Below are 115,343 nucleotides of genomic sequence, written 5' to 3' on the forward strand. Positions count from 1 at the left end.
CACACAGCCATTCAATTGCCGCTTGCCCCGCGCTTAGGATGCGCTGTGTGTTGTCCACATCGCACAAAGCCGCGCCCGCAATCAGCGTATCTGCCACATGCGCGTGTACGCTGTCATTTTTATCCAGACTTGCCGCGATGCCGCCTTGCGCGTAGTGACTGGAGCACACCTCCAGTGCCGATTTGCTGAGTACGGTGATGTTAAGGTGTTTGGGCAATGACAATGCCGCGCTCAGTCCCGCCAAGCCAGCACCAATAATCAGCACGTCCGTATGCTGCATTGCGTCCGCAGACATTGCAGGTACAGTAGAGGTGGCATCTATAGTGTTGGTTGGCTTGGACATGTTAGGCAGCTCCGACATGAGTGAATAGCGCGCGGTCTTGGACGATATCGCCGCTTGCCGTGACGTTTTTTTGCTTGTTTTCCGCAAAGTCCAGCATACGCTGTAATGGCTTTTTGGCGGCTTCAGCAAGCTCAGGGGTTAAGACAATCTCGCCGCTTTTATTTAACAAACAGTGCTCAATTGCTTGTAACCCATTCATTGCCATCCACGGACAAAATGCACAGCTCTTACAGCTCGCGCTTTCGCCTGCGGTCGGCGCGGCTAAGAACTGCTTGTGCGGTGAGCGTTTTTTCATCTCGTGCAAGATGCCAAGATCGGTGGCGACGATAAAGGTATCGGCGTCCATCTCATAGGTGGCTTTGAGCAGCTTGCTGGTTGAGCCGACCACATCGGCAAGCGCCACCACACTGTCGGGCGACTCAGGGTGTACCAAGACTTTGGCGTTAGGGTGCTCGGCTTTTAATTGCTCAAGTTCGGTCGCCTTAAACTCATTGTGTACCAGACACGAGCCTTGCCACAGCAGCATGTCCGCGCCCGTCTCTTTAGCGATATAGCTGCCCAAATGACGGTCAGGTCCCCAAATGATGCGTTTGCCTTGCTCATGCAGATGGGTCACGATATCCAAACCAACTGAAGAGGTGACGACCCAATCGGCGCGCGCTTTGACCGCCGCGCTGGTGTTGGCATAGACCACTACGGTGCGCTCAGGGTGCGCGTCACAAAAGGCGGCAAACTCATCGGCAGGGCAGCCCAAGTCGAGTGAACATTCTGCTTCCAAGTCAGGCATCAGCACAGTTTTTTCCATGCTTAAAATCTTTGCCGACTCACCCATAAAGCGCACGCCTGCGACGATAAGGGTTTGTGCGCTGTGCGCTTGCCCAAAGCGCGCCATCTCTAGCGAATCACCCACACAGCCGCCTGTGGCGAGCGCCAACTCTTGGATAAAGGGGTCAACGTAATAATGGGCGACCAGTACCGCATTGTGCTCTTTGAGCAAGCGTTTGATGTTCGCCTCAACGATTAAGCGCTCTGAGCGCGGCAGCTCAGCAGGGATTTTTGCCTTGGCGTATTCGATATTGAGTGCATGTACGCGCTTGTTGTTGTCGCTTAGCTTGGGCGCATCATAAGGGAAGTCAGTCATAGCAGCCTCGTTGTCTGTCGTTATGATTATAATTATGCTCATTTTGAGTATAAAAACAAGTTATTTTTTATGGTTATCAATCAATTAATACAATAAAAAAGGGTCAAAATAAGTTGCGCAAGGCAAGACAAGGGCAGCATCAGGCTTGACATTCAGGCTATACTGACGGGCATAACAACAAGTGTGCGACCAACAGGCACACATTTTTTATAACGATGAATAATCAGGTAGTATTGAACGCTTATGACATTGTCCTATTCTCATGCCCATAAAGAAGGCAGCGGCACGACCGAAGTGGTCGCCGTACTGATTGCCATTACTGACCATAGCGCGCGCGTACTGACCGTTGACCAAGGCAAGCTGTTGCCGAATGGTCCGCTGATGCCGCTGCATCGCTCCTTGCAAGCAGGCGTGCGCCAATGGGTCGAGGAACAAACCCAGCAGCCGCTTGGCTACCTTGAGCAGCTGTATACCTTTGTCGATACCAACCGCCGCAATATTGAAGGGCACGCGCTGGTGTATGTTAGCTATCTCGGTTTGGTACAAGAAAGCGAGACCGTCCACCAGCAAAGCCAAGCCTTATGGCGCGACTGGTACGACTATTTTCCGTGGGAAAATCACTTGGACGGCGCACCTGAGATGATTGGTACGCTGATTGTGCCTGCCTTGTTGGACTGGGCGAGTCAAGCGGACGATGACGCCACGATGCAGCGTAGGCAGCAACGCATTCGTTTGTGTTGGGGTGCAGGCGCGATGCCAGACGATACAGCGACCGAGCGCTATGATGATTATGGCTGGGCGGCAGAGCATACTTTGCTGCGCTATGAGATGTTGTATGAGGCAGGGCTGATACCCGAAGCGCCCGACTATCAACCGAGCAAGCTGCCAGCCAACTGGTCACAGCTTATCGGCACGCCCATGTACTACGACCATCGCCGCGTGATTGCTACCGCCATTTCGCGTTTGCGCGCGAAGATTGAATATCAGCCGCTGATTTTCGGCTTGATGCCTGAAGTGTTTACCTTATCTCAACTGCAACAAAGCATTGAGGCGCTGTCAGGCGTGCGTTTGCACAAGCAAAACTTTCGCCGTTTGTTAGACACACAAAACCTCGTCAAACCCACGGGCGAGAGCAGCAGCGCTCAGCGCGGACGTCCCGCCAAGCTATACCGTTTTTGTCATGATATCGAGCTGCAAAGTCTGCTCATGGACAGCAAATTACCCAAACGCAAATAACCTGCATACGAAACGCTTGCCTAGCGTCATATATTGCGCTATATTTATGCTCAATTTGAGTTTAAATAACGCTAAAGAGGCGTATGGGCATCATGCCGCCAACAGCGTTATCAAACGTGCTTAATGGCTTAATGACAGAAAAAAGGGGCAAGCGATGAGTCAGACCCAAGCAGCATTGGACGATGTGGTGTTAACGCCTTTTGTTGAGCAGGCGCTTATTGAAGATTTGGGGCGTCGCGGCGACATCACCTCACAGGCGACCATTCCTGCCGATATGCAGGCAAAGCTGTATATTCGTGCGCGTCAGGCAGGGGTCATATGTGGTATGGACTTGGCGCATTTGGCGTTTTTATTGGTAGATAAGACGATTGATTTTCAGGCAGTGGTGAGCGATGGCACAAGCGTGGAAGCAGGAACCGTGCTGGCAACGGTCGAGGGCAATGCGCGCCATTTACTCACTGCCGAGCGCACCGCACTGAACTTTATGACCCACCTGAGCGGTATTGCCACCGAGACGCGCCAGATTGTCGATAGTGTCGCTGAGTATCCTGCCAATATCACCTGCACGCGTAAGACCATTCCTGGGCTGCGTATCTTACAAAAGTATGCCGTACGCTGCGGCGGCGGGCGCAATCATCGTATGGGCTTGGATGATGCGATTTTAATCAAAGACAATCATATTGCCATTGCAGGTGACATCACTACTGCCATTACGCAGGCACGCGCGCATGCAGGACACCTTGTCCCACTTGAAGTAGAAGTCGATACGTTAGAGCAATTAGCCGCCGCGCTGGATGCGGGAGCGACCTTGGTACTTCTTGACAATATGTCATCTGAGACGCTGACACAGGCCGTCGCCATGTGTCAAGGTCGCGCCAATACCGAAGCATCAGGCGGTATCACGCCTGAGACAGTACAAGCCGCCGCAAAAACGGGGGTCGATTTTATTGCTATGGGTTATCTGACGCACAGCAGCACCGCGTTAGACATTGGACTGGATTTTATTGCCCAATAAATCATTAAAATAAACAGACAAATTTTGGCGCGCCACCAGTCTGCGCGCGCCGTGTATTTATTGGCAACTGTTTGAATATATATGACCGCGCTGTATGTCGATACCGCGCGTTTTTTGTCTTTTTAGGGGTAGGGGTTTTAGATACCGAAGTTATTGATTTAATGCCCAAAGCCCTTGTGCTACAATCTTTGTTTGTAAGACTGCAGGGTTAATAGCGAACTATTAACCTTATTTTTTGTTCGTCAATAAGAGAGCCGTCAGTGAATACTGAAATCATCAAAATCATCTTAGCATTTATGGTGCTGATCAATCCCTTTAGTGCGCTGACGCTGTTTGTGGATTTGACACGCGGCTACTCTATGCACAATCGGCGAAAAGTGGCACGGGTGGCCGGATTGACCATCTTTGTGACCATCAGCTTTTTTACCATCGCAGGTGAGACGCTGCTTAATCTTTTGGGCATCTCTATCGGCTCGTTCCAGCTGGCGGGCGGTATCTTGGTGTTTTTGATTGCTATCAACATGATGAATGGTGACGGCAACCCACTAAAGCCTGACCAAGACAATTTTGACGTCGACCACGTCCACGGCGCGCCGCCCAGTATTGCCTCAGCGGTGGTGCCATTGGCGATTCCGATGATGATTGGACCTGGCGGTATCTCAACGGTGATTATTTATTCCGCGCAGATATCAGGCATCGTTAGAGTCTCTGCGGTTTTGATTGCAGGGCTGTTTATCAGTGTGTTTTGTTATCTGGCATTGATGGCAGCAGGGCGCATTGGGCGTGTGCTCGGTGATGCGGGGCTTAACATTATGAGCCGTATTATGGGGATGCTGCTTGCGGCAGTGGCGGTCGAGATTATTGTTAATGGTCTGCGCACGCTGTTTCCAGACTTGGTGTAAGGGCTGTCTTTAGCTGCTGTGGTACAGATGCCACGACAAATACAGCATCAATATCCCAACCAAAGCATCCAAAATATTCCATGCCTTTGGCGCAGCAAACAGCGGTCGGAGTAAGCGCGCGCCATAGCCTAAAGCAAAAAAGAACACAAAGGACGCCGTCACCGCACCGCTGGCAAAGACCACCTTACTGCTCGCGCCTGTCGATACCATACCCATCAAGACCAACGTGTCTAAATAAACGTGCGGGTTTAGCCACGTAAAACCAAAGCACAGCAGCAGTGATTTTTTTAAGCTGGTGACCACCTGCCCCTCTACAGTGAGCGCATGAGAAGTGCGCCAGCTGGCATACAAGCTTTGCAAGCCATAGACCAATAAAAACAGCGCCCCTGCGATTCTGGCCATATCTACCAGATGCGGGTAGCGCGCCGTCACCGCGCCAAAGCCCGCCACGCCCGCCGATATCAGTATCGCGTCACTGAGCGCACAAAACAGACAGATAAAAAAGATATGTTCACGCTTAAGCCCTTGCTTGAGCACAAACGCATTTTGCGAGCCAATCGCAATGATGAGTGACAACCCCAAGAGCATGCCTGAGATATAGTCGGTCGTGTTTATCATAAATGAAATCTTTATAAAATATAGGCTGCCTTTATGCACAGTCAGTGAGCAATAACAGCCATTAAAAGGGTGTATCTAAGACACAATAGCGCGAGCCAGATACCATACACCGTGACGTTTGCTTACTGGCAGAAACGACAAAAGCTGGTAGTATATAGCATGGGCACAGCGTGTGCGATACCCACCAATAGACTAGGAACATAGACTACCATGGTCGTCAGTCTGACAAGAATGCTCAAATCTTTTTCTCAAGCGCAAGACGCTGCGCCCGCCCAAGCCGCGTGTGCCCTGCGCGCCGCCGCTGAGCAACAAGTGCCGCAAGCCGTGCCATCAGATGTCCCGTCAGCAGCTGCCTTAACAGAGCCTGCGCGCACCGAGCGTATTTGTAGCGCGCTTGAGCAAGTGCAAGACATCCACGCACCCACGCCACTGACGGACCGATATCTGCACAACCGTGCGCTTATGCGCCCAAAAAACCGCCCGCCTTTTGACCCTGACACCTTATGGTATCTTAGATATGGACGCTGCCCGATTATGACTGAACTTATTGACGTCGTGAATGAAGAAACGCTCAATGCCATGCCGATTGAAGCGGTGGCCATCTTAGACCGAATCAATAATAAGTTAAAACGTTATCGCGATTGGAGCGGCGAGCTGGACGCCCAGCCGTCGCAAAATGAAAAACAGTTCGTGATTGATAAGCTGGTCAGTGAAAGTATCCCCGAAGCACTGCACCATTACGAGCAGCTGCTGCGCTTTAGCCCGCACCGCACCAAAAATAGTACCACGCATGACAAAATGAGCGCCCGTGACATCTTGATTGATTTGTTTTTAGAAGTGGATTACGAATTGGACGAGCTGTTAGATGAGCTGCATCAAACGGTATTGAACCGCTTGGCATCCACACACCGCTACGTCAAAAGCCGAACCAAAAGCTAGGCAGTATAAGCCGTCAGCGAATAGGGCAGTAATGTGTGTAACAATAGCCAACTGGTCAGCAAGCCACAAGGTTAGGTATCATGAATCATTGATTTTGAATTGAGCAAGGATACGACTGTGACCCAAGCGACCGCAATGCTGGTAATGTTTATTCTCTATGGCGTACTGCCAGCGGCAGGCTTGTATATCGGTTATCGTACGGTCAAAAAAATGACCGCGCCCAAGATGTTAAGCTATGACGCCATACCAAGGCTGGGATACGTACCCGAAAAAAGCCTGCCCAATGATATCAAAGCCATGCTGGCAGACATCAACCAAAAGGGCGAAAAACTGCGTCTGTTGTATGGTGATACCAATAACGATGGCAAAATCGACGACAAAGACACCGTCACCGAAACCTACGTCATGATAGAAAGCCTTATGGACACCCACATCCCGCAAGCAGTGGCTGATTATCGGCGCTTGCATGACTTGGACGGTGCGCGCGCTGAGCATACCAAAATCCAAAACTCTGATATGACGGGTAAAGAGGCTTTGGTGGATGTCTTAACCACCATTAACCGTCAGTTTGATAACTTACTGGATGCTGCTTATCATCAAGATGGGCAAAAGCTATTGATTACCAACCGTTATTTGACCAAGCGCTTTGACGATGTGTCTTCATAATACCTTGTAACCCATGACCATCGCCGCAATCTATATTGCACAGAAAATATAAACCATTAAGGCGGACGACCATGAGCATGCTGATTGGCACAGGGGTGATGTTTGTAGCAGTGACGTGGTATGTGGGTAAGAAGAGCTGGCATGCGCTGCACCGTATGGTCGGCATCACGCCAGGCACTATGGTCTATCACAACCCACAAGTCCCAATAAGGCTACAAGACTTGCGCTTGCAGCAGCTGAACCTTGATAAGACCCATTTACAAAGCTTATCGGACACGCATCTTGCTGCGCTACAGCGTATTGACAGTAAAATCGGTCACTATCAGCGCTACTACAAAGATACCCAAAGTAAAAAAACAGCGTCATTACCCACAGCGAGTGAGCAAGACGTGATTGTGCACAAGCTTATCCATACCCGCTTGCCTGACATGCTGCGCAGTTATCATTTGCAGCACACGCTTGCTATTGCGCCGCCTAATGCTGAACAGACCAACAGCGCAGAGGCGCTATTGATGGACAGTCTACAAGGTATCGAAAAGCAGCTGGATGCAGGCTTACAAGCCTTGCAGCAAAAGCACATGGATGATTTGCGCATCATGAACCGTTATATCGACCAAACCACACGCTCATAAAAAAACTGCCAATAGTGCGTGCTATTGGCAGTTTATACTATTACTAAGTTAAGGTGTGTCTACCACAATTGAACTTATTGCGGCTTACGACCACGTGATTGCTGCGGCTTGCGGCTGCCAGATTTGTTGTCAGTGCTGCGCTGGTCGCTGCGACCTGTTGGATTGGTACGACGTGCTTTTAGCGGTTTGTCTTTGATACGCTCTTGTTTGCGCTTGGCCGCGCCGTGCAAGCCTGTACCGTGACGAGGACGCAGATTCACAAGGTCGGTTAGGGTATGAATCTCTTTTTTGTCCAGCTCCAAGAAGCGGCCTGTGCGCAGCTCTTTGGGTAGCGCGATTGAGCCGTAGCGCGTTCTTAATAGACGGCTGACTTTTAAGCCTTGTGATTCAAACAGACGACGCACTTCGCGGTTACGACCTTCTTTGAGTTTGACGTGATACCATTTATTGATACCTTCGCCGCCCCCTTCTTTAATGTCATCAAATTGCGCCATACCGTCTTCGAGCATCACGCCTGCGGTTAGTGTACGCGCAATCTCTGGCGTCACTTCGCCGAGCACACGTACCGCATATTCACGTACGATTTCGTTCGATGGGTGCATCAAGCGGTGCGCCATTTCGCCATCATTGGTAAATAGCAAAAGACCGGTTGAATTGATATCTAGGCGGCCGACCATGACCCAGCGGTCGTGGGTGAGTTTTGGCAGACGGTCAAATACCGTTGGGCGACCCTCAGGGTCTTGCGCTGAGCAAATTTCACCTTCAGGCTTGTAATAAGCAAGCACGCGGCGGCGCTTTTCATTTTCTGAGGTGTATTTGATTAAGCGGCCATCGACACGGATTTCATCGCCTTGGCTGACGCGATCACCAATGGTAGCAGGTGTGCCATTGATAGAAATACGTCCTGCTTTGATGACCTCTTCAATTTGACGACGTGAGCCAAGACCCATACGGGCAAGGGCTTTTTGTAATTTCTCATCTTTCATAACGATATCCTTGAATCGGTAATTGACATTTCGCAATGTATAAAACGCGCATGTTGCGCAATAGGGCATATGGATTGATATGCTGTTTTGCGGCAGGTATTATGCCATATTTTTTAAATACAAATAAGCGTCGTGATGTCATAATGTTTGGTTACGTTCCTACATATGTCTTACTTTATGTGTTCATACGCTTTTACAGATAAACGGTAATAAAATATATTTTTATGTTAATTCAAAGTGGTTATTATTTAATCATGAATGAGTTATGTTATGATGCTGCTTACTTATGTTAAGAACGTAAAAGTAGGTCAATGTTTACTTTAAATATTGACCGATTCGGATTTTTTGACAGTTGTATGTGATGATTGAGGTCAATGTTCTATGCGCCAGACAACAAAGTTGCTGAGTACAGCATGTATATTACTAAGCAGTACACTTTATGGTTGTGCGACAACAACCATTAATGCAGGTTTACAGTCTGGAGATTTGCCCCCAAGCGGTTCTTTTGTTGCCGAAAACGGCCTCAGTTTTACAGTGCAACCGGTCAGTTTGGCGAATCTACCGCCAAAGCGCGTGAATAACTATTCAGCATCGACTCGCGATTTAGCGCAGCTGCTTCGCACGTCAGGTCGTGTCGACTATAAAATATCTCAATCAGACGTATTGAACATTACTTTGGTCAGTTATCCCGATATTACCAGCGCAGGCGCTTCAGGTTATCCTGTTGACCAACAAGGTTATATTCAATTTCCCCTTATCGGGCGTATAAAAGCCAGTGGTATGAGCGTGCCGCAATTTACTGCCAATTTGCGCAGTCGTTTGCAGCGCTATTTAAAATATCCTGACCCACAGGTTAAAGTTACCGACTACCGTGGTAATCGCTTCTTCATTGACGGTGAAGTGGCAAAATCAGGTGAGTTTAATATCTCTGATGCCCCAGTTTCTTTGTATACCGCCATTTCTATGGCAGGTGGCGCTACCGAAGAGGGTGACACTGACAATATTACGCTCAATCGTAATGGCCAAAGCTATCAAGTCAGCTTCCAGGCACTGCGTCAAATGGGCGCTTCTGCCAATCAAATTTATCTAAGAGACGGCGATTCTATTCATGTCAACAGTAAAGACATCAATAGAGTGTATGTACTCGGCGAGTTCGGTAAAGTTGCACCTGTGCCTATTCTGGAGCAAGGTTTAAGTTTAGCTCAGGTCATTGGTGAGTCTGCTGGTCTAAACCCGAATACTGCAAATGCCGCTAAGATATACGTGGTACGAGATCAACCTGGTACCAATCAGGCCGACATTTACTATGTTGATATGCAGCAAATCACCAGTTTTGCCTTGGCCAATCGCTTTGAGATGCAGCCAAACGATATCATCTATGTGGATCCAACAGGTCTTGCGCGCTGGAACCGTGTGCTGAGTGCGTTGCTACCGTCTACTTCCGCCATCAGAAGCGTTTCATCATTATAAGTAGGTTTTTATGAATAACATATTGGTGGTTTGCGTAGGCAATATCTGCCGCAGTCCAATAGGCGAGGTGCTACTCAGACAGCATTATCCTAACAAGCACATTGACTCAGCAGGATTGTCTGCCGTTGTGGGCAGCGGAGCAGATGAGAAGTCTGTGCAAGTCATGGCAGATGAAGATGTGGATATGAGCGGACATGTTGCCAAGCAAATCAATGAAGATTTGGTCAAAAAAGCGGATTTGATTTTGACCATGTCAAAAAGTCAAACCAAATGGATTGAAGATCAATGGCCACATTGCCGTGGTAAGACCTTTAGAATCGGGCACTGGATTGATAAAGATGTGGCTGACCCTTATGGTCATGACGAATCAGCATTTGAGACTGCCAAACAAGACATCGTTGATAGTTTGGATCAGTGGTTTAATAAAATCAGTTAAGTAGTGAACATTTATGAATACAGATTCAAACAATTTGTCAAAAACCTCTACTCAAAAAAGCAGCGATGATATTGATTTGCTGGCACTAGCATTCTCAGTATTGCGTGGCTGGAAGATAATTGTTCTTTTTGCATTACTAGGTCTTGTGGTTGGCGTTTTATACAGCCGTTATGTCAACCCTACTTACAAATCTGACGCTTTAATCCAGATTGAAGAGCAGTCACAAGGTATTTCTTCTGCACTTGAATCTAGTGACTTGGTAACATCATCTGTAGGGCCAGCCCAAACAGAGGCACAATTGATAAAATCACGTATGGTACTTAGCCCTGTCGTGGATCGTCTACACTTGGATATTCAATTAAGAGATCCTAATGTAGGTACATTTGATAGAATCAAAAGTAATAAGACAAATACACAGTTCAGTTCGCCTGAAGGTGTGTTTTTAGATACAGATAATGGTCAAGTGCAAGTCAGTAAATTTGAAGTATCACAAGACTACCTTAATAGACGCTTTACATTATCCCAAACAAGTGAAGGTTTTGTTCTAAATGATGGTTTTGATGATTTTCGTGGCCAGCTAGGTCAACCTTACCGATTCCGCGGTACAGATGGTGCAATTGAAATTCAAGTCAATGAACTACCAACTGGTAACTATCCTATCAGTATTACCAAACAATCTTTGCAAAATACCACAGATGCCATTAATTCAGCATTAACTGTTGCAGAAGCAGGTGCGCAGACAGGAATGATTCAGCTGTCCTTAACGGGTCCGAATCAAGAACAAATCAGTCTTATCTTAAAAAACATTATTCTCTCATATATTGACCAAAACCAATCACGAAACTCTGAAGAAACGACGCGTACTATCAAGTTTATGGAATCACAGATTCCAAATATGAAACAAAAACTTGAAACTGCAGAAGCAGCATTCAATACTTTTCGTGAAAATAATGGCACGATTGATGTTAATCAAGAAGCCTCTATGCTTGTAGCAGAAAAGGGACAGATTGACGCACAAATTAATGAGTTAAAACTTAAAAAAGCAGATTTAACAACCTACTATACTGAAGAGCATCCTCAAGTCATACAAATCAATGACCAGTTGCAAGTGCTCAATGATAGAAAGCGTGAAATTGACAATAGAGTAGAGCAATTACCTGAAGTTCAAAGACAGTTTTTACAGCTATCTGAAGACATGAATATCAATCGCGAAATTTATCTGACGATGCTTAAGAACTATGAGCAGCTAAAAATCGTTAAGGCGGGTCAGATTGGTTATGCACGTATCGTTGATATGCCGATAAGTACATATAGAGTAATCGCGCCTAAGAAAAATCTGATAATAATGATAGCCCTCATATTGGGAGCATTATTTGGTGTGATTGTTGTATTGCTTAAAAATGCACTTAAAAATACCGTCAAAGATCCTGAACGTATTGAAGAGAAAACTGGCATCCCGGTTATTGCCACAATCCCACGCTCACCCTCACTGTCGCGTTTGGCGAAAAAGAAAGACACACCCAATCGATTACTCGCCTATATCGATAATAATAGCTTAAGCTATGAAGCGATTAAGAGTTTGCGTACTTATTTGATGTTTGGGATGCCAGAAACGGGGAAGCTTGGACATCGTGCCAAAATTGTGCTTATTTCAGGAGAAAGTCCTGGTGTTGGTAAGTCTTTTATTTCTGCTAACTTAGCGGAAGTGTTTGGTCAGCTCAATAAGAAAATTCTGGTGATGGACGCAGATATGCGCTTGGGTGAGATGCATCGCTTATTTAATATGGAGCCAGACAATGGCTTGGCTGAGTTGCTAAGCCATGAGCAGATAACAGATAGCAACATTGCAGGTGCTATTCACCCCACGGCGATGGATCATATCGATTTTATGCCGCGTGGGAAGCAGCCGCATAACCCCGCATCGCTATTAACAGGTGAGCGTTTTGACGAGGTTATGCAGCAGCTAAGTACGCACTATGACTACATCATTATCGACTCTCCGCCAGTATTGGCAGCCTCTGACCCCATCATTTTGTCACAATATGCTGATAAAGTACTTATGGTTGCGCGTTATGATAAGTCTATTGAAGGCCAGCTCAATTACGCTATTAGGCAAATGAGTAAAGCTAATATTCGAGTTGATGGCATTGTACTTAACGATGTACAGCAGACCAAAATGAGTAAATATAGTTATCACTATAATTATGCTTATGGCAACAATAAATAAACATAAGAATATCTGCTGAGTATTAAGTGTATGAATATTGAGCTGAACAATGATCTGAGGTCTCAAAAAAACAGAAAGCCTAAGGGTTGGACGCATTATATGGTCAGTAAGCTTTTGGGTTTACCCCGTCTTATCAAAAAAATTATCTTAAGTAGTGCTGACTTTGTCATGGCAGTATTGTGTTTGTTTTTTGCCTTGTCACTGCGTTTTGGCTATATGGATGCGCATATTTCCTTTATAGCACTATGCATGTATGCTGTGATACCTGTTGTTGGTTTACACATTATAGGATTCTATAAGGGCGTTGCTCGTGGGTTTTTTGATGCGTTAATGGGTAAAGTGCTACAATTATTTTTTGTACTGATTTTATTGTATGAGGCGATATTATATTTTGACGTCTTCCCAATTATGCCACGTTCAGTACCGATACTGTTTCTATTCCTATTTTTTATCTGGCTTTGGAACAGCCGCTTGACGATTAAGGAGCTGTTAACTCGTTGGCAGAATAACGGTATCGAGCATCAACAGGATGCGACAGAGATTGATAATGTTGTTATTTATGGTGCAGGGCATGCAGGACAAAAGCTATTAGATGGACTAAAAAATTCCCATAAATATAATGTGGTAGCCTTTGTTGATGATGATCCGCAGTTGACGGGTGCCTATATATTGGGTAAACGAATTTATGCTGCCCAAGATCTTATTGAAGTCGTTGACGAGCTTCATGTTGCCCAGGTCTTTTTAGCGGTTCCCTCTATTAGTCGCGCACGTAAACGTCAGATTATTAACAAACTGGCTGATATCTCTATTAAAATAAAAGAGTTGCCAAGTTTACAAGAGATTGCCGATGAAAAAGTAACTGTCAGCCATATGCGTAAGATTGATATTTTAGATGTGCTGGATAGGCAAACCGTAGAGCCAGATGAGTGTCTGCTGGCTAGAAACATCACAAAGAAAAACGTACTGGTTACGGGTGCTGGTGGCTCTATTGGTAGCGAGCTGTGCAGACAAATCATCAAAAATAAGCCGCAGTGTTTGGTGCTCTATGAGCTGTCAGAGTTTGCGCTTTATAGTATTCATCAAGAATTACTCGCTAAGCAGAAACGTAATCCTGACTATCAAGAAACTCAGATTATTGCTCTCATTGGTAATGTTACTAATGAAGATAAGTTGTATCGCGTGTGTCAGGAATACAGTATACAGACGGTATATCACGCGGCAGCTTATAAGCATGTACCTATCGTAGAATTTAATCCTTTTGAAGGATTGATCAATAATACCAAAGGTACCTATCACTGCGCGCGTGCCGCTATACGTGCCGAAGTTGATACCTTTGTACTTATTTCGACTGATAAAGCAGTGCGTCCAACCAACGTCATGGGTGCCACTAAGCGTTTGGCTGAGCTGACCTGTCAAGGACTGAGTAAAGTCAGCACTAGAACCTGTATCAGTATGGTGCGTTTTGGTAACGTACTTGGCTCATCTGGCTCAGTGGTACCTGTGTTTACCAAACAGATTGAGCAAGGTTTGCCTATCACCGTTACTCATCCTGATGTCACACGCTATTTCATGACGATACCAGAAGCCGCCAATCTAGTGATACAAGCAGGGGCGATGGCCAAAGGCGGTGAAGTCTTTGTCTTAGATATGGGTAACCCCGTCAAAATTGTCGATTTGGCACGGCGCATGATTCATCTTAGTGGCTGTGAAGTCAAGGATGAGCGTCATCCTAATGGTGATATTGAGATTGTCTTTACTGGTCTACGTCCTGGAGAAAAGCTGTATGAAGAGCTGATTATCGGAGACGACAATATCGAAGCCACTGAGCACCCTCTTATCATGCAAGCGATGGAACACAGCTTCCCATTACAAGATATTGAAGCAGTCTTGACGCATACACCTGATAGGGCGAAAGAGAATGATGTTGTCTGGCTAAAATCTCAACTGACAACATTTGTGGTAGGTTATCGGCAGGACGACGCACAAACAATATAACACCTTGATAAGCAATGTAGTTTTAAATAATGAGTAATAATTTTTTGAGGAATAAGCATGTTACATATTGATGATATTAAAATTGCGGTAATCGGTTTAGGTTACGTTGGCTTGCCATTGGCGGCAGAGTTTGGTAAGCATCGTCCAGTCATTGGTTTTGATATCAATGCGCAGCGTATTAACGAGTTGTCATCAGGCGTTGATCATACCCTAGAGGTTAGTGAAGAAGAGCTGGCAGAGGCGACACAGCTTAGCTACAGCTCTGATATCAATGCGCTAAAAGACTGCAATTTCTTTATTGTCACTGTGCCTACACCCATTGATGACTATAAGCAGCCAGACTTAACACCGCTTATAAAAGCATCGGAGGCAATCGGCGGCGTATTGAAGCAAGGTGATATCGTTGTTTATGAGTCTACCGTGTATCCTGGTGCGACTGAAGAAGTATGTATTCCTGTATTAGAAAAAGTGTCAGGCTTAACCTTTAATCAAGATTTTTATGCAGGCTATAGCCCAGAGCGTATCAATCCAGGCGATAAAGAGCATCGTGTCACCAATATCTTAAAAGTGACAGCAGGTTCGACGCCAGAAGTCGCTGATTTGGTAGACGACGTATATAATCTAGTCATTACTGCAGGCACGCATAAAGCCGCATCTATTAAGGTTGCTGAAGCCGCAAAGGTGATTGAAAATACCCAGCGCGATGTGAATATTGCCCTAATTAATGAGCTTGCCGTTATCTTTAATAAGATGGGCATTGATACTCAGGCAGTATTAGAGGCAGCTGGCACCAAATGGAACTTTTTACCGTTCCGTCCGGGTCTGGTCGGCGGTCACTGTATCGGTGTTGACCCATATTACCTTACCCATAAAGCACAAGCCATCGGCTATAACCCTGAAATCATCTTGGCAGGTCGTCGCCTCAATGACGGCATGGGCGAATACGTGACTACGCAGCTTATCAAAACCATGATCAAAAAGCGTATTCAAGTAGAGGGTGCAAAAGTACTGATTTTGGGTCTTAGCTTTAAAGAAAATTGCCCAGATGTACGCAATACCAAAGTTATTGATATCGTACATGAGCTGCAAGAATACAATATCGACGTTGATGTCTATGACCCATGGGTAGACGCAAGCGAAGCTGAGCATGAGTACGGCATAGCACCAATCTCTACACCAAGTAATGGTCAATACGATGGCATCATTCTAGCGGTTGCGCATAAAGAGTTTGCACAAATGGGCGTTTCTGCTATTCGAGATCTAGGTCGTGATAACCATGTCTTATATGACCTAAAGTATCTGTTTGCCAAAGATGACACTGATATTCGTCTATAAATTATCCATACATCAAGATTGGAAAGCATTATGTCAAAGTATGAACAAGTCAAACAAGAACTGTTAACTGATAAAAAAACATGGCTGATTACAGGTGTTGCTGGGTTTATTGGTTCAAATTTGCTTGAAACCTTACTAAAGCTTAACCAAACCGTTGTAGGCTTGGATAATTTTGCCACAGGTTTTCAGCACAATTTGGATGAAGTGCAGTCACAAGTGAGTGATGAGCAGTGGCAGAACTTTCGTTTTATAGAAGGTGACATCCGTAGCTTGGAAGACTGCCAGACAGCCTGTACTGGCGTAGATTACGTACTGCATCAAGCTGCGCTAGGTTCTGTGCCGCGCTCTATTAAAGACCCGATTACGACCAATAGCGCGAATATCACAGGATTTTTAAACATGTTGACAGCAGCGCGTGATGCAGAGGTATCCAGCTTTACCTATGCGGCAAGCAGCTCAACCTACGGTGATCATCCAGCACTGCCTAAGGTTGAAGATAATATTGGCAAACCGCTATCACCTTATGCGGTAACAAAGTACGTTAATGAGCTGTATGCAGAAGTGTTTGCCCGCACCTATGGGTTTAAGACCATTGGTCTACGATATTTTAATATCTTTGGTAAGCGCCAAACGCCAGACGGCGCTTATGCTGCTGTGATTCCGAAGTGGACGGCAGCAATGATCAAAGACGAAGATATTTTTATTAATGGTGATGGTGAGACCAGCCGTGATTTTAATTTTATTGAGAATGCGGTACAGGCAAATATTTTGGCAGCAACTACGACCAATCTAGATGCTAAAGATCAAGTCTATAATGTCGCTGTGGGTGACCGCACTACATTGAATACGCTGTTTGACTATATTAAAGATACCCTTAAAGATAATAATGTAAGTTATGATAAAGCGGCGGTATATCGCGACTTTAGAGAGGGTGATGTACGTCATTCGCAGGCAGATATCAGTAAGATCCATACATTGCTGGGCTATGCACCAGAGTATCGTATTAGCCAAGGTATTGAAGTAGCCATGCCATGGTATATAAAAACGTTAAGCTAGAGTCAATAGCAGACGCTTTATCGTATAGCGTCTGCTATAAATTTGCAGTCTATGGCTGAGTATATGTTGATAAAGATGTTGATATCATGGGAATAATCAAGAAAAACAGTTTCGTAAGTGGTGCAGGCGTTTATTTATTCTCTAATATTCTCAATGGTGTTATACCTTTTTTATTGCTTCCTGTACTGACAAGATACCTGAACCCTACTCAGTATGGCGAAGTAGCTATGTTTCAGACCTTATTAGGTGCTCTAAGTGCCTTTGTTGGCGTTACTTTCGTTGGTGCTGCTGGACGCAAATACTATGACGGTGATGTAAGTCACGATGATTTAGCACAATTTATTGGCTCATGCTTACAATTAATACTGGGATTTTCACTAGTAATATTTCTTTTATTTGCTCCTTTTTATGAACAAATTGCTTCATGGGTCGGCGTGCAGCCTAAATATGTTTTATGGGCTGTACCAGTAGCAACCTGTGCAGTGATAATTAGGATTCGATTAGGTCAGTGGCAAGTACAAAAGCAATCCATTAAGTATGGAATACTGCAGATATCACAGAGTTTAATGAATGTTTTGCTTTCTTTAAGCTTTGTAGTAGTACTTTTACAGGGTGCCTCAGGAAGAATAGATGCACAGATTGTTACTCACTTAGTATTTTTAGTTGTTGCTATTGTCTTATTAAAAAAAGATAAATTGTTAAGTATTCTAAGAATAAGAAAAGACTATCTCATAGAAGCACTTCGTTTCGGTGTCCCATTAATACCACATACGGCAGGTGCATTTTTATTAGTATCGGTAGATAGGTTTGTTATTAATAAAGAGTTAGGATTGGATAGTGCAGGTATATATATGGTTGCTGTCCAAATCACATCAGCTATAGGTGTAGTCTTTGACGCGATTAATAAAGCTTACGTTCCATGGCTTTTTGAAAAGCTAAAGAATGATAATATAGAAGAGAAAAAACAGATTGTAAAATTTACTTATATTTGGTTTTTCCTTATATTTTTAGGTGCAGCAATAGCTTTTATTATCGGTCCCATATTAGTGACACTTGTAGCAGGAGAAGAATACGCGCGTGCAGGTGAAGTTTTTGGTTGGTTGGCATTGGGACAGGGTTTCCAAGGTATGTATTTAATGATTACTAACTACATATTTTATTCTAAAAAAACAGGCTTACTATCAGCAGCATCTATTGGTTCTGGTGTACTGAATTTAGGCTTGCTTATTATTTTTGTTAGATTCTTTGGTTTAGAGGGTGCGGCAATCGCATTTGCTACATCAATGTGTATTCGTTTTTTATTAACTTGGTGGATAGCGAATAAACGCCATCCTATGCCTTGGTTTAATTTTATTTAAAATGTAGGTTATTTATGTTGTCAATTTTAGATTTGATTGGTCGAGAAAGAGAGCTTTTTTCACAGGATATTAAAAAGAATTCAGAAGAGCTTTCGAAAATTGTTTCTACATCTAAATTTTTGGTTTTAGGTGGTGCGGGCTCTATAGGTCAAGCGGTAGTTAAGGAAATCTTTAAGAGAAATCCTAGAAAATTGCATGTGGTAGATATTAGTGAAAATAACTTGGTAGAGTTGGTTAGAGATATTCGTAGCTCTTTTGGTTATATTGATGGGGATTTTCAAACTTTTGCGCTTGATATAGGTTCCTTAGAATATGATGCTTTTTTCAAAGCTGATGGCGATTTTGATTATGTATTGAACTTATCGGCATTAAAACATGTACGTAGTGAAAAAGATCCTTATACACTCATGCGTATGATAGATGTAAATATATTCAATACAGAAAAAACTTTAAAACAATGTATCGATGCTGGCGTAAAGAAATATTTTTGTGTATCTACAGATAAAGCAGCTAATCCTGTAAATATGATGGGTGCATCGAAAAGAATTATGGAGATGTTTCTAATGCGTAGAAGCTTGGAAATAGATATTTCCACAGCACGTTTTGCTAATGTTGCTTTTTCTGATGGTTCTTTGCTACATGGTTTTAATCAAAGATTAGAGAAAATGCAGCCTATAGTGGCACCAAATGATATAAAAAGATATTTTGTAACGCCGCAGGAATCTGGAGAGCTATGTTTAATGTCATGCATTTTTGGTAAAAACCGTGATATCTTTTTTCCTAAACTTAGCGAAGATTTGCATTTAATTTCATTTTCCGATATTGCTATAAAATATCTTAAGCAAAAAGGATTTGAACCCTTTTTATGCTCTGATGAAGATGAATCACGTGAACTGTCTAAGGTCTTACCTAAAAAGGGGCAATGGGCTTGCTTTTTCTCAGGTAGTGATACTACAGGTGAAAAAGATTTTGAAGAGTTTTTTACTATTAATGAAACACTTGATATGGAGCGTTTTGCTAAGTTAGGAGTTATAAAAAATGATCCAGAATTTAATGCTCAACTGATAGAAGAATTTGAGAAAAAAATAGATACTATGAAAAGTAGCCTAGAATGGACCAAGGAGGATATTGTGGCTTTATTTTTTAAAATGATTCCTGACTTTGGACATAAAGAAACTGGAAGATATTTAGATAGCAAAATGTAACAAAACTAAAGTGTGTATAAAGTAAGAGATGTATAAAAGGGAAGTTAATATGCGTAAAATAGCAGTCTTTACAGGCACACGAGCTGAGTACGGTCTTTTGTATTGGCTTCTCAAAGATATAAAAGAGGATGTAGATTTAGATTTACAAATTATAGCAGGAGCTATGCACTTATCTCCCGAATTTGGGCTGACATACAAGCAAATCGAAAATGATGGTTTCGTTATTAATGAAAAAATTGAAATGCTACTATCTTCGGATTCTGCAATAGGTACAGCTAAAAGCATGGGTTTAGGTATTATAGGCTTTGCAGACGCATTAGCACGTATGAAGCCTGATATATTAGTAATTTTAGGAGATCGTTTTGAAGCATTAGCTATTGCTCAGACGGCTATGATTTTACGTATTCCTATCGCACATATTCATGGTGGTGAAATAACTGAAGGAGCATATGATGATGCAATTCGACATGCTATTACTAAATTAAGTTTATTTCACTTTACATCTAGTGAGACGCATCGTAATAGAGTTATTCAGTTAGGTGAAGCACCTATACGAGTACATAATGTTGGAGCAATAGGTCTTGATCATTTAAACCGTAGTCAATTTATGTCAGTAGAAGCATTATCAGACTCACTCGGCTTTAATCTAAAAAAACCTTTTTTGTTGGTAACTTACCATCCAGTGACTTTAATGAATGAGCCAGCAAAAGATTCTTTCACTAACCTATTAGCTGCCTTAGATTATTTTCCCAATCTACAAGTTATATTAACTTATCCGAATGCAGATGATGGAGGAAGGGAAATTATTCCTATCCTAGAATCATACGCTAAAAATCAACCAGAACGTGTTTTATCAATACCATCGCTAGGTCAATTGCGTTATCTAAGCGCAGTAAAGTACGCTTCAGCAGTTATAGGGAATTCCTCAAGCGGTATTATTGAAGTTCCATCATTTAAAGTGCCCACAGTTAATATTGGGTCAAGACAAAAAGGGCGTTTATGTGCTGAAAGTGTTTTCTTGAGCTCTACAAACGTAGATGACATTGTTGATACAATTAGAATAGCACTAGAAAGTGATATAACTCACGTGACCAATCCCTACGGTCAAGGAAATGCAAGCGAGTTAATTATAAATGAATTGAAAGCAAGTAATTTAGATCAAGTAAAAACTTTTCATGACATATTAGGAGACGTTTAATAATGGTGAAAATCATAGCAGAGGCAGGCGTCAATCATAATGGTAGTAAAGAGCTTGCTATTAAGTTAATTGATGCTGCATATACGGCAGGTGCTGACATTGTAAAATTTCAAACTTTTAAAGCGGCTCATTTAGTTACCAAAGATGCTCAGCAAGCAGAATATCAAATGAAAAACACAGGCATTGACGAGTCTCAGTTTGAAATGTTAAAAAAGCTAGAACTGAGTTATGATACTTATAAAGAGCTGGCTGAATACTGCAATAGTATAGGAATTGAATTTCTATCAACAGCTTTTGATAAGGAAAGTCTAGATTTTCTAGTAAATGATTTAGGGCTAAAGACGTTAAAAATTCCTTCTGGTGAATTAACGAATGCGCCATTTGTGCTTGAGCATGCCAAAACAGGGCTTGACCTCATTGTATCGACAGGTATGGCAAGTCTATCTGAAGTAGAATCTGCACTAAGTGTTATAGCATTCGGCTTGGTTAATAAAAATGGTATAGAGCCTAGTGAAGAAGCTTTTAAAGAGGCTTATGTCAGTGAAGAAGGTCAAGATGCACTTAGCAATAAAGTTACACTCTTACATTGCACTACAGAATATCCTGCACCGATAGCTGAAATAAACCTTAACGCAATGAAAACACTATCTTCGTCTTTCAAATTGACTGTTGGCTATTCAGATCATAGCGCTGGAATAGTTATACCTATAGCCGCAACAGCACTAGGTGCTTGTATAATCGAAAAGCACTTTACTTTAGACAAGTCAATGCAGGGACCTGACCATAAGGCTTCGTTAGAACCTGAAGAACTAAATGAGATGGTAAAAGCTATTCGTAATGTTACAAAAGCTCTTGGTAATGGTGTAAAGAGTCCACAGTTATCTGAGATAAAAAATAAGATAGTTGCACGTAAGAGCTTAGTTGCTGCGCAAGATATCAAAGCAGGTGATATATTTACTGAAAGCAATTTAACAGTGAAGCGTCCTGGTAATGGCGTATCACCTTATAATTATTGGTCGTTACTTGGTGAAATCGCGAAAGAAGATTACCGTGAAGGGAATCTTATAAATGTCTAAGTATTTAGCAATGATAGGATCAGGGGGACACGCTAATGTATTGGCAGAAATTTTATTATTGCAGAAAAAAAATATCATTTGTGTCGTTTCTCCAAACGATATAGATATAGATAGTCCTTTATATGGTATAAAACATGTCAAAAGTGATGATGTGTTTTTGGATATGTATAAATCAAAGGATGTTGAGCTGGTAAATGGTATAGGTAATATGCCGAACAGTGACTTAAACTCAAGAGTTTTTGAACTATTTTCAGAAATGGGATATTGCTTTGCTTCAGTCATTTCTCCTTATGCAATAGTATCAGAATATGCTCAGCTGTCTGAAGGTGTGCAAGTAATGCATGGAGCAATTATTCAGTCAAGAGCAAAAATTGGTATGAATACGTTGATTAATACTGGTGCAGTTGTTGAGCATGATTGCTGTATAGGTTCATACAATCATATTGCTCCTGGAGCTACATTAAGTGGTAATGTGGTTACTGAAGATCATGTGCATATCGGTACTGGAGCAAGTATTATACAGAGTATTAAGGTCGGCACTGGAGCTACTATAGGTGCTGGATGTTCGATTGTTCGAGATATATTTAGAAACCAAGTGGTAGTTCCTGCTAAAATTCGTATTCTTCGTTAGGACTCATATATGGACCAATGGAAAGATGTCATCTTAAGACCAGAAACTACTATTCGTGAAGCAATGCAAACAATTAATAAAGCAGCTTTACGTATTGCACTAGTATGTGATGCAGAGGACAAACTACTCGGTACAGTTACAGATGGTGATATTCGACGTGGGCTGTTATCACAGTGGGGTATGCAAGACGCTGTAATAGAGGTAATGAACAAAACCCCAATCGTAGTAAAAGAGAGTAGTAGTATACAGCATCGTAAGAAGACGATGGAAAGCCATAGTCTATTATCCTTACCTGTCATCGACAATGAAGGTTATGTAGTTGGTCTTGAAACCTTAAGTCAGTCCGAGAAGATGACGAAAGTTGATAATCCTGTATTTATCATGGCAGGAGGATTTGGTACTCGTTTGCGTCCGTTAACAGACACATGTCCCAAGCCTATGCTTAACGTGGGTAAGAAACCTATGTTAGCACATCTAATAGATAGATTTATTGAACTTGGTTTTTATAATTTTTATATTTCTACACACTATATACCTGAAAAAATTCATGATTATTTTGGGGATGGTAGTAAATGGAATGTTAATATCACATATATTCATGAGGAATGCCCTTTGGGAACGGGTGGTGCTCTTGGACTCCTTCCTCAAGATATTCCTAAACTACCATTAATAATGATGAATGGTGATGTATTAACTAAATTAGATTTTAAGCAACTGCTAAATTATCACCAAAGTCATAATTTGGACGCAACAATGTGCGTAAGAGAGGTGGAGCATACGGTTTCATTTGGGGTTGTAGAAAGTAAAGATGGTCTTATAACAAATATGGTAGAGAAGCCCACGTATCGATACCATATTAATACGGGTATCTACGTATTAAGTCCAGAATGTGTTGGCTCTGTAGAAAGGAATGTCAAATTGGACTTACCTACTTTGCTCGAAAAAAGAATTAGGAGTAATGAAAAAGTTGGTATCTATAGAAATTATGAATATTGGCTAGATATTGGGCAAATGGCAGACTACCACAAAGCGCAGCAAGATATAGAAGGTCTTTTTTAATGAATATAGCTGTTATTCCCGCAAGAGGTGGAAGTAAGCGTCTGCCAGGTAAGAATATAAGAAAATTAGCAGGAAAGCCTTTGATAGCTTGGACTATCGAAGCCGCTATTAGTAGCCAGCAATTTCAACATGTTTACGTTAGTACAGACTGCAAAAAGATTGCAAAAATCTCTAAAGAGTATGGTGCAGAAATTCCTTTTATTAGACCTCCAGAGCTTTCTACTGATGTTGCAACAACAAATGACGTCATTATTCACTTGATAGATTGGTATGAAAATAGATATGATCAGCAAGTGAAAACGGTTACTATTCTACAGCCTACATCACCTCTGAGAACTTCTACGCATATAAAAGAAGCTAAATCGTTAATGCTCTCTAAAAATGCCAGAGCCATAATATCAGTTTGTGAACTGGAACATCCTCTTGAATTTTGTAATACACTTGATCAAGATAATTCTATGAATGGTTTTATTGACCCTATAAACTTAAAGAGAACACAAGACATTCAAAAGGTTTATAGGCTAAATGGTGCTATTTATATTATTGATAGGTCGTATGTTGAAAGGTTAAGTAATATTTACAGCGATGGATCTTATGCGTATATCATGGATAGAGCTTCATCTATTGATATTGATAATAAAGAAGACTTCGATCTTGCTAATTATTACTTCAATAAAAGGTAATTTCTAATTTTGAAAAATTTATATATTGTTGAATCTCCATTACAAGCTTTATGTGCTTTAGAGGTGTCATTAGATAAAGATAAAACTAATGAAGAAAATTTCATCATTATTAAACTTTCTAATGGTGATAGAAAGAAAAATGACAATCAGATTTTAGATATTTTGAACCAGAGGAAATGGAGCAAGAAAAAAATAATAGTAGGTCTGAAAATAAGAAATGTTGTTACTAATAATTTTTTTCAAAGAAGAGTGTTAGATAGTATAAGAAATGATTTTTATGATGATATAGATAATTTATATCTTGGGGAGTTTAGATCTATATTCATGCATTTGGCTAAAGTTGCAGTTGAAGCTGATAATGTTTTCATAATGGATGACGGCGCAGCAAGTATAAATACTATAAACAGATATATTAAAAATAATAAATATTATCCCCATGATAATTTTCTTCCCAAAAACAAAATAAAGAAAATAGTTTTTAGATTGATATACAAAAAATATATTAATAAATTTCTGCTAGATAAGCCTGCTGTTTTACTGACAGCCTTTCACTCGAAAGATGAGAAGAATATAAAGAGAATATATTTCAAAGAATCGCAGAAAAAAATAAATACTTTTAGTAAAAAAGATAAAAACTTAGTGTTTTATTTTGGATCCAAATATAGCGAAGCAAATATTATTAGCTTGGAATATGAAATAGAATTTTTAACTGAAGTAAAAAAGTTTTATGGCGATAAAAATTTAGTTTATTTTCCGCATAGAGATGAATCTGAAGAGAAATTAAAAGTTATATCTGAAGATATTGGCTTTAAATTAAGTTTCACAAACTCTATAGCAGAATTGTACATAATGCAGTGCGATAAATCACCACAGGAAGTAGCAGGTGCATACACTAGTGTATTAAATAACGTCAATGTGATTTTCCCAGAAATAACTTGTAGAGCATTTAAGCTGGATTCTAAAAGAATTGATCCTTCAAGATTGAATATTATTGAGAGTGTCTATAGTTTCTACAAGTCTACTGGTATAAATATTCAAGAACTGTAAATAATAGACAAAATATGTTGGTTTTTATATGAATATACATTATATCGCGCCTTGTCGAACTAAGTTTCCTTCGATGGCCGCAAGCAGTATTCACATGATGAAGATGTGCGAAGCATATTCTAAACTAGGTCATGATATATGCCTTATTGCTTCTTCTAATGGCTATACTACAGATGAGCTGTTAGAGGCTTATGGGATACAGTATCCTTTTAGTATCCATTTAATCGATATACCTAATAACAAGTCTGGGAATATTATTTATGCAGCAAAAGCAGCATATTACTCTAGACGTCAGAATCCTGATATTGCTATAGGACGTTCAGTAACTTCCTTGTCAACACTATGTTTATCTCAACAAAAAGTTTCTATAGATTTACATGGTCCTGTTTGGGAGTTTAATAAACTAGATTATTTTCTTTTTAAAAGTATTTTAGACAAAAAGCATCTGAATAAAATTACAGTGAATTCTCAAGCACTGAAGGACATGTATATTGAACATGGTCTCTATGGTTCCCAAGATATCGTTGTAGCTCACAATGGTAGTGATGCATCAGTGAATAAAATCAGTAAAACATCTTTTTTTGCTGAAGATAAAATTAATGTAGGTTATTTTGGGAGTTTATATAAAGGACGTGGTGTAGAGCTAATTATCAAACTTGCTGAATACTTTGCAGACTTAGATTTTCATTTATTCGGTGGTAGCCAGTCAGAAGTAAGTGAGTGGCAAAAAGAAATTGGTGATACTAAAAATATTTATTTCCATGGAAATATTCCGCATGCCAAGGTAGCTTATTATAGAAACCAGTGTGACGTACTTCTAGCACCTTATAGCGCTAACAATGTTGCGGTTGCAGGAGGTAAAGGGGATTCAAGTAGATATATGAATCCTATAAAGATAGTTGAATATATGTCTAGTGGCAAAGCAATAGTTACCTCTAATCTATCAGTACTAAAAGAGCTTCTTGGAGAAGATGGGGCAGTATTTTGTGATCCAGATGATATTGAGCAATGGGTAGCCGCAATAGATACCTTAAAAGATAAAAAGGTCAGAGATGGCTATGGTAAGGTTGTACTAGATAAGTTCAATAAAGGTCTAACTTGGGAAGCAAGAGCGCAAAAGCTGTTGTGAGGTATATGAGTATGAAAATAGTGCATATCATCATAGGCTTAAATATTGGTGGTGCTGAGCTGATGCTTAAGCGTTTAGTGCTTAGAAGTCAGAAAAAAGGTACCTTTCAGCACGAAGTCATTTCTTTAATGGATTTAGGGTCTATTGGTAAAGATTTGCAAGAGCAAGGCATAACTGTACATACACTTAATATGTCTTCTATCTTATCTAGTCCAGTAGTCTCTTTGCGCTTATATAAGCTATTAAAAAATATAAAGCCTGATGTGGTACAGACATGGATGTACCATTCAGACTTGATAGGCGGACTGGCTGCCAAAAAACTGGGTGTTAAAAATATTATTTGGGGTATACGTAACTCTGAGATAGACAGCAATAGTGGTATTGCTAAAAAAGTGATTCGCCAAGCTTGTGCTGGCGTTTCGAGCTTTATACCTTCTTCTATCGTTTGTGTTGCAAATAAAGCAAAAGAAGTACATGCTGCAATAGGGTACGATGATCAAAAAATGGTCGTCATTCCTAATGGTTTTGATTTGTCATTATTTTATCCTGATGAACAAAAAAGAGAGAGATTGCGGACACAGCTCAATATATCTCCTGAAGAGCTGGTAATTGGTCACATGGGGCGCTTTGCACCTGCTAAAAATCATATCAATTTTATTAAGGCGTGTTTACTGTTGCTTGATAAAGGATATCGTTTTAAAGTGTTTCTAGGCGGTCGTGATGTTGATCTCGATAATCCTAAAATTGCGGGATTATTTGCCAATAACTCATACAAAGATAGTTTTGTATTTTTAGGTCAAGTACAGGATACCGCTGTCTTTTACAACGCTATAGATGTATTTTGCTTAACCTCAATTACAGAGGGCTTTCCTAATGTATTAGGTGAAGCAATGGCAACGCAAAAAGTATGTCTGAGTACGGATGCAGGGGATGCAAAAATTATATTAAACGATAGTGGCTATCATATACCGTCGACTGATTATCAAGATATTGCTAAAACACTTGAGCACAATGTGTTGAATGCCGAGCCTTTACAGTTAGAGACTGTTGCTAAAAAAGCGCGATTAGCTATTGAGAAAAATTATACTTTAGATAAAGTTGTCAATGATTTTGAAGCACTGTACCGCTAGGAGGTCAATATGTCCTTAAAAGAAAAATTCATCAAAAAAACGCCTATGTTCGTACAGAGCTCTGCTATTTCTTTATTTAATACATATCAGTATAAAGTTCGTCATGGCGGTGAATATAAAAAAATTCGTGAATATTATGCTAAAGTTGAAAGCTTCACTGCTAGCCAACTGGATAAAGAAATCAAAAAGAAACAAAAATCTTTTTTCAAATACGTTAAAAGAAAATCGGCTTGGTATAACAAGTTAAATATTAAAGATTTAACAAAAAATATCCCCCTAGAGAAGCAAGATATTATTAATGACTTTGATAAAATTAAGACAATTAGAGAAAAGGATGGCATTGTAAGCCTGACGGGCGGTACGACAGGTGCATCTATGAAAGTTGTGTACACAAAAAAAGATATGCAAGAGCGTTTTGCTATTTTAGATCATTTTAGAGCGCAACATGGCTACCATTTAGGTAGAAAGACAGCTTGGTTTTCTGGAAAAAATTTAATATCTGAGCATGACATTCAAAATAATATCTGCTCGCATTATGACTTTATTAATAAGATTCGTTTCTATTCTACTTTTCATATTAATCAAGACAGTTTTCATGTGTACTGGCAGTCGCTGGTTAAGTTTCAGCCAGAGTTTATAGTAGGCTTTCCGTCTAGTGTTTATGAGCTATGCGAGATTGCAGACAGTCTGGGTTTGCAATTGCCAACACCTGTGAAAGTGTTTTTTCCTACAGCTGAGACAGTGTTGCCAAAGCATCGTGAAGTTATTGGGCGTGTGTTGGGCTGTCAATTGGTTGATCAATATGCGTCTTCTGAAGGTGCGCCATTTATATTAGAATGTACGCACGGTCGTTTACATATTCATCCATTAACAGGTATTTTTGAAGTAGTAGATGAGAATTTGCAGCCAGCTCAAAGTGGTGAATTGTTAGTAACATCATACACAACCCATGGTACGCCATTGATTCGCTATCGGATAGGTGACAATATTACTTTGGCAGACTCTAAGGAAACCTGCTCTTGTAATTCAATTTTCCCATTAGTCGAACGTATAGATGGACGAACGTCAGATTATATCTTGTCGCCAACGCATGGAAAAGTAAATCTTGGAAACATCAGTAATAGTACTAAAAATATTGAAGGTATTATTAAGTTTCAGGTTATTCAGAATCAACTTAAGGCATTACAGGTATTGGTTGTCTGCAGTGATAAGTTTAATCAACAACAAAAAGAAAGTTTTAGAGCTGCATTGGTAGAGCGATTCGGCGATAACATGACTATTGATATTATTGTAGTTGATGATATTGCTACCGAAAAAAGTGGCAAATTTAGAATTGTAAAAAACTTATTGGATAGCTAGTATGCTCAGTATTGGGTTAGATTTTTACCAAGGGATGCTGGCTTTTATATACCTTTTTGTAAGTTATACATTGGTATATGCAGTCGGTTGCCAAAAAAAGCACGATGTCGCAAAAGTAACGGCACTTTTCGTATGGCATACTTTATTTTCGGTAGTATATTGCTATTATACCTTTACAGGTGGTGGGGATGCTGTTCAATATTATTTACATTCTTTGGCCAGTCATAAAATAGAACTGTATCCCGGCAGTCCTTTTGTAAAGGCCTTCACTACTATTTCCTCTAAAGGTCTGGATGCGAATTATTTAAATGCCACATTACAGTATAATGCGGTAGGTACTATGGGGCTGGTATTACTTTATTTATCTATCAAAAAATATTTAATCGAACTACCTAACTATTGGCTGTTTATATTATTCATACCATCCATGAGCTTTTGGAGCTCGGGTCTTGGCAAAGACGCCATCTCTTTCTTTGCAGTCTGTCTATTCCTATATGCTTTGGTCGCGAGCAAGCGCGCAGTAATACTATTGCCCCTATCGTTTTTTTTGGTTTTCATGGTACGCCCGCATATTGCCGCGATGATGCTTATATCGTATGTCATATATTTCATTATTCAGGCTCGGGTGCATGTCACGTTTAAGCTCATAATATTACCAGTAATAGCAGTCGCTTTGTTTTTCTCAATCAATTTTGTTCAAAGTTATGTTGGTATAGAAGACGCGTCAATAGATAGTGTAAGTAGCTATATTGATAGACGTCAAGGGCTGAACCAAGGTGGCGGGTCTTCATTGGATATCGCTTCTATGAGCTATCCTATGCAGATGTTCACATATGTTTTTAGACCATTGCCATTTGATGTGCATAATATTGTATCCTTGGTTACCAGTTTAGAAAATACAGTATTATTGTTTTTATTCGTTTATATTTTATTAAAAATTAAATTCAAATTAAAAACCTTATTGCAAGGCAAGCATTTATGGTTATTTACCTATGCTTTTTTGACCTGTACGATATTAGCACTGACCACGCCGAACTTGGGTATTGCGACGCGGCAAAAGTGGATGTTTATGCCTATATTGATATATCTACTTATCTTCGCATTCTATCAAAATAAAATGAATAATAGAGCTAGAGCCGTCTAATGAAATTCTTAATCATCGCCAGTTACCCTGCATCCATTTTACAATTCCGTGGCGCTCTCATTGCTGCTATCAAAGATGCAGGGTTCGAAGTGCATATCGCCGCGCCTGACTTTGGCGACTATCCTGATGAGCACCAAGCGCTAAAAGGTTTGGGTTATTATGTGCATGACATTGCTATGCAGCGTACGGGTACCAATCCCAAAAAAGACTTAAAAACCATTGTTGAGCTATATCGCTTGATGACGAAAGTTAAGCCTGATTATGTGCTTGGCTATACCATCAAACCGGTGATTTATGGTTCGCTCGCGGCTAAGCTTGCCCGTGTGCCGCATATTTTTGCGCTGATCACAGGGCTTGGTTATGCCTTTAGTGGGGCAGATGAGGTAGGGTACAAAAAGTCCAATTTACAAAAAGTGATGCATCAGTTGTATGCCGCAGCATTGATGACAGCTGAGAAAGTCTTTTTCCAAAATCCTGATGACCAAGCGCTGTTTAAAAAAATGGGCATTTTAAAACCATCAACACCCAGTACGGTGGTCAATGGCTCAGGCGTCAATGTATCAGAATACAGCGTTGCGCCATTGCCGACAGAAAACGACGTGCCTGTACCGCGATTTTTACTCATTGCGCGTTTGCTTGGCGCAAAAGGGGTACGCGAGTATGCTCAAGCGGCAGCCATTATCAAGTCGCGTCATCCGCAAATACAGTTTGATTTGGTAGGCTGGGTCGATGACAATCCTGATGCGATTGAGCAGCGTGAGCTGGATGCTTGGATTAAGGATGGTCTGTTTAACTTTTTGGGCAAGCTTACAGATGTCAAGCCTGCCATTGCAGACAGCTCGGTTTATGTGCTGCCCTCTTATCGTGAGGGGACGCCGCGTACTGTGCTAGAAGCAATGGCCATGGGTCGCGCGGTTATCACTACCGATGCGCCAGGTTGCCGAGAAACGGTCATTGATGGGCATAATGGCTATCTGGTACCCGTCAAGGATGCGCACGCCTTGGCTGAAGCCATGCAAAAATTTATCGATGAGCCTGAGTTAATTGCTAAGATGGGTCGTGCTGCTCGCCAAATGGCGATGGATAAATTTGACGTCAATGCGGTTAACCAGATAATGTTAACGGAGATGGGAATACAATGATAAAACGACTGTTTGATATTGCAGCGGCGTCCAGCGCGCTCGTGGTCTTAGCGCCTGTCTATGCGGTGACCGCTTATAAAGTAAAAAAGAATTTAGGCTCGCCTGTCTTATTTCGTCAGGTTCGTCCTGGTTTGCATGGTAAGCCGTTTGAGATGCTCAAGTTTCGCTCAATGAAAGATGCGGTTGATGCTGATGGCAATGTGCTGCCTGATAGCGAGCGCTTGACCGATTTTGGTAAGCGTCTGCGTGACAGCAGCTTGGATGAGCTGCCTGAGCTTTGGAATGTGATTAAAGGCGATATGAGCTTGGTAGGGCCGCGTCCCTTATTGATGGAATATCTGCCGCTATACAATGACGAGCAAAAACGTCGCCATCACGTGCGTCCTGGTATTACAGGCTATGCGCAGGTTAATGGGCGTAATGCGATTGGCTGGGATGAAAAATTCGCGCTTGATGCATGGTATGTAGAGAACCAATCACTATGGCTGGATATCAAAATTTTGGCTAAAACGGTCAAAAAAGTCGTCATTAAAGACGGTATCTCTGCTGAGGGTGAAGCAACGATGCCAAAGTTTACTGGCAGTATGGCAGCTGAGCCAAGCCATGCGTAAGGTATGTGCGGTTTATGGCGCATCGGGTTGTGGTCGCAGCTTGATGCCTGTTGCCAAAATGACGGTGATGCGGGCAGATAGCGCAGCAGGTTTGGTATTTATTGACGACGGCTTAGAGCAGCCTGCTACGGTCAACGGCTATCCAGCGATGAACTATCAAGATTTCGTCGCACTAAGCGCTGACAAGTCAGTACTAATAGCCATTGCCAATAGCCAAGTACGCGAGCGCATTGCAGCCAAACTTGCTGCCGATGCTATTGCGCTCTGGTCAGTGCAAGCAGACAGCACCGTCATTATGGATGACGTGAGTATAGCAGCAGGTGCAGCGTTTAGCCCTTTTGTGACTATTGGTGCAAATGTGCGTATCGGCAAATGCTTTCATGCCAATTTATACAGCTATGCCGAGCATGACTGCGTCATTGGCGACTATGTGACCTTTGCTCCGCGTGTCAGCTGTAACGGCAACATTCATATCCATGACCATGCCTATATCGGTGCAGGTGCCGTGATAAAGCAAGGCACGCCCGATACACCTTTAGTCATCGGTGAGGGCGCAGTCATCGGTATGGGTGCTGTCGTCACCAAGAGCGTGCCCGCAGGCGCTGTCATGATAGGTAACCCCGCCAGACCCATGGTGCGCTAAGATGCGCTCAGTTTTTTCTTAATATATTAACTTTACTATTTCTAACGTCTTATTTATCGAGGATATTATGCTAAATTCATTTTTTTCACCGTGGCCGAGCTTTACTCAAGAAGAGGCGGACAAGGTCAGTGCTGTTTTGTTGTCTAATAAAGTCAACTACTGGACAGGACAAGAAGGGCGCGAGTTTGAAAAAGAATTTGCAGCGTGGGCAGACAGCCAATACGCAGTAGCTGTTGCTAATGGCACCCTAGCACTGGATGTGGCATTAAAAGCGCTGGATATCGGTGCGGGTGATGAAGTGATTGTCACGCCGCGCACCTTTATTGCTAGTATCTCTTGTGTGGTCAATGCAGGTGCGACGCCTGTATTTGCAGATGTCGATGCCGAGACTGGCAACATCTCGCCTGAGACCATCAAAGCCGTATTGACCGATAAGACCAAAGCCGTCATTTGCGTGCATTTGGCTGGCTGGCCGTGCGACATGGATGGCATCATGGCATTGGCGGACGCGCATGACTTATACGTCATCGAAGATTGCGCGCAGGCACATGGCGCAACCTACAAAGGACGCAGTGTCGGCAGTATCGGTCACGTAGGCGCATGGAGCTTTTGCCAAGACAAAATCATGACCACAGGCGGTGAAGGCGGTATGGTTACCACCAATGATGAAAGCCTGTGGCGCAAAATGTGGGCGTATAAAGACCATGGCAAAAGCTACGCCGCTGTCTATGAAACCGAGCACCCACCTGGCTACCGCTGGCTGCATGAAAGCTTTGGTACCAACTGGCGTATGCCTGAGATGCAATCGGCAATCGGGCGTATTCAGTTGGCGCGAATGAGCGATTGGACACAAAAACGCACGCAAAACGCGCAGGCAATTTTGGATGCATGTACACGCTGGGCAGAAAAAGGTTATATGTCTGTACCCCGCCTAGAAGAGCGCGCCGACTTTACTGATGCCAAGCATGCTTACTATAAGCTTTATGTCTATGTAAAGCCTGAAAACCTACCCAAAGGCTGGACACGAGATGCTATTATTGCAGCCATTAATGAGCAAGGCGTGCCGTGTTTTTCAGGTTCGGCGTCGGAAGTGTATTTAGAAAAAGCCTTTGATGATACAGCGCTGCGTCCCAAAGAACGTCTGCCAGTTGCCAAGGCGCTTGGTGAGACGAGCCTCATGTTCTTAGTGCATCCGACATTGACAGAGGCAGAGATTAAAAAAACCGTAGAAGCCTTGGATACGGTTTTGACGCAAATTGAGCAAGCGTAACAAACAAAGCCCTCCTTATCGGTAGTGACCGATAAGGATATCCGCTATGATAGAAACACTTTTAGATACCTTAGTGAGTAACCCGTTATGAATACACAGCGCCGCTACAAACGTTTAAGCGTTCTTGTTGGGCTTGGCATGATGTCTCTGTATGCTTCAGCACAAAATCTGCACATGAATGACATGCAGCTCAAATCTCAGCTTGACTGGCTAAATTCGCAAGGGGTGATTCATATCAGTACCAGCACTTGGCCCTTAACCACCAACGAAATCAACCGCGCTTTAGCTTCGGCAACGACCGCGACCCCGCAGCAAGCGCAGATGCTGCAAAAGGTACAAAGCGTTTTAGCAAAAGAAAAAAACGGTTTGGTTAAAGCCAATGTGAATGCTTATATTCAAAGTGATCGTCAACAGCTTCCGCAAACCTTTGCTGATGATCATCTGGCAGGGCAGCAGCTGTCTGGCGGCGTGGGTATTAGCGAAGAAGACTGGGAATTTAACATTCAAGCCAATGTGAAAAATGATAACTTGGTCGATGATGACAGCGATGTCAGTTTGGAGGGTACCTATCTTGCTGGTAAGGCTGCCAACCAGTGGCTGATTGCGGGTAAGATTCCTGCATGGTGGGGACCTGGGCACGATGGCAGCTTGATTCGTGGCGATGCCAGTCTGCCTGTAGCAGGGCTGACCATGCAGCGCGATACGCAAGAAGCGCCAAAGTCGCCTTATCTGTCTTGGGTTGGTCCTTGGCAATATCAGCTGTTCGCAGGGCAGCTTGATGACTATGAGGCGGTGCCTGATGCCAAGCTGTTTGGTATGCGCTTAACGGCCAGTCCGCAGCCATGGCTAGAGCTTGGTGCTTCGCGTACCTTCATGTGGGGCGGTGACGGTCGTCCAGAGAGTGCAAGCTCTTTTTTTGATGCCTTAACGGGTCTGCGTGACAATGGCGATACAGGTAAAGAAGACCCTGCAAACCAGATTGGCGGCTTTGATGCGCGTGTCGACCTTGCGCCTTTGGTAAATGTGCCAGCGGGCGTTTACGGACAGTATGTGGGTGAGGATGAGGCAGGTGGCCTGCCTGCGAAGAACATGTATCTTGCAGGTGCAGATTATTCAGGTATGGCTTATGGTATGCCGTATCAAGTGTATGCAGAATATACCGATACACGCTCTAGTGGTGAGGCACGCGGCGTCTCTTACGACCACGCAACCTATGAAGACGGCTACTACCAGCAAGGCTATCCACTCGGTCATGCACTCGGTGGCGATGCCGAAAGCGTTGCCGTAGGTAGCAAGGTATGGCTCAATGAGGACAACTTCGTCCGCGCAAAATTGCAATACGCCAAGGTCAATCAGTCTCCTAGAGCGGACAAGGGTATTAATAACGTCTACCCAGAAGAAGATACCCTTAAAGTGATGGACGTCGAGTGGACGCATCAACTGCAACCCAAAACAAAACTGTCTACTCGCCTGTGGGCAGTCGACTCTGATATCCAGTCAACCGATATTGGTGCGGGTGTCGGTTTGGAATGGCAGAGCTATTAATTAACATAGCCAACAATAAAAAAGCGCTGACCAATAGGTTGGCGCTTTTTTTTATGGTGGTAGATATTTACTTACGTCAGCCCTACCATATCTGGCAGCGGCGGCAACTCATCCAAACTGCTGAGTCCAAACGCATCCAAAAATTGCGGCGTGGTGTGTAGTAGCGCTGGCTGCCCAAGAGTGTCTTTATAGCCGTCCTCTTTAATCCAGCCTTTATCAAACAGCTGACGCAAAATATTGCTCGATAGCGTAACCCCGCGCACTTGCTCAATATCGCTACGGGTTACGGGCTGCTTATAAGCAATGACGCTAATCGTTTCTAATAAGGCTTGGCTTAAGCGTTCTTGACGCTGTGGAAACACATGCTGAATCAATGGGCTGTAAGTGTCGCGAATCTGCAGACGATAGCCGCTGGCAGTGACTTTTAGCTCCAATACGCCCTCGCTCAGACGTGCCTGTAATAAGACCAAAGCAGCATTGAATTGTTTTTGTGAAATATTCAAGGCTTTTTTTAGGTTGGCGGCCGTAAGCGGCGCTTCGGTTGCGTGTAATAAGACCTCAATATAACGGCTTATGGTCAATAGCTGCGGCGCGTCATCGCTACTGATAGCAGATAAGGCATGGGTATCGTCATCGGGTAGGGTGGAGGGCATGAGAGAGTGACTCGTAACAAATGGGGTGAAAATAGCTAGAGATTACGCCAGCCAAGCCAGCGTTAAGGTTTGTGCGTCGAGCGTTGCGGTATCTGTAGATGCTGCAGCACTGTCTGCTGGCACGTTGGTGGGAACAATACCGACCAGCTGCCGCTTCATCAGCTCCAGCACCGCGACAAAGCTCACCACCACGCCCATCTTACCTTGCGACTTGTCCAGCAGCGTGTAAAAGCGCTGCGTGCCTTCGGTGCTCAGTTGGCGGCTGATACTGGCGATACGGTCGGCAAGCGGTACCGCATCTTTATTAATCGTATGCATATGGTGCTGCGGGTTCATTTGCATTTTAAACAGACTTTCTATCAATAGGTTGGGCGAATAGCTGGGCAGTTCTGCCGCCATGGCCTCGGCAGAGGGCATACTTACCCACGCCAAAAACACGTCACGTTCAAGGCGCAGCAAGTTGTCCAAGCGCGCGCTGGCTTCTTTGATTTGCGCGTAGGTTTCTAAACGCGCAATCAGCTCGGCTTTGGGGTCGCGCTCATCGTGCGGCGTTTCGGGCTTTGGCAGTAGCAGTTCGGTTTTGATAGCGATTAAGGTCGATGCCATCAACAGATAATCACCTGCCAATTCAAAATGCTCAGTATCGAGACCATTGATATAAGTCAGATACTGCTCAGTAATGGGCAGAATCGGCATCTGTGTCAAGTCGACATTGTTCTTTTTGACCAAATACAGCAAAAAATCCAAAGGTCCTGCAAACTGCTCAAGCCAAATCGCAAACGCCTGCGGTGGTACGTACAAATCATCGGGCAGCTGGGTGACAGGCGTTTGATAGATGTGCACAGGCAATGCCGCAGGAGCGTATGCGGCAGGTTGGTTGTCTGTAATAGCAGGCGACAAAACAGGCTGAGACATGGTATCGAGACGGTCGATGACTGATACGTCCGTTTACTTTAGCTTTGCCAGCGGACGGATACCAATCGCGCGGCGCGTTTTATCGAGCTGCTTGCGGCTGTGACGGCGTGCTTTATCCGCGCCCATTTGCAAAATTTCTTCCAGCTCTTTTGGGTTCGCCATCAGCTCTTGATAACGGGCGCGAAAAGGTGCGATTTCGTTATTGATTTGCTGGAACAGCTTTTCTTTAGCATCGCCCCAGCCAATACCTGCGGCAAACTGTGCGCGCAACTCGCTGATTTCTTCAGACGTGGCAAAGGCTTTATAAATCTCAAAAATCGCTGACGCGTCAGGGTCTTTTGGCTCTTCAGGCAGCTGCGAGTTGGTGACGATTTTCATGATGGCTTTGCGCATCATTTTTTCAGGGTCGGCTTGGCTATTAAACTCCCCAAAGAGTGGAATCACGTTGCTATAGCTTTTGCTCATCTTACGCCCATCAAGCCCTGTCAACAGTGGCGTATTGTCATCAACGACCGCTTCAGGCTCAGTAAATAGGGGCTTATAACGGTGGTTAAAGGTGCCCGCGATATCACGCGCCATCTCGATATGTTGAATTTGGTCACGACCAACAGGCACATGGGTGGCGTTAAACATCAAAATATCTGCCGCCATCAGTACAGGATAGCCAAACAGACCCATGTTGATGCCTTGATCAGCATCAACGTCTTGTTTTTCCATATTGGCATCGACCGCCGCTTTGTAGGCATGTGCGCGGTTCATCAAACCTTTGGCACAAGAAGAGCTTAAAATCCATGACAGCTCTGGAATCTCATGCACGTCTGACTGACGATAAAAGGTCACACGCTCAGGATCAAGACCACAAGCAATCCAAGTCGCGGCAATCGCCTTCGTTGAATTATGAATCATCTCAGGGTCATGGCAGCCAATGATGCTGTGATAATCGGCAAGAAAGAAAAAGGCATCGTCATCGCTGTTTTGAATCGACTGAATGGCAGGGCGAATCGCGCCCACATAGTTGCCAAGGTGAGGAATGCCCGTTGGTTTGATACCCGTAAGAATGCGTTTGGTCGTAGAGTTAGCGCTCATGAAAAGTCCGTCGTATTTTATTTTTAAGCAAAAAAAGTAAAGAAAAAATCGGCAGTGGGCAGTATAACAAATTTCCCATGCCGCTCATACGCTTTTGAAAAGCGCTTATTTATAGATGTTGCTGCGCCCTTCGGGGGTATTTTTATAGCGGCGATGAAACCACATCCACTGTGTGGGGTCGATACGAATCAGTGATTCGAGTATTTCATTAACGCGGGTGGCATCATGCACTTCGTCATTGCTTGGATAGTCGCACATCGCCTCGGTGATGGTGATGTGGTAATGCGGACGTTTGCCTTTAGGGATATTGTCTGGCGTCTGGCGGTAGGTGTGCAGCGCCATGACCGCAGGTGGATTGGCTTTACTACCCAGCTTTGCCAAACGGCGTGAAGCGGTGATGGTCGCCGCAGGCACACCAAAAAAGGGTGCCATAACCCCTTGTTTTAGCCCATAATCTTGATCAGGCGAGTACCAAATCACATGCCCTGCCTTAATCGCGCTCACCAACGTGCGCATATCACGGCTGGATATTTGCTGCCCAAACACGTTGGTGCGGCCGTTGTACACAAACCATTCAAGCAGAGGATTGTTTTGCGGGCGATACATACAGTCGGTGGGAAAGAACTGGGTACACAGACGCCCGCCCAAATCGAGCAGCGTATAATGCGCGCCCAATAAAATCACGGCGCGCCCTTCTTTTTGCGCAGTGACCAGATGCTGTAAGCCTGAGATAGAAAACGTGCGCTTAAACACATTGGGGCGAAACCACGCGCACAAGGTTTCAAACACGCCGATACCTTGATTGACAAAGACTTGCTTTGCCATCAGCTCACGCTCTGCTGCTGGCTTCTCTGGAAAGGCGAGTCCTAGGTTAATCAGCGTATCGCGGCGACGAGATTTTGCCACGCGATAAATCAATATGCCAAGTTTGCGACCCAGCCAAAACTGTATCCGCAGCGGCAAATACATCAGCGGCAAAATCAGCGCGAACGTGAGCCAAATGCCCCAATATTTGGGCAATAAAAACTGCCACTCAAACGGTTTTTTTTGCGCATTCGCCGTTTGCTTGTGCGTCTCGGTCAGAGACGGGCTATCACTGACAGGAATAGACGTGTTTGGGTTGCTCGATGTTTTGGCTGTGCTGTCACGTTTTGGGTCGAATTGTTCTGGCGCTGTCATAATAAAAGGCTGATTCACAAAATAAACTAAGATGATGGGGCAGTTTTACGCGCTTTGCAAGTCATGCGTAGCCGCTTATGTGACTGCTGCGCTTAAAGCGCAAAATCTGATAACACAATTTTTTTGAAAAATAAGTTATTTATAAAAACTTTTAATAAAAAACTGTTTATGACGGAACACAGGCGCATAAAAAAACCCCACACACTGCACGCAGTATATGGGGTTTTTGATGCTTGGCAATAAGGACTGATAAATAGCAGTCCATACTGCGTATAGCAAATTAACGCTTTGAGAATTGAGGACGTTTACGTGCTTTACGTAGACCCAATTTCTTACGTTCAACTTGACGAGAGTCACGAGTAACAAAGCCAGCTGCTTTTAGTGCAGGCTTTAGTGTTTCGTCAGACTCGATCAATGCGCGAGTGATACCGTGACGGATAGCGCCTGCTTGACCATTGATACCACCACCAGCAACGGTGATGTATAGGTCATAAGCGGTGGCTGAGTCTAGTAGCTCTAGTGGCTGACGAACAACCATGCGTGAAGTTTCACGGCTGAAGTATTCGTCTAGTGGCTTACCGTTTACGACGATGTTACCAGTACCTTTTGACAAAAAGACACGGGCAGTAGACGTCTTGCGGCGACCAGTTCCGTAATTGCGTTCCATAAGTGACTCCTTAGATGTCTAGTTCTTTAGGTTGCTGAGCGCTGTGTGGATGCTCTGTACCGGCATACAGCTTCAGCTTCTTAATCATCGCGTAGCCAAGAGGACCTTTTGGAAGCATACCCTTAACTGCTTTGTGTAGAACATCTTCAGGCTTATGTGCAATCAGCTTGGTGAAGTTGGTTTCTTTGATACCACCTGGGTAGCCGCTGTGACGATAGTATTTCTTGTCTTGCGCTTTTTTACCCGTTACTGCAATTTTGTCAGCGTTGATGACGACGATGAAGTCACCAGTGTCAACGTGCGGGGTAAAAGATGCCTTATGCTTACCGCGTAGGCGATGAGCGATTTGGCTCGCTAGGCGACCAAGGGTTTTGCCGTTAGCATCAACGACATACCAGTCATGGGTCACTTCAGCTGGTTTTGCACTAAGTGTTTTCATGATAAAACCTTAAATTAAAATTCGTTGAGAGTTTGGGAACGGGGCTCTCAAAAAACAGACTGCACATTATAAGCAGTAGTGTATACGGTTGCAAGCGGCATCGCGCTTTATTTTCGCCCGCTGGGTATAAATACTTGGATTTGGCAGTTTTGGCTGGGAAGTCTGCAATTATGACGAGCCAAGCTGATAAAGTCCAGCCATAACTTGACCGACTTTCGTCTGTTTTAGACAAATTGGCGTTTGCATCTGCTTTTTGCTCAAGATATCGGCGTTTTTGGCGCACCATTCATCCATAATCACATCAGTGTCACGGTCAGCCTCGACATACAATAAGGTATGCGCGGCAAGGCAATCTTGCGTAAGGAGCGCGTCTAATATCGGCTGCCATAGGTTCGCGGCATAGGGCGGGTCAAGAAAAATGACATCAAAGACCGCGTCACTGCCCGCAGGCGCATGACTGGTCAAATACTGCTCGGCAGGGGCGTGGGCAATCAGATAGCTGTGGCTGTCCAGACGCAGACTTTCTGCATTTTTTTGTAGCATGGCGTATTGTGCGGCATTGGCTTCAATAAAGGTGCAATGTATAGCGCCGCGGGACAGTGCTTCAAAGCCGAGCACGCCGCTGCCTGCGCAAGCGTCCAACACACGCGCTTCATACAAGTCGCCCATCAACCAGTTAAACAGCGTCTCGCGCAGGCGGTCAGGGGTAGGACGCAGACCGTCAGCAGCGATAAAGGAGACGTTACGCCGTTTGAGCTGTCCGCCGATGATACGCACTTCACTACAGGCGCTCGTTGAGGTCGATGATGGGCGGCGAGTTTTGGTAGATTTTTTCATAAGCGCTCGGCTATGTCGGGTTATTGAGTGTCTGAGGGTGCGTATTGCTGCGCTTTTGGCGGTGTTAACGGGGCTTGTGGTCGCTGCAGCAGCCAGTAATCAAATAAGACGCGGCCAATCGGTGCCGCCACACTGCTGCCGCCACCGCCATTTTCGACCAAGACAGCAAGGGCGATTTGCGGATTGTCCACAGGCGCAAAGCCATTAAACCACGCATGGTCCCAGTAGCGCTGGTCAATCGCGGATTTATCGTAGCGTGCGCCTTGAGCGATGGATTTTACCTGCGCGGTGCCCGTTTTGCCAGCAATACGGTACAAAGGCGTATAGATGCCTCGCGCGGTGCCGTTTTTGACGGTGTCTTCCATGGCATTTTGCATTTTTTGCCAGTCGTCGTTATCGCCCGCGTAATCAATGCGCAATGCTTTTTCTACCAACGTCTTTGCCGCAGCGTCGTCGACTTTAATAACGTGCGGGGGAATGCGTTTGCCGCTATTGGCAAGAATCGCGGTGGCATTGGCGATTTGTAACGGCGTTGCCAAAAAATACCCCTGTCCGATACTGACGGAGATGGTCTCGCCTGGCAGCCAGCGCTGATTATAAGTGTTTTGTTTCCATAATGGGCTTGGCATGATGCCTGCTTTTTCATTGGGCAAATCAATGCCTGTCTTGCTGCCAAAGCCAAAACGCACCATCCAATCGTGCAGGCGCTCAATACCCATCTCGTACGACAGCTTATAATAATAGGTGTCCACTGACATCATGATGGATTTTTTTAGATTGACTGTGCCATGCCCGCCGCGCTTCCAATCGCGAAAGCGGTGTGAGTCACCAGGCAAGCTAAAATAACCTGGGTCAAAGATGGTGGTGCGCCATGTGCGCAAGCCATAGTGCAGCCCGCCCAAACCTTCAAAAGGTTTGATGGTCGAGCCAGGCGGGTACATGCCTTGCAAAGCGCGGTTGTATAGCGGCTGGTCCTCGTCATCGCGCAGCGCGCCATAATCGGCAAAAGAGATGCCTGAGATAAAAGGGTTCGGGTCGTAGCTTGGGTTACTCACAAACGCCAGCACCCCGCCATCACGGGGGTCAATCGCCACAATCGCGCCGCGTCGTCCTGCCAACTGCTGGGCGGCGACTTTTTGTAGACCGTAATCGAGGCTCACGTGCAAGTCTTTGCCTGCGGTTGCAGGGATGGTTTCAAGCTCGCGCAAGATATCGCCATGCGCGTTGGTTTCGACCTTTTGATAGCCAGGCTGTCCAAGCAGCTGGTCTTCGTATTCACGCTCGATACCAATTTTGCCAATCAAATCGGTACCCGCGTAACGCGCCTTATCAATCTGCTGGCTGTCTTTATCATTAATACGCCCCACGTAGCCGAGCACATGCGCGAAGAGATCATCGTACGGATAGGTACGCACCAAGGTGCTTTGGATACGCACACCTGAAAAAAAAGGCTGGCGTTCACTAAAGCGCGCCATCTCGTCACTGCTGATATCCACTTTGATGGTAACGGGGTCTTTAGGATTGCGCTTTAGGCTGGCGCGTATGTCGGCAATGGCGTCAGCGGACAATGAAAAAATCGGTATCAGCTGCGTGAGCGTCTGCTCTGGGTTGTCCAAGGTCTTGGGGTACAAAACGGCGGTAAAGACAGGGTGGTTGCCTGCGATGATGATGCCATTGCGGTCATAAATGTCCCCGCGCGTCGGCGGTATCGCCAGCCGCTGCGTGCGGTTGTCATCGGCTTTTTGCGCGTATGTTTCATGCGCGTAGATTTGCAAATAGCCATAGCGCAGTAATAAACCGCCAAAGCCGAGCAAGATGAGTAGGGCAAATATCCCCAGACGGCGGACAAACTGCTGCTGGGTATGCTGCTTGGACGATGACGACAAAAAAGACATGATAAAACATAAACTCAATAAAAAATAAAGCGCGGACAAATCGGGCAGTGCTGCCAGCGATTCGCGCCGCTTGGGTCAGTATAACAAAAGATACCGCACTCGTTACCGATACGTATCTTCGTGTGTGTTGGGTGTGCTAATAAGGGGCAAGTATGTTAAAATCATGCGATTTTATTTGTTGCCGTTAACGGTATGCAAATGTTATCCATGCAGCGCAGCAGGCGTGCTTTGTCGTGAGCATAAGTGACAAAGAGCACAGATTTTAGTCACGGGACAGTCGCTGAAGTGATCGATACCGCCGCGATGGCAGGTCGCGTTCAGTGAAAATGGGTTCATAGGGGCACATACAGTCATGGTCATCTCATCTATATGGCAAACGCTCGTCGCACATCCTGAGTTTGTCGCCATGCTGACCATCCCGCCTGTGACGGCACTCGTCACGTGGGCGCATGTCTGGATGGCGCTAAAAATGCTGTTTTATCCCATCAAGTTTTGGGGCATACGCGTTGCACACTTTCCTTTTTTTGGTCTGCCAGGGATTGGCTGGCAAGGCATCGTACCGCGCAAGGCGGGTAAGATATCGGGCGTCATTGTTGATCAGACGCTCTCCAAGCTCGGCTCATTGGATGAGTTTTTTCAGGCGATGGAGCCTGAGCAAATGGCGGCATTCATCACCGATACGGTGGATGAAAATCTAGAATCGCTCATCGATGAGATTATGCTTGAGCGCTCAGAGTCCTTATGGCGCAACATTCCATTTGCGTTAAAACGACGTATTTATACCCAAGCGCATGAGGCGCTGCCCAATATTATGCAATCACTGGTCATGGACTTGACGCACAATGTCGAAGATTTGGTCGATATGCGTCAGATGATTGTGAATAAAATGGAGCGTGACCGCCGTTTGATGGTCAATATGTTTCTAAAAGTGGGACAAAAAGAGATTGATTTTATCTGGCACATCAGCGCGCTGATTGGCTTGATATTCGGCATCATTCAGATGTTTATTTTCTTGGTGGTGCCGCAGCACTGGACAGTGCCATTTTTTGCTGCTGTTTGGGGCTTGTTGACCAACTGGATTGCCATTTGGATGGTGTTCAATCCTGTCGAGCCGCGTTTTATTCCTTATATTAAGTGGTTTTCACTCACAAAGCGCGCGCCGTTTATTCGTCTGCATTTGCCGCACCTTGCCAAGTACCGCTGGCAAGGCGGCTTTATGAAGCGCCAAGAAGAGGTGTCGGAGGTGTTTGCCGACATCGTGGTGCGTGAGCTGGTGACGCTTGAGAACATCATGAATGAGATGATGTATGGCGAGCGCGCGGCGCAAACGCGTGAGCTAATGAAGTCGCACTTATATGAGGTGCTGGACACGCCTGTGGTGCGTACCACCTTGCGTGTGAGTCTCGGTCGCCGTGAGTTTGGGCATTTAAAGAACACCATTATTGACAAATCCATCACCGCGACGATGGTGCCCTTGCGCGACCCTGGGTTGAATGAGAGCCGCGCCAGTAAGATATTCGGTCTGTTTCGTGACCGTATCCGCGCACTGTCGCCCGATGAGTTTCAAAACCTATTGCGTCCTGCGTTTCGAGAAGATGAGCTGACGCTGATTGTGCTTGGTGGACTCACAGGATTTTTGGCAGGCTGGCTACACTTGGTGTTGGTCTTTTTCCCTGCCATGGGCTAGTACATACGCCGCTATTGACAATAAGGGCACGCTTAATACGGCATCAATAACACGTGTCATCACTGCTTTTTTGTGCTGATGGTCGTTAGGTAAATAAGGTTTGATTGTATGTTAATCACAGAACTGGGCTACTTTGCCTTACTGTCTGCTTTTGTATTGGCGATTTTGCAGGTGGTGTTGCCCACGGTTGGCGTGTGGCGTCAGCAGATAGCGTGGCAGCGCTTGGCACCGAGTCTGGCATGGGCGCAGCTGGCAGCGATGCTGGTGTCCTTTGCTTGCTTGATGGCAGGCTTTTATTACAATGATTTTAGCTTGGTGTATGTGGCGCAGCATTCCAACACCTTATTGCCATGGTATTACAAGCTGTCGGCGACATGGGGCGGGCACGAAGGCTCGCTGCTATTGTGGATGACGATTATGGCGATTTGGTGTGCGCTGGTGTCGTACTTTAGCCGTGGTCTGCCGCTCTCTATGCGGGCGCGGGTGCTGGTGATATTGGCAGGCGTGCAGATGATGATGCTGGCGATGCTGATTTTTACCTCATCACCGTTTGACCGCACCTTGCCCAATCTGCCTGTCGATGGCGCGGACCTAAACCCTGTACTCCAAGACCCTGGTTTGATTATTCACCCACCGATGCTGTATATGGGCTATGTGGGTATGGTCGTGCCGTTCGCGTTTTGTATGGCGGCGCTGTGGGCAGGGCGTTTGGACGCGGTATGGACACGCTGGTCACGTCCGTGGACACAGGCGGCGTGGGGCTTTTTGACTCTAGGTATCGCGCTTGGGTCATGGTGGGCGTATTACGAGCTTGGCTGGGGCGGCTGGTGGTTCTGGGACCCTGTCGAAAACGCTTCACTATTGCCATGGCTGGCAGGTACAGCGCTACTACACTCGTTAGCGGTGACCGAAAAGCGCGGGGTGTTTAAGGCATGGACGATTATGCTCGCGATTTTTGCCTTTGCTTTGAGCTTGCTGGGTACTTTCTTGGTGCGCTCAGGGGTGATTACCTCGGTGCATTCGTTCGCTGCTGACCCCACACGCGGGATGGTGATTTTGGCGATTTTGGGCGTGGTTGTCGGTGGCGGCTTATTGATGTTCGCCATTCGTGGCTGGCGCTTGACGGTTGAGAGTCATTACAAGCTCATCTCACGCGAGTCATTTTTGGTGGTCAACAATGTGGTGATTTTGATTGCCACCTTGGTGGTGCTGCTCGGCACATTGTATCCGATTATCGCTGATGCCTTTAATCTTGGTCAGGTGTCTGTTGGCCCGCCGTACTTTAATGCGCTGTTTGTACCCTTAACGTGGCTGCTTCTCTTGGCGATGGGTATGGGCGCGAACATCCGCTGGAAAAAAGACAATCGACCACTGCTTGGTGTGGCGATGACCATTGCGGTCAGTGCTGTGGTACTGGGCGCGGTGATTGCTTACTTTACCCATCCCTCTGCCATGCTAAACATCGCTGTGACCGTCGCGCTTAGCGTCTGGGTACTGCTGTGGATGTGTGTCGATATCAAAGACAAGAGCAAAAATGCCAGCGGTTTGTGGGCAGGTATTCGTCAGCTGCGCCAAAGCTATTGGGGCATGCAGGTGGCACATGTAGGCATATTGGTCGCGGCATTGGGCGTGGCGGTCACCACCAGTCTTAGCATTGAGCGCGATGTGGCGCTGGGCATTGGTGACAGCATCCAAGTGCAGGGCTATGACTTTGACATCAAAGATTTTCATGAGGTTAAAGGCAGCAACTTTGACGGTATTCAATCCGAAGTCTTGGTCAGTAAAGACGGGCGCGAGGTGACCACCTTGTATCCAGAAAAACGCACCTACGTGGTCAGCATGATGCCGATGAATGAGGCGGCGATTGATGCAAGCCTACTGCGGGATGTGTACGTGGCGCTCGGCGAGCCGATTGCTGAGGGCAGCAATCAATGGGCGGTGCGTATCTACGTTAAGCCTTTGGTACGCTGGATTTGGCTCGGTGCGATTATCATGGCATTGGGTGGTGCGCTCAGTATGTTTGATAAGCGCTATCGTCTAAAAAAGGTAGCGCCCGCAGAGCGTACAGTGTCGCTTGCAGCGATGCAGGACAAGTAATATGAACTCGAGTAGCCAAGCAGTACAAGCAAAGCTATCCAAGCGTTTTGTCATAAGGTAGGCAGATAATGCGTAAAAAGCAGATGAAAATATGGTTTTTGATACCACTGGTGGTGTTTTTTGGGCTGTGCGTCATGCTCTATATGCGCCTAGGTAAACCAACAGAGATTGTCACCAATACTGCGCTCGAGCGCCCTGTACCTACCTTTGAGCTGCCGCTATTGTCTGACACCTCGCGCATGGTGACCAATGAGACCTTGCCCAAACAGCCTTTTTTGATGAACATTTGGGGCTCATGGTGTCCGACGTGTGTGGTTGAGCATCCGTTTTTGATGACCTTGGAGGAGCGCGGGGTCAATATTGTCGGCGTCAATTATAAAGACGAGATTGGTAATGCGCTCAGTTATCTTAATGAGCGCGGCGACCCGTTCTCAATGTCGATTCAAGACAAGGCAGGACAGTTTGCCCTTGATTTAGGCTTGACGGGTGCGCCTGAAACCTTTGTCGTTGATGCCCAAGGGGTGATTCGCCAGCACATTATTGGCGAGATTAATGAACAAAATTGGCAAGAGCGGGTTGCGCCTTGTTTGATGGTATTAAGCAGTGCCAGCAAAAGCGGCAACACACCTGTGGCAAGCGAGATTGCGGAGGTGTGCAAATGATAACGTGGTCTTCACTACGTGCGCTCATCGTCCGTTTGCGTCTATTGGGTGCAAGTCTTCTGGCAGCGATGGTGCTTAGCGTTGCCGCCCATGCCGCGATTGACGTGTATGAGTTTGACTCCCCGCAGCAAGAAGCCCAGTACCGTGGTCTTATCGAAGAGCTGCGCTGCCCAAAATGCCAAAACCAAAACTTGGCAGGCTCCGATGCACCGATTGCGCAGGATTTGAAACAAAAAACCTATGATTTGATTAAAGAGGGTCGCAGTGACGCGGAGATACGCAGCTATATGCAAGACCGTTATGGCGACTTTATCAGCTACCGTCCGCCCGTGCGTCCTTCCACGTGGATTTTATGGTTTTTTCCGCCACTTTTATTGGTACTGCTGTTAATCGGCTGGTGGTGGCGTACCAAGCGTCAGCAGCGTGAGGCGAGTGGTGCAGTGAGCATCACACCCGATGAGGATGCGCCAAAGCCGCTGAGCGCCAGTGAACGCGCAGAGCTGGACAAGCTCTTAGCACGCAGCAGCGCACCTTCTACAGATACGCCGAGCAAAGAGGACAAGCAATGATGATATTTCCGACCGCTGGCTTATTTATTTCGCTGAGTCTATTGATTGCGCTGCTGTTGGCAGTGATTGTACTCGTGCCATGGCTGCGCGCCTCACGTACCAATGGTATTGCCGAGGACAATCAGCTTTTGGACTTAAACGTCGCGGTATTTCGCGAGCGCTTAGCAGAGCTTGCCGCAGACAAAGACAATGGCACACTGGATGAAGCGCACTACGAAAGCCAAAAGCTGGAGCTTGAGCGTCAGCTGCTCGATGTGCAACGACAAACGGCACCGATGATACCACCGAGTATCAAAAGCCGCCTGATAGTCATGGTGTGGGTACCCGTACTCGCCTTTATGGCATACTTGCTGGTAAGCGACCGCACGCCTGTCTTTGAGCTGTGGAAAGCAGAAGACAAAGTCGGGCAAGTGGCTGATGACTTATTAACAGGCAAAATCGACCAGCCGCCTGCATGGGCGATTGAAGATGGGCAACAGCTCATCAGCGCCATGCAAACCAATGTCTATCGGCATGCAGATGACCCAAACCGCTGGATGCGTCTGTCCGAGCTGTTTTTATCGCTTGAAGCGACCGATTCTGCCATTGAGTCTTTGGCACGCGCTTACCGCTTGTCGCCAGACAATGAAGAGATTGCCACCACTTATGCGCAAGTCAGCTTTTTTGCCAACAGTGGGCAGCTCGATGCCAATAGTCGCCGCGTACTAGAAGGCGTACTCGCGACCAATCCGCAGCACGAAGGCGCGCAGATGATTATGGCCATGGGTGAAGCACGCGCGAACAACTTTGCCCAAGCGCGCGGCTGGGTTGCCCGTTTGCGTGAGAGCATCGCAGCCAAACCAGGCGACCACAGCCAAGCGCTAACCAGTCTTGATGAGCTAAAAGCCAATATCAACAGCCAAGAGCAGCAGGCATCACAAGGTATCGATGTCAGCATCACGGTCAACAGCAGCCTCTTACCGCTCGTCAAAGCGGACGACGTGCTGTTCGTCGCCATTCGTGATGTCGCAGGTGGTCCACCATATGCCGCCAAGCGCTTACCGATCAGCAGCATCAAACAAGGCAAGGCAGAAGTACGCCTAAGTGACCTTGACGCCATGATGCCAGGGCGCACCATCCATAGCGCCCGTGCGGACAAAGTACAGCTCGCCGTCGTTGCCCGTATCAGCCATAGTGGCAATGCGGTGGCTGAATCTGGCGACTTGTCAGGCAACCCTGTGGTTATCGGTGCTGATGTGAATGCAGTCAATGTTGAGATTAATCAGCAAGTCCCTTAAACCTAAAGCGCGCTTATCGTCATTTTGCGCCAATAATCGGCTACCAATACCGACAAATCACCGATAAGCGGTGATTTGTCTTTTATTTTTTAAAAGCCACCTGCAATGAGCATGAAAAAAACTTGAGCTTTATATCTGCACAAGGTAAGGTAGCCAAGACAACTCAAAAACAACCCCAACCCTGCCTAAATTATAGGAGACACGTATCATGATGCGTATTATTTTGCTTGGACCACCAGGCGCTGGCAAAGGCACACAAGCACAGTTCATCTCTCAAGAATTTGATATCCCGCAAATCTCAACAGGCGACATGCTACGCGCGGCAATCAAAGAGGGCAGCGAGCTGGGTCGCCAAGCTGAAAGCATCATGAATGCAGGTGGATTGGTTTCTGATGACTTGATCATCAACTTGGTCAAAGAGCGTATCGCTAAGCCTGATTGCGCCAATGGCTGCATCTTTGACGGCTTCCCACGCACCATCCCACAAGCGCAAGCGCTGGCAGATGCGGACGTTGCCATCAATCACGTGGTCGAAATCAGCGTGCCTGATGACGAAATCGTCAACCGCCTGTCAGGTCGCCGTCAGCACCCAGGCTCAGGTCGTGTGTACCACATCGCGCACAACCCACCAAAGGTTGAGGGTATCGATGACGTGACTGGCGAGCCACTGATTCAGCGTGACGATGACAAAGAAGACACTATCCGCGAACGTCTGTCTACGTACCATCAGCAAACCGCTGCTTTGGTTGGTTTTTATCAAGAAAAAGCGCAAGAAGGTGCAGACGCGCCAGCATACACCAAGTTCGACGGCACGCAAGGCATCGATGAGGTAAAAGCGCAAGTATTGAGCACGCTGAAAGGCGAGTAATCGCTTATGATGGGTCAATGGCTAAACTATTGACCGATTAAAATAAAACCCCAATGCCGTTTATGGTTTTGGGGTTTTTTAAACCGTCTTTTAAAATAGCCTAAGCAAATTTTAACACTGAACGATATCAAATTTTTCAAATTTACGAGACTGTCTTGTCCCTGACTCAAGCACTAAGATGAACGCCCTAATAGCTAAAATAGAAACGAATCACCATAAAAAAACCGCCTGCAAAAACAGACGGCTTTTTATTGACGCTGTATCACCCAGTCCTAGCCTCTAGCTGCACTGAATGATGGCGTGCAGTCACATTACGCATTACCTTGGGCAGCGGTTTGCTGCTGGCTTTGCGCGTAGGCTTGGTCAAAGTTGACGGGTGCAAGCAATAGCTGCGGGAAGCTGCCACGGGTCACGATATCGCTGATGACTTCGCGCGCGTATGGGAACAAGACGTTCGGGCAATACGCACCTAGAATCTGACCGATTTGCTCTTCTGGGATGCTTTTTAGCAAAAAGATGCCCGCTTGATGTACTTCTGCGATAAAGGCAGGCGCATCCGCGTTTTTAGCATTGACCGTCACGGTCAGAACCACTTGATAATGGTCGTCGTCGAGCTTTTCAGCGTTGCTTGACAGATTGATGTCCAGCTCAGGGTTCCACTCTTTGGTGAATACTTCTGCGCCTGGGACTTCTAGTGACATGTCTTTAACGTAAATGCGCTCTAGTGCCAATTGTGGTTGTGCTTGTTCTTCAGCCATGACAGCTCCTCAAATCATAAAAATGGTGTGTTATCGTTATATGAAAGTGCGCCCTTACAATGATGACAAACCACTGTTATAGACAGTTTTTTATCATTAAGGACGCTGCAAACTTACGGCTGCGGTGTCTTAACCAGCGAGCAGCTCGTCAAGCTTACCTTGTTGGTTCATTTGATTCAACTCATCAAAGCCACCAACAAAAGTATCGCCGACAAAAATCTGCGGTACGGTACGGTAATTATTGGTTTTTTTCATCAGTTCCATACGGTCTTCGCGGCTCATGTCGTGCATGCCCACTTCTTCATAATCCACGCCTTTAGACTTTAGCAGTTGCTTGGCGTTGGTGCAGTATGGGCAAATTGGGGTGGTATAAACGGTTACAGGGACGCTCATGGTCATTCCTTATTATGTATCAAAAATAGTCAATGTGCGGAAACAACAGCGGTATTGCCGTTGATGTTTATACCAATTTGGGGACGGTGATGATGAATTCAAGCAAGCAAATTTGCAAGTTTTGTAATTTAAAGCAATCCAGACCTGATGACAGATAAAGGGACAATGGATAAACGCGTGCAGCGTAAAGGGCGGGTGCGTAAGAATGGTTTTAAAAATGACAGGCAATAAAAAACACCGCCAAGAGGCAGTGCTTTTATGATGCTGGGTAATGAGCAGTTATTTGCTCATTTTAGGCTTGCCTTTGGCTTGGTCTTTATTTAGGCCAACGAGTGGCATGCCGCTGGATTTCCAGCCATTGACGCCGCCATCGAGACGATAGACATTGTCTTTACCAATCATCTGTACCGCTGCGCCTGCTTGCACGCCCATATCACAAATAATGATAACAGGCTGCTCAATGGCGCGAATCTCTGGCAAGCGGTCTTTTAGCTCAGTGAAAGGGATGTTACGGCTACCTTGGATATAGCCTGTGGTGAATTTTTTATTCGGGCGGATATCAATCAGCTGGGCATTTTGCGAGTTGACCATCATGCCGAGCGTGTTGGCTGAGATTTTCTTACCGCTGCGTTTATTCTCAATGGCAAAAAACAGCACCATCAAAACGACCAAAATACCGAATAAAAATGGGTGGTTACCCATAAACTCAAGCGCACGATCAAAGTTCAAACCAAACCTCCGAAAAATAAGCGTTCTATCACGCTTATAGGTAGCGCAATACCGATGAACAAGGCGACATTATACCGATAAGGGCATCTATAGTAAACGCATGATGCCGCCCATATGCCCAAAGGCACGTAGGGCGGATAGGTCTGCTAAAACAAAGGGGGTATTATCAATACGGTTTGGTGTCCGCTTCTTCTTGCAACGTCACCAAGTTTTCAACGCGGCGCTGTAATACTTGTCCATCCGCAACCGCTTGCCAAAGCGCGCAGCCTTTGCTGTTGTGCGTGTGTTTGCAATCACGAAAGCGGCAATCGCCAGATAATGGCGCAAGCTCGATAAAGCCTGAGATAACATCGTCGGGGGTCAAATGCCAGATGCCATACTCACGGATGCCTGGGGTGTCGACGATACCGCCTTCGGTCAGATTATGATGGTCAAAGGGCAGCAGGCGGCTGGTGGTGGTGGTGTGCTGACCAAGCTGCGAGTTTTCGGAGATGACGTTGACGCTTTGCGCAGAGTCGGGCAGCAGTGCGTTAATCAGGCTGCTTTTGCCGACGCCCGATTGTCCGGCAAAGATGACCAGCTTGTCATCAATCGCTGCCTTTAAATCGCCCAAGCCTTGTTGCTCTTGGCTGGCGGCGATGTTTTCAGGACAGTCCACTGAGGTCAATACCGTCTCGTAACCCAAGGCGCGGTAGTCATCGAGTAGGGTTTGCGTTGCGGCGTATTGGCTTTGGCTCAGCAAGTCGGCTTTGTTTAATACCAAGAGCGGCGTGACGCCCGCATGATGACAAACCACCAAATAGCGGTCAATAAGCGTCGGCGCAGCAGCAGGCAGGGGCGCAAACACAATCGCCAAAATATCCACGTTTGCCGCTACAGGCTTTAGCTTATGATAGCGGTCGGGGCGCGAGACTAGGGAGGTGCGCGGCTGCACCGACTCAATACGTCCAAGCCCTGTATTGGGGTCGGCAGTCCAGCGCACATAGTCGCCTGTCGCGAGCATCGGCAGGTTGGTGCGCGCATGGCAGCGCCAAATGTCGTCCATCTCAATCGCTTGCCAGAACGGTTCAGGGTCATCAGGGGCGACTTCGGGCTGGATGGGCAACACCGCAGGCAGGCTGGTCACTTGCACCTCGAGCTGCTTGCCATAATGTGCCATGACCACGCCATCCATCAAGCTGTCATCGAGACTGTCTTGATTGGATTTTTGCTGTTGATTGATGCGACGAATCTGCTGTTTGCTCAGTTTGCGTTGCCGAATAAGTGCCATAAGTGCCGACCTGTCAAAAAAATATCTCTAAGTGTAGCGTGAAAATTTGCTAACATACAGCCTAAAGCGTGGGCGTATCTTAGGGTTTTGTAACCCTATCGTCCATGCGTCGTCACCCGATTGAGTAATAGGAACGCGTATGAGCAGCACCGAACACCCGAATAAAATCAAAATCAAGCACCAAGGCAAAAAAGGGCTGGTTTGGATTGACCTAGAGATGACGGGGCTGAACACCTTGAGTGATGAAATTATTGAGATTGCCACCATCGTGACCGACGATGATTTAAACGTCTTAGCCGAAGGTCCTGTGTTTGCCATCAAGGTCTCTGACCGCGTGTTAAACGGTATGGACGACTGGAACACCAAGCAGCACGGTCAATCAGGGCTTATCGACCGCGTACGCCGTAGTACCGTAACTTTGGCCGAAGCCGAAGCCGAAACCATCAAGTTTTTAAGCAAATGGGTCGATAGCGGTAAGTCGCCGATGTGTGGCAATTCGATTTGCCAAGACCGCCGCTTTTTGGCGCGTCAGATGCCTGAGCTTGAGCGCTTTTTTCATTACCGTAACCTCGATGTGTCGTCTATCAAGGAGCTGTGTTTCCGCTGGCGTCCTGACGTGCTAAGTAGCTTTGAAAAAAATGGCAGTCATTTAGCACTTGATGACATCCGCGACTCAATCCGTGAGCTAAAGCACTACCGCCAGCACTTTTTTAAATTGCTTGTGTAAGCTAAAGAATAATAAAAAAGCGCTTCGGACTGAATCCAAGCGCTTTTTTATTTGTACAGACTTTTAGTTTTAATTAAATATTTAACGCACCCGATGGCAAAATTGGTATAAGTCCAGCGCCGTGCTACCTGCGTCTTCTGTGACGGCGGCAATCACCGCCTGCACTTGGGCACGTTTGCTGCCCGCGTCTATTACGCGCCAATCGCCCAGCACGTAGCGCCATTTGTGCTCACTTAGCACATGCTCAGCGCTCGTGGTTGTCTTAACCTCATGTTTGGCAGGGCGGTGCGTGTGCCCGTGTATGAGCAGTGCCGCATTTTGTAGCGCTTGCTGCACCGCATCATTGTTCACATCCATAATGGCGGCAGATTTTTGCGCGTTTTGCTGCTTACTTTTGGCGCGCATTTTGTCCGCGATGTCGTGGCGTTTGGTAATGGGTTTTTTTAGAAAATACCACTGCACTAACGGCTTACGCGTGACTTTACGAAACCATTGGTATTTGACATCGTCGGTGCACAGCGCGTCGCCATGCTCAAGACGCACTACTGTATCGCCAATATCGTTATAAAACGGCTCGGCAATCAAGCGTGCGCCAAATAAATGACAAAACGGACGCCCAAGCAAAAAGTCGCGATTGCCGTGCATCACTAAAATGTCGCAACCTGCCACGCGCAGCGCTTTTAGCCGCTTAACCATCGGCGTCAACCAATGCGCGGCTTTGGCATCATCATCCAGCTCGGTATACATGTCATCGCCGAGCCACACCTCAAACCAGTCGCCGAGGATATACAACTGCGAGAGGGCGGGCAGGGCAAGACAGTCATCGAGCAGCGCCAAAAAAGCCTGCACTAAGGCAGGCTCATCGGCAGATAAATGCAAATCGCTAATCAAAATCTGCTGGACGCTGTGTGGGCGTGTGGTCAGCAGGTGATTAAAATCAAGCATAAACAGCCTATAGCGTCACTTACTGTGACACGATGGTCGCAGAGTTGATGACGACCGCTTCTTTTGGTACATCAGCGTGCATGCCGTAACGACCTGTTGCCACGCCTTTGATTTTTTCGACCACGTCCATACCTTGGGTCACTTTACCGAATACGGTGTAGCCCCAGCCTTGCAGGCTCTTGTTTGAGTGGTTCAAAAAGTCGTTGTCTTTAACGTTGATAAAGAACTGACTGGTCGCTGAATGTGGGTCTTGGGTACGCGCCATGGCGATGGTGCCTGCGTCGTTTTTTAGACCGTTGTCCGCTTCGTTTTCGATAGGACGGCTGGTGGCTTTTTCGTTCATGTCAGCGTCCATACCGCCGCCTTGAATCATAAAGCCGTCAATCACACGGTGAAAAATCGTGCCGTCATAATGACCTGATTTAACATAGTTCAAAAAGTTTTCGACGGTCTTAGGGGCTTTTTCTTCGTTAAGTTCGATAACGATAGCACCCATGTTGGTGTCTAGTTCAACTACTGGCATATCTACCATGTGTATATCCTCGTATTGGGTAGGTGTCACGTCCTTTGTAGCGGGCAGGCGTGCTGTATACCGCCTTTTACAAAAGCTGGGGGTAGTCTAACGGCTTTTTTGCCGTCTGTCATGTATCAGGCTGTTAATGCCTTTGGGAAACCTGATAGAATACCGCGATATTGATTTTTTTAGACCGTTTACTTTTGTTATGCCTAAGGTTTTTTATCAGGCGTCAGGCATTTCCCTTTTGTGTTAGGAGCAGTATCCATGAGCGCAGACTCGAGCAATAACGAAAAGAATGATTTTATTCGTCATATCGTGCGTGATGATATCAAAGCGCAAAAATACCCAAAAATCGTTACCCGTTTTCCCCCTGAGCCAAACGGCTATCTGCATTTGGGACACGTGAAGTCGATTTGTTTAAACTTTGGCATCGCCGAAGAGTTTGGTGGCGATTGTCACTTGCGCTATGACGACACCAACCCTGTCGCCGAAAAGCAAGACTATATCGACAGCATCAAAAAAGACGTGCAGTGGCTGGGCTTTGAATGGACAGGCGATGCGCTACATGCGTCGCATTATTTTGACCAATTATACGCATGGGCGGTGCAGCTGATTGAGCAAGGCGATGCTTATGTTGATTTGCAAACCCCTGAAGAAATTAAGCTCAACCGCGGCTCATTTAATGAAGCGGGCACGCCATCACCACAGCGTGATAACAGCGTGGACATCAACTTGCAGCATTTCAATGATATGAAAGACGGCAAGTACGCAGATGGCAAAGCCGTACTGCGTGCCAAGATTGACATGGCTGATCCAAACATGAACATGCGCGACCCTGTCATCTATCGCGTGATGCATCAATCGCACCACCAAACGGGTGATAAATGGTGCATCTATCCGATGTATGATTTTGCGCATCCGTTATCAGACGCGCTAGAGGGCATTACCCATTCGCTATGTACGCTGGAGTTTGAAGACCATCGTCCATTGTACGATTGGCTGATTGAAAAAGTGGGCTTTGAGCTGCCACCGCATCAGTATGAGTTTTCACGCCTAAACGTCGACCACACCTTGACCAGTAAGCGTAAGCTCAAGCAATTGGTCGATGAAAACATCGTGGCTGGCTGGGACGACCCGCGTATGCCGACCATCGCAGGCATGCGCCGCCGAGGCTATACGCCCGAAGGCTTGCGCGATTTTTGTGACCGTGTGGGCGTGACCAAGGCAGACGGCGTGGTAGACATGCGCTTGCTCGAATTCAGCATCCGTCAGTCATTAGAAAACACCACCGCACGCGGTATGGCCGTGCTAAAACCGCTAAAAGTCACTATCACCAACTTTAAAGAGGCGGTGAGCGAGTGGGAAAGTCTAAAGGCGGACAACGTCGAAGCGCGCTGGGAAGAAGATGCGCAAACACTATGGCTGAGCCAACCAAAACACCCGAATGTCGATATGGGCGTGCGTGAGATTCCTTTCACCGAAACGCTATACATCGACCAAGGCGACTACGAAATCACGCCGCCAGCGGGCTACAAGCGCCTATCACCCGAAAAGCCAGAGATTCGCTTGCGCAATACCTATGTATTAGCAGTGACCGAGCATGTGACCGATGAGGCGGGCAATGTGGTTGAGCTAAAAGCGACCATCGACCCAAGTACTTTGGGCAACAACCCCGAAGGGCGCAAGGTCAAAGGCGTGATTCATTGGGTATCGGCAAGCCGCGGCGTACCTGCAACTGTGCGTCTGTACGAGCAACTGTTTAGCGATGCTGACCCAAGCAGCGTGAGCGATGTACACCAAGCGCTCAATCCAAACTCACTGACCGAGCTAAACGCTGTGGTTGAGCCGTCGCTGGCGGACGCGCCTGCGGGCACGCGCTTCCAGTTTGAACGTGAAGGTTACTTTATCAGTGACAGCGAGCTGCACAGCACGGACAAGCCTGTCTTTAACCAAATTGTTAGCCTACGCGACAGCTACAAGCCTGCGTAAGGGTTAATAATAAACAATAGTGGTTTATAGTTGTTGATACTGCTTTATAACCCGCCCCGTTTCTAGTACGCTAGAGGCGGGGTTTTTTGTGCCTGTTTTTTACCTATCGTGACCGCTTTTGATGCGGCGCGTCGATAGGCGTAATAAGGGTCATAGTAACGAGTTTAATGGCAACAACACATCGCTTGGCGCGCCGTAGCGATTGAGATAAAGGATATTTGTATGGCAAAGTTTTTGAACACCAGTGGCACGACGTATCATCTAGAAGAATTGATTAAAAATGCGTCCGACCGTCTTATCATCATCAGCCCGTATCTAAAATTAAGCGAGCGCATCAAAGAGTTATTAGAAGACAAAAACCGCCTAAAAATTGACATTCGTATTGTCTATGGCAAAAACGATTTGCAACCTGAAGAAATCAACTGGCTCAAAAACCTCAGCTTTATCCGCACCAGCTTTTGTAAAAACCTGCACGCCAAATGCTATCTCAATGAGCATGAGTGCATCATTACCAGCTTAAATCTGTACGAGTTTAGCCAAGTCAATAACAACGAAATGGGCGTACTGATTTATCGTAATGAAGACGCTAAGCTGTACGCTGACACTTATGACGAAGCGCATCATTCGTATTAGCGATGAGGTCAGAATGTCGCTAGAGAAAGTCACCGACAACCCTACGGCGACAACCGACACCCGCAGCGCGTCAAATGGCAGTGTGACTGGCAATGCAGCGGAAAAGGCATCGCCAAATTACAGCAAGCTAACCACCGCCAAGCTCGCCAAAGAGCTGGGACTCAAAACCCAAGACCTCAATGACAAACTCGTTGAAAAAGGCTATTTAAACGAAGAAGACGGCAACCTAGTACTGACCGATGCAGGACGTCAAGCGGGCGGCATCAGTAAAACAGGCAAGTTTGGTGAATTTTGCCTTTGGAATGCAGATATGGCGGTCTAGACAAACCGTCCGTTTTCGATTTTGTATTATTCATGGGTTTTTTAAGGACGATTAGTCATGCTGCACCTCATCACAGGACAAAAAGCCAAACTCAGCGACATTGGCGCAAGCGACAGCCTGAGTCTCAACGCCAACTTAACCGCAGGCGCGCACACGTTTGATATCGCGTGCTTTTTGCTTGACGCTAATAACAAATTGATTGGCGATGCGTACATGGTGTTTTACAACCAGCCTGCCACGCCATGCGGCGGTGTCACCATGACCCAAGACGCCAGCACGCGCTTTGATATTGCGCTCGCACGTCTGCCTGACACCGTCGCTGCGATTGTCTTAACCTTGAGTATGGAGGACGCCACCGTTCAAGCGCTGAGCGACAGCCGCATTGAGGTTGTCAGTGGTGGGCAGACGCGTGCCGATTATGCATTTTCAGGCAGTGACTTTGGACAAGAGCGCGCCCTCATGCTGATGCAGCTGTACAAAAAACAAGGCATTTGGCGTATCAATGCCATTGGTCAAGGCTTTCACGGCGGCTTGGCAGCGCTGGTCACGCATTTTGGTGCTGAGGTTGCCGATACTGCGCCCGTAGAGACCCCGCCGTCATCGGCTGCTAACAATGCTACTGACACCACTAAACAGCCGCCACCCAGCACACCCGCCAAACCCCTGAATCTAAAAAAAGTAATCCTTGATAAACCAGGCAATCAGCACCGCATCAGCCTAAACAAAAACGATCCCGCGTATCTAAAAGTCGAAGCCATCTGGCAAGACAATGGCGATAATAACAGCGACAACGATGACCTTGATTTGCGCGTCGGCATTTTGGCAGCGGGCGCTACAGACATGGATTATGTACATGCGCCCATGCGTATAGGGTCGCTGACGGCAAAGCCCTATATCCAGCATCAAGGCGATGTGCAAAGCGCCAGCCTCAAAGAACCAGGCAAAGAAACCGTCCTTGTGCATCCCGACATCGCCAAGCACTACGGCGGCAAAGTGGCGCTGGTGTTCTCCGTCTATTCGGCGGTGAGTAATGGCGTGGTGTCTATCGCCAGCCTGCAGCCCAAGATGCGTATGGCGTACCAAGACCAAGTGGTGGAATGCGTGTTTAACCCAAATGCCTCACCCAAGGCAAAAAGCCGCTTCGTCTACACCTATGTGATTGGCATCGCCATCATCGATGAGCAAGGGATATCGTTACAGCATTCAGGCATGACCAGTCGGCGCATGAGCGAAGCAACCCCGCGTCTGTCATGGGACAAGCTGGAGGTGCAGCTGCACATGGATGGCAAACCGATGTTTAAACCCAAAAACGATTAATAGGCTTTTAAGACTTTCACGTTTTTCTTCATCCAAAAACGGAATAACGGCATTACAATCGCTCACAAGACATTCATAACCAGTTTGTTAAGATAAAACGGCATTTTAAGAATAACGCGGCGAATGTTGATTTGCGTAACCTGCAAGACAAACAAGCCGCGCTTTGATAGATCAATAAAACCAACATAACAGCAGATAATAAGGAATTGATTATGGCACAGCTTCGTTTGGGTGACAGCGCACCGAATTTTGATGCAAGCACCACACAAGGTGATATCAACTTTTACGATTGGGCGGGCGACAGCTGGGTTGTGCTGTTCTCGCACCCAGCCGACTACACGCCTGTGTGCACCACTGAGCTTGGGCGCACCGCAGCCCTTGGCGGCGAGTTCCAAAAGCGCAACGTCAAGCCCATCGCGCTATCGGTAGACGGTATTGATGACCATCACAGCTGGTCAAAAGACATCGAAGAGACTCAGGGCTCAGCCGTTAATTTCCCAATCATCGCTGATGAAAACCGCACCGTCGCTGACCTATACGACATGATTCATCCAAACGCCGACAATACCGCCACCGTGCGTAGCGTGTTTATAATCGATCCGAACAAAAAAGTGCGTCTCACGCTGACCTATCCTGCCAGCTGTGGTCGTAACTTTAACGAAATCATTCGCGTGATTGACGCCTTGCAACTGTCGGATGAATACAACATTGCGACCCCAGTCGACTGGAAAGACGGTGATGACGTGATTATCCCGCCCAGTGTCAAAAACGAAGACATCGCAGCGAAGTATCCAAAAGGGCATACCGAAATCAAGCCTTACTTGCGTACCACGCCAGCGCCGAACAAATAAGCTGCCGATGACCGTATGTATGGACTGCTTGTTGTAAAGTAAAAAAAGTCGCCTAGTCATGCTGGGCGGCTTTTTTGTGCTAAAACATTCAAGCCAGACGCTGTGCGGTGCTTTTGTTATGAAATACAAGTAACGCTTGAGTCGGCCATATAAAGCGGTTATAACTAAAACGACGCACTAAAAAAACGACTAAACGTCATGATTGTAAAATTGATTATTAAATAATGCATGATTTAATCCATTGGAAAGGAGTCACCCATGAAAACCCTATACCTTACCCGCCACGCCCCGAATCCGCGCAAAGCTGTGCTATTGCTCGCCTCAAAAGGTATTGATGTTGATAATATCGATGACCTAAACGTGGTCGATATTGACCTGAGTAAAAAAGAGCATTACACCGAAGAATTCAACGCCATTAACCCCATGAACACCGTACCGACCATGACGTTGAGCGATGGCACGGTACTGAACGACTCGCAAGCCATCTGTGAATATCTTGACCGCGTCTATGGCGAGCGCTCTGTGATGGGCAACGATGTGGTACAACGTGCCAAAGTCTGCGCCATGCGCCGTATCGCTGAGTTTGAAGTACTGTATAACTTTATGCTGGCGTTCCAGCACAGCAGCCCGACCAAGGCAGAGCGCGTTGACCAAGCGCCCGAATTTGCGCCAAAGTCGATTGGACGTGCGATTAAGGCATTGCCTTACTTTGAGTCGGCGCTTGAGGGGCATGAGTATTTGGTCAATGACCAATTGAGCTTTGCCGATTTGGTGCTGTATATTGGTCTTGATTTTGGCAGCAAATTGGACTTTGACCCCACCGCACACGGTGACAATTTGGCGCGTTTTTATAAAGCGATGGATGCCAAGTTTGGTAATGATGCCTTGAAAGACACGATTAAGAAAATCAAAGCCGAAAACGACAGCGAGGACTAAAAGACCATTTGTCTAACCTACGCGATAAAAAAGGACAGCTAAATGGGGCTGTCCTTTTTTTGTGTTGACACTGCCTTGTGAGTATTAACGTAAACCGTTAATATCCTCTTCGGTCAAGCGCCAGCGCCCTTTTTTCTTTGATGCGCCGCGCCCGCGCATTGCAGTGTTGAGCAAGATTTTATTCATCGAATGGCTAGAATGCGCGTGACAGATGGCGCAGGCGAGTCCATCGGCGGCATCGGCTTGCGGGGTGACATCGAGCTTTAGGATGCGGCAGACCATCTCTTGTACTTGCTCTTTTTCCGCCGCCCCGTAGCCGCACACCGACTGCTTAATCTGACGCGCGGTGTATTCTGACACCTCCAAATCAAGTGCCACCATCGCCGCAATCGCCGCGCCGCGTGCTTGCCCGAGTTTCAGCGCCGAGTCGGGGTTTTCTGCCATAAACACTTGCTCAATCGCGGTGTGTATCGGCTCATTGGCGTATTTTAGGTGGTGCGTGGTGATGCGCGTTAAGCCATTAAAGATGCGCTTTAATCGTTCAGGCATCTCTTTGGTGTCGGTGCGAATCGTGCCCGCATCGATAAAGGTCAGCTTGTCGCCTGTTTGCTGGATGATGCCATAGCCTGTCATGCGCGAGCCAGGGTCTATCCCAATAATAATCGCCATAGTATTCCGTATTGCTTAAAAATGAGCGGTAAATTTGATAGTATAGCAAGCCGTCCCCATATACTTGCTACGTTAACCATTTTTTAACCTTTTAATTGTTACTTTGCCCAAATTTTTAATTTTCGCTTTTATTGTATAGGATGACACGTTATGGGTCAGATCGTCGGTATTGCCATTGTTTGGTTTATCATTGAGATGCTGCTTTGGTATTTACTTGCCCAGTTTATGAGTGGCTGGTTGGTGTTTATGTGGTTTATTGTGGCGGCGGTCATCGGCGTCTCTTTAATCCGTAAAGGCATGGCCACCCTAAGCCCAATGGCGCAGCAGATGAAAGCAGGCGGGATGATGAACCCTGGTGCGCGTCCGCCTGAGACCACGATGATGAAGAGCATCGCGATGGCGGTGGCGGGTCTGTTGCTGCTCATTCCTGGTGTTTTGAGTGATATCTTGGCGCTGCTGGTTATTTTGCCACCCGTACAAAAGAAACTCAAAGACATGGCAAACAACTACGTCATGAACAACCAGCAAAAAATGATGGAAATGATGGCAAAACAAATGGGCGGTCAAAGTCCATTTGGCGGTATGGGCGGCGGCGCAGGTCAAAACCCATTCGGCGGTGCAGGCGGCAATCCGTTTGGCGGCGGTCAAAATCCATTCGGTGGTCAGCAAAACAATCCGTTTAAGCAGCACACCACGGTAGACGGCACAGCAAAATCTGTCCCAAAAGACGTGAAAAAAATCAGCAAGCCTGCCAATGATGAATAATCACCCGTCACGCGCCCATTGATTGTGGGCGTGTGCCGAATGACGATACACAACGTACAGCGTGACCGCCGTTTTATAGGCAATACGCGCTAAAAAAGATACGCGCCATGTGCAGCTTGATTGCCCGCATGGCGTTTTGTTTATGTGCTGAGGGTCTATGCCGTCTTCTAAATCGCCCCGTTTGTTACCTCCTATTGCCAATGCCATCGCGCCGCCGTGGTACTACCGTGCTGCTATCGGCACATTAAAGCCGCTATACCGCCTGCAAGTACACAAGCGCTCAGCCGCGCGTGACAACTATCACGACGAGGTCGCCGAGCGTTTTGGCAGCGCCTATCGCAAGCCATCTCAGCTGCCGTCAATAGGGCAGGCGAGTACGCAGACAGGCACGCAGACAAATACATGGACAGATGCGCCACTGCTTTGGTGCCATGCGGTGTCTTTGGGCGAGACCAATACCGTCGCGCCGCTACTCGACGTGCTGCTCGGCGCAGGCTATCGCATTTGGCTGACCAACACCACGCAGACAGGGCACGCGCGCACACAAAAACGCTTTGCTGAGGCGCTGGCATCAGGGCAGATGCAGCACAGCTATGTGCCTGTCGATGCGCCTACGGTAATTAAGCAGTTCTTAGCGCACGTTCAGCCAGCGGCGGCACTGTTCGTCGAAACGGAGCTGTGGGCAAACACCTTGTATCTGTTAAATAAACAGCACATCCCCAGCATTTTGGTCAATGGGCGCTTGTCCGAAGCGTCCTTTACCCGCTATCAAAAAATCGCCAAAGTCAGTGCCAGTATGATGCACAACCTAACCTGCATTATCGCCCAAGATGAGCAGTCGGCAACCCGCTTTAAAGCATTGGGCGCACCCGCAGAAAAAGTCAAAATCGGGCGTTCGCTGAAATGGGTGATTAATGGTAATACCAAGCCTAGTCTTCCTGAGTCGATTCAGAATGCGTTTGCCACTATTGACCGTCCGATATGGGTCGCTGCCAGTACGCATGAGGGCGAGGAGCAAATCGCCCTCGATTGGCAACAGCAGCTGTTGCAGGATGCTAAGTCTGCCGATGCCTTGCTGATTCTTGTGCCGCGTCATCCTGAGCGTTTTGATGCCGCCGCGCAGATGGTACAGGCGTCAGGTTTGAGTGTGGCGCGCCGCAGTTTGAAGGAGTCTATCCAGCCCAGCACGCAAGTCTACTTAGCCGACACCATGGGCGAGCTGATGGCGTGGTATCAGCTCGCGGATGTGGCATTGGTCGGTGGCTCATTGGTTGATGTTGGCGGGCACAATCCTGTGGAGCCTGCGGGTGTGGGCACGCCTGTCTTGATGGGCAGTTACACTTATTCTTGCCAAGAAGTGGTCGATGAGCTTGCCGCCGTCGGCGCGCTACAGCAAGCCACTGCCGCGACCGATACGCGCGCCGATTATGCGACTGCTGCTGAGCACCTGTATCCGCAGTTGTTTGCGTGGTTGACTCAGCCTGAGCGCGCTATAGCGGCGGGGCAGGCGGGCGCGCAGCTGACCGAGATGCGCCAGTCTGCACTTACAGACCAGCTCGGTATCATCGACGAGGTATTGACACAGTACAGCCATATCACGCCGTTGCCCCTTAATCTTGCCGACCCTGCCGCTACGGCGGTTAAGGACGCACCATGAACTGTCTTTTGTTACCGTCCGCTGCCTTTATAGACAGTCGCGCGACGATTACCGCTGCCGCGCAGTTGATGCACATCCGTGAGGTATTAAAAGCAGGCGTCGGCGAGACGCTTAAGGTTGGGATGCTGGGTGGCAAGTTGGGCACTGGGGTGATTGAGACGATAAGTGAACGTGCTGTGCACTTATCAGACGTGACACTGACTCATGTGCCGCCGCCAAAGCTGGATATCACTGTGGTGCTGGCGCTGCCGCGTCCCAAAGTGCTGCGCCGTCTTATAATGGACATGACTGCGCTTGGCGTGCGCGATATTGTGCTGGTCAACAGCTACCGCACCGAAAAAAGCTATTGGCAAAGCCCGCAGCTGGCACGTATTGATGAGTTTGTATTAGAAGGGCTGCAACAAGGCGTAGATACCGTTTTGCCGCGTATCCATATGCACAAACGCTTTAAGCCTTTTGTCGAAGATGTGCTGCCAGACTTAATGACACGTCAAGGCATCGTCGCGCACCCTTATGCCAAGCGCAGTCTTGCGCAGTATATACAAAGCACTGCGTCTCAAGCAGACCTGCTGCCTGATGTGCTCTGTATCGGCGCAGAAGGCGGCTGGATTGATTACGAAGTGGCGCTGTTGACAGCACATGGCTGTACAGCTCTGCACATGGGCGCGCGTATTCTACGTACTGAGGCGGCGGTCAATGCGCTGCTCGGACAATGGCTGCTGCACCAAAACCCTTAATCGCGCTAAAAAATAATGACTATAAGTGCTTATTTGTCCCATATTTCTATGGACAATATCAATGGATTAAAAAGAGCATAAACAAGTGTTTTTCTTCATATTTTCTAGAGTATAAATGTATTGATAATTACTATCATTTGTATTAGTATGCTGGTTTTGATTTTTCTGTATTGTATCCGTGGATACGTTTTTTATTTTGTACTGCATCATCTTATGGAGAAGAGCATGTCATCACTCACCCTCAACACCCTTTTTGCATCACGTCCCGCCCTAAAGACAGGTCTGTCTGTGGCTGTATTCGGTGCGATGCTTGGCTTAGCAGGCTGTAACAATGCCAGCAACACCAGCGAAGAGGCGGCAACCGAGAGCGAGACGACTGAAACCGCAAGCGAAGCACAAAGCACGGACGCTGCGGCGACCGATACTGCCGCTACGAGTGGCGACCAAACTGTGACTATCTACTCATCACGTAATGAGCAGCTGATTCAGCCGTTATTGGACAAATACACGGAACAAACAGGTGTCAAGGTTGAGCTGGTGACCGACAAAGAAGGTCCGCTGATGGCGCGTCTAAAAGCAGAAGGCAAAAACACGCCTGCGGACATGCTATTGACCGTCGATGCGGGTAACCTATGGCAAGCGTCACAAGAAGGTCTGCTTCAGCCCTTTACCTCGACCGTGCTAGAGAGCAACGTCCCTGCCAAATACCGTGACCCAAAAGGTATGTGGACAGGTCTGTCACTGCGCGCGCGTACCATTTTTTATGACCCAAGCAAAGTTGAGGCAAGCGATCTATCAACGTACGCTGATTTAGCCGATCCAAAGTGGAAAGGCAAACTGTGCTTACGCACCTCGAAAAAGGTGTATAACCAGTCATTGGTTGCCAGCATGATGGAGCACTTGGGCGCTGAGAAAACCGAAGAAATCATCCGTGGTTGGGTTGCGAACCTAGCGACTGACGTGTTCAGCGATGATACCAGCATGTTAGAGGCCATCGCTTCAGGTCAGTGTGAAGTCGGTATCGCCAACAGCTACTACTACGGTCGTCTTTTGGATGAAAAACCAGATTTCCCAGTTAAAATCTTCTGGGCAAACCAAGACACCACAGGCACGCACGTCAACGTCTCTGGCGCGGGTGTGGTTGCCAATGCGGACAACGCAGATGGCGCAGTCAAACTGATGGAATGGCTGTCATCGGACGAAGCACAAGGCATCTATGCCAGCTCGGACAAAGAATACCCTGTCAAAGCGGGCGTGAATGAGTCAGAAATGCTCAAATCTTGGGGCACGTTCAAGCAAGACGACATCAATGTACAAAAATTCGGCGAGCTACAGACCCAAGCCATCCAATTGATGGACAAAGCGGGCTATAAATAAATACAATACACCGCGCGTCACCCAATAGGTGAGGCGCGGCTTGTTTTTTATACGTCTGATACGGTGGTTGAGTTATGGCTTTATGGTCCAAAGCGTCAGTAGACGAGGATAGCGTCCCTACGGGCAATACCCGCCACACGGTCAGCCGTGACCATACCTTGCGTACGCGTTTACTTTCAAAATCAGTCCTCGGGCTGATTTCGTTGTTTATGCTGATACCGATTGTGATTGTGCTGCTCTCATGGACGCAGCCTGTCGCCGACATCTGGGCGCACATGCGTGAATACGTGCTGCCGCAAGTGTTAAAAAACACCGCCATTTTACTGCTGATGGTCATGACTATTGCAGGCAGTATCGGCACAGCGCTGGCGTGGGTGACGAGTATGTATCGTTTCCCAGGTCAGCGTTTTTTTTCGTGGGCGCTGATGCTACCACTTGCCATGCCTGCGTATGTGCTTGCGTTTGTGACTGTAGGCATTGTTGATTATAGTGGTCCATTACAGACCACGCTGCGGGCGATGGGCATGACCTCGGGCATTCCGTCATTGCGCAATGTGTGGGGCGCGGGTGCGATACTGTCCTTGGCGTTTTATCCTTATGTGTATTTGCTTGCGCGCCAAGCGTTTTTGTCACAAGGACGGCGCGCCATTGAAGCAGGGCAAATGCTGGGGTTGGGACGCGGCAAAGTGTTCTTTCGCTTAGCATTGCCGCAGGCGCTGCCGTGGATATTGGGCGGGCTGCTGCTGGCGAGTATGGAGACGCTTGCGGACTTTGGCGCGGTGTCGGTATTTAATGTCGATACCTTTACCACGGCGATTTATAAGGCGTGGTTTGGCTTTTTTAGTCTGACCACAGCCGCGCAGCTTGCCGCGTTGCTTATCGGTGTGGTGTTTGTCGTGGTGATGCTGGAGCAATACTGGCAGGCGCGCCGCGGTGTGGCGACCACACAAGGGGACAATCGCCGCTTTGAGGTCAGCCTTGCTGCTAAGATTGGGCTGATGCTGTTTTGTGGCGTGGTGTTTTTGATTGCCTTCTTAGTGCCGTTTGTGCAGCTGATATATTGGACGGCTGCCAATTTCCGTGAGGATTTTGACGCGCGCTACGTTGATTTTGTGATGAACAGTATTTTAATCGCCAGCATGACCACGCTGTTTATTGCGGTATTGGCGATTGTCATTGCGTGGATTAAGCGCCAATATCCTGACAAATCGACCAAGACGTTCACGGCACTGGCAAACTTGGGTTATGTCGTTCCTGGTACGGTGCTCGCGGTTGGAGTGTTTATTCCGATTGCATGGCTGGACAATCAGCTGATTGCGCTCGGTATCAGTGAGCATCAAATCTTATCGGGCAGTGTGGCGGTGATGCTGCTTGCGCTTGCCACGCGTTTTATGACCGTCAGCTTTCAACCGATTGACCGCCAATTACAGCGCTTGACCAAAAACCAAGAATCGGCGGCGCGCTTGTTATCAAACAGTGCGTGGCAACGCTGGCGGCAAGTGGTATTGCCCGTTTTAAGCCCTGGGGTATTGACCGCACTGCTTATGGGCTTTGTTGAAGTCATGAAAGAGATGCCCATCACCCTAATGACGCGGCGTCAAGGCTGGGATACACTGGCGGTGCGCGTGTTTGAGATGACCAGCGAAGGTATGTGGGGACGCGCGGCGTTGCCCAGCTTGCTAATTGTCTTGGTGGGCTTGATTCCTGTATGGGTGCTGCTGCGTCAAAGTGATAAGGCTTAAAGGCATAAAAGCGTTGCGCCACATAAGCGTGCCGATTGCGGTAAAATAATTTTTTAGGTGAATAAGTGGGTATCGTCTATGTATACTGAGCGTTTTGATGACATCACCAAGCAAAAAAGCGTTAGCAGTCCGCCTGCCACGACGCCAAAGGCGCAGGCAGAAAAAGAGGCGCGTACCAGTATGCCCTCCGAGCGCGCAGGCTCGGCTACGGCAAGTGATGCGGCGTACTTTAGTGTACAAGATTTGGTGGTTGGTTATGATGATACCATCGTGGTGGATGGCTTGAGCCTCAGCTTGCAGCAAGGGGAAATCGGCTGCTTTTTGGGCTATAGCGGCTGCGGCAAAACCACGGCACTGCGGGCGATTGCAGGTCTTGAGCCGACGCGCCAAGGCGTGATTACGCTACGCAATAAATGCCTGACCGAGCAAAAAGGCAAGCGCAATTTTAGCCTTGCCCCCGCCAAGCGCGGCATGGGTATGGTGTTTCAGGATTATGCGCTGTTTGGGCATTTAAGCGTCGCCAAAAACATCGCCTTTGGGCTTGGACGCTGGTCGGCAGCGGACAAAAAAGCACGGGTCAAAGAAATGCTCGAGCTGGTTGAGCTGACCGAGCACGCGGACAAACGCCCCGCCGAGCTGTCAGGCGGACAGCAGCAGCGCGTGGCACTCGCGCGCGCCCTTGCCCCCAAGCCAAAGCTGTTGTTGCTCGATGAGCCGTTTTCCAATCTTGATGTGGTGCTGCGTGAGTCGCTCGCCATGAGCGTGCGCGATATTCTAAAGCGTACGGAGACCACCGCGATTTTGGTCACGCACGACCAAAACGAAGCCTTTGCCATCGCTGATAAAGTGGGCGTGATGCACGAGGGCAAGCTGGTACAGTGGGCGAGTCCCAGCACCTTGTATCATGAGCCTGTCAGTGCCTTTGTCGCTGAGTTTGTGGGCGAGGGCGCGCTGATTGATGGCGTGATTCATGAGGGACGCGTGGCGACGGCGCTCGGTGATATTTATCGGCGTATGGAAGTGCTGGATGCGGACAACCAGCCGCAATACTGCCGTTATGATTACCCAAATGGCACGCGCATCAAGGTCTTGGTGCGTCCCGACGACATCATCCACGATGACGACAGTACGCAGACGGCACTGGTGGTCGGGCGCGTGTTTCGCGGTGCAAATTACCTGTACCGCTTACAGCTCGATGATGGACAGATTGTGTTTGCGCTTGTTGCCAGTCATCACAACCACCCAATCGGCTCGCGCATCGGTATTGTTCCGATGCTTGAGCACGTGGTGGTGTTTGACGAAGCCAATATCAATGCCACGACGTGGTCAGAGCAGGACAAGTCCTCAGCCCTAGCCGCGCAAAAGCAATAGGTGCAAGTAGCGCCCCATCCATTTATACGGCTCTTGTTCTGAGTAGCGCAGCTCCATGCGGATGACTTCCTCAGGATGCTCGTTGCCGCCGCGTTTTTGGGTCACGTAGTCAGAAAACACACGCAAGCCGCTGCTTTTCTTCACCTGATAATGATGCTTGGCTATCCACGTTTGCACCTCGCTGTAGGCAACGGGATGATTGGGCGTCAGACTTTTTTTATTGTCCGCCGCGAAGTTTTTATTATCGAGCACATTAAAATTGCCCATCATCAGATTGCGATAATCAAAGCTGGCGGGATTATAAAAGCACAAGGACAGCGCGCCATCTGCTCTAAGCTGGCGGTCAAAAAAGTCCATCACCGCTTGCGGCTCGGCAAGCCACTCCAGCAGCGCGTGACACAATATCAAATCAAACGTCCCTGCCGTCGCGCCCAACTGTTCAGGCAATGCTTGATACGGGCACACGTGCCAAGTGAGGTTGTCCGCCGCATTGGGTATGGCGGCAGCATTGTTCTTCGCCTTTGCCAGCATATTGGCGGAAATGTCATTGACCACCACATGATGACCACGTGCTGCCAAATCAATAGCAATCTGCGCCAAGCCTGCGCCCACATCGAGGATGCGTAGCGGGCGACCGAGCTTGTCTTGCTGGGCATCGACATAATCAAAAATATCACGGCGCAAGACAGCCAAGCGTATAGCGCCTTTGTGCCCGCCATAGACTTTGTTTTCAAAATGGTCGGCAATGGCGTCAAAGTTGCGGTCAGCGCGTGGGGCTTTGCTGCGCGCATTGTCTGGCTGCTGCGTAGGTATAGCGCCAGGCGCGCTAGTAGCAGTGTCCGTAGAAGATAGAGACATGAGCAATCATCTTTTTACAAAAGGGTAGGCAGTGGGCGGCGCTCTTTGGGTTTATCGCGCCGCATTCAAGTGTGCTGATAAGGGGTCAGCAATAACGGCGTTAGCATAAGCCTATGCGCCATTTTCGGCAAGCTTTAGGGTAATCACGCCAAGAATAATAAAAGCAACGCCAAAAAAACGCATCACGCTCATGGTGTCATTGAAAAAGTACACACCGACCAAAAACGTGCCCGCTGCGCCGATACCTGTCCAAACCGCATACGCAGTCCCAATGGGAATGGATTTTTGTGCCAGCCACAACAGCACACCGCTGATAAGCACGCAGCTCACCACCATTACCCAGCCGACCACACGGTATTTGGGTATGGCGCTCAGCTGATAGCCGACAGGCCAGCCGATTTCAAAGAGGCCTGCGATAATCAGAATAAGCCAAGCGTTGGCGGTGGTTAATGATGTCATAAGTCCTCATTGGGCAAAATAGGGGCGCTGCGCCCTAGTGTATAGCAGATATGGCGATATACAATCGATGACATTTGCTTACACGCTATAGAGTAGCTTTTCCTTACATTATACGGTATAACCAGTAAGGTAACGGATACAAAAAAGCAAGCTGCATCTATCGACTATCGGCCGCCTTGCAAGGCATGGTGCGTGATGAGGCACCCGTGGTATTTGACCGATAGAGGATTACCCCTACAGATTGTCCATCTCTCAAATACTGCTAAGGAAGGCATTTATGAAACCGATTATCTCTACCTCTCGTTGTCTGTTGTCCGTCTCTATTGCCAGCGCACTATTGCTGACGGGCTGCGGCGGTGACGACGACAATACCAGCGTCATCCGTGATAACTTTACCAGCAATGAAGCCATTGCAACCTTTAATCAGACCAACATCAATAGCTTGGGTCTGTCCGCCATTGGTGTGCCTGCCGCCAAATGTGGTGTCGCGGTCGAAAAGATTGATTACCATACACGCGGTGCGGCTAATGAACGCACCAATGCCACCGCCGCAGTGATGTTGCCAACAGGCAGCAGCGCGGCATGTACAGGCAACCGTCCGATATTGCTCTACGCGCACGGCACTACCACTGACAAAAACTATGACATCACCCAAGTCGGCAACCAAAGCAACTCCGCTGCCGCTGAAGCCGCACTGATTGCCGCAAGTTTTGCGGCGCAAGGCTATATCGTTGTTGCGCCGAACTACGCAGGCTATGACGACTCCAAGCTCAGCTACCATCCGTATCTGGTCGCCGAACAGCAATCAAAAGACATGGTAGATGCTCTTGATAATGCGCGTGTGGTCATCGCGCGTCAAAAACTGATTAACGACATCAACTATCGCAATATCAGCGCAGGCAATAAGCTGTTTGTCAGTGGCTACTCACAAGGCGGCTATGTGGCGATGGCGACCGCGCGGCGTTTAGAGAGCAACAAGGAAACGGTCACTGCGCTTGCGCCCTCATCAGGACCGTATGCATTGGCGGCGTTTGCTGATGCCATCTTTGCGGGGAACGTCAATATTGGCGCGACCCGCTTTGCACCTTTATTGGCGTATGGTATGCAGCCCAAATACAACAATATTTATAATCAAAAAAGCGACATTTTCTTAGACAAGTATGCGTCTACGCCAATGCCGAATGTGCAGACGTTCTCGCAGCTGGTCGCTGCTGACAAATTGCCTGAAAATGCACTGTTTGAGGCAACGCCCACAGGCAATACCTTGATTGATAATTTGCCAAAAAGTACCTTACCATTTGCGCCGATTGGCTTTGACAAAACCAACTATTTGGTTAAAACCGATTACCGCGCCGCTTATATGGCAGATGCCCTACAGAACCGTGACGGCCTCTTAGCAGGTACAGGCGTCAGTCCTGCCGCTGACCCCAAGCATCCGCTAAGAATAGCGCTAAAAGACAATGATTTGCGCGGTTATTTGCCCAGTATGCCCACCATGCTGTGCGGCGGCAATCAAGATCCTACTGTCTTTTATGATTTAAACACAGGCAGCATGGCACAGATTTTAGCGAATGCCAGCATCAGCAATCCTGCGCTAAACGTTACTGTGCTCGATGTCGATACCACCAACGCGGACAAACGCACCATACCAAGCGTCAGCTTGATTGGGAAAGCCTCCACCAATCCTTGGAGTCTCAATGCTGTTGTGACTCAAGCACAAACGCAGTTTAGCACCAGCTATCAGTTTACCGTGAACAACGCGATACAAAATGGCGTATCACCACAAGCGGCGATTTTGGCCAACTATCATGGCGCATTGGTCAGCAGCGCCTGTATGAACGCCACGCGTCAGTTCTTTGACCAAAACTTTGTGAATACCCCCATGTAATATCCAAAGCATGTCCGTATTGTAAAATCAGGCGGTAATACGTAGAAAACAGACGTATTAACCGCCTGATTTGCTTTGGTTTAATAGCGCCTAAATGCCCCTAAATCTGCAAATTTGTGCTAAAATAGCCTCTTTTATTTACTATTAAAATGATTGCCATCTGCCCAGCCCAGCACCGAAGTTTTGGGGCTTTTTTTGTATATTGGCACGCCTATAAGACGGCATTTATTATTGCGGTCAGGTGTGCCTATATGCATTGCGGTATGGGCACTATGTCAGTAAAGGAGTGTATATGAGCGATTCGGTCAGTCCTATTGCCATCGTCGATGAATTAAAGCAGTCCTATTTGGATTATGCGATGAGCGTGATCGTCTCGCGCGCGCTACCTGATGTCCGTGATGGACTCAAGCCTGTGCATCGCCGCGTCATGTATGCAATGCATGTACTGTCGAACGACTATAACAAGCCTTATAAAAAATCTGCGCGTGTGGTCGGTGATGTGATTGGTAAATACCACCCGCATGGTGATACCGCCGTGTATGACGCCATCGTACGTATGGCGCAGGATTTTAGCTTGCGCTATCCGATGGTCGATGGTCAAGGTAACTTTGGCTCGATTGATGATGATCCACCTGCAGCGATGCGTTATACCGAAGTGCGTATGACCAAGCTGACCCATCAGATGCTTGCCGATATCGACAAAGATACCGTCGATTGGGAAGACAACTACGATGGCTCAGAGCGTATGCCCAGCGTCTTGCCTGCCCGTATTCCGAACTTGCTCGTCAACGGCGCGACAGGTATTGCGGTCGGTATGGCGACCAACATGGCACCGCACAACCTCACTGAGGTTATTAATGCCTGCCTTGCCTATGCTGAAAACCCGCACATCTCAGCCGAAGAGCTGATGACCTATATTTCAGGACCCGACTTCCCGACAGGCGGCATTATCCACGGTCGCTCAGGCATCGTTGATGCTTATCGTACGGGTAAAGGGCGCTTGCACGTGCGCGGGCGCTACCACATCGAGCCGATGAGCGACACAGGCGTCAACCGCGAGCGTGAGCGCATCGTCTTTACCGAAGTACCTTATCAGGCGAACAAAGCCAAGCTGATTGAGCGTATTGCTGAGCTGGTACGTGACAAAAAAATCGAAGGCATCAGTGAGATACGTGACGAGTCGGACAAAGACGGTATGCGTATCGCCATCGACTTGCGCCGTGGTGAGACTGCCGAAGTCATCGTTAATAACCTGTTTTTGCAAACGCCGCTTGAGTCGAGCTTTAGCATCAATATGGTGGCGCTGGACAATGGTCAGCCCAAGCTATTGACATTGCGTCAGCTGATTGCTGCCTTTGTGCGTCATCGTCAAGAAGTGGTGACCCGCCGTACGATTTTTGAGCTGAACAAAGCCCGCGTCCGTGGTCATCTGCTTGAAGGTTTGACCGTTGCGCTTGCCAACATTGATGAGATGATCGAAACCATCAAGACCTCTGCCAACCGCGGCATGGCGCGTGAAGCGCTGCTTGGGCAAACGTGGCGCTCAGGCGAAGTGCAAGCGATGCTCAGCGCCGCAGGCAGCCAGTCGGTACGTCCTGACTATATCGAAGGCGAAGACCCGAATGCGCCGTTTGGTTTGCTGGCGGACGCGCAGGGTCAGTACCGTCTGTCACTTGAGCAGGTCAATGCCATCCTTGAGATGCAGCTGCACCGCTTGACTGGTCTTGAACAAGACAAGCTGACCGAAGAGTATCAAGATTTGCTGCGCGAGATTGCACACCTTGAGTCTATTCTCGGTGACTTTGATAAATTGATGGGCATCATTAGCGAAGAGCTGATTGATATCCGTGACAACTTTGGTGACGAGCGCCGTACCGATATCGTCGATGCGCGTAGCGACTTTAGCCGCGAAGATTTGATTCCTGAACAGACCGTGGTGATGACCGTATCACGCACAGGCTACGCGAAAACGCAGCCGATTGATGACTACGTGGCACAAAAACGCGGCGGCAAAGGCAAGTCTGCCACCAGCATGAAAGAAGATGACGTGATTGACCATTTGGTCGTCACCTCAACGCACGCTACCGTCCTGTGCTTTACCGACAGCGGGCGCGTGTTTAGCTTGCGCGGGTTTGAAGTGCCGATTGCCAGCCGTGGCGCGCGCGGTCGTCCACTGGTGAACCTGATTGGTTTAGACCCAGATGAGCAAGTTACCACCATCTTGCCGATTCCAAAGCTGACCGAAGCGCCAACAGCGGCAGAGACTGTCGATGCCGATATAGATGAAGACAGCAGCAACGATGCCGAGCCACCATTTGTGTTCTTTGCGACTGCAAAAGGCACGGTCAAACGTGTCGAGCTTAAACAGTTTGCCAACATTCGCTCGAATGGCTTGATTGCCATCGGTCTTGAAGACGGTGACAAATTGGTCAGTGCCCGTATCACTAGCGGCAGCCAAGAAGTCATGTTGTTCGCCTCAAGTGGTAAAGCGATTCGCTTTGATGAAAATGATGCCCGTGCTATGGGTCGTACCGCAAAAGGCGTGCGCGGTATGCGTATCGAAGACAATGACGACATCAAATCATTGGTGGTCATCGAAGAAGACACCCAAGAGATTTTGATTGCCTGTGAAAACGGCTATGGCAAGCGCACCTTGATTGATGAATTCAATGTGCAAAAGCGCGGCGGCGGCGGCGTGATTGCCATCAAGACCAGCGCCCGTAATGGCGCACTGGTACGCGCCACCAAAGTCGAGGACACAGACGACATCATCTTAATCTCAGACAAAGGCACCCTCGTACGTACGCCTGTGGCGAATGTCGCAAGCGCGGGACGCAACACCCAAGGCGTGACCTTGATTCGCTTGCCAAAAGACGAAAAGCTGGTCGCCATGGCACGTGTCGAAAACGATGGCGAAGATGAATTGGTCGATGCGCTCAAAGAAGACGGCGTGTTCGATGCAGACACCTCGCTAGAGGCTGATGATATGACGGACACCACCGACGTCATGGACGCAGCAGTCAGCGATGCAGACGACGCGCTATAATGGCTCTGATGTATGCTTAAAACAAAAGGTCTCTGCCCAAGGGTGTGAGACCTTTTTTATGCTTTACATGTGCAGAATGGCGATAAAGCGCAATAAACAAGCATCACAATAGGGCAGTGATAACAGCCGATTGACGCAGCAGATACGTTTTTGACCGCTGCGCTACAATCTGGCGGTGTCCAAGCTGCGCTAATTGCGCTATCATCGAAGCCCTGTACCCAGCAGACGCGCACGCTGACTGTATGATTAAAACCGCGTTATCCAAGCGCAACCCGTTGTGCTGCTGCTGGGCAATCTCACACAAAATGGGAAGGTTTTATGCTAACGCTTCATCATTTAAACAACTCACGCTCGTTTCGTATTCTCTGGCTGCTAGAAGAGCTGGATTTGGACTACAAACTCGTCACTTATGAACGCACCAAGGCTTATTTAGCCCCAGAACAACTTAAAAAAATCCATCCGCTTGGGCACACCCCCGTACTTGAAGTCAATAATCGCGCACTGGCAGAGTCGGGCTTTATCATTGAATACTTGCTCAGACACTATGACACCAAGCAGCAGTTCAAGCCGACCGATGACAACGAAGCGGGCTGGGAGATGTACACCTTTTGGCTGCATTTTGCCGAAGCGACCGCTATGCCATTTTTGGTGATGCGCTTGGTGTTTAATAAAGTCGTGCAGCGCTCGCCTGTGTTTATTAAACCGATCAGCAAAGGCATCCGCAAGCAAGTTGAAAACGGCTTGATTAATAAAAACATTGTTAATAACCTCAACCTAATGGAGCGTCATTTACAAGACAACCATTGGTTCGCAGGCGAAGCCTTTAGCGCCGCTGATGTGCAGATGTATATCGTCGTTGCCGCCTCAAAAGCGCGCGCAGGACTCGATGATGTGCGCTATGCCAATCTGCTGAATTGGCTAAAACGCTGTGAAGCGCGTCCAGCCTTTCAGCGTGCTGGCGACAAAGGCGGTTTGCCGCAGTTTTAATGATTTGTGATTTATAGTGTCCATTGGGGTGCAGTGTTCCTATGCTGCGCCCACATTTTTGTTAAATAAGTACCTAATTTAATAAAGTACCCAAGTCAATTAAATACTTAAGTCAATCAAGTACCCACCCATTTTAACCATCCGTGATAGGTAAGCAATGAGCCAGTCTGATAAGCCCACCAGCCCGCCACCCCATGACAATCTACCTCCCATCGAAGAACCGACGCCGATTGATGTTAAGGGCTGGTCACAAAAGGCACTGGTCTTAATCTTGTGCGCCATCAGCTTTTATGCTGGCGGGCGCGCGCATGAGTCGCGTATGGTCAATAACTGCGTGGCAAATGGCGGGCAGATGGTTGAGCGCGGCGAGATGCTTATGTGTCAAAGCCGATAACAATAAGGCGGCAACAAGCTAAGCGGCAACCAACAATAAAGGATAGCGTATGCTACAACTGACCTTTTTGGGGACGTCTGCTGGCGTACCGACCAAGCAGCGCAACGTCACCGCGCTGGCTGTTGAATGCCTCAATCCGTTTTTAAACGCAGATAGAGCACAAAGCCGCAAAAACCGTCCGTGGGTATTAATCGACTGCGGCGAAGGCACGCAGCATCAGCTGCTGCACACCAAGCTGTCCTTGTCCCAACTACAGCTGATTTGCATCACGCATGTACATGGCGACCACTGCTATGGCTTACCAGGGCTGCTCGCCAGTGCGGCGATGTCAGGGCGCACGCAGCCGTTAACCCTTATTGCGCCAAAGGCGATTGGTAAGTTGCTCGATACCTTGAGCATCACCACTGAATTGTATTTTCCTTTTGCCATTAACTTTGTGGCGATTGAGGACTTACAGCAGGCTGACGGCAGCTATAAGGCGCAGACCTTGCGGTTAGGCAGCGCGCACGAGCTTGTCATTGATATCACGCCGCTATCGCACCGCGTGCCGTCTTATGGCTTTGGCATTACCCAAAATATCGGTCGGCGCGTGCTTAACACCGAACGCTTAAACAAAGATGGCATCGCCGCGGGGCAAGTGTGGGGACAGCTGCAACAAGGTAAAGACGTGTCCCTTGATACAGGGGAGATATTGCACGCCGCCGATTATACACAGCTGCACAATCAGCGCACCAAAGTGGTGATTGCTGGGGATAATGATGCGCCTGAGCGCTTGCAAGAAACGCTCAAAGACGCGGCATTGCTGGTACACGAAGCGACCTATGTGCAAGCGCAATTGGAAAAAGTACAAAGCAATAATAAGGGCTACGACCCCATGCACAGCAGCGCTGCGCAAGTGGCAAAGGCGGCAACTGAGATGAACGTTAATCAGCTGATACTGACCCACTTTAGCGCCCGTTATCAGTCGTTTGAGGATGCGAGCAGCGACACGCCGAACATGGCGCACATTCGCGCCGATGCCGAAGCGCATTATTCAGGGGCGCTGTGGCTGGCAGCGGACTTTGCCCAATATATGGTCGCGCCCGATAAAGAAACGGGCGAAGTGACGGTCAGTTATTTGGGTAACCTTAAACACAATGAATCGCGCCATAACAAAGATGCTTAATAACAAAGGCTGGCAGGCGTTGTCGCGTTTGCTATTAATTATCGCTGTTCGCTTCGTCCGCCATGAGTTGTAATTGCCCAATCCATTGACGGCTAAACTGATACGCCGAGCGTCCCGAGCGCCCACGCTGCGAGGCAAAGCGTAAGGCATGTGTCTTGGCATCATTGGGCAATTCAGTGTCGCCCGCTTGCGGTAATTGCGCGGCAATGTTTTTAGGCAACTGCGCCGCCGCTTGCTGCAAATAATGCTGCACAATCTGCAAATACGTCTGCTGATTCATCGGCTGGAACGACAGCCACAGCCCAAAGCGGTCGGACAGTGATACCGTCTCATCAATGGTTTCATACGGATTGACCTCATCGGTCTGCCCATTATAGATGTCCACATTGTCTTTCATCATTTGTGGCAGTAGATGACGGCGATTGCTGGTCGCATAGACGAGCAGTTTGTCTTGCTCTGAGTCCAGCGCGCCATCGAGCACGCTTTTTAGCGTGCGGTAGTTTTCGTCATGACCATTGAATGCCAAATCATCACAGTACACCACGTAGCGGCACGCGCAGTCTTTGGGCAAGGTGTTGATGGCAGCACGTATCTTATCGAGTACCACAAGGTCATCACGGGCAATCTCAATCACGCGCAGCCCCTCGGCATGGTACTCACGCAGTAGCGCACGGATGAGCGACGATTTGCCCGCGCCGCGTGTGCCCGTCATCAGGACATGGTTGGCAGGATAGCCCTTTAAAAACTGGCGCGTGTTTTGTACCAGTTTGGCTTTTTGGATCTCGATGCCTTGCAAATCGTCCAAGCCAATATGCAGATTGACCGTCAGCGCTTCAAGATGCCCTTGCGCGCCGCCGATCCAGCGATACGCCAGCTGCTCAGGGTCAATGCTTACAGGTGGGGTGGTGTGCTCAGTGAAGTAGCGGGTCAATAAGTCAATCAGCGGCTCGGGTAGGGCGTAGGGGCGTGGCTCAGACATACAGGCTATCCTTGATAAGACAATAAACAATACAACTAGGTAGGGTATGCCAATGCCGATAAGAGCGCAAGTCGATGCGTACCAAACTCAAATCATCTGTGCGTTGCGGGCGCGTGGCTATCAAGGCATCATGCCCATGCGTATCAGCTATCAGCCGTCTGAGAAAGCGGGTTTGTCACAAATACAAGGCATTTTGCGCGCCCGTCATTTAGAACAAGGGCGCGTCATTGTTAAATGGGAAATCAATATCAACTGTGCGTCTGCTAGTTTTGGAAATTTGGATTATGAGATTAGCGTATTACCTACCTTGCTGGCATTGCCCACGCTTTCTCAGTATGTCCCGCCCGTTATTGCGCAATACACGTTGCCCTTAGCAGATGATAAAGCTGCTACTGTCTTAATCATAAAAAATTGCGGCAGCGACCTACGTGCGCTTTTGCGCCAACATTCTGCTATAAATAAGCCCGAAATAATACAACGCATTGCCGCCGCTTTAGGTAAACTGCATCACGCAGGCTGGCTGCATAACGATATAAAGCCTAGCAATATTTTATGCAATGAGAATAGTTTTATTACGCTGTGTGATTTTGCGCTGAGCTGTCCCATGCGCAATACCGCCGTGCCAATGGGCACGCCTGCCTACCTTGCGCCCGAGCGCTGGCATGGACAGCCTGCCACCGTGCAGACCGATATTTATGCCTTTGGCGTATTGATGTATGAAATGCTGGCGGGTCAGCGCCCGTATCAAATTGACACAGTACAAGCAGAAAAAGATAAAATGCACGCATGGGCAGTACAGCATTGCCAAGCACCAATACCGAAGCTGCCTGCAGAATACGCGCATTGGCAACGAGTTATAGAAGGCTGTCTTGCAAAGCACAAAAATAACCGTTACTGCGATATATCAGAGGTGCTGGCAGCGATAATTGAAGTGCATAAATAATCAGATGCGACAAGACAGCATGGTCATGATTGCATAGAATGATATTACCAATGCTACCCTATAAAAATTTTACAAGGTGATGTGATTATGGGTTTTGCCATATTATTGATAGCAACGATATTGGGTTCGATATATTTTAAATATTACACCGAAACAGGGCGCAAACAGCTGCTCAAAGGCTTTGAAGAATACGACTATAAAAAACCGCAAAAAACAGATATAGAAACCAAAGACGACGCGCTATGATGTAAAAGGCGGTGATTCTCTCCGTCCTTACACGGGAGTGGCTCTGATGAAATATTGGTCAGTACTGTTTGTCTCGGTGTTTATGATGACACCGATTATGGAAGCAAATGCGCAAAATAAGCCGTGTTCAGGCAAAATGGGCGGCATATCGCATTGTGAAGGCACAAAGTTCGTCTGTAAAAATGGCAAAATCAGTCAGTCAAAGCGCAATTGTAGTGGCTATTAACTCGGGTTTTGACCGTCTTTAAAGCAGGTGTTATTAATGAGAAAAAACAGCTCACGACTCGCGGGCTGTTTTTTTTGTTTGAATGAAAACAATGGAATAAAAATAATAGATAGGGAGTTGCGAGCAATAAATGTCGCGAGCAATAAATAAAGAATAATGACAAAACCTACAGACACAAAAAAACCTGCTCAAAGGCAGGTTTTGTATGCGCTTAAGAAAAACTACCTTAAGCTAAATAATGGTGGGGCTGGAGAGACTCGAACTCTCACACCTCGCGGCGCCAGAACCTAAATCTGGTGCGTCTACCAATTCCGCCACAGCCCCGATTCTTTATTAGAGCATCAATCGGTGATGCTTTATAAAAAAACCTGCTAAAGAAAGCAGGCTTAGTATGCAGTATGAGACAGTTAAATCACTATCCGAAAATTGGTGGGGCTGGAGAGACTCGAACTCTCACACCTCGCGGCGCCAGAACCTAAATCTGGTGCGTCTACCAATTCCGCCACAGCCCCAATTTTTCGTTACTCTATCATCAACTTTGTTTGATTGCAAACGCGGTGATGAAGATTAACTGATTCGGTAGTGCGTCTCAGTGGTTGGCTATTATATAGAGTTTAATGGGTTTGGCAAGCCCTTTTGCTGCATTTTTTATAAATTTTTTACTGTTTTTCAGCGATTTTTTATAAATATTTGATTTTAATGGGCAATTTTTTGTACGCGTTGGCTGCTTATTTTGCCCCATCTGCCGCATTTGCCTCGAGCTGCTGCAATTTTCGGGTGAGGGTGTTGCGTCCCCAGCCGAGCAGCTTTGCCGCTTCGATTTTTTTGCCATCACTGTGTTCAAGCGCCGCATTGAGCAAGACTTTTTCAAAGGCAGGCGTGGCGGTTTGCAATATGTCGGTATCGCCCGCTTGTAAGGCGCGCTGTGCCCAAAGGCTGAGCGGCTGCTGCCAGTCGGTGCGGCTGTGCTGATGTTGCGCGGAGGCAGGGCTGGCTGTAGCGAGCGCTGTGGTTTGCGCGTTATGAGCGGGTGCGGCGTCCATTGGCTGACTGACGTCGTGCGCCCTTTGTCCGTCTTGGGTGGTTATAGGCGGCGCGGCGTTTGCTTGCAGCTCAGGTGGCAAGTCTTCTGCCAAGATGGTGTCGCCTGTTGCCATCACGGTCAGCCACAGACAGACGTTTTCGAGCTGACGCACATTACCGCGCCAGTCAAAGCGCTGCATGGTGGCAAGGGCATCGGGATGCAGGTTTTTAACTTTGGTATTCATCTGCTTGCCAGCTTGCTGCAAAAAAAAGCGGCTAAGCGCGGGGATGTCCTCAGGACGCGCACGCAGCGGCGGTAAGGGCAGGCGGATGACGTTGAGACGGTAAAACAAATCTTCGCGGAACGTGCCTTTTTTGACCAGTTGCTCTAGGTTTTGGTGCGTGGCGGCGATGATGCGCACATCGACTTTGACAGGCAATCTGCCGCCAACGCGATAAAACTCGCCATTGGCAAGCACGCGCAGCAAGCGAGTCTGGGTGCTAAACGGCATGTCGCCAATTTCATCTAAAAACAGCGTGCCGCCATTGGCTTGCTCAAAGCGCCCTTGGCGCTGGGTGGTTGCACCTGTAAATGCGCCTTTTTCGTGCCCGAACAGTTCAGACTCTATCAAATCGTGCGGAATCGCCGCCATGTTCAGGGCAATAAAGGGCGCGTCGCGGCGCGGGGAGTGCTGGTGTAGTGCGCTTGCGACCAGCTCTTTACCGGTACCCGACTCCCCTGTAATCAAGACAGTGATGGGCGAGTGCGCCAAGCGACCGATGGCTCGAAACACCGTTTGCATGGCTTGTGATTGCCCGATAATGCCAGCGGGCGGATGTGTCTCATCGGTAAAGGGCGCGTCCGCCGCATCGTCGGTATCGGTGATGAGTACAGGCGGTTTGGGCTTGGGCGGTGTGACAGGGGCAGGGCGCTCGGTGGGCTTGGCAGGCGCAGCGGCTGTGGGTGCGTCTACGTCTATGGGCTGGGTGCGCAGACGTTGGGCAATCGCCTTGTCCACCAGTGCCACCGCGTCATCCAAGTCAAAAGGCTTGGGCAAATAATCAAACGCGCCCGTCTGGTAGCTGTTAATCGCTGAGGACAAATCTGAATGCGCGGTCATGATAATGACGGGCAGCTCAGGAAAATGCTCATGCACCCAATCACTAAAAGACAGCCCATCCATCAGCGGCATACGGATATCGGTCAAAATCACATCGGGCAGTGCATCGTCCGTCGCATCGTTTGCCAAGATGTCATTGAGGCGCATCCACGCCGCCTGCGCTTGGGTAAAGCGAATGACCTCAAGCCCTGCATCCATAAAGGTATCTGCCAGTATCAGACGCAATGCGGCATCATCATCTATCAGCCATAGGCAGGCAGGTGTGTCATCGGTGACGTCTGTCGTGGCAAAGCGGTCGGTCATACAAAACCCTCTTATGAGCAAAAAACCAAAAAACAAACACGCCCATCAGCGCGTCGATGAACTGTCTGGCTGCTTACTTGGCTGAATAAAGGGCAGATATACCATAAAACAGGTGCGCCCAGCCATAGAATCCACCTCAATCATACCATGATGCCTGCTGATAATATCTTGCACAATCGACAATCCAAGTCCCGTGCCCTGCGCGCGACTGGTCACCATCGGAAAAAATATCTGCCCCACCAGCTCAGGCGGAATGCCTGCCCCATTATCAATAACACTCACCTGCAGTACCTGCCGATGCTGCTGGTTGCCGATGGTGTGCTGAAACACCACCCGCGTCTGTACATTAAGGTGCATCTGATAACGACTTTTATCATCAAGGCGCGCTTGATATTCACTCATCGCCTCGCAGGCGTTGTTAATCAAGTTTAAAAACACCTGTATCAACTGGTCTTTATCGGCAATCAGCTCAGGCAATGACAGGTCATAATCACGATGCACCGTCACGCTAGGGTATTGCCCTGTACTCAAGGTTAAAACATGCTCTAACGGCTCATGAATGTTTAAGGGTTGCCAATCAGGCAGCCTTGATGAGCCGAGCATTTGACCGATCAGCTGGGTGAGGCGGTCGGTTTCTGAAATGATGATGTCGGTGTAGCCCAGCAGCTTTTGTGGTAGCGGGCTGCTTTGGGTGTCGCCGCTTTGTGAGAACTTTTGGTACTGACGCGCCAGCAACTGCGCTGCGCCGCGAATGCCTGCCAGTGGATTTTTGACCTCGTGCGCCACAGCCCGCAGCATGTGCCGCGCCACATCGTATTGTTGCTGCTTTTGCTGCGCGCCTGCGATACGACTTTGGCGGTCTTTGCCCCACATCTCGATAATAAAGGCATCGCTGTCTTGGTGACGTACTGGCGTGACGCTATAGTCTATTGATACCACGGTGGTGCTGTTGATTTCAATCACATGGTCATGGTCAATAAACGGCTGCTGGTACTGCGAGGCTTGAGCAAAGCGCTCGGCGAGCAGCTGCGCACTGTCATTGGTCGGTACGATGAGCGCGCTTTTATCATAAGGCAGGCGCGCGGTTAATAGCGTTAAAATAGATTGCTGGAGCAGCCGCCCACGGCTGATGGCCAATAGCTGCTCGGCCTGCGTATTGATCCAAATGATTTTTAAGTGCGCATCTACCCACAACACCGCGGTAAATAAATGCTGGGCAACAAAGGCCAAATCGGGCAGCGAAACCTGATTGTGAGGGTGGGTGGCGCTCGTACTCATCATGTCGTCCTGTCTGTTTTGCGCAAAATCGTGATACCTACGACGATATTTAACCATAAATCAATACACTAGCGCGGCAAAACTGGTGATTGATGCAAAAAAAACGTACAATGCGACCAGCCCATTTATCGTAAGCAAGGTCAGCCATGACAAAGATTTCAAGTCAGTCTGTCACTCAGACAACCGCCAGCCCAACCACCCAAGCCAGTACCGATGCCGTACAGCAATACACACCAAGCAGCGCCCCAGCAAGTGCCGAGCCGTATCATCACAAAGCCAATCATAACCAAAACCGCAGCATCAGCGACAGTCATAACAGCAGCCAAGCCGCTCCTGTCAGTAGCGCAGGCGCAAAGATTGGTTTTGTCTCGCTCGGCTGCCCAAAGGCACTGGTCGATAGCGAGCGCATCATCACCGAGCTGAGCCGTGACGGCTATCAGGTCGCCAGTGACTATGACGGCGCAGACTTGGTCGTCGTCAATACCTGCGGTTTTATTGAGTCTGCCGTCCAAGAGTCGCTTGATGCCATTGGCGAAGCGATCAGCAAAAATGGCAAAGTCATTGTCACAGGCTGCCTCGGTAAAGACGCGGACAAAATCCGCCAAATGCACCCATCTGTGCTTGCCGTAACAGGCGCGCATGCGTATGACGAAGTGATTACCGCCGTCTCGCACCACGTGCCAAAGCCCGTACAAAACAGCAAAGACTACGACCCAAAGATTGACCTTATCAGTGATGCGGGCATCAAATTAACGCCCAATCATTATGCTTATCTTAAAATCTCTGAGGGCTGTAACCACCGCTGCACCTTTTGTATCATCCCAAGCTTGCGCGGCGACCTCGTCTCACGTCCGATTGATGAGGTGATGACTGAAGCGGCGGCGCTAAAAAAAGCAGGTGTTAAAGAGCTGCTCATCATCTCGCAAGACACCTCTGCCTATGGTCTGGACTTAAAATACAAGACCAGCTTTTGGAACGGCATGCCGCTCAAATCCAAGTTTTATGACATGTGTCAAGCGCTGAACCAACTTGGCATCTGGGTGCGTCTGCATTACGTCTATCCATACCCGCACGTAGACAAAGTGGTCGAGCTGATGAGTGAGCAAAAGCTGCTCCCATACTTGGACATCCCGTTCCAGCACGCGAGCAAAAGTGTGCTCAAAGCCATGAAACGCCCCGCGCACAGCGAAAACACCTTGGAGCGCATCAACGCATGGCGCGCTATTTGCCCAGACATCGCCATTCGCTCTACCTTTGTGGTTGGCTTTCCTGGTGAGACCGAAGAAGACTTTGAAATCCTGCTCAACTGGCTCAAAAAAGCGCGCCTTGACCGCGTGGGCTGCTTTACGTATTCAGAAGTCGAGGGTGCGGTGGCGAACGACTTGCCCAACCACGTGCCTGAAGACGTCAAGCAAGACCGTTACGAGCGCCTGATGGCGGTGCAGCAAGAAATCAGCGCACAAAAGCTACAAGAGAAAATCGGCAAAACCATGACCGTGCTCGTTGATGAGATTGACGCAGAAGAAAACATCGCCATCTGCCGCAGCTATGCCGATGCGCCCGAGATTGACGGTCACGTCTACGTCGATGAGATTACCCCAGCGGTCAAGGTCGGTCAATTTTTGACCGTCACCATTGACGATGCCAGCGAGTATGACCTGTTCGCCAGTTATCAGCCAGTACAGGCTGGCAAGTGAGCGGGGAAAATTGCCCAAAAGCAAATGGTTTTTGCTACAATTAGCGCAATTTAGCCCATCGACAGGTGGGCGGTGTCGCTGAACGGTTTGATGTTTCATCATAGCTTAATAACAAAAGGTGCCTTTATGTCAGATAAAAATCCCCGTTACTCTCGTATCTTGCTTAAACTCTCAGGCGAAGCCCTCGCTGGCGGCCGTGACATGGGCATTGACAGTGACGTACTTGATAAGATGAGCCTATCTATCGCGCATTTGCGCGGGCTTGGCGTACAAGTGGGTATCGTGGTTGGCGGCGGTAACTTGTACCGCGGCGCACAGCTACAAAAAGAAGGTCTGGTAGGGCGCGTCACAGGCGACCAAATGGGCATGCTCGCCACGGTCATGAATGGTCTTGCCATGCGTGATGCGCTTGAGCGCCGCAACATCAAAACCCGCCTCATGTCTGCGCTGCCCATCGGTGAAGTCACCGAAAGCTACAGCAGCCGTAACGCCATCCGCTACCTAAAAAACAACGAAGTGTGCATCTTTGTTGCGGGTACAGGCAACCCCTTTTTTACCACTGACACCGCAGCGTGTCTGCGCGGCATTGAAATCGAAGCGGGTATTATCCTAAAAGCGACCAAAGTTGACGGCGTCTATGACAAAGACCCAAGCCTACATGACGATGCCAAAAAATACGATGGCTTGACCTTTGATGAAGTGCTTGAGCAAAAGCTTGGCGTGATGGACTTGACCGCCATTGCCTTGTGCCGTGAGCACAACGTCCCGCTACAAGTATTTGACATGACCAAGCCCAATGCGCTATTAAATGTGGTGATGGGTGACAATGAAGGCACGCACGTTTATCACTAAGCATCGATACGCCTTTTCTTCATCCCAATAAGTCGCAATAATAGCCTGTGGCTTTATCAAAAAAATAAGGACAAGATTATGATTAAAGAGATTAAACAAGACGGCGAAGCCCGTATGCAAAAGACCATCGAAGCCCTTGAGAACGCATTTAGCAAAGTGCGTACGGGTCGTGCACATCCTGGTATGTTGTCTGGCGTCACTGTCAGCTACTATGGTGCAGATACCCCACTCAACCAAGTGGCGAGCGTCAATGTCGAAGATTCACGCACCCTATTGGTACAGCCGTTTGACCGCAGCATGGTGCAAGCGGTAGACAAGGCCATTCGTGAGGCAGATTTGGGTCTAAACCCAATGACCGCTGACGTGATTCGCGTACCCATGCCGGCATTGACCGAAGAGACGCGCCGCGATATGCAAAAATTGGCACGTGCTGAAGCCGAAAACAGCCGCGTATCAGTGCGTAATATCCGCCGCGATATGCTAAACGACGTGAAAGACTTGGCAAAAGAAAAAGAGATTTCAGAAGATGAAGAGCGCCGCGCAGGTGACGACATCCAAAAAATCACAGACAAGTTTATCGAAACCATTGATAAAAAACTTGAAAGCAAAGAAACCGAGCTGATGGCGGTATAAGGTTGCCCCAGTGGGCAAACCGATGCACGTTTGGGGTATATGCCGCGCATCCTATGTGAGGTTGCCGCGCCCCGAATGTGCATTTTGTATCAGCATGATTGTCTTGTCCGAGCAGATTAGCGCGCCTATGCGCTGCTCGTACCCATGTATCTTTTTTCTAAAGCAGTGTGTCCTATGTCTACGTCTATTGCCGCAAGCAGCCGCGTGTTGCCTCAACATATCGCCATCATCATGGATGGCAACAACCGCTATGGCAAAGCCCAAGGTCTTGGAAAAGGCGAGGGGCACATTGAAGGCAAGCGCGCGTTAGACCCGATTGTGGAGCATTGCTTGGCATCAGGCATCAAGGTGTTGACAGTATTTGCGTTCTCTAGCGAAAACTGGCAGCGCCCGCCGCACGAAGTGGCGCTGTTGATGCAGCTTCTATCCCTTACCATCAAAGAGCAGATGCCGCGTATGCAAAAATACCGCATTCGTCTGCGCTTTATCGGTGAGCGCAGTCAGCTCGATACCGCCTTGCAAGCACAAATGGCCGCTGCAGAAGCGGAGACGGCGGACTTTGAGGCGATGACTTTGGTGATTGCCATCAGCTATGGCGGTCAGTGGGATATTGCCCGTGCCGCACAGACGCTTGCCGCGCAGGTACAGGCAGGCACGCTGGGTGCAGCAGACATCAGCGCTGAGCGCTTGGGTCAGCATGTACAGTTGGCGGATCAGCCTGCGGTCGATATGCTGATTCGTACTGGTGGTGAATACCGTATTTCTAATTTTCTGCTGTGGCAGTCGGCGTATGCAGAGCTGTTTTTTACCGATACGTTATGGCCTGAATTTACGCCAAAAGAGTTGGACGCCATGTTTGATGATTTTTCAAAGCGTCAGCGCCGTTTTGGTAAAACCAGTGAACAAATCGACGCTCAGCAGACCCCGCCACTGGCGTAACGCTGTGTGGTTTTGCGCACGGACAGCAGCATAAACAAAAGGTTGAATCGCTATGTGGCAACGGATAAAAACAGCCATTATCCTTATTATTATCGTTGGGATTGCGCTGTTTGCCAGTCAGTCTGCAGTATTGTTTGCGCCGCTACTTTTGGTCGGCGCAACCATTGGCGCGCATGAGTGGACCAAGCTGATGCCCAAATGGCGGATGCCCATGCGTTTTGTGCTCTTAGAATTGGTGATTGCCATAGCCGCCATGTGGGCAGATATGCTGTGGGTCGGCTGGTGGGCAGCTTCGTTGGTCATTTGGCTGTTTGCCATGTCTTGGGTCAGTCGTTTCCCTGAACGTACCGAGCGCTGGTACGGCAAGCATTTGGCATCGGTTGGGGTGATTGTCTTAACTGCCGCCATCACCGCCATGTTCTATCTGTGGCAGCAGTCGCCATGGTGGCTGATGTATGTCTTTTTGTTGGTTTGGTGTGCGGACAGCGGCGCGTACTTTGTGGGTCGTAAGTTCGGTCGCCGCAAGATGGCGCCACGCGTCTCGCCCAATAAGAGTGTTGAAGGCTTGATTGGTGGCTTGGTGACGGGACTGCTGGTGGTGTGGTACATCAGTGTCGAAAAACTACAGCTCTCAGGCAGTGCGCTTGCCGCCTTTGTGGCGCTATCAGCGGTGACGATTTTGGCATCGGTGTTGGGCGATTTGTTTGAGTCGATGCTCAAGCGCCGTGCCGATATCAAAGATTCAGGCACTATTTTGCCAGGACATGGTGGCATTCTCGATAGAATCGATTCTCTACTCTCCGCGACGCCAATTTTTGCACTTGGGTTTTGGGGCTTGTTACAGATGGGCTGGCTGATTTCTTAAGCACAAGATTGTTGGCGGCTGCGCTTTTAGCATCCGTTTTTATGAATTTTTATTTTCTAGGGGAATCACACCCCTAACAGTATAGGCACACAGTTATGAGGCAACGTATTGCCGTACTAGGCGCAACAGGCTCAATAGGCGACAGCACGCTTGCTATCTTAGCGGCGGCGCAGGCGCAGTTCGAGGTGTATGCGCTGTCAGGGCACCAGCGTTTGGACAAGCTTTTTGAGCTGTGCAAGCTTTTTCGTCCGAGCCGTGTTGCTGTACCGAGCGCGTCGGTGGAGGCCTTTGCCGCGCGTTTGCAAGCGGCGGCACTGCCTACGGATGTGGTCGGCGGTGATAATGGCTTAAATGATATTGCGACTGACAGCAATGTCGATACAGTGGTTGCCGCGATTGTTGGTGCCGCAGGTTTGCCCTCAACGTTGGCAGCAGCGCGTACAGGCAAGCGGATTTTGCTTGCCAATAAAGAAGCCTTGGTCATGGCAGGGCAGCTGATGATGGATGCGGTAGCGAATAGCGGCGCAACCTTGTTGCCGATTGACTCTGAGCACAATGCTATTTTTCAATGCTTGCCAATGGACGTGCAGCAGGCGCGCACGCACGTTCATGAGCGCAAGCACGGTATCCGCAAACTGTGGCTGACCGCATCAGGCGGCCCTTTTTTGGACAAATCCTTTGCGCATATGCAGCAAGCAGGCGTTGCTGAGGCGGTCAAGCATCCCAACTGGTCGATGGGACAAAAAATCTCTGTCGATTCAGCGACCATGATGAATAAGGGGCTGGAGCTGATTGAGGCGTGCCATTTGTTTGATTTGCCAGAAGATAAGATTTCGGTGGTGATTCACCCGCAAAGCATCTTGCACTCTATGGTTGAGTACGTGGATGGCAGTATCTTGGCGCAGATGGGTACGCCTGATATGAAAACGCCGATTGCCCATGCATTAAGCTATCCTGAGCGTATGTCAAGCGGCGTACAGCCACTCGATTTGTATCAGATGAGCGCGCTGACGTTCACTGAGCCTGATTTACAAAAATTTGCCTGTCTGCGACTGGCAAGACAGGCCATGCAGGCGGGTATGCATGCTACTATAACCTTAAATGCGGCCAATGAGATTGCCGTAGCAGCATTTTTGGCAGAACAGATTCGCTTGACCGATATCGCTGATATCAACGAGCAAGCATTAACCTATGGCAGCAAGCACTTTAGCGTGCCGTCACAGGCAAGTCTTGAGGACATCTTGGCGATTGACGCCCAAGCTCGAGAGCATACCCAACACCTGATAGCACAACTGGTGTAGACCGCGCAGGACTTAGCGATGACTTTTTTACTGACGTTATTGGCAGCGATTTTGGTGCTCGGACCCTTGGTCGCGTTGCATGAGTGGGGGCATTTTATTGTCGCGCGTCTGTGCGGTGTCAAGGTACTGACGTACTCTATCGGCTTTGGTCCCAAGCTGGCTGGCTGGCGCAGTAAGAAAAGCGGCATTGACTATCGTATCTCTGCGCTGCCTTTGGGCGGTTATGTCAAGATGCTCGATGAGCGTGAAGGGGCAGTCGCCGCTGATGAGCTGCATTTGGCCTTTAACCGCCAGCATCCCCTCAAAAAAATCGCCATCGTCGCTGCTGGCCCTATCATGAACTTTGTGATTGCGATTTTTTTATTTTGGGTGCTGTTTATGACCCCATCAGAGCAGCTCTCGACCATGGTCGGTGAGGTGCTGCCTGATACCCCTGCGGCGATTGCCCAACTGCCTGTGGGCGACAAAGTCGTTGCCATTGACGGGCATGATGTGCAGACGTGGGAGGCGATTAATTATCGTCTGGCAGGACGCATGGGTGAGACGGGCAAAGTCAGCATTACCCTAAACGCTAATGATGGTAGTGCCCAGACGTATGACGCGCCGATTACCGATTTTATGCAGCATAACAGCGGTAAAGATGCACTGAGTAGCTTTGGTGTGTTGCCGTGGCAGCCGACCATTTTGCCGATTGTCGGCGGATTGAGTGAAGGCGGCGCGGCTGAGCGTCAAGGGTTGCAAGTTGGCGACCGCATTACGGCGATTAATGACACGCCGATTGACGATTGGATCAGTGCCACGCGCATCATCCGTGACAATCCTGAAACCTTGCTTGCCTTTGACGTTGTGCGCGACGGCAAGCCTGTCCGTCTTGAAATTATGCCGCAAGGCAAAAAAGACACCATGGGCAATGCTTATGGACAAATCGGCGCCATGGTTGAGTCCTCCGAGATTACCATTCCAGATGCTTATAAGACCACCGTGGTGTATGGTCCTGCCGAAGCCTTGGTGCAGTCGTTTAAAAAGACCGAGCAGCTGGCGGTAATGACGGTCGATTCGATGGGCAAGATGATTTCAGGCATGATTGGTCTGGACAATCTGTCAGGACCGATTACTATTGCCAAAGTCGCTAAGCAAAGCTTTGATATCAGCTGGCAGATGGTGCTCTCAACCGCCGCCTTGATTAGCCTGAGTCTTGCCGTACTCAATCTGCTGCCGATTCCAGTCTTAGATGGCGGTCATATTGTGTATTATTTGATTGAGCTGATACGCGGACGACCCGTGTCTGAGAACGCGCAAATGGTGGGTTTGAACATCGGCTTACTCTTGCTGGCAGGTTTCATGGTGTTAGCGATTGGTAATGATATCAGTCGCCTGTTTTAAGCCTGCGCGTTTTTTAGCTGAGATAAAGCGGCTAAAATCAATGCCTAAGCGCCCAAATACTTGCAAAAGACGTATCGTGTTGGCAAAACAGCTGCACTATACTATTGATGATTTTTAGTTTATTTTATGATGCGTTTTATATACAGTGTGTGTTATCTGTCAAAGCGACCTTGAACCGTCGTCTACCGATGACAGAAACACAACCCAGCCTTATTTTTATTTAAGTAATTTTTTATTGACGGATAGTGTTTATGCGTACGCCTTTATTTATGAGTGCAGCGGGACTGCCAGTCATGGTAGCGATGATGAGTATGCCTGCCCACGCAGCAGATTTTGTGGTGACAGACATCGGATTTAGCGGGCTACAGCGGGTCACCCCTGACAGCCTATATCCAATCCTTCCCATCAATGTTGGCGATACGGTGACCGATGCCAGCCTTGCGGCCAGTATCAAAGCACTATACGCCACCGATAACTTTGCCAACATCCAAAGCCGCGTTGAAGGCAATACCTTGCGCTTTGACGTCGTTGAGCGACCCATCATCGCTGAAGTGAATTTTGAAGGCAACAAGCTGATTCCTAAAGAAGGTCTTGAGACAGGTCTAAAAAATGCGGGCCTCTCTACAGGACAGGTGCTCAAGCAGGCGACCTTGCAAGGCGTGGCCAATGAGCTACAACAGCAATACATCAGCCAAGGCTATTACAACAGCGACATCGAGGTCGATCAGACACTGCTCGATGGCAACCGCGTCAAATTAGACGTGCGCTTTATCGAAGGCAAGCCTGCCAAAGTCGTGGACATTAATGTCATTGGCAACAAGCACTTTAGCGATGAAGAGATTAAAGACGTCTTTGCGGTCAAAGAATCGTCATGGACGCGTCTGCTGTCAAAATCAGACCGTTACGCGCAAGAAAAGCTGGCAGCCAGTTTAGAAAACCTAAAAGCGCTGTACCAAAATGATGGCTACGTGCGTTTTAACGTTGATAACGCGGTACTGAACATCAGTGAAGACAAGCGCAATGTCTTTATCGAAGTGAGCTTGACCGAAGGCGAGCAGTACAAGTTTGGTGAGACCAACTTTTTAGGTCGTCCTATTAAAGAGACCAATGACTTAAAAGAATTGGTCACTTTTGCACCGAACAACACTTATTCGCAAGCAGAGCTGGATGCCACCACCGCCGCGCTAAAAAACAGCTACGGCAACGACGGCTATTACTTGGCGCAAGTGCGTCCTGTGCCGCGCATCAATGATGACACCAAAGTGGTGGATGTCGATTATTACATTGATCCCGCGCGTCCCATCTACGTGCGCCGTATTAACTTTAGCGGCAACCTGCGTACCAAAGACGAAGTACTGCGCCGCGAAATGCGTCAGCTAGAAGGCGCATTGACCTCAAATGAAAAAATTCAGCTGTCACGCACCCGTCTGATGCGTACTGGCTTTTTCAAAAACGTCAAAGTCGATGTGACGCCTGTGCCGAATCAGCCAGACCAAGTGGATGTCAACTATACTGTTGAAGAGCAGCCCTCAGGCAGCTCAACGGTTGCGGCAGGCTACTCACAAAGTGGCGGTGTGACGTTCCAAGTGGACTTGACCCAAAACAACTTTATGGGTACAGGTAACCGCGTTAAAGCGGCGCTGTCACGCTCAGAGACGCGCGACTCATACAGTCTAGGTTATACCGACCCGTACTTCACCGAAAACGGCGTATCGCAAGGGGTGAGTGGCTACTACCGCAAAACCAAATATGACGACAGAAACGTCAGTAAGTACGTAACTGACTCGTATGGCGCAACCTTGCAATACAGCTACCCTGTTGATGAAACCAAACGCGTAAGCGCAGGTCTGAATGTCGATAATACCGAAATCCGTGGTGGTCGTCGTCTGGGTATCTCAAACGTACAACAGCTGATTGATGATGGCGGTACCGCACAAGCATTCTTAAATGATGATGATGGTAGCGATACTGGTCGTTTCGGTTTTAAAAACGACTATACCACCTATAACATGCTGCTCGGTTGGGATTACAGCACCCTTGATCGTCCAACATTCCCAACCAAGGGTATGAGCCATGAAGTGGATGCCACCATCGGTCTTGGTGACCAAAACTTCCAAAAACTGACCTATCGCGGCAACATGTACTATCCGATTTATAAAGACTGGATTGCTCGTGGTTACACCAAGCTGGGTTATGGTAATGACTTGCCATTTTATGAGAACTTCTACGCTGGCGGCTACGGCTCAGTACGTGGTTATGAAGCCTCAACCCTTGGACCAAAATCAACCAGCTACTACGATGCGGTAGGCACCAACACAGCTTTGAAAGAAGAAGTGGGCGGTAACGCGCTGGTCAGCTTTGGTACTGAGCTTATCTTACCCATGCCATTTAAAGGCGACTGGGCGGACCAAGTGCGTCCTGTCTTGTTCGCCGAAGGCGGTCAAGTCTTTGACACTACCGATAAAGAAGACCGTACCTTTATTGACCCGCTTACTAATAAAGATACAGGCGTGCCACTGCTTGAGCAAGACAACGAGTTCCGCTTTAGTGCTGGTGCTGGCGTGACCTGGTACACCCCGATTGGTCCGATTTCGCTCAGCTACGCGGTACCTATCAATGACAAAGAAGGCGATGAGACTGAAAAAGTGCAATTCCAGATTGGTAGCACGTTCTAAGAAAGGTGGTAAAATACCTGCATTGCTTTAATAACCCCGCATCGCCAAGTCAGTACGCTCACTTGGCGATTGCTGTATTCATAGCCCTGATAAAAATGTGACTTATGACCACGATAACGCAGCTGATTGCCCAAATTGAGACTCGACAACCGGTACTAAACAAAGACGCGCTGAATGAGCAGCAATGTCTGACCGACCTTGCTGGCGTTGGCAGTCTGAGTGATGCCGATGACACGCAATTGAGCTTTTTGGCGGACCCGCGCTATGTGGATAAGCTTGGTCAGACCAAGGCAGGCTGCGTATTGGTCACTGAGCGTTACCAAGCGGCGGTGCCTGCGAGCAGTATTGCTTTGGTCGTGCCCACGCCGTATCTGGCTTATGCCAGTGCCAGTCAGCTGTTTGCGCCGTCAGAGAATAGCGCCTATATTCACCCGACTGCGGTGATTGATGAGCGTGCGGTGATTGGTGAAGCGGTGAGTATTGGCGCTTATTGTGTTATCGGCAAAGATGTGGTGCTCGGTGCCCGCAGTCATTTGTCCGCGCACGTCGTGATTGAAGCAGGCGCGCAAGTGGGCGAGGATGCGGTCATTAAGTCGCATGTGGTGATTGGTCACGACTGCGTGCTTGGTCAACATGTCCGTATTCATGCTGGCGCCAGTATCGGTGCTGAGGGTTTTGGTTTTGCGCCGACTGCTGATCCGAGCACGCGCGGCTGGGAGCGTATCGCTCAGCTTGGCAAAGTGATTATCGGCGATTATGTGCGTATCGGCAGCAATACCTGTATCGATCGCGGCGCGATTAATGATACGGTACTTGGCAGTCACGTGATTGTTGATAATTTGGTACAAATCGCCCACAATGTGCGCATTGGCGATGGTACTGCCATTGCTGCCAAGACAGGTATTGCAGGCAGTACCAGTATCGGTAAGCGCTGCATTATCGGCGGGGCGGTCGGTATCAACGGTCATATCAGTATTACCGATGACGTGACCATCTCTGCCATGAGTATGGTCACCAAGTCCATCCAGCGCTCAGGCTCGTACTCTTCAGGTACGGTCGCGATGCCGTCTAACGAATGGCGCCGTGCGGCAGTCGCATTTCGCAAGCTTGGCCAAAGTACACGCACGGATTAAAAAACGCGTCTATCTCATTGAGGATAGACAAAACAGTCCCTATATAGCAAGGAAGTTCAACCATGAGCATGACCGATTTTGAGACCTTAAACGACGCAGATATCCAAAGCTTATCTGAGCAAGGTCTGACGCTACCGCTCACGTACCATACGCTCAAGCATTATTTGCCGCACCGTTATCCGTTTATGCTGGTGGATAAAGTAACTGCGTGCAAGCCTGGCGAGTGCATCACAGGCATCAAAAACGTTACCATTAACGAAGAGTTTTTTAATGGTCATTTCCCTGATGAGCCGATTATGCCTGGCGTATTGATGGTTGAGGCGATGGCACAAGTATCAGGCGTGCTCGGTTTTATCAGCGCAGGCTTGACCTCAGAAGATGGCTACCTGTATCTGTTCGCAGGCGTCGATAAAGTGCGCTTTAAGCGCCGTGTGATTCCTGGTGACCAGCTGGTTATCCGTGCTAAGACCGTCATGCAAAAGCGCGGTATTTATAAGTTCAGCTGTACGGTACATGTGGACGATGAGCTGGCGGCAAGTGCTGAGGTTATGATTGCCCGTCAAGAGCAAAAGCCAGCATAAGACAGACGCCTATTTGACCTATGGTATTATGGCAGGCTGTATGCGTTCTACGAGGCGAATGCGACACATCGCGCATCGATACGCCTTGATGTGACACACGTTATATCGCCAGTATGTCTATAGAGATGCTGGCGTGATTTATCCTTTATTTGTATTAATGACCAAAGGTTTGCATTATGAGTCAGATTCACCCTACCGCGCTCATTTCATCCACTGCAACGATTGATGATACTGCCGTTATTGGGCCGTATTGTATTGTTGGGGATGATGTGACGATTGGTGCCCACACCATTTTGCATCGGCATGTGGTGGTGGCGAAAATGACCCGCATCGGCAAGCACAATCAGATTTATCAGTTCGCAAGTATCGGCGAAGATTCGCAAGATTTAAAATACAATGATGAGCCGACATGGCTTGAAATTGGTGACTATAATGACATCCGCGAATCGTGCAGCTTGCATCGAGGCACAGCGCAAGACAAAGGCATTACTAAGATTGGCAGTCACAATCTATTGATGGTCAATACGCACGTGGCGCATGACTGCGTGATTGGTAACCATAACGTGATTGCCAACAATGTCGGCGTGGCAGGTCATGTGACCATTGGCGATCATATCATTATCGGCGGCAACTCAGGCATTCATCAGTTTTGCCGTATCGATGATTACAGTTTGGTGGGCGGGGCGAGTCTTATCTTAAAAGACGTTGCGGCATTTACCATGGTATCGGGCAATCCTGCACACGCGCATGGGTTGAATATCGAGGGCATGCGCCGTAAAGGCTGGTCAAAAGAGACCATCGACACCTTGCGTCAAGCGTACAATACGATATTTCGCTCAGGATTGACCACCAAACAAGCACTGGTCGTCTTAGAAGAAGACATGCTGCCCCAAGAGCCAAAAATTCAGTTATTAATTGATTCCTTACAAGAGAGCAAACGCGGCGTAGTTCGCTAATATAAAAACTTTTGTTCGTTTATAGGCGGTATTTTTTACAGACAAACCCAATAACCGCCGTCCAAACGATTAAGCCATAACTAAAGGTTATGGCTTTTTGCATTTATGGCTACTTGACTTTTTAAGGCGCTTAGCAGAAACTTCCTAGTTATATATCGTTAGACTCTAGCAACTTAGTTTAACCCATCGCTAATGTATATTTTCTTTAAGTATCTGCCTTCGTCGTTTGATGAGTTTGATAGCTTAAAGAAAATGATTATAAAATTTGAGGAGCGTTGCATGGCAGAGCAAAGAGAGAACTGGTCCAGTAGAACTGGATTCATCATAGCCGCTGTCGGTTCAGCCGTAGGCTTGGGCAACATCTGGCGTTTTCCCTACGTCGCGTATGACAATGGTGGCGGGGCATTCATGGTGCCTTATCTGATTGCATTATTCACCGCAGGTATTCCGCTACTGTTTTTAGATTACATCATCGGTCACAAATACCGCTCTGCGCCGCCACGTGCGTATAAAAAAGTCGTAAAATCAGGTCAGTTTATTGGCTGGTGGCAGACGCTGGTCTCCTTTGTGATTGCCATTTATTACGCCGCCGTCATTGTCTGGGCGGGCAGCTATATGCTGTTCTCGTTTGGGCAAAAGTGGGGTGAGGACACTACCAATTTCTTTGTCAGTGACTTTATCCATCACACAGGCGATTTGACCTCAGTATTCGTACCGCAAATGTTCACAGGGCTTATTATTGTCTGGGCGGTGGCGATGCTGATTATGTTCGGCGGTATCCGTAAAGGCGTTGAGCTGGCCAATAAAATCTGTATCCCGCTCCTTATTGTTTTGTTTGGCATGATGGTCTTTAAAGCCATCACATTGCCAGGGGCGAGCATTGGTTTGAATGCCTTTTTTGAACCCAACTGGGAAAAAATGGCAGACCCTAGCGTGTGGTTGGCAGCTTACGGACACGTGTTTTTCTCGCTATCTGTTGGTTTTGGTATTATGGTGACCTATGCCTCGTACCTACAAAAGAACACCAACTTGACAGGCGCAGGCTTGGTGGTCGGTTTTGCCAACTCATCGTTTGAGCTGATTGCAGGTATCGGTATCTTTGCAGCGATTGGCTTTATGGCGATGTCCACAGGTCAAGACGTCTCAGAAGTGGCAAGCGGCGGTGTTGGCTTGGCATTCTTTGTCTTCCCAAAAATCATCTCGACCATGGGCGCAAGTGGCGACTTCGTTGGCTTCTTATTCTTCGGCTCATTGGTGGTGGCGGGTATCAGCTCGCTGGTCAGTATCCTAGAAGTGCCTATCTCTGCGGTGCAAGACAAGTTTGCATGGCAACGTAAAAAGGCGGTGGCTGTGATTGGCGGTGCGTGTGCGGTTATCTCTATCGCTGCGTTCTCGACTGGCAGCTCACTGATATTGGTCGACGTTATCGATCACTTTGCCAACAACATCGGCATCGTGGCAGGTGGTTTGATGTCTATTGTTGCCATCACGTGGTTCAACCGTCAGCAAATTCCAAGTCTATTGGCGCACGTCAACCGCATCTCTAGCGTCAAGCTTGGCGGCGCGTGGGTATTTATGTTGACAGTCATCACGCCGACGGTATTGACCGTTGCGCTCGGTCTGAAACTGATTGAATTGGTAAAAGAGCCGTATGAAGGCTACTCAACACTCGTGCTTTTGGTGTTTGGTTGGGGCGTCGTGGTATTCTTTGGTTTGGGCGCATTCATATTGACGCGTTTGCAAGGTCGCTATGATACACGCGATGACGACGTGCACCACATCGACAAGAGCATCTAACCCGATTGCAAGTTGAATAGGAATTTATTATGAGTACTTCAGCGATTATTTTTATGATTATTTCAATGCTGCTGATATGGGGTGGTTTGATTGCTGCGATTTTGCATCTCAGAAAGCACCCTGATATTCCCATGAGTGAGCTGTCAGACGATCACCACTAATGCGATAAAAGTGGCTGACACGTTATAAAAAAAGCCAGTTAGTATATGCTAACTGGCTTTTTTGCGTCTTGTGATAAACGCGCGGTATGTCTAGTAACAGCGGCGCGCGGTGTTTTCACGAGTCTTAACGTAGGTTTAATTCAGGAACGGTTTGTCCACGTTTTTGATAAAACTCAGTGACAAATTCATCAAAACGGTCGGCTTCGATCGCCTCACGAATACCCGCCATCAGGCGTTGGTAGTAGCGCAAGTTATGGATGGTCGCCAGCTGCGCGCCCAGCATCTCTTTACACTTATTAAGGTGATATAAGTAGGCGCGGCTAAAGTTCTGACAGGTGTAGCAATCACACTCAGGGTCTAGTGGACGCTCATCGGTGCGGTACTGACTGTTACGGATACGCACCACGCCTTTGTTTTCGGTGTCACCTGTGACGAAGTAATGACCGTTACGCGCGTTACGAGTCGGCATCACGCAGTCAAACATATCGACCCCGCGGCGTACTGCTTCTACGATGTCTTCAGGCTTGCCCACGCCCATTAAGTAGCGCGGCTTGTCGGCGGGCATGGCTTCTGGCAGATAGTCGAGCACGTCCATCATCTCTTCTTTTGGCTCACCGACCGACAGACCGCCGATAGCGTAGCCATCAAAACCAATCTTGAGCAGCCCTTCTAGTGATTGGTGACGCAGCTCAGGGTACATACTGCCTTGAACGATGCCAAACAGGGCATTGGTGTTGCCCAGTTTGTTGTGCTCATCAACGCAGCGCTGTCCCCAACGCAAAGACAGCTCCAGCGAGGTTTGCGCTTCGCTATAGGTGGCAGGATAGGGCGTACATTCATCAAACTGCATGACGATGTCTGAATTGAGACTGTACTGAATTTGCATGGATTTTTCAGGCGACAAAAACACCTTCGCGCCATCAATTGGCGATTTAAAATGCACGCCATCTTCGGTAATCTTGCGCATCGCACCAAGGCTAAAGACCTGAAAGCCGCCCGAGTCGGTCAATATTGGCTTGTCCCAATGCATAAACTGATGTAACCCGCCGAACTGGTCGATGACCTCAGTGCCAGGACGCAGCCACAGATGAAAGGTGTTGCCCAAGATGATGTCCGCGCCGATAGCATCGATGTCACGCGGCAACATGCCTTTAACCGTACCGTATGTGCCCACAGGCATAAATGCAGGGGTCTGAACGTCGCCATGATTAAGATGAACCGTACCGCGACGCGCACGTGTGCTGCCGCTGGCGGTTTTGTGAAGCGTAAACTGCATAAGAAAACCACTGTTTTGATGATAAAAATATGCGCAATTATAACATTGCTCTTTAAGGATGCGCGGCGGATATTGTGATTTGCTGCGTTTTATTGTGCTGCAGTGGTTGCTTTTGCTGCTTATTGCACAGTTACGGCACAAAAAAAGACAGCCGAAGCTGTCTTTTTATTACTGCAATGATATCCGTCCGCGTGTTACTTTTGCTCGCGGATGATGTTGAGCATACGGCGTAATGGCTCAGCAGCGCCCCATAGGAGCTGGTCGCCCACGGTGAATGCGCCAAGATACTCGCCGCCCATGTTCAGCTTACGCAAGCGTCCCAGTGCCACCGTCAATGTGCCAGTGACCGCAACAGGTGTCAGACGCTCAACGGTCGCTTCTTTGGTGTCTTCGACCACGTCTAGCCACTGATTGCCGCTGTCTTTTAGCGCCGCTTCGATATCCGCTAGCGGGATGTCTTTTTTCAGCTTAATGGTCAAGCCTTGTGCGTGGCAGCGCATCGCGCCAACGCGGACACACATACCGTCGATAGCGATGGTGTCAGCGCCACTGTTGCCTAAGATTTTGTTGGTTTCAACACCACCTTTCCACTCTTCGCGTGACTGATGGTTCTCAAGCTGGCTGTCGATGTAAGGAATCAAGCTGCCTGCCAGTGGTACACCAAAGTACTGTGTTGGGAAGTCGCCTGAGCGCTGGGTTTCGGCGATTTTTTTGTCGATGTCCAAGATGGCGCTGGCAGGGTCGGCAAGCTCATCGGCGACCACATCACGCAAGACGCCCATACCGCTGATCAGCTCGCGCATGTTGTTTGCGCCTGAGCCGCTGGCAGCTTGATAGGTCATGGCGCTGACCCACTCAACCCAGCCGCGGTTAAACAGCTCACCGATAGCCATCAGCATCAGTGATACCGTGCAGTTACCACCGATAAAGTCTTTTTTGCCTGCCGCTAGTGCGTCGTCGATGACGTTGCGGTTGACAGGGTCTAGGATGATGATGCTGTCGTTTTCCATGCGTAGGGTACTGGCAGCGTCCACCCAGTAGCCATTCCAGCCGCTATCACGCAGGGGCTGGTGTACCTTTTTGGTGTAGTCGCCACCTTGACAGGTAATAATCACGTCACAGTCTGCCAATGCCTTAATATCATGAGCGTCTTTTAATTCGCCGGTTTTAATACCCTCAAAGCTTGGTGCAGCGCCGCCTGCATTACTGGTCGAAAAAAATACGGGCGTAATACCCGCAAAATCGTTTTCTTCAAGCATACGTTGCATCAGTACAGAGCCGACCATACCACGCCAGCCCACCAAACCTACCGTTAAATCACTCATGACACTCAGTCCTCATTACAGTTAGTTTTGCCATTTTGATACACAACAATGCCGTGAATGCGCTTAAAATGCAAGGCGTTTTGACCAATTAGCAATGAATATTGTGCAAATGTTTTTATGGATAAGATAATTTTTGGTTATGGTCGTCTACAGCATCAAAATCAAGCAGCTACAATCGGGTTGCCTTTAAGATAACGCCCATCCGTACAGCGCACGTGCAACAAATGTAGTATTTTGATGCCAAGCGTATGATAATAAATACCCGCGAGTAGGCGCATTGCCGCTGAAGTGCTAAAGTAGAGCTGGGCTCGGTTGACAATCGATAGCGTACAGATTGTCCGAACACGCAACCATCACATCACCGCTATGAGTATAAGGACTAATAAGCGTCATGGATTTATCATTATTATATTATGGAGCACTGGTTTTGGCAGGACTGGTCAGCTTTGTGACGCTTTGGGGCTGGCTGCCACTTGATAACTGGTGGGTGCGCTGCGTGGAGTTTCCGCGTATTCAGATTTTGGTGCTTGGCTTGTTGTCATGGGTCGGCATGCTGTATTTTTTTGCTGACTGGCAAGCTTGGCAGTGGGCGCTGTTTATTTTATTGACCGTCAGCATTGGTTTTCAGCTGTACATGGTGCTGCCGTATACCTTGTTATGGAAGTCTGAGGTGCAATCGGCAAAAGACTTGCCTGATGCGGTGCAAATAAAAATCATGGTGTCCAATGTCTTGACCCCAAACCCACACAAACAAAAGCTGATTGATTTGGTCAATGACAATGAACCTGATATTCTAATCACCCTAGAGAGTGATAAAGAATGGGAAGCGGCGCTCGAGGCGATTGAGCCTGATTATCCGTATACCGTAAAAGTGCCGTTGGACAATCTGTATGGCATGCACTTGTACAGTAAGATTGAGCTGATTGACCCAAGCGTGCATTACTTGATGATTGATGATATTCCCTCCATCCATACCCAGCTACAGCTGACCGACACGCGAAAAATATGGCTGTACTGTATGCACCCGATGCCGCCCAGCCCAACTGAGGCGGACAAATCGACGACACGTGATGCTGAGCTGCTGATGGTTGGACGCCATATCCAAGAGCATGAGCAGACTGCCATTTTGGCAGGCGATTTAAACGACGTGGCATGGTCGAAGACCACCCGCCGCTTTCATCGCGTCTCAGGACTGCTGGACCCGCGCATCGGTCGCCACTTTATCAATACCTTTCATGTCAAATATCCGTTTTTGCGCTGGGCGCTCGACCATATTTTTCACAGCACCTGCTTTACCTTAGTGGATATCCACCGTTTGCCGTCGATAGGCTCAGACCATTTTCCTGTGCTGACCGTTTTGCAATACGAGCCAAAAGAGGCGAGCAAGCAAAAAGAAAATGCCCCTGTGGCACAAAAAGAAGACATCGAACAAAGCGAAAGTAAAATCCAAGAGGGCAAAGAAGAGGGCAGCAAAGTCTCAAAAGAGCATGCCGAAACCCAGACGGAAGAAGACAAAGCACAAATAGAGCAAGACAATGCGCAAACCGATAAGCAGCAAGAACAAAGCGTGCAGGCATCTGCGCTCAGTCGTCAGACGCAAACCACATAGTCCTGTGTACGCTAAAGCGTACAACAAATAGCGCTTTTTGCGGCTAGCTGACTACATTAGATAAGCATACAATGAACCCATCAACACAAGGAAGCCAAGGATGCAGTGTTGAGATATCCGTAGCAAAAAGACAGTCAGCCCGCTGTATTTTTCATACTGATATGTGTGACTTAGGATAAGTCATCAGGGATGTATAATAATAACAATATTGTGATAGCACCAAAACCCGAACCAATCGCCCTAGGTTCGGGTTTTTTATTGTCTGTTAGTTTTGTTGCCTGTCTCTTTGATTATGCATTTATAAACAAATGGCTTATTGCTAAAACATGCGGCTGATGCTTGTATTGAGTATTGCCTCGGTACGTATACGGCTAGCTGGTATAAAAAAAGCACCTAACTGGATTAGGTGCTTTTTTGTTTAGAACAATCTGATGGCTTACTGCATCACTTGGATATAAGCGCCAGCACGCAATTCTTGCAGCCAGTCTTCTTTGGCCTGCGGGGCAAGGCGCTGGTATAGGGCTTGCTGCGCCATATTGCGGCGATAGGTGTCGCTCACGTCTTTTTGGCGGGTGTCTTCGACTTTAAGGATATGCCAGCCAAAGTTGCTTTGGAACGGTGCAGAGTAGTCGCCGACAGCGGTATTTTTCATAGTCGCTTCAAAGGGCGCGACCATATCGCCTTCATTGACCCATTCCAAATCGCCACCGCGACCCGCTGAACCAGGATCGTCTGAGTACGTGGCGGCAAGGTCGGCAAAGTCAGCGCCTTGACGCAGCTGGTCGTACAAGTCGTTAATTTTTTGCTGTGCCATTGCCGAGTTTTGTAGCGCGTCGACTTTTACCAAGATATGACGCACATGCCACTGCGGCACAATCATGTTGTCCGCGCCTTTTTTGTCCGCAAGCTTGATGATGTCGATGCCTTCAGGGGTAACCAATGGCTCACTGACACCGCCGATAGGCAGCTGGGTGATTTGGTCGGCAAGGGCAGTCGGTAGATTCGCCGCTTTGTGGTAGCCCATATCGCCGCCTTGGATGGGCAGTTGATAGCGGCTTTGCGCTTGGGCGACGATGGCATCTACATCCGCATTGGGCGCTTGTAGCTCGGTACGCAATGCTTTTGCCACTTCTAGAGCTTGTGCGCGCTGGCTGTCAGACAGACGATTGTAGTCATCAATGTAGGGCACGCGAACGTGAATGGTTTGATATTCACTTTGGTTCAAGCGTTTGGCTTCAGGAGAGGACAAAAAGGCATCGATGTCTTGGTCAGTGATGCGCACGCGGCGGCTGATTTGGCGCTGCTGTAGGGTTTGAATGGCTGCATCTTCCATCAGCTTTTGGCGCAGATTGGCATAGCTGCCTGGCTGGGCGCGGTCCATGCTTTGCTGTAGGGCTTGAATGCTACCAAGACCTTCTGCTTTTGCAATTTGTGCCAGACGCTGGTTAATCGCGTCTTCGTCGGGCTTGAGTCCCATACGATTGATGAGCGACAGTTGCAGCTCACGCATGATGAGGGCATCTAAGACTTCAGACTGTAGCTGGGCGCTATTAGTGATAGGTTCGCCTGCTGCTTCGACACGGGCGCGCGTCTGATTGACGGCACCGACCAGCTCACTTTTTAAAATGGTGTTGTCATTGACGATGGCAATGATGCCATCAGCACTGCTTGCTGCGCTCGGGCGGGCAGTGGTATTGGCGGCAGCATTGGCACGTACCGTACTGTCGGTAGCGGCTTGCGCCTGTGCGTTTAGCATCAAGCCACCGCTTAGACCCATTAACAGTAGTACAGCGCGGCTGCTTTGACGTAAAGAAAAAAATCTCATGATGCTCCTCATCAATATCATCGCATCGGATGGCAAGAGGTCATGGAATATCGTGTGTTGTTAAGATATGCCATGACCTGTCAATAAATGGTTTATATTATTGCTTAGCGCATGCGCGCTTATGACGGTGCGGCGTTAGTCCTTCCACGCATTTTGCACAGGCTCAAAGCCTTGAATCTTATCTGACAACAGACGGGTTAAGCGACTGCTGTTGCTGCCGATACCGTTTAGGCGAATCTCTGCCATCACCGCTTGGGTCGGTTTGTCGGTTAGGTTCAAGTCGTTGTAATAACGGCGACCATAGACAGCAAAACCAAAACAGCAATCCTCGTAATCCACACCCACCAGCGCATCGAGCATTTTGTCACTACGGAAGTCGTATTGACCCTGTGCCAAAAAGCGCCAGTTGTCATTGACTGGGAAGATGGCTGAGCTGGTCACAGCAGAGAGCGGCAGCTGATTGGTATTCTCATCACGTTTACGCTCGACATAGCCGACATTAAACAGACTGTCCGCAGAGGGCTGATAGCGCAGCGCGGTGGTCACGTAGTTTAAATCATAACTGTTATCAAGTGCGCCGCTGACATCCACCCAAAAGTTGTTATAAGGCTGGGTGCTGGCATCCCAGACCACACCTGATGATGAGCTGTTAAACACAGGCTGCTCATCTTCTAGCGTTACCCGCCCATCGTCCAGATAAAACTGTTCTGCAATGCTACCATCAAAACGTGTCACGCCCGTTGCGTCGATGTAACGATAGTTAACCCCTGGGGTAAAGGCGTGCAAATCTTGCAGGCGGTCATGACCCAAGAACCAGCTGTCTGAGTACAGCTGTGCGTAGTTAATCGAAGCAATACGCGTGTTAAAGTTCGGGATACCGTCTTGCTCTTCATAAGGCGAGTAGATGTATTTAAAGCGTGGGCTTAGGATTTGATAGCCGCCCAAGCTGTCATCGAACGCGCCAAAGGGCGAGCCTGCCTTGTAGTAGTTTAATCCAGCGTCAATACTCGCTTGCGGAACAAAGACCGAGCGGCTGCCATCGGTATCGCTCAGATTGTTGTCCTCTAGGCTGTCTTGGTCATAAGAGGTGTACAAATGCTGCAAGCTGACCTTGGGTTTGACATAGCCCCACGCCCGCTCAAAGGGATAGCTGGCACTGATTTTGTCATAAATGCGGACGCCGCTTTTTTCTGCCTCAGAGCCATCATCAATTGATTTTTTGAAATAAGCGGAATCGTGGACGCCAGTGACATCAATATTGTCAAACCATGGTAGGCGGTAGTCTAGCTGGAGCTGTGGCAAGCGCGAGTAAGGCTTGTCTTTGTCTTGCAGTACGGTATTGCTGTCGGTAAACGCTTGCAAGGTTTGGAAGGTTTCGACCTTAAGCTCGCCGTTGACGTAGTCATTGTAATAATTCAGCTGTGCGCGGCGCGGCAGGTTCAAGGTATTGTCGGATAACCCTAGCGTATCAAAATCATTTAAATAGTCGGCGTCAGACACGTAGCTGTATTTGGCATCACCGCTTAGGCGCGGGATGGTTTTTGATTCCCAGTGATGGTCATAAAACAAGCTGCTGCGGTCTTCGCCATCGTACTCTCTGTCGTTGGGCAAGTAAGAGCCGTTAATAATGCCTTCGCCATAGTTTTCGCTCAGATAACGGAACTCGCCTGAGAGCATCGGATTGCGGTTGGTGTACAGATGCGTGTTGAGCGTTGCATCATAGTTGGGCGCAAGGTTTAGATAATAAGGGACGTCAAGCTCAAAGCCGCTTTCACTACCGATGCTGGCGCTTGGCAACAAAAAGCCGCTGCTGCGTCTGTTGTCTATCGGAAAGTTAAAATACGGCAAGTAAAATACAGGCACATCGGCGATACGGAAAGTGGTATCACGTGCGATGCCGCGACCCGTGTCGGTGTCGATATCGATGCTCTTGGCATCCAGTTGCCATTTGCGGTTGGTCGGCGGGCAGGTACTGAACATCACCTCGTCAAGCTCGTATTCGGTCTCGTTCGGGCGGTTCAAACGCTTGGCATAGCCGTGCGCCTGCATGGGCACGCTAGCAAACGCCACGCCATACGCGGTGCTTTGACCCGTCTCGGTACTGTAAGCCAAACTGTCCGCCACACCGATAAGACCGCCTTCGGCTGGCGTGCGCTTATCATTCGCCGCTGCTCTTGCATCGAGCGCACTGTCGGTGAACATCACTTCACCCTGTGCGCCTGCCACGCCGCTGGTCAAATCCAGTACGATGCTGTCGGCCTTGATTTGCTGCGTGCCTTGGTTGACCACCACATTGCCTGACAGCTCAGCATAGTCGACATTGTCGTAATAGCCATAGTCAGACTCAGCGTATAGTGGCGCTTGGTTGTTTGGCATGCCTGGCTGTACAGGGCGACCTTGTTCGGCGGCGCTGCGCTGATAGTTGCTGTTGGCGGCAGGATACACCCATTGCCCTTCACAGCGCTGAGAGCTGTTGGCGGTATTGATGTCGTCATCTGTATCGTCATCACGTGAGAACGGCTGCAAATCGCGACCGACAGGCGTGATGGGCGTTGCGTCTTCAGCTTGTAGGTCGTTGCTGTCGTCATTGTCAGACGTGGCGGCTGCTGGGGTGGTGTCCGATTTTGGTTTGAGTTTATAAAACTCAGCCAAGCGCGTCAGACTCTCTTGAATGCTCTCATCGCTCACATCCAAACGGCTGTTATCAAGGGCAGGGTCGGTGGCGATGCTGCGCTCAGCGCGTGAGGCCTCAAGTGCAGGTATGGTGCGCTGCGTCGGCATGCGCTCGGCGCTGTTGGCGCGTGGCGCAGCATTCATCGTGCTATCGTCTGTCAGTGCGGTGTCAGTGGCAGGAGTGTCCTGCGCAGCCGTAGCGGTGTCGTCTGCTACTGGCGCGGTATTTGCTGCGGCGCGTTTTGGCGTACCTGTGACAAGGGCACGGGTGACGCTTGCATCATAAGCTGTCGCCCAGTCTGCTGGACGAAAGGTATTGGTCGTGGATGGCGCAACGGGCATGGCCGCGTTACTGCGTGTGATGACGGTATTTTCGTCGATACTGAGCGCATCGCCTGTCATAGTGACTGCTGCACCAGCGGTGCTCACGGTCAAACCTAAAGCACCAAATAAAATCAAACGAATGCTTTGATAAAGCGGAGAATATAACAAAAGCGCACCTATGATTGCCAAGCCTAATGGGTTGTCATATACGTGGCTCTGCCACGCGCCGTATGACACATGCGATAGATACTGTGTGTATAATGGATTTTGCCAAAACAGCAGACACTAATCGTTACTAATGTCGCATTACAGTAAAAGATGCTCAATACTATAGCATTAATGCGCAACAACTGGCACAAGATATCGTAGGTGACGTGTCATACCGCCGCCATCTTGCTGTCTGTGTTAAGCGTCTGATAAAGCCACGTTGAGCATAAAACCGATAGCCGTACCTATAAATAGTGGGCAGTGAGCACGCCGCATAACGCGCGAAGATGCCAACAGCCTGCATTGTCTTTCATCTATAGACGACTTATCATAGTCAAAAAAAAGCAAATCAGCTACACTATTCCCCAAAATTTATGGCCAGCTTGCGCTATATTCTTATCCTCTTTTTATGGCAGTGACCCACCTTATGAGTGATACCCCAGCACCGACCCCGCTATCTTCTGCTGATGCCCGTTTGCAACAGCTGACCCTATGGCTTGAGCACGTGTTTGCCAATCAGCTGTTTTCTTTGGACAGCTTGGCAGGTGATGCCAGCGCGCGCCGCTATCATCGTTTGCAGCTGCAAGCGACAGAAAACAAGGCAGGCGGCGATTACATGGTCATGGATTCAGCCGATGAGCAAGAGGCGCTTAAGCAGTTTTTGGCGGTCGCTACGCTGATGCGCCCTGTGGTCAATGTGCCTGATATTTTTGCTGAAGATGTGGACAAGGGCTTTTTGGTATTACAAGACTTTGGCGGCGTGGAGTTTGCGCATTTATTGACAGGTGCTGACGCTACGCAAGTGGACGGTCATTATACCGCCGCGATGCAAAGCTTGGCTGCGTTACAGACGCTGCCTATCAGCATCAACGATACGCTTGTATTGCCACTATACGATGCCGCGCTACTGACGCAAGAGATGCAGCTGTTCCGCGATTGGTTTGTGCCGCACATTGACGCTCTGCTCGACAATACGTTGTGGGAGAATGTATTAAACGCCTTGGTGACACAAATCACCAATCAGCCGCAAGTCATCGTCCACCGTGACTATCACAGCCGCAATCTGATGCAAGACCGCGCGGACAGTGAGCGCCTTGGCATCATTGATTTTCAAGATGCGGTGATTGGCGCGTACAGCTATGATTTTGTCTCGCTGGTACGTGATGCCTATGTGGACTGGTCAGAGGCACAAATCACCGCATGGACCGAAGCCTTTTGGCAATTGCAGCAAATGCAGGGCGTACCAAGCGCGGCTACGCTTGAGCAGTTTACCCAAGACGTGATGGTGATGGGCGTGCAGCGACACCTAAAAGTGCTGGGCATTTTTGTGCGTCTGTTTAAACGCGATGGCAAAGCGCGCTACCTAAATGACATTCCAAAGGTCATGCGCGACTTGTTGGTCGAGCTTGAGTGGTTATCCAAGCATGGCGATGCGTCTATCAAGCAGGCAGTGACGCCATTTTATCAGCATCTACAAACACACATTTATCCAGCGTATGCCGCCAAATTTTTGAGCGAATAAGTTGCCGCGATAAGCACACGCATAGACACCATAGACGGTACGTCTTGACACTTTTTTTTAGCATTAAGGAATCAGCATGGCCATCACCCAAGCGATGATTTTAGCCGCAGGTAAAGGCACACGTCTGCGACCATTGACCCTGACCACGCCCAAGCCTTTGGTCGAAGTGGGCGGGCAGCCGCTTATCGTCTGGCACATCAAGGCGCTCAAAGCGGTAGGCATTACAGACATTACGATTAATGCCTCGTGGCTTGCCGATACCTTGATGGACGCGCTTGGCGATGGCTCAGACTATGGCGTGCGTTTGCATTGGTCGGTTGAGGGCGATGAGCCATTAGAGACCGCAGGCGGGATTTTTCAGGCATTACAGACAGGAAAATTACAGGACGCGCCGTTTGTCTTGGTCAATTCCGATGTCTGGACGACGTTTGATTTTGCCGATTTGGTCAATTATGAACTGGGCGCTGACCAATGCGCGCATCTATTGTTGATGGACAATCCTGAACACAACCCGCAAGGCGATTTTGCTTTGAGTAATGGTTTGGTCAGCATCGAGCCGATAGACGGGCAGGACACCTATACCTTTGCGGGCATCAGTGTCTTGTCACCGCGCTTGGTCGCAGATGTGGTGTCGGGCGAGCCTGCACGCCTGGCGCCACTGCTAAAACAAGCGGCACTCAAGTTTCAGGTGACAGGCGCGCATTTGCAAGACATGTGGATAGATGTGGGCACGCAAGAGCGTTTGGATGCGGTCAATGACTATATTGCCAAAGAAGGCGCAGACACGCATCGCGGCAGATAAAAAAAGTGGGTGTACGCCCGTATCAATGAAGTATCTTACAAAAACAACAATGGGCGTACCTAGACGCCCATTGCAACTTTGATAATCTGAGCAATGATAAAAATGGTCAAAAAGCCTGCAAGGTACAGACCAAAAAACCACGCCCATTGCCGCTGTTTTTTACTTAACTTTTTCATAGCTATCTCCTGATTGCGCCCTTTTTACCATTGCAGTTTTCGATAAAAAGGGCAGTACAGTATCTCAGCTCAAGTCGCATTCGCCCAAGCTTACCAGCGCTTAATACATGTGCTCGTGTCCCGACTTGCCTTTAAACACATAATAGGCGTAGGCGGTATAGCTCAGAATAATCGGCAGCATGATACACGCACCAATCAGCATAAAGGACAAGGACGTATCCGCCGCCGCTGCCTCATAGACCGTCATTTGATACGGTACGATATAAGGGAACACAGCGATACACACGCCAATATAACCCATCAAGAACAACAGCACCGTCAATAAGAACGGACGGTATTCACGCTCAGTGGTCAAATCTTTACGCAGAATAAAGAACACAATCAGCGCAATAATCGGCATCGGTGCCAAGTAAGGCAGACGAGCAAGGGTAAACCAGTCTCCTAGCGCATCAATGTCTGAAAAATACATAAACACAGTCACGACCAGCATCGCAGCGACCAGCGCCATCAATAGCCAGCCTGACACTTTACGCGCCCAGACTTGCAAGCTGTGCTCGGTCTTTAAAATCAGCCACGTTGAGCCAAGCAGAGAATAACCGATAATCAGCGCAATACCACTGACCGCAGAAAAAGGCGTGAACCAATCGAGCGAGCCGCCCGTATACAGACGGTTACTCGCCTCAAGACCATGCACCAACGTACCAAGCATCACCCCTTGGAAAAAGGCAGCCATCACTGAGCCGACAAAAAAGAAGCCGTCCCAGATATAGCGGTGCGTGCTCGACTTAAAGCGAAACTCAAACGCCACACCACGTAAAATCAGACCCACCAGCATTAAAAACACAGGCAGATACAGCCCTGTCATAATAATACCGTAAGCCACAGGAAAGGCGGCAAACAGACCACCGCCACCGAGCACCAGCCACGTCTCATTGCCATCCCAAAAGGGGGCAATAGAGTTCATGATACGGCTGCGGTTTTTGTCCGAGCCTGCAAATGGGAACAATATCCCGCAGCCCAAATCAAAGCCATCAAGCAAGACATAGACAAACACCGCCAAAGCAATCAAGCCGCCCCAGATAAGAGGCAAATCCAGTACATCACCAAAGTTAAACATTAACGCAATCCTCCGTCATCGACATCGTCCGCAGGCTCATCGGCATCTGTGACATGACCCTCAGGGTCAGCATCACCACTTAAAGTACGACCTTGGCCTTCGGTTATCGAATGCTCATAGAAGTTGTCTTCACTTGGGTCGGTATAAGGTTTCGGCCCTTGTCCAATCAGACGTAGGATATAAAAACTGCCTGCACCAAACACAAAGGTGTAGACCACGATAAAACCAATCAGCGTGGTTGCGACCTGCTGCGCGGCGACGGGTGACATACTCTCGGCGGTACGAATCACGCCATATACGGTCCATGGCTGACGACCTGTCTCAGTCACAAACCAGCCTGCCAACAGCGCCACAAAACCAAGCGGCGTCATCATCATCCACGCGCGGTGGAACCAGAGACTCTCAGGATTAAAGTGCTGCTTTTTAAAGAACTTGTACACACTAAACAGACCGACCAGTATCATCAGCATACCGATAGCCACCATGATACGAAACGCCCAGAACACCACAATCACCACAGGCTGATCTTCAGGTGCCCAGTTTTTTAGCCCTTTAATCTCACCATCAAAAGAGTGGGTCAAGATTAAGCCTGTGACATAAGGGATTTTGACTTCGTATTTGTTGGACTGCGTTTCTTTATCAGGAATGGCAAACACGCGCAGACCAGCACCGCGCTCATCTTCCCAAATACCCTCCATCGCGGCCACCTTGGCAGGCTGATGCTCCAAGGTATTTAGACCATGCTCATCACCAATCAATGCCTGCGCGGGCGCGACAAAGATGGCCATCAGCATCGCCATACCCAGCATCACGCGCCCATGCTGGCGGTGGTCGGCGTGTTTTTTGGATTGCAAATAATACGCACCAATCCCGCCAACCACGAATGCGGTGGTCAAAAACGCCGCCGTCATCATGTGTGCATAGCGGTAAGGGAACGATGGGTTAAAGATAATCTCAAGCCAGTTGGTTGGGTACAATAGCCCATCGGCACCGACCATAAAGCCTTGTGGCGTCTGCATAAAGCTGTTGGCCGATAAAATCCAAAAGCCTGAAATCAAGGTACCAATGGCAACCGTCGCGGTGGCGACAAAGTGCATGCGCTTACTCACGCGACCCCAACCAAAGAGCATGATGCCCAAAAAGGAGGCCTCTAGGAAGAAGGCGGTGAGCACCTCATAGGCAAGTAGCGGACCTAAGACGTTACCTGCCTTGTCGGAGAATACCGCCCAGTTGGTACCGAACTGATAGGACATGACCACGCCTGAGACCACGCCCATACCAAAGACCACGGCAAAGATTTTTACCCAATGTTTATAAACTTCTGCAAAAACAGGATTGCCAGTCTTTAACCAGCGAAATTCAAGCACCGTCAGCCAGCTGGCAAGACCAATCGAAAAGGCGGGAAATACAATATGAAAGGAGACGACAAAAGCGAACTGGATACGTGCAAGGTGCAGCGCATCGAGCTGGCTTATCATAAACGTGGCGAACATAAATGGTTACCCTTGTTTGTTAGCTTACTTGTGCTACGTCCGTGACACGCTCAAGTAATTGCCCATAAGTAGGGGGTAAGTAATATAGACAACAGCTCATGTTAACTAGCGACCAATATCATGTTACTAAATACTGTGAAGCTAAGACCATCGCACAAGCGCCTATCATTCATATCCTTATAAACAAACCAAGCTGTTTTTGTAATAAAACAGTGGCGCTAGGACATTATGCGCCTACCAAAACATGCACGCAAGCTGTGTGTTAGCTTGCTCACAAACACAAGACAACCGTAATACTTGCGTAATATTGATTTGTATGCATATTTTGACTTTATCGTTATGATTTTGCGCAAATTGTGACTATAAAAAACAGAAATATCAAATGATGTTGACTTTATCGCACTCGTATTGTTTACACGATGTATACAATCTGTGGGTAGGGCGGCACAAGGACAAAAAGTAAGGTGTCTTGTGCCTTTGTTATCAGGTCTTTATTTTTAAAGTTTGAGTAACTGCGCCAGATTAATGCTGTAACTGACTGTGCAAAATGCGGCGCAGCGTGAGTACAGTTTGCGGGTTTTCTTGGATACTGTGCCCACCACTGATGATGGTCTCAGATGCCGCGCCGTCCAAATGCGCGCTCTTATACGGCACGATGCCATCGGAGAGGCGCTGGGTGAGCGCTTGACTTGGGCGGGTATCGACCATCACCGCCGCGATGCGCGCAGGCGGGGCGGGCATGTCTGCTGCGGTAGGGTCATTCTCGTTAGGCTCGGCGCTCGCTTTTGACAAGTCAATCTTGGCATCATTCGGCTGCATTTGTGCCAACCCTTGGGTGATGTCCTCATCGTTGCTTGCGATGATGGAGTGATAGGTCACGCTTGGATTGATTTTGATGTCTTTGGTCAGCTGGATAAACGAAGACTTGTCACTCAATTGGCTCGCGCCGTTTTGTAAATACAGTGCGCCTAAGGGGTTTTCTGCCAGCTCGCCTTGCGTGGCGATGGTGGCGAGGTTGTCAGTGACGGTTTTGACCACGTTGATGGGCAGGTAAATAATACGGCGAATGGCGCGGGTGAACCAGCGGTCGGCATAGTCAGTGCCTCTAAAGGGCGCGGATAAGAACACCGCCGTGTCCACCTGTGGTAATGGGTGCAAGTCAAACCGCTCTGCCAAATCAGGGTCAGTGAATGCTTGACGCAGCATGTCATTGACCGCACGTTCATTGCTGTTAAGCAGATTGTAGTTACCATCTAGCGCATCTAAATGCGTGGTCAGATCGTCATCTGCGAGCATCATCCGCGCAATCACCGCGCCCATACTGTGACTGACAATCACGCTG

Annotated in this window: 102 protein-coding genes, 2 tRNA genes and 1 pseudogene (2 of these 105 running past the window's edge); 71 read left to right on the forward strand and 34 right to left on the reverse strand. The window is 48.2% G+C overall.

Features of this window, described 5'->3' with window-relative positions:
- Positions 1-343, reverse strand: partial view of an L-aspartate oxidase gene (gene nadB / locus JMW05_RS09895; protein ID WP_201505095.1) — the beginning only. It extends 1,487 nt beyond the left edge of the window; 343 of the gene's 1,830 nt are visible here — the first part of the coding sequence; it begins with the start codon at positions 341-343; its stop codon lies off the left edge, out of view.
- 1 nt (position 344) lies between these two features.
- A complete protein-coding gene (gene nadA, locus JMW05_RS09900; RefSeq protein WP_201505096.1) occupies positions 345-1,484 on the reverse strand; it encodes a quinolinate synthase NadA in 1,140 nt (379 codons plus the stop codon).
- A 243-nt stretch (positions 1,485-1,727) separates the two neighbouring features.
- Here nadA and JMW05_RS09905 point away from each other — a divergent pair, with 243 nt between their 5' ends.
- The 3 genes from JMW05_RS09905 (at position 1,728) to JMW05_RS09915 (ending at position 4,637) form a co-directional block, all read left to right on the forward strand.
- Positions 1,728-2,720, forward strand: a complete 993-nt coding sequence (locus JMW05_RS09905; RefSeq protein WP_201505097.1) for an NUDIX hydrolase — start codon at positions 1,728-1,730, stop codon at positions 2,718-2,720.
- A gap of 154 nt (positions 2,721-2,874) precedes the next feature.
- The gene (nadC, locus tag JMW05_RS09910) at positions 2,875-3,735 is read left to right on the forward strand and encodes a carboxylating nicotinate-nucleotide diphosphorylase (protein WP_201505098.1); all 861 of its coding nucleotides are present in this window, start codon (positions 2,875-2,877) and stop codon (positions 3,733-3,735) included.
- Between the two features lie 260 nt (positions 3,736-3,995).
- A complete protein-coding gene (locus JMW05_RS09915; RefSeq protein ID WP_201505099.1) occupies positions 3,996-4,637 on the forward strand; it encodes a MarC family protein in 642 nt (213 codons plus the stop codon).
- Between the two features lie 9 nt (positions 4,638-4,646).
- Here the strand turns inward: JMW05_RS09915 and JMW05_RS09920 are convergent, their stop codons facing one another.
- Complete coding sequence (locus JMW05_RS09920; protein WP_201505100.1) at positions 4,647-5,255, reverse strand: LysE/ArgO family amino acid transporter; 609 nt, start codon at positions 5,253-5,255, stop codon at positions 4,647-4,649.
- 210 nt (positions 5,256-5,465) lie between these two features.
- Between JMW05_RS09920 and JMW05_RS09925 the strand changes: the two genes are divergently transcribed.
- The 3 genes from JMW05_RS09925 to JMW05_RS09935 all read left to right on the forward strand — a co-directional run bounded on the left by JMW05_RS09925 (position 5,466) and on the right by JMW05_RS09935 (position 7,492).
- The gene (locus JMW05_RS09925) at positions 5,466-6,194 is read left to right on the forward strand and encodes a hypothetical protein (RefSeq protein WP_227691503.1); all 729 of its coding nucleotides are present in this window, start codon (positions 5,466-5,468) and stop codon (positions 6,192-6,194) included.
- 117 nt (positions 6,195-6,311) lie between these two features.
- A complete protein-coding gene (locus tag JMW05_RS09930) occupies positions 6,312-6,860 on the forward strand; it encodes a hypothetical protein (RefSeq protein ID WP_201505101.1) in 549 nt (182 codons plus the stop codon).
- A gap of 71 nt (positions 6,861-6,931) precedes the next feature.
- Positions 6,932-7,492 carry a hypothetical protein gene (locus JMW05_RS09935; protein ID WP_201505102.1) on the forward strand — a complete coding sequence of 187 codons (561 nt, stop codon included), beginning with the start codon at positions 6,932-6,934 and terminating at the stop codon, positions 7,490-7,492.
- Between the two features lie 74 nt (positions 7,493-7,566).
- On the opposite strand, the gene rluB is transcribed toward JMW05_RS09935, so the two are convergent.
- Positions 7,567-8,478: a 23S rRNA pseudouridine(2605) synthase RluB gene (rluB, locus tag JMW05_RS09940; RefSeq protein WP_201505103.1), complete on the reverse strand. Its 912-nt coding sequence runs from the start codon at positions 8,476-8,478 to the stop codon at positions 7,567-7,569.
- Between the two features lie 381 nt (positions 8,479-8,859).
- On the opposite strand from rluB, the gene JMW05_RS09945 reads away from it, so the two are divergent.
- The 23 genes from JMW05_RS09945 to JMW05_RS10055 all read left to right on the forward strand — a co-directional run bounded on the left by JMW05_RS09945 (position 8,860) and on the right by JMW05_RS10055 (position 35,227).
- Positions 8,860-9,948, forward strand: coding sequence for a polysaccharide biosynthesis/export family protein (locus JMW05_RS09945; RefSeq protein ID WP_201505104.1), 1,089 nt, complete (start codon positions 8,860-8,862; stop codon positions 9,946-9,948).
- 10 nt (positions 9,949-9,958) lie between these two features.
- Complete coding sequence (locus JMW05_RS09950; protein ID WP_201505105.1) at positions 9,959-10,384, forward strand: low molecular weight protein-tyrosine-phosphatase; 426 nt, start codon at positions 9,959-9,961, stop codon at positions 10,382-10,384.
- Between the two features lie 13 nt (positions 10,385-10,397).
- On the forward strand, positions 10,398-12,611 hold the full coding sequence (locus tag JMW05_RS09955) for a polysaccharide biosynthesis tyrosine autokinase (RefSeq protein WP_201505106.1): 2,214 nt from the start codon (positions 10,398-10,400) through the stop codon (positions 12,609-12,611).
- 30 nt (positions 12,612-12,641) lie between these two features.
- Positions 12,642-14,606: a polysaccharide biosynthesis protein gene (locus tag JMW05_RS09960; RefSeq protein ID WP_201505107.1), complete on the forward strand. Its 1,965-nt coding sequence runs from the start codon at positions 12,642-12,644 to the stop codon at positions 14,604-14,606.
- A gap of 57 nt (positions 14,607-14,663) precedes the next feature.
- The gene (gene tviB, locus JMW05_RS09965; RefSeq protein WP_201505108.1) at positions 14,664-15,941 is read left to right on the forward strand and encodes a Vi polysaccharide biosynthesis UDP-N-acetylglucosamine C-6 dehydrogenase TviB; all 1,278 of its coding nucleotides are present in this window, start codon (positions 14,664-14,666) and stop codon (positions 15,939-15,941) included.
- 30 nt (positions 15,942-15,971) lie between these two features.
- Positions 15,972-16,997 (forward strand): NAD-dependent epimerase/dehydratase family protein, encoded by a 1,026-nt coding sequence (locus JMW05_RS09970; RefSeq protein WP_201505109.1) that lies wholly within the window; start codon positions 15,972-15,974, stop codon positions 16,995-16,997.
- A gap of 86 nt (positions 16,998-17,083) precedes the next feature.
- The gene (locus JMW05_RS09975) at positions 17,084-18,355 is read left to right on the forward strand and encodes a lipopolysaccharide biosynthesis protein (protein ID WP_201505110.1); all 1,272 of its coding nucleotides are present in this window, start codon (positions 17,084-17,086) and stop codon (positions 18,353-18,355) included.
- A 14-nt stretch (positions 18,356-18,369) separates the two neighbouring features.
- Positions 18,370-19,560: a UDP-N-acetylglucosamine 4,6-dehydratase gene (locus JMW05_RS09980; protein ID WP_201505111.1), complete on the forward strand. Its 1,191-nt coding sequence runs from the start codon at positions 18,370-18,372 to the stop codon at positions 19,558-19,560.
- Between the two features lie 49 nt (positions 19,561-19,609).
- Complete coding sequence (gene neuC / locus JMW05_RS09985; RefSeq protein ID WP_201505112.1) at positions 19,610-20,758, forward strand: UDP-N-acetylglucosamine 2-epimerase; 1,149 nt, start codon at positions 19,610-19,612, stop codon at positions 20,756-20,758.
- A 2-nt stretch (positions 20,759-20,760) separates the two neighbouring features.
- Positions 20,761-21,834, forward strand: a complete 1,074-nt coding sequence (neuB, locus tag JMW05_RS09990) for an N-acetylneuraminate synthase (RefSeq protein WP_201505113.1) — start codon at positions 20,761-20,763, stop codon at positions 21,832-21,834.
- Positions 21,827-22,465: an acetyltransferase gene (locus JMW05_RS09995; RefSeq protein ID WP_201505114.1), complete on the forward strand. Its 639-nt coding sequence runs from the start codon at positions 21,827-21,829 to the stop codon at positions 22,463-22,465. The genes neuB and JMW05_RS09995 overlap by 8 nt, the downstream gene beginning before the upstream one ends.
- 9 nt (positions 22,466-22,474) lie before the next feature.
- Positions 22,475-23,524: a nucleotidyltransferase family protein gene (locus JMW05_RS10000; protein ID WP_201505115.1), complete on the forward strand. Its 1,050-nt coding sequence runs from the start codon at positions 22,475-22,477 to the stop codon at positions 23,522-23,524.
- Entirely contained in the window at positions 23,524-24,207 is a 684-nt protein-coding gene (locus tag JMW05_RS10005) for an acylneuraminate cytidylyltransferase family protein (RefSeq protein ID WP_201505116.1), read from the forward strand. Before JMW05_RS10000 ends, JMW05_RS10005 begins: the two co-directional genes overlap by 1 nt.
- Positions 24,208-24,216: 9 nt before the next feature.
- Positions 24,217-25,254, forward strand: a complete 1,038-nt coding sequence (locus JMW05_RS10010; RefSeq protein WP_201505117.1) for a hypothetical protein — start codon at positions 24,217-24,219, stop codon at positions 25,252-25,254.
- A 94-nt stretch (positions 25,255-25,348) separates the two neighbouring features.
- Positions 25,349-26,383: a glycosyltransferase family 4 protein gene (locus JMW05_RS10015; protein ID WP_201505118.1), complete on the forward strand. Its 1,035-nt coding sequence runs from the start codon at positions 25,349-25,351 to the stop codon at positions 26,381-26,383.
- Positions 26,384-26,394: 11 nt separating this feature from the next.
- Entirely contained in the window at positions 26,395-27,513 is a 1,119-nt protein-coding gene (locus JMW05_RS10020; protein WP_227691504.1) for a glycosyltransferase, read from the forward strand.
- Positions 27,514-27,522: 9 nt separating this feature from the next.
- The gene (locus tag JMW05_RS10025) at positions 27,523-28,872 is read left to right on the forward strand and encodes a phenylacetate--CoA ligase family protein (protein WP_201505120.1); all 1,350 of its coding nucleotides are present in this window, start codon (positions 27,523-27,525) and stop codon (positions 28,870-28,872) included.
- A 1-nt stretch (position 28,873) separates the two neighbouring features.
- Complete coding sequence (locus JMW05_RS10030) at positions 28,874-30,016, forward strand: hypothetical protein (protein ID WP_201505121.1); 1,143 nt, start codon at positions 28,874-28,876, stop codon at positions 30,014-30,016.
- The gene (locus tag JMW05_RS10035) at positions 30,016-31,158 is read left to right on the forward strand and encodes a glycosyltransferase family 4 protein (protein WP_201505122.1); all 1,143 of its coding nucleotides are present in this window, start codon (positions 30,016-30,018) and stop codon (positions 31,156-31,158) included. The genes JMW05_RS10030 and JMW05_RS10035 overlap by 1 nt, the downstream gene beginning before the upstream one ends.
- Positions 31,155-31,769 (forward strand): sugar transferase, encoded by a 615-nt coding sequence (locus JMW05_RS10040; protein WP_201505123.1) that lies wholly within the window; start codon positions 31,155-31,157, stop codon positions 31,767-31,769. Before JMW05_RS10035 ends, JMW05_RS10040 begins: the two co-directional genes overlap by 4 nt.
- Positions 31,762-32,412 carry a NeuD/PglB/VioB family sugar acetyltransferase gene (locus tag JMW05_RS10045; protein ID WP_201505124.1) on the forward strand — a complete coding sequence of 217 codons (651 nt, stop codon included), beginning with the start codon at positions 31,762-31,764 and terminating at the stop codon, positions 32,410-32,412. The genes JMW05_RS10040 and JMW05_RS10045 overlap by 8 nt, the downstream gene beginning before the upstream one ends.
- Positions 32,413-32,479: 67 nt before the next feature.
- Positions 32,480-33,682 carry a DegT/DnrJ/EryC1/StrS family aminotransferase gene (locus JMW05_RS10050; protein ID WP_201505125.1) on the forward strand — a complete coding sequence of 401 codons (1,203 nt, stop codon included), beginning with the start codon at positions 32,480-32,482 and terminating at the stop codon, positions 33,680-33,682.
- Between the two features lie 87 nt (positions 33,683-33,769).
- Positions 33,770-35,227 carry a capsule assembly Wzi family protein gene (locus JMW05_RS10055; RefSeq protein ID WP_201505126.1) on the forward strand — a complete coding sequence of 486 codons (1,458 nt, stop codon included), beginning with the start codon at positions 33,770-33,772 and terminating at the stop codon, positions 35,225-35,227.
- 71 nt (positions 35,228-35,298) lie between these two features.
- On the opposite strand, the gene scpB is transcribed toward JMW05_RS10055, so the two are convergent.
- From scpB to mrdA, 8 genes are all read right to left on the reverse strand, one after another.
- A complete protein-coding gene (scpB, locus tag JMW05_RS10060) occupies positions 35,299-35,880 on the reverse strand; it encodes an SMC-Scp complex subunit ScpB (protein WP_201505127.1) in 582 nt (193 codons plus the stop codon).
- A gap of 42 nt (positions 35,881-35,922) precedes the next feature.
- On the reverse strand, positions 35,923-36,795 hold the full coding sequence (locus JMW05_RS10065; RefSeq protein WP_201505128.1) for a segregation and condensation protein A: 873 nt from the start codon (positions 36,793-36,795) through the stop codon (positions 35,923-35,925).
- Between the two features lie 33 nt (positions 36,796-36,828).
- Complete coding sequence (locus tag JMW05_RS10070) at positions 36,829-37,881, reverse strand: tryptophan--tRNA ligase (protein WP_201505129.1); 1,053 nt, start codon at positions 37,879-37,881, stop codon at positions 36,829-36,831.
- Positions 37,882-37,986: 105 nt separating this feature from the next.
- On the reverse strand, positions 37,987-39,060 hold the full coding sequence (locus JMW05_RS10075) for an LpxL/LpxP family acyltransferase (protein WP_201505130.1): 1,074 nt from the start codon (positions 39,058-39,060) through the stop codon (positions 37,987-37,989).
- Positions 39,061-39,340: 280 nt separating this feature from the next.
- Positions 39,341-39,727 (reverse strand): 30S ribosomal protein S9, encoded by a 387-nt coding sequence (gene rpsI, locus JMW05_RS10080; RefSeq protein ID WP_201505131.1) that lies wholly within the window; start codon positions 39,725-39,727, stop codon positions 39,341-39,343.
- Between the two features lie 10 nt (positions 39,728-39,737).
- Positions 39,738-40,166 carry a 50S ribosomal protein L13 gene (rplM, locus tag JMW05_RS10085; protein ID WP_201505132.1) on the reverse strand — a complete coding sequence of 143 codons (429 nt, stop codon included), beginning with the start codon at positions 40,164-40,166 and terminating at the stop codon, positions 39,738-39,740.
- 168 nt (positions 40,167-40,334) lie between these two features.
- Entirely contained in the window at positions 40,335-41,003 is a 669-nt protein-coding gene (rsmD, locus tag JMW05_RS10090) for a 16S rRNA (guanine(966)-N(2))-methyltransferase RsmD (protein ID WP_201505133.1), read from the reverse strand.
- Positions 41,004-41,023: 20 nt separating this feature from the next.
- Positions 41,024-42,898, reverse strand: coding sequence for a penicillin-binding protein 2 (gene mrdA / locus JMW05_RS10095; protein ID WP_201505134.1), 1,875 nt, complete (start codon positions 42,896-42,898; stop codon positions 41,024-41,026).
- Between the two features lie 352 nt (positions 42,899-43,250).
- Here mrdA and JMW05_RS10100 point away from each other — a divergent pair, with 352 nt between their 5' ends.
- From JMW05_RS10100 to adk, 6 genes are all read left to right on the forward strand, one after another.
- The gene (locus JMW05_RS10100; RefSeq protein ID WP_201505135.1) at positions 43,251-44,585 is read left to right on the forward strand and encodes a hypothetical protein; all 1,335 of its coding nucleotides are present in this window, start codon (positions 43,251-43,253) and stop codon (positions 44,583-44,585) included.
- 108 nt (positions 44,586-44,693) lie between these two features.
- Entirely contained in the window at positions 44,694-46,682 is a 1,989-nt protein-coding gene (locus JMW05_RS10105; RefSeq protein ID WP_201505136.1) for a heme lyase CcmF/NrfE family subunit, read from the forward strand.
- Positions 46,683-46,765: 83 nt separating this feature from the next.
- Positions 46,766-47,344: a DsbE family thiol:disulfide interchange protein gene (locus JMW05_RS10110; protein WP_227691505.1), complete on the forward strand. Its 579-nt coding sequence runs from the start codon at positions 46,766-46,768 to the stop codon at positions 47,342-47,344.
- 35 nt (positions 47,345-47,379) lie between these two features.
- On the forward strand, positions 47,380-47,913 hold the full coding sequence (locus JMW05_RS10115) for a cytochrome c-type biogenesis protein (protein WP_406947476.1): 534 nt from the start codon (positions 47,380-47,382) through the stop codon (positions 47,911-47,913).
- Entirely contained in the window at positions 47,910-49,190 is a 1,281-nt protein-coding gene (gene ccmI / locus JMW05_RS10120; RefSeq protein WP_201505139.1) for a c-type cytochrome biogenesis protein CcmI, read from the forward strand. The genes JMW05_RS10115 and ccmI overlap by 4 nt, the downstream gene beginning before the upstream one ends.
- Before the next feature lie 211 nt (positions 49,191-49,401).
- A complete protein-coding gene (adk, locus tag JMW05_RS10125; RefSeq protein WP_201505619.1) occupies positions 49,402-50,058 on the forward strand; it encodes an adenylate kinase in 657 nt (218 codons plus the stop codon).
- Between the two features lie 311 nt (positions 50,059-50,369).
- Here the strand turns inward: adk and secB are convergent, their stop codons facing one another.
- The 4 genes from secB to rsgA form a co-directional block, all read right to left on the reverse strand.
- On the reverse strand, positions 50,370-50,816 hold the full coding sequence (gene secB, locus JMW05_RS10130; protein WP_201505140.1) for a protein-export chaperone SecB: 447 nt from the start codon (positions 50,814-50,816) through the stop codon (positions 50,370-50,372).
- A gap of 129 nt (positions 50,817-50,945) precedes the next feature.
- On the reverse strand, positions 50,946-51,209 hold the full coding sequence (gene grxC, locus JMW05_RS10135; RefSeq protein ID WP_201505141.1) for a glutaredoxin 3: 264 nt from the start codon (positions 51,207-51,209) through the stop codon (positions 50,946-50,948).
- A 279-nt stretch (positions 51,210-51,488) separates the two neighbouring features.
- Positions 51,489-51,911: a rhodanese-like domain-containing protein gene (locus JMW05_RS10140; protein WP_201505621.1), complete on the reverse strand. Its 423-nt coding sequence runs from the start codon at positions 51,909-51,911 to the stop codon at positions 51,489-51,491.
- A gap of 193 nt (positions 51,912-52,104) precedes the next feature.
- Positions 52,105-53,208 carry a ribosome small subunit-dependent GTPase A gene (gene rsgA / locus JMW05_RS10145; RefSeq protein WP_201505142.1) on the reverse strand — a complete coding sequence of 368 codons (1,104 nt, stop codon included), beginning with the start codon at positions 53,206-53,208 and terminating at the stop codon, positions 52,105-52,107.
- A gap of 139 nt (positions 53,209-53,347) precedes the next feature.
- Between rsgA and orn the strand changes: the two genes are divergently transcribed.
- The gene (orn, locus tag JMW05_RS10150) at positions 53,348-53,935 is read left to right on the forward strand and encodes an oligoribonuclease (protein WP_199507163.1); all 588 of its coding nucleotides are present in this window, start codon (positions 53,348-53,350) and stop codon (positions 53,933-53,935) included.
- 81 nt (positions 53,936-54,016) lie between these two features.
- On the opposite strand, the gene JMW05_RS10155 is transcribed toward orn, so the two are convergent.
- Both JMW05_RS10155 and JMW05_RS10160 read right to left on the reverse strand, forming a co-directional pair.
- Entirely contained in the window at positions 54,017-54,880 is an 864-nt protein-coding gene (locus tag JMW05_RS10155) for a UDP-2,3-diacylglucosamine diphosphatase (protein WP_201505143.1), read from the reverse strand.
- Positions 54,881-54,899: 19 nt separating this feature from the next.
- Positions 54,900-55,412, reverse strand: a complete 513-nt coding sequence (locus JMW05_RS10160) for a peptidylprolyl isomerase (protein ID WP_201505144.1) — start codon at positions 55,410-55,412, stop codon at positions 54,900-54,902.
- 249 nt (positions 55,413-55,661) lie between these two features.
- On the opposite strand from JMW05_RS10160, the gene JMW05_RS10165 reads away from it, so the two are divergent.
- From JMW05_RS10165 to JMW05_RS10185, 5 genes and pseudogenes are all read left to right on the forward strand, one after another.
- Positions 55,662-57,386 (forward strand): glutamine--tRNA ligase/YqeY domain fusion protein, encoded by a 1,725-nt coding sequence (locus JMW05_RS10165; RefSeq protein ID WP_201505145.1) that lies wholly within the window; start codon positions 55,662-55,664, stop codon positions 57,384-57,386.
- 222 nt (positions 57,387-57,608) lie between these two features.
- A pseudogene (locus tag JMW05_RS10170) lies at positions 57,609-58,341 on the forward strand (phospholipase D-like domain-containing protein).
- 57 nt (positions 58,342-58,398) lie between these two features.
- Complete coding sequence (locus JMW05_RS10175) at positions 58,399-59,658, forward strand: TerD family protein (protein ID WP_227691506.1); 1,260 nt, start codon at positions 58,399-58,401, stop codon at positions 59,656-59,658.
- Between the two features lie 212 nt (positions 59,659-59,870).
- Positions 59,871-60,509, forward strand: coding sequence for a peroxiredoxin (locus tag JMW05_RS10180; RefSeq protein ID WP_201505146.1), 639 nt, complete (start codon positions 59,871-59,873; stop codon positions 60,507-60,509).
- A gap of 258 nt (positions 60,510-60,767) precedes the next feature.
- Complete coding sequence (locus JMW05_RS10185) at positions 60,768-61,445, forward strand: glutathione S-transferase family protein (protein WP_201505147.1); 678 nt, start codon at positions 60,768-60,770, stop codon at positions 61,443-61,445.
- An 84-nt stretch (positions 61,446-61,529) separates the two neighbouring features.
- Here JMW05_RS10185 and ruvC read toward each other — a convergent pair whose 3' ends face one another.
- A complete protein-coding gene (gene ruvC, locus JMW05_RS10190; protein WP_201505148.1) occupies positions 61,530-62,114 on the reverse strand; it encodes a crossover junction endodeoxyribonuclease RuvC in 585 nt (194 codons plus the stop codon).
- Positions 62,115-62,264: 150 nt separating this feature from the next.
- Here ruvC and JMW05_RS10195 point away from each other — a divergent pair, with 150 nt between their 5' ends.
- From JMW05_RS10195 to JMW05_RS10220, 6 genes are all read left to right on the forward strand, one after another.
- A complete protein-coding gene (locus JMW05_RS10195; protein WP_201505149.1) occupies positions 62,265-62,879 on the forward strand; it encodes an FxsA family protein in 615 nt (204 codons plus the stop codon).
- Positions 62,880-63,036: 157 nt separating this feature from the next.
- Positions 63,037-64,536, forward strand: coding sequence for a 3-deoxy-D-manno-octulosonic acid transferase (locus JMW05_RS10200; protein ID WP_201505150.1), 1,500 nt, complete (start codon positions 63,037-63,039; stop codon positions 64,534-64,536).
- The gene (locus tag JMW05_RS10205; protein ID WP_201505151.1) at positions 64,533-65,273 is read left to right on the forward strand and encodes a 16S rRNA (uracil(1498)-N(3))-methyltransferase; all 741 of its coding nucleotides are present in this window, start codon (positions 64,533-64,535) and stop codon (positions 65,271-65,273) included. The genes JMW05_RS10200 and JMW05_RS10205 overlap by 4 nt, the downstream gene beginning before the upstream one ends.
- A 225-nt stretch (positions 65,274-65,498) precedes the next feature.
- Entirely contained in the window at positions 65,499-66,650 is a 1,152-nt protein-coding gene (locus JMW05_RS10210) for a Fe(3+) ABC transporter substrate-binding protein (protein ID WP_201505152.1), read from the forward strand.
- A 74-nt stretch (positions 66,651-66,724) separates the two neighbouring features.
- On the forward strand, positions 66,725-68,392 hold the full coding sequence (locus tag JMW05_RS10215; RefSeq protein WP_201505153.1) for an ABC transporter permease: 1,668 nt from the start codon (positions 66,725-66,727) through the stop codon (positions 68,390-68,392).
- A 180-nt stretch (positions 68,393-68,572) separates the two neighbouring features.
- A complete protein-coding gene (locus JMW05_RS10220) occupies positions 68,573-69,763 on the forward strand; it encodes an ABC transporter ATP-binding protein (RefSeq protein WP_227691576.1) in 1,191 nt (396 codons plus the stop codon).
- On the opposite strand, the gene JMW05_RS10225 is transcribed toward JMW05_RS10220, so the two are convergent.
- Positions 69,743-70,621 (reverse strand): methyltransferase domain-containing protein, encoded by an 879-nt coding sequence (locus JMW05_RS10225; RefSeq protein ID WP_201505155.1) that lies wholly within the window; start codon positions 70,619-70,621, stop codon positions 69,743-69,745. The two genes, JMW05_RS10220 and JMW05_RS10225, sit on opposite strands and share 21 nt — an antisense overlap.
- Before the next feature lie 111 nt (positions 70,622-70,732).
- The gene (locus JMW05_RS10230) at positions 70,733-71,080 is read right to left on the reverse strand and encodes a DMT family transporter (protein ID WP_201505156.1); all 348 of its coding nucleotides are present in this window, start codon (positions 71,078-71,080) and stop codon (positions 70,733-70,735) included.
- Between the two features lie 277 nt (positions 71,081-71,357).
- On the opposite strand from JMW05_RS10230, the gene JMW05_RS10235 reads away from it, so the two are divergent.
- The 5 genes from JMW05_RS10235 (at position 71,358) to JMW05_RS10255 (ending at position 78,560) form a co-directional block, all read left to right on the forward strand.
- The gene (locus tag JMW05_RS10235) at positions 71,358-72,968 is read left to right on the forward strand and encodes an alpha/beta hydrolase family protein (protein ID WP_201505157.1); all 1,611 of its coding nucleotides are present in this window, start codon (positions 71,358-71,360) and stop codon (positions 72,966-72,968) included.
- Positions 72,969-73,260: 292 nt separating this feature from the next.
- Positions 73,261-76,014, forward strand: coding sequence for a DNA gyrase subunit A (gene gyrA, locus JMW05_RS10240; RefSeq protein WP_201505158.1), 2,754 nt, complete (start codon positions 73,261-73,263; stop codon positions 76,012-76,014).
- Positions 76,015-76,332: 318 nt separating this feature from the next.
- Positions 76,333-77,001 carry a glutathione S-transferase gene (locus tag JMW05_RS10245; protein ID WP_201505159.1) on the forward strand — a complete coding sequence of 223 codons (669 nt, stop codon included), beginning with the start codon at positions 76,333-76,335 and terminating at the stop codon, positions 76,999-77,001.
- A gap of 157 nt (positions 77,002-77,158) precedes the next feature.
- A complete protein-coding gene (locus JMW05_RS10250; RefSeq protein WP_201505160.1) occupies positions 77,159-77,395 on the forward strand; it encodes a hypothetical protein in 237 nt (78 codons plus the stop codon).
- Positions 77,396-77,444: 49 nt separating this feature from the next.
- Positions 77,445-78,560, forward strand: coding sequence for an MBL fold metallo-hydrolase (locus JMW05_RS10255; protein ID WP_201505161.1), 1,116 nt, complete (start codon positions 77,445-77,447; stop codon positions 78,558-78,560).
- 34 nt (positions 78,561-78,594) lie between these two features.
- Here the strand turns inward: JMW05_RS10255 and JMW05_RS10260 are convergent, their stop codons facing one another.
- Positions 78,595-79,539: an ATP-binding protein gene (locus JMW05_RS10260; RefSeq protein ID WP_201505162.1), complete on the reverse strand. Its 945-nt coding sequence runs from the start codon at positions 79,537-79,539 to the stop codon at positions 78,595-78,597.
- Between the two features lie 46 nt (positions 79,540-79,585).
- Here JMW05_RS10260 and JMW05_RS10265 point away from each other — a divergent pair, with 46 nt between their 5' ends.
- The 3 genes from JMW05_RS10265 (at position 79,586) to JMW05_RS10275 (ending at position 80,954) form a co-directional block, all read left to right on the forward strand.
- Positions 79,586-80,482 (forward strand): serine/threonine-protein kinase, encoded by an 897-nt coding sequence (locus tag JMW05_RS10265; RefSeq protein WP_201505163.1) that lies wholly within the window; start codon positions 79,586-79,588, stop codon positions 80,480-80,482.
- Between the two features lie 87 nt (positions 80,483-80,569).
- Entirely contained in the window at positions 80,570-80,728 is a 159-nt protein-coding gene (locus JMW05_RS10270) for a hypothetical protein (protein WP_201505164.1), read from the forward strand.
- Between the two features lie 46 nt (positions 80,729-80,774).
- Entirely contained in the window at positions 80,775-80,954 is a 180-nt protein-coding gene (locus JMW05_RS10275; RefSeq protein WP_201505165.1) for a YdcA family protein, read from the forward strand.
- 239 nt (positions 80,955-81,193) lie between these two features.
- Here the strand turns inward: JMW05_RS10275 and JMW05_RS10280 are convergent.
- From JMW05_RS10280 to JMW05_RS10295, 4 genes are all read right to left on the reverse strand, one after another.
- A tRNA-Leu gene (locus tag JMW05_RS10280) sits at positions 81,194-81,278 on the reverse strand.
- Positions 81,279-81,381: 103 nt separating this feature from the next.
- A tRNA-Leu gene (locus JMW05_RS10285) sits at positions 81,382-81,466 on the reverse strand.
- A gap of 216 nt (positions 81,467-81,682) precedes the next feature.
- Positions 81,683-83,401, reverse strand: a complete 1,719-nt coding sequence (locus JMW05_RS10290) for a sigma 54-interacting transcriptional regulator (protein WP_201505166.1) — start codon at positions 83,399-83,401, stop codon at positions 81,683-81,685.
- A gap of 45 nt (positions 83,402-83,446) precedes the next feature.
- Complete coding sequence (locus JMW05_RS10295) at positions 83,447-84,679, reverse strand: two-component system sensor histidine kinase NtrB (protein WP_201505167.1); 1,233 nt, start codon at positions 84,677-84,679, stop codon at positions 83,447-83,449.
- Between the two features lie 146 nt (positions 84,680-84,825).
- Here JMW05_RS10295 and rimO point away from each other — a divergent pair, with 146 nt between their 5' ends.
- From rimO to JMW05_RS10360, 13 genes are all read left to right on the forward strand, one after another.
- Entirely contained in the window at positions 84,826-86,376 is a 1,551-nt protein-coding gene (gene rimO / locus JMW05_RS10300) for a 30S ribosomal protein S12 methylthiotransferase RimO (protein WP_201505168.1), read from the forward strand.
- 126 nt (positions 86,377-86,502) lie between these two features.
- A complete protein-coding gene (pyrH, locus tag JMW05_RS10305) occupies positions 86,503-87,228 on the forward strand; it encodes a UMP kinase (protein ID WP_201505169.1) in 726 nt (241 codons plus the stop codon).
- A 78-nt stretch (positions 87,229-87,306) separates the two neighbouring features.
- A complete protein-coding gene (gene frr / locus JMW05_RS10310) occupies positions 87,307-87,861 on the forward strand; it encodes a ribosome recycling factor (RefSeq protein WP_201505170.1) in 555 nt (184 codons plus the stop codon).
- A gap of 174 nt (positions 87,862-88,035) precedes the next feature.
- Positions 88,036-88,800, forward strand: a complete 765-nt coding sequence (gene uppS / locus JMW05_RS10315; RefSeq protein ID WP_201505171.1) for a polyprenyl diphosphate synthase — start codon at positions 88,036-88,038, stop codon at positions 88,798-88,800.
- A gap of 52 nt (positions 88,801-88,852) precedes the next feature.
- A complete protein-coding gene (locus JMW05_RS10320; RefSeq protein WP_201505172.1) occupies positions 88,853-89,665 on the forward strand; it encodes a phosphatidate cytidylyltransferase in 813 nt (270 codons plus the stop codon).
- A gap of 95 nt (positions 89,666-89,760) precedes the next feature.
- Positions 89,761-90,966: a 1-deoxy-D-xylulose-5-phosphate reductoisomerase gene (gene ispC / locus JMW05_RS10325; protein ID WP_201505173.1), complete on the forward strand. Its 1,206-nt coding sequence runs from the start codon at positions 89,761-89,763 to the stop codon at positions 90,964-90,966.
- An 18-nt stretch (positions 90,967-90,984) separates the two neighbouring features.
- Positions 90,985-92,349, forward strand: a complete 1,365-nt coding sequence (gene rseP, locus JMW05_RS10330) for an RIP metalloprotease RseP (RefSeq protein ID WP_201505174.1) — start codon at positions 90,985-90,987, stop codon at positions 92,347-92,349.
- A 251-nt stretch (positions 92,350-92,600) separates the two neighbouring features.
- Positions 92,601-95,024, forward strand: a complete 2,424-nt coding sequence (bamA, locus tag JMW05_RS10335; RefSeq protein ID WP_201505175.1) for an outer membrane protein assembly factor BamA — start codon at positions 92,601-92,603, stop codon at positions 95,022-95,024.
- A gap of 104 nt (positions 95,025-95,128) precedes the next feature.
- Positions 95,129-96,157, forward strand: coding sequence for a UDP-3-O-(3-hydroxymyristoyl)glucosamine N-acyltransferase (gene lpxD, locus JMW05_RS10340; protein WP_201505176.1), 1,029 nt, complete (start codon positions 95,129-95,131; stop codon positions 96,155-96,157).
- Positions 96,158-96,219: 62 nt separating this feature from the next.
- Complete coding sequence (gene fabZ, locus JMW05_RS10345; RefSeq protein WP_406947460.1) at positions 96,220-96,738, forward strand: 3-hydroxyacyl-ACP dehydratase FabZ; 519 nt, start codon at positions 96,220-96,222, stop codon at positions 96,736-96,738.
- Positions 96,739-96,914: 176 nt separating this feature from the next.
- Entirely contained in the window at positions 96,915-97,694 is a 780-nt protein-coding gene (lpxA, locus tag JMW05_RS10350; RefSeq protein WP_201505177.1) for an acyl-ACP--UDP-N-acetylglucosamine O-acyltransferase, read from the forward strand.
- 279 nt (positions 97,695-97,973) lie between these two features.
- Positions 97,974-99,491 (forward strand): sodium-dependent transporter, encoded by a 1,518-nt coding sequence (locus tag JMW05_RS10355; RefSeq protein WP_201505178.1) that lies wholly within the window; start codon positions 97,974-97,976, stop codon positions 99,489-99,491.
- Between the two features lie 29 nt (positions 99,492-99,520).
- Positions 99,521-99,652 carry a methionine/alanine import family NSS transporter small subunit gene (locus JMW05_RS10360; RefSeq protein ID WP_199507129.1) on the forward strand — a complete coding sequence of 44 codons (132 nt, stop codon included), beginning with the start codon at positions 99,521-99,523 and terminating at the stop codon, positions 99,650-99,652.
- Between the two features lie 124 nt (positions 99,653-99,776).
- On the opposite strand, the gene tgt is transcribed toward JMW05_RS10360, so the two are convergent.
- Entirely contained in the window at positions 99,777-100,928 is a 1,152-nt protein-coding gene (gene tgt / locus JMW05_RS10365; RefSeq protein WP_201505179.1) for a tRNA guanosine(34) transglycosylase Tgt, read from the reverse strand.
- 194 nt (positions 100,929-101,122) lie between these two features.
- Positions 101,123-102,253 carry an aspartate-semialdehyde dehydrogenase gene (gene asd / locus JMW05_RS10370; protein WP_201505180.1) on the reverse strand — a complete coding sequence of 377 codons (1,131 nt, stop codon included), beginning with the start codon at positions 102,251-102,253 and terminating at the stop codon, positions 101,123-101,125.
- Positions 102,254-102,644: 391 nt separating this feature from the next.
- Here asd and JMW05_RS10375 point away from each other — a divergent pair, with 391 nt between their 5' ends.
- Positions 102,645-103,862: an endonuclease/exonuclease/phosphatase family protein gene (locus tag JMW05_RS10375; protein WP_201505181.1), complete on the forward strand. Its 1,218-nt coding sequence runs from the start codon at positions 102,645-102,647 to the stop codon at positions 103,860-103,862.
- 436 nt (positions 103,863-104,298) lie between these two features.
- On the opposite strand, the gene JMW05_RS10380 is transcribed toward JMW05_RS10375, so the two are convergent.
- Both JMW05_RS10380 and lptD read right to left on the reverse strand, forming a co-directional pair.
- Entirely contained in the window at positions 104,299-105,687 is a 1,389-nt protein-coding gene (locus tag JMW05_RS10380; RefSeq protein WP_201505182.1) for a peptidylprolyl isomerase, read from the reverse strand.
- A 135-nt stretch (positions 105,688-105,822) separates the two neighbouring features.
- On the reverse strand, positions 105,823-108,852 hold the full coding sequence (lptD, locus tag JMW05_RS10385) for an LPS assembly protein LptD (protein WP_201505183.1): 3,030 nt from the start codon (positions 108,850-108,852) through the stop codon (positions 105,823-105,825).
- Positions 108,853-109,318: 466 nt separating this feature from the next.
- On the opposite strand from lptD, the gene JMW05_RS10390 reads away from it, so the two are divergent.
- Together JMW05_RS10390 and murU are read left to right on the forward strand one after the other, a co-directional pair.
- On the forward strand, positions 109,319-110,413 hold the full coding sequence (locus tag JMW05_RS10390; RefSeq protein ID WP_201505184.1) for an aminoglycoside phosphotransferase family protein: 1,095 nt from the start codon (positions 109,319-109,321) through the stop codon (positions 110,411-110,413).
- 76 nt (positions 110,414-110,489) lie between these two features.
- Positions 110,490-111,215 carry an N-acetylmuramate alpha-1-phosphate uridylyltransferase MurU gene (gene murU / locus JMW05_RS10395; RefSeq protein WP_201505185.1) on the forward strand — a complete coding sequence of 242 codons (726 nt, stop codon included), beginning with the start codon at positions 110,490-110,492 and terminating at the stop codon, positions 111,213-111,215.
- A 59-nt stretch (positions 111,216-111,274) separates the two neighbouring features.
- Here murU and JMW05_RS12140 read toward each other — a convergent pair whose 3' ends face one another.
- The 4 genes from JMW05_RS12140 to JMW05_RS10410 all read right to left on the reverse strand — a co-directional run.
- On the reverse strand, positions 111,275-111,391 hold the full coding sequence (locus JMW05_RS12140) for a DUF2474 domain-containing protein (protein WP_406947461.1): 117 nt from the start codon (positions 111,389-111,391) through the stop codon (positions 111,275-111,277).
- Positions 111,392-111,491: 100 nt separating this feature from the next.
- Positions 111,492-112,508 carry a cytochrome d ubiquinol oxidase subunit II gene (gene cydB, locus JMW05_RS10400; RefSeq protein WP_201505186.1) on the reverse strand — a complete coding sequence of 339 codons (1,017 nt, stop codon included), beginning with the start codon at positions 112,506-112,508 and terminating at the stop codon, positions 111,492-111,494.
- Complete coding sequence (locus tag JMW05_RS10405) at positions 112,508-113,986, reverse strand: cytochrome ubiquinol oxidase subunit I (protein ID WP_201505627.1); 1,479 nt, start codon at positions 113,984-113,986, stop codon at positions 112,508-112,510. The genes cydB and JMW05_RS10405 overlap by 1 nt, the downstream gene beginning before the upstream one ends.
- 537 nt (positions 113,987-114,523) lie before the next feature.
- Positions 114,524-115,343 carry the 3' end of an esterase/lipase family protein gene (locus JMW05_RS10410; protein WP_227691509.1) on the reverse strand. The gene runs 1,625 nt beyond the window's last position, so only the last 820 of its 2,445 coding nucleotides appear in the window; its start codon lies beyond the right edge, outside the window; it ends in the stop codon at positions 114,524-114,526.

This window comes from Psychrobacter aestuarii (assembly GCF_904846035.1).
Lineage (GTDB): Bacteria > Pseudomonadota > Gammaproteobacteria > Pseudomonadales > Moraxellaceae > Psychrobacter > Psychrobacter aestuarii.

Bases quoted from the DNA above. Each gene is read 5' to 3' on its own strand.
- nadA (WP_201505096.1), bottom strand. From the start codon at position 1,484: ATGACTGACTTCCCTTATGATGCGCCCAAGCTAAGCGACAACAACAAG.
- JMW05_RS09905 (WP_201505097.1), top strand. From the start codon at position 1,728: ATGACATTGTCCTATTCTCATGCCCATAAAGAAGGCAGCGGCACGACC.
- nadC (WP_201505098.1), top strand. From the start codon at position 2,875: ATGAGTCAGACCCAAGCAGCATTGGACGATGTGGTGTTAACGCCTTTT.
- JMW05_RS09920 (WP_201505100.1), bottom strand. From the start codon at position 5,255: ATGATAAACACGACCGACTATATCTCAGGCATGCTCTTGGGGTTGTCA.
- JMW05_RS09925 (WP_227691503.1), top strand. From the start codon at position 5,466: ATGGTCGTCAGTCTGACAAGAATGCTCAAATCTTTTTCTCAAGCGCAA.
- JMW05_RS09935 (WP_201505102.1), top strand. From the start codon at position 6,932: ATGAGCATGCTGATTGGCACAGGGGTGATGTTTGTAGCAGTGACGTGG.
- rluB (WP_201505103.1), bottom strand. From the start codon at position 8,478: ATGAAAGATGAGAAATTACAAAAAGCCCTTGCCCGTATGGGTCTTGGC.
- JMW05_RS09945 (WP_201505104.1), top strand. From the start codon at position 8,860: ATGCGCCAGACAACAAAGTTGCTGAGTACAGCATGTATATTACTAAGC.
- JMW05_RS09950 (WP_201505105.1), top strand. From the start codon at position 9,959: ATGAATAACATATTGGTGGTTTGCGTAGGCAATATCTGCCGCAGTCCA.
- JMW05_RS09955 (WP_201505106.1), top strand. From the start codon at position 10,398: ATGAATACAGATTCAAACAATTTGTCAAAAACCTCTACTCAAAAAAGC.
- JMW05_RS09960 (WP_201505107.1), top strand. From the start codon at position 12,642: ATGAATATTGAGCTGAACAATGATCTGAGGTCTCAAAAAAACAGAAAG.
- tviB (WP_201505108.1), top strand. From the start codon at position 14,664: ATGTTACATATTGATGATATTAAAATTGCGGTAATCGGTTTAGGTTAC.
- JMW05_RS09970 (WP_201505109.1), top strand. From the start codon at position 15,972: ATGTCAAAGTATGAACAAGTCAAACAAGAACTGTTAACTGATAAAAAA.
- JMW05_RS09975 (WP_201505110.1), top strand. From the start codon at position 17,084: ATGGGAATAATCAAGAAAAACAGTTTCGTAAGTGGTGCAGGCGTTTAT.
- JMW05_RS09980 (WP_201505111.1), top strand. From the start codon at position 18,370: ATGTTGTCAATTTTAGATTTGATTGGTCGAGAAAGAGAGCTTTTTTCA.
- neuC (WP_201505112.1), top strand. From the start codon at position 19,610: ATGCGTAAAATAGCAGTCTTTACAGGCACACGAGCTGAGTACGGTCTT.
- neuB (WP_201505113.1), top strand. From the start codon at position 20,761: ATGGTGAAAATCATAGCAGAGGCAGGCGTCAATCATAATGGTAGTAAA.
- JMW05_RS09995 (WP_201505114.1), top strand. From the start codon at position 21,827: ATGTCTAAGTATTTAGCAATGATAGGATCAGGGGGACACGCTAATGTA.
- JMW05_RS10000 (WP_201505115.1), top strand. From the start codon at position 22,475: ATGGACCAATGGAAAGATGTCATCTTAAGACCAGAAACTACTATTCGT.
- JMW05_RS10005 (WP_201505116.1), top strand. From the start codon at position 23,524: ATGAATATAGCTGTTATTCCCGCAAGAGGTGGAAGTAAGCGTCTGCCA.
- JMW05_RS10015 (WP_201505118.1), top strand. From the start codon at position 25,349: ATGATGAAGATGTGCGAAGCATATTCTAAACTAGGTCATGATATATGC.
- JMW05_RS10020 (WP_227691504.1), top strand. From the start codon at position 26,395: ATGAAAATAGTGCATATCATCATAGGCTTAAATATTGGTGGTGCTGAG.
- JMW05_RS10025 (WP_201505120.1), top strand. From the start codon at position 27,523: ATGTCCTTAAAAGAAAAATTCATCAAAAAAACGCCTATGTTCGTACAG.
- JMW05_RS10030 (WP_201505121.1), top strand. From the start codon at position 28,874: ATGCTCAGTATTGGGTTAGATTTTTACCAAGGGATGCTGGCTTTTATA.
- JMW05_RS10035 (WP_201505122.1), top strand. From the start codon at position 30,016: ATGAAATTCTTAATCATCGCCAGTTACCCTGCATCCATTTTACAATTC.
- JMW05_RS10040 (WP_201505123.1), top strand. From the start codon at position 31,155: ATGATAAAACGACTGTTTGATATTGCAGCGGCGTCCAGCGCGCTCGTG.
- JMW05_RS10045 (WP_201505124.1), top strand. From the start codon at position 31,762: ATGCGTAAGGTATGTGCGGTTTATGGCGCATCGGGTTGTGGTCGCAGC.
- JMW05_RS10050 (WP_201505125.1), top strand. From the start codon at position 32,480: ATGCTAAATTCATTTTTTTCACCGTGGCCGAGCTTTACTCAAGAAGAG.
- JMW05_RS10055 (WP_201505126.1), top strand. From the start codon at position 33,770: ATGAATACACAGCGCCGCTACAAACGTTTAAGCGTTCTTGTTGGGCTT.
- scpB (WP_201505127.1), bottom strand. From the start codon at position 35,880: ATGCCCTCCACCCTACCCGATGACGATACCCATGCCTTATCTGCTATC.
- JMW05_RS10065 (WP_201505128.1), bottom strand. From the start codon at position 36,795: ATGTCTCAGCCTGTTTTGTCGCCTGCTATTACAGACAACCAACCTGCC.
- JMW05_RS10070 (WP_201505129.1), bottom strand. From the start codon at position 37,881: ATGAGCGCTAACTCTACGACCAAACGCATTCTTACGGGTATCAAACCA.
- JMW05_RS10075 (WP_201505130.1), bottom strand. From the start codon at position 39,060: ATGACAGCGCCAGAACAATTCGACCCAAAACGTGACAGCACAGCCAAA.
- rpsI (WP_201505131.1), bottom strand. From the start codon at position 39,727: ATGGAACGCAATTACGGAACTGGTCGCCGCAAGACGTCTACTGCCCGT.
- rplM (WP_201505132.1), bottom strand. From the start codon at position 40,166: ATGAAAACACTTAGTGCAAAACCAGCTGAAGTGACCCATGACTGGTAT.
- rsmD (WP_201505133.1), bottom strand. From the start codon at position 41,003: ATGAAAAAATCTACCAAAACTCGCCGCCCATCATCGACCTCAACGAGC.
- mrdA (WP_201505134.1), bottom strand. From the start codon at position 42,898: ATGTCTTTTTTGTCGTCATCGTCCAAGCAGCATACCCAGCAGCAGTTT.
- JMW05_RS10100 (WP_201505135.1), top strand. From the start codon at position 43,251: ATGGTCATCTCATCTATATGGCAAACGCTCGTCGCACATCCTGAGTTT.
- JMW05_RS10105 (WP_201505136.1), top strand. From the start codon at position 44,694: ATGTTAATCACAGAACTGGGCTACTTTGCCTTACTGTCTGCTTTTGTA.
- JMW05_RS10110 (WP_227691505.1), top strand. From the start codon at position 46,766: ATGAAAATATGGTTTTTGATACCACTGGTGGTGTTTTTTGGGCTGTGC.
- ccmI (WP_201505139.1), top strand. From the start codon at position 47,910: ATGATGATATTTCCGACCGCTGGCTTATTTATTTCGCTGAGTCTATTG.
- adk (WP_201505619.1), top strand. From the start codon at position 49,402: ATGCGTATTATTTTGCTTGGACCACCAGGCGCTGGCAAAGGCACACAA.
- secB (WP_201505140.1), bottom strand. From the start codon at position 50,816: ATGGCTGAAGAACAAGCACAACCACAATTGGCACTAGAGCGCATTTAC.
- grxC (WP_201505141.1), bottom strand. From the start codon at position 51,209: ATGAGCGTCCCTGTAACCGTTTATACCACCCCAATTTGCCCATACTGC.
- JMW05_RS10140 (WP_201505621.1), bottom strand. From the start codon at position 51,911: ATGGGTAACCACCCATTTTTATTCGGTATTTTGGTCGTTTTGATGGTG.
- rsgA (WP_201505142.1), bottom strand. From the start codon at position 53,208: ATGGCACTTATTCGGCAACGCAAACTGAGCAAACAGCAGATTCGTCGC.
- orn (WP_199507163.1), top strand. From the start codon at position 53,348: ATGAGCAGCACCGAACACCCGAATAAAATCAAAATCAAGCACCAAGGC.
- JMW05_RS10155 (WP_201505143.1), bottom strand. From the start codon at position 54,880: ATGCTTGATTTTAATCACCTGCTGACCACACGCCCACACAGCGTCCAG.
- JMW05_RS10160 (WP_201505144.1), bottom strand. From the start codon at position 55,412: ATGGTAGATATGCCAGTAGTTGAACTAGACACCAACATGGGTGCTATC.
- JMW05_RS10165 (WP_201505145.1), top strand. From the start codon at position 55,662: ATGAGCGCAGACTCGAGCAATAACGAAAAGAATGATTTTATTCGTCAT.
- JMW05_RS10175 (WP_227691506.1), top strand. From the start codon at position 58,399: ATGCTGCACCTCATCACAGGACAAAAAGCCAAACTCAGCGACATTGGC.
- JMW05_RS10180 (WP_201505146.1), top strand. From the start codon at position 59,871: ATGGCACAGCTTCGTTTGGGTGACAGCGCACCGAATTTTGATGCAAGC.
- JMW05_RS10185 (WP_201505147.1), top strand. From the start codon at position 60,768: ATGAAAACCCTATACCTTACCCGCCACGCCCCGAATCCGCGCAAAGCT.
- ruvC (WP_201505148.1), bottom strand. From the start codon at position 62,114: ATGGCGATTATTATTGGGATAGACCCTGGCTCGCGCATGACAGGCTAT.
- JMW05_RS10195 (WP_201505149.1), top strand. From the start codon at position 62,265: ATGGGTCAGATCGTCGGTATTGCCATTGTTTGGTTTATCATTGAGATG.
- JMW05_RS10200 (WP_201505150.1), top strand. From the start codon at position 63,037: ATGCCGTCTTCTAAATCGCCCCGTTTGTTACCTCCTATTGCCAATGCC.
- JMW05_RS10205 (WP_201505151.1), top strand. From the start codon at position 64,533: ATGAACTGTCTTTTGTTACCGTCCGCTGCCTTTATAGACAGTCGCGCG.
- JMW05_RS10210 (WP_201505152.1), top strand. From the start codon at position 65,499: ATGTCATCACTCACCCTCAACACCCTTTTTGCATCACGTCCCGCCCTA.
- JMW05_RS10215 (WP_201505153.1), top strand. From the start codon at position 66,725: ATGGCTTTATGGTCCAAAGCGTCAGTAGACGAGGATAGCGTCCCTACG.
- JMW05_RS10220 (WP_227691576.1), top strand. From the start codon at position 68,573: ATGCCCTCCGAGCGCGCAGGCTCGGCTACGGCAAGTGATGCGGCGTAC.
- JMW05_RS10225 (WP_201505155.1), bottom strand. From the start codon at position 70,621: ATGTCTCTATCTTCTACGGACACTGCTACTAGCGCGCCTGGCGCTATA.
- JMW05_RS10230 (WP_201505156.1), bottom strand. From the start codon at position 71,080: ATGACATCATTAACCACCGCCAACGCTTGGCTTATTCTGATTATCGCA.
- JMW05_RS10235 (WP_201505157.1), top strand. From the start codon at position 71,358: ATGAAACCGATTATCTCTACCTCTCGTTGTCTGTTGTCCGTCTCTATT.
- gyrA (WP_201505158.1), top strand. From the start codon at position 73,261: ATGAGCGATTCGGTCAGTCCTATTGCCATCGTCGATGAATTAAAGCAG.
- JMW05_RS10245 (WP_201505159.1), top strand. From the start codon at position 76,333: ATGCTAACGCTTCATCATTTAAACAACTCACGCTCGTTTCGTATTCTC.
- JMW05_RS10250 (WP_201505160.1), top strand. From the start codon at position 77,159: ATGAGCCAGTCTGATAAGCCCACCAGCCCGCCACCCCATGACAATCTA.
- JMW05_RS10255 (WP_201505161.1), top strand. From the start codon at position 77,445: ATGCTACAACTGACCTTTTTGGGGACGTCTGCTGGCGTACCGACCAAG.
- JMW05_RS10260 (WP_201505162.1), bottom strand. From the start codon at position 79,539: ATGTCTGAGCCACGCCCCTACGCCCTACCCGAGCCGCTGATTGACTTA.
- JMW05_RS10265 (WP_201505163.1), top strand. From the start codon at position 79,586: ATGCCAATGCCGATAAGAGCGCAAGTCGATGCGTACCAAACTCAAATC.
- JMW05_RS10270 (WP_201505164.1), top strand. From the start codon at position 80,570: ATGGGTTTTGCCATATTATTGATAGCAACGATATTGGGTTCGATATAT.
- JMW05_RS10275 (WP_201505165.1), top strand. From the start codon at position 80,775: ATGAAATATTGGTCAGTACTGTTTGTCTCGGTGTTTATGATGACACCG.
- JMW05_RS10290 (WP_201505166.1), bottom strand. From the start codon at position 83,401: ATGACCGACCGCTTTGCCACGACAGACGTCACCGATGACACACCTGCC.
- JMW05_RS10295 (WP_201505167.1), bottom strand. From the start codon at position 84,679: ATGAGTACGAGCGCCACCCACCCTCACAATCAGGTTTCGCTGCCCGAT.
- rimO (WP_201505168.1), top strand. From the start codon at position 84,826: ATGACAAAGATTTCAAGTCAGTCTGTCACTCAGACAACCGCCAGCCCA.
- pyrH (WP_201505169.1), top strand. From the start codon at position 86,503: ATGTCAGATAAAAATCCCCGTTACTCTCGTATCTTGCTTAAACTCTCA.
- frr (WP_201505170.1), top strand. From the start codon at position 87,307: ATGATTAAAGAGATTAAACAAGACGGCGAAGCCCGTATGCAAAAGACC.
- uppS (WP_201505171.1), top strand. From the start codon at position 88,036: ATGTCTACGTCTATTGCCGCAAGCAGCCGCGTGTTGCCTCAACATATC.
- JMW05_RS10320 (WP_201505172.1), top strand. From the start codon at position 88,853: ATGTGGCAACGGATAAAAACAGCCATTATCCTTATTATTATCGTTGGG.
- ispC (WP_201505173.1), top strand. From the start codon at position 89,761: ATGAGGCAACGTATTGCCGTACTAGGCGCAACAGGCTCAATAGGCGAC.
- rseP (WP_201505174.1), top strand. From the start codon at position 90,985: ATGACTTTTTTACTGACGTTATTGGCAGCGATTTTGGTGCTCGGACCC.
- bamA (WP_201505175.1), top strand. From the start codon at position 92,601: ATGCGTACGCCTTTATTTATGAGTGCAGCGGGACTGCCAGTCATGGTA.
- lpxD (WP_201505176.1), top strand. From the start codon at position 95,129: ATGACCACGATAACGCAGCTGATTGCCCAAATTGAGACTCGACAACCG.
- fabZ (WP_406947460.1), top strand. From the start codon at position 96,220: ATGAGCATGACCGATTTTGAGACCTTAAACGACGCAGATATCCAAAGC.
- lpxA (WP_201505177.1), top strand. From the start codon at position 96,915: ATGAGTCAGATTCACCCTACCGCGCTCATTTCATCCACTGCAACGATT.
- JMW05_RS10355 (WP_201505178.1), top strand. From the start codon at position 97,974: ATGGCAGAGCAAAGAGAGAACTGGTCCAGTAGAACTGGATTCATCATA.
- JMW05_RS10360 (WP_199507129.1), top strand. From the start codon at position 99,521: ATGAGTACTTCAGCGATTATTTTTATGATTATTTCAATGCTGCTGATA.
- tgt (WP_201505179.1), bottom strand. From the start codon at position 100,928: ATGCAGTTTACGCTTCACAAAACCGCCAGCGGCAGCACACGTGCGCGT.
- asd (WP_201505180.1), bottom strand. From the start codon at position 102,253: ATGAGTGATTTAACGGTAGGTTTGGTGGGCTGGCGTGGTATGGTCGGC.
- JMW05_RS10375 (WP_201505181.1), top strand. From the start codon at position 102,645: ATGGATTTATCATTATTATATTATGGAGCACTGGTTTTGGCAGGACTG.
- JMW05_RS10380 (WP_201505182.1), bottom strand. From the start codon at position 105,687: ATGAGATTTTTTTCTTTACGTCAAAGCAGCCGCGCTGTACTACTGTTA.
- JMW05_RS10390 (WP_201505184.1), top strand. From the start codon at position 109,319: ATGAGTGATACCCCAGCACCGACCCCGCTATCTTCTGCTGATGCCCGT.
- murU (WP_201505185.1), top strand. From the start codon at position 110,490: ATGGCCATCACCCAAGCGATGATTTTAGCCGCAGGTAAAGGCACACGT.
- JMW05_RS12140 (WP_406947461.1), bottom strand. From the start codon at position 111,391: ATGAAAAAGTTAAGTAAAAAACAGCGGCAATGGGCGTGGTTTTTTGGT.
- cydB (WP_201505186.1), bottom strand. From the start codon at position 112,508: ATGTTTAACTTTGGTGATGTACTGGATTTGCCTCTTATCTGGGGCGGC.
- JMW05_RS10405 (WP_201505627.1), bottom strand. From the start codon at position 113,986: ATGATAAGCCAGCTCGATGCGCTGCACCTTGCACGTATCCAGTTCGCT.